The 115,343-nt window shown below is 37.6% G+C and carries 102 protein-coding genes and 4 pseudogenes (2 of these 106 only partly in view); 63 read left to right on the top strand and 43 right to left on the bottom strand.

Annotated features, from left to right (window positions below; genetic code table 11):
• Positions 1-1,456: the 3' portion of a peptidase domain-containing ABC transporter gene (locus RT723_RS10670; RefSeq protein ID WP_315947057.1), read on the top strand. It extends 674 nt beyond the left edge of the window; only the last 1,456 of its 2,130 coding nucleotides appear in the window; the start codon falls outside the window, past its left edge; it ends in the stop codon at positions 1,454-1,456.
• Positions 1,457-1,659: 203 nt separating this feature from the next.
• On the opposite strand, the gene RT723_RS10665 is transcribed toward RT723_RS10670, so the two are convergent.
• On the bottom strand, positions 1,660-2,871 hold the full coding sequence (locus tag RT723_RS10665; RefSeq protein ID WP_346432573.1) for a sensor histidine kinase: 1,212 nt from the start codon (positions 2,869-2,871) through the stop codon (positions 1,660-1,662).
• The gene (locus RT723_RS10660) at positions 2,858-3,538 is read right to left on the bottom strand and encodes a response regulator transcription factor (protein WP_315947054.1); all 681 of its coding nucleotides are present in this window, start codon (positions 3,536-3,538) and stop codon (positions 2,858-2,860) included. Before RT723_RS10660 ends, RT723_RS10665 begins: the two co-directional genes overlap by 14 nt.
• A gap of 175 nt (positions 3,539-3,713) precedes the next feature.
• Here RT723_RS10660 and RT723_RS10655 point away from each other — a divergent pair, with 175 nt between their 5' ends.
• From RT723_RS10655 to RT723_RS10635, 5 genes and pseudogenes are all read left to right on the top strand, one after another.
• Positions 3,714-4,613 carry an ABC transporter ATP-binding protein gene (locus tag RT723_RS10655; protein ID WP_315947053.1) on the top strand — a complete coding sequence of 300 codons (900 nt, stop codon included), beginning with the start codon at positions 3,714-3,716 and terminating at the stop codon, positions 4,611-4,613.
• Complete coding sequence (locus RT723_RS10650; protein ID WP_315947052.1) at positions 4,614-8,243, top strand: ABC transporter permease/M1 family aminopeptidase; 3,630 nt, start codon at positions 4,614-4,616, stop codon at positions 8,241-8,243.
• Position 8,244: 1 nt separating this feature from the next.
• Positions 8,245-8,982: a hypothetical protein gene (locus RT723_RS10645; RefSeq protein ID WP_315947051.1), complete on the top strand. Its 738-nt coding sequence runs from the start codon at positions 8,245-8,247 to the stop codon at positions 8,980-8,982.
• A gap of 184 nt (positions 8,983-9,166) precedes the next feature.
• A pseudogene (locus RT723_RS10640) lies at positions 9,167-9,531 on the top strand (VOC family protein).
• A 92-nt stretch (positions 9,532-9,623) separates the two neighbouring features.
• Positions 9,624-9,770, top strand: a complete 147-nt coding sequence (locus RT723_RS10635; RefSeq protein WP_315947050.1) for a hypothetical protein — start codon at positions 9,624-9,626, stop codon at positions 9,768-9,770.
• A gap of 1,266 nt (positions 9,771-11,036) precedes the next feature.
• On the opposite strand, the gene RT723_RS10630 is transcribed toward RT723_RS10635, so the two are convergent.
• The 10 genes and pseudogenes from RT723_RS10630 to RT723_RS10585 form a co-directional block, all read right to left on the bottom strand.
• On the bottom strand, positions 11,037-12,587 hold the full coding sequence (locus tag RT723_RS10630) for a LytS/YhcK type 5TM receptor domain-containing protein (protein ID WP_315947049.1): 1,551 nt from the start codon (positions 12,585-12,587) through the stop codon (positions 11,037-11,039).
• A 273-nt stretch (positions 12,588-12,860) separates the two neighbouring features.
• Positions 12,861-13,325, bottom strand: a pseudogene (locus tag RT723_RS10625) (methyl-accepting chemotaxis protein); the annotation flags it as partial.
• A 319-nt stretch (positions 13,326-13,644) separates the two neighbouring features.
• Positions 13,645-14,031, bottom strand: a complete 387-nt coding sequence (locus RT723_RS10620; RefSeq protein ID WP_315947047.1) for a hypothetical protein — start codon at positions 14,029-14,031, stop codon at positions 13,645-13,647.
• Between the two features lie 137 nt (positions 14,032-14,168).
• Complete coding sequence (locus RT723_RS10615; protein WP_315947046.1) at positions 14,169-15,446, bottom strand: sensor histidine kinase; 1,278 nt, start codon at positions 15,444-15,446, stop codon at positions 14,169-14,171.
• Between the two features lie 4 nt (positions 15,447-15,450).
• Positions 15,451-16,764 carry a sigma-54-dependent transcriptional regulator gene (locus RT723_RS10610; RefSeq protein WP_315947045.1) on the bottom strand — a complete coding sequence of 438 codons (1,314 nt, stop codon included), beginning with the start codon at positions 16,762-16,764 and terminating at the stop codon, positions 15,451-15,453.
• Between the two features lie 93 nt (positions 16,765-16,857).
• Positions 16,858-17,535, bottom strand: a complete 678-nt coding sequence (locus RT723_RS10605) for an ABC transporter permease (protein WP_315947044.1) — start codon at positions 17,533-17,535, stop codon at positions 16,858-16,860.
• The gene (locus RT723_RS10600) at positions 17,516-18,097 is read right to left on the bottom strand and encodes a hypothetical protein (RefSeq protein ID WP_315947043.1); all 582 of its coding nucleotides are present in this window, start codon (positions 18,095-18,097) and stop codon (positions 17,516-17,518) included. The genes RT723_RS10605 and RT723_RS10600 overlap by 20 nt, the downstream gene beginning before the upstream one ends.
• Positions 18,098-18,105: 8 nt before the next feature.
• Positions 18,106-19,395 (bottom strand): ABC transporter permease, encoded by a 1,290-nt coding sequence (locus tag RT723_RS10595; RefSeq protein WP_315947042.1) that lies wholly within the window; start codon positions 19,393-19,395, stop codon positions 18,106-18,108.
• Positions 19,396-19,418: 23 nt separating this feature from the next.
• Positions 19,419-20,132, bottom strand: a complete 714-nt coding sequence (locus RT723_RS10590; protein ID WP_315947040.1) for an ABC transporter ATP-binding protein — start codon at positions 20,130-20,132, stop codon at positions 19,419-19,421.
• A 53-nt stretch (positions 20,133-20,185) separates the two neighbouring features.
• Positions 20,186-21,454: an efflux RND transporter periplasmic adaptor subunit gene (locus RT723_RS10585; RefSeq protein WP_315947039.1), complete on the bottom strand. Its 1,269-nt coding sequence runs from the start codon at positions 21,452-21,454 to the stop codon at positions 20,186-20,188.
• Positions 21,455-21,766: 312 nt separating this feature from the next.
• On the opposite strand from RT723_RS10585, the gene RT723_RS10580 reads away from it, so the two are divergent.
• Positions 21,767-22,810 (top strand): WD40/YVTN/BNR-like repeat-containing protein, encoded by a 1,044-nt coding sequence (locus RT723_RS10580; protein ID WP_216056713.1) that lies wholly within the window; start codon positions 21,767-21,769, stop codon positions 22,808-22,810.
• Between the two features lie 102 nt (positions 22,811-22,912).
• On the top strand, positions 22,913-23,779 hold the full coding sequence (locus tag RT723_RS10575) for a prohibitin family protein (RefSeq protein ID WP_216056712.1): 867 nt from the start codon (positions 22,913-22,915) through the stop codon (positions 23,777-23,779).
• Positions 23,780-23,966: 187 nt separating this feature from the next.
• Here the strand turns inward: RT723_RS10575 and RT723_RS10570 are convergent, their stop codons facing one another.
• Positions 23,967-26,171, bottom strand: coding sequence for a S9 family peptidase (locus RT723_RS10570; RefSeq protein ID WP_315947037.1), 2,205 nt, complete (start codon positions 26,169-26,171; stop codon positions 23,967-23,969).
• A 265-nt stretch (positions 26,172-26,436) separates the two neighbouring features.
• Here RT723_RS10570 and RT723_RS10565 point away from each other — a divergent pair, with 265 nt between their 5' ends.
• Positions 26,437-27,492 (top strand): HDOD domain-containing protein, encoded by a 1,056-nt coding sequence (locus RT723_RS10565; RefSeq protein ID WP_315947036.1) that lies wholly within the window; start codon positions 26,437-26,439, stop codon positions 27,490-27,492.
• 21 nt (positions 27,493-27,513) lie between these two features.
• On the opposite strand, the gene RT723_RS10560 is transcribed toward RT723_RS10565, so the two are convergent.
• Positions 27,514-28,263: a tRNA1(Val) (adenine(37)-N6)-methyltransferase gene (locus RT723_RS10560; protein WP_315947035.1), complete on the bottom strand. Its 750-nt coding sequence runs from the start codon at positions 28,261-28,263 to the stop codon at positions 27,514-27,516.
• A gap of 137 nt (positions 28,264-28,400) precedes the next feature.
• On the opposite strand from RT723_RS10560, the gene srmB reads away from it, so the two are divergent.
• The 15 genes from srmB (at position 28,401) to RT723_RS10485 (ending at position 42,280) form a co-directional block, all read left to right on the top strand.
• Positions 28,401-29,627, top strand: a complete 1,227-nt coding sequence (gene srmB, locus RT723_RS10555; protein WP_315947034.1) for an ATP-dependent RNA helicase SrmB — start codon at positions 28,401-28,403, stop codon at positions 29,625-29,627.
• 22 nt (positions 29,628-29,649) lie between these two features.
• Complete coding sequence (locus RT723_RS10550) at positions 29,650-30,165, top strand: retropepsin-like aspartic protease family protein (protein WP_315947033.1); 516 nt, start codon at positions 29,650-29,652, stop codon at positions 30,163-30,165.
• Positions 30,166-30,200: 35 nt separating this feature from the next.
• On the top strand, positions 30,201-31,058 hold the full coding sequence (gene nadC / locus RT723_RS10545) for a carboxylating nicotinate-nucleotide diphosphorylase (protein WP_428983657.1): 858 nt from the start codon (positions 30,201-30,203) through the stop codon (positions 31,056-31,058).
• 82 nt (positions 31,059-31,140) lie between these two features.
• Positions 31,141-31,662, top strand: coding sequence for a pilin (locus RT723_RS10540; protein ID WP_315947029.1), 522 nt, complete (start codon positions 31,141-31,143; stop codon positions 31,660-31,662).
• A gap of 43 nt (positions 31,663-31,705) precedes the next feature.
• Complete coding sequence (gene pilB, locus RT723_RS10535) at positions 31,706-33,481, top strand: type IV-A pilus assembly ATPase PilB (protein ID WP_315947027.1); 1,776 nt, start codon at positions 31,706-31,708, stop codon at positions 33,479-33,481.
• A 42-nt stretch (positions 33,482-33,523) separates the two neighbouring features.
• Positions 33,524-34,726, top strand: a complete 1,203-nt coding sequence (locus RT723_RS10530; RefSeq protein ID WP_315947025.1) for a type II secretion system F family protein — start codon at positions 33,524-33,526, stop codon at positions 34,724-34,726.
• Positions 34,727-34,816: 90 nt separating this feature from the next.
• Positions 34,817-35,710 carry a prepilin peptidase gene (locus RT723_RS10525; RefSeq protein WP_315947023.1) on the top strand — a complete coding sequence of 298 codons (894 nt, stop codon included), beginning with the start codon at positions 34,817-34,819 and terminating at the stop codon, positions 35,708-35,710.
• A complete protein-coding gene (gene coaE / locus RT723_RS10520) occupies positions 35,710-36,336 on the top strand; it encodes a dephospho-CoA kinase (protein ID WP_216056701.1) in 627 nt (208 codons plus the stop codon). Before RT723_RS10525 ends, coaE begins: the two co-directional genes overlap by 1 nt.
• A gap of 82 nt (positions 36,337-36,418) precedes the next feature.
• Positions 36,419-37,168 carry a cell division protein ZapD gene (locus RT723_RS10515; RefSeq protein WP_315947021.1) on the top strand — a complete coding sequence of 250 codons (750 nt, stop codon included), beginning with the start codon at positions 36,419-36,421 and terminating at the stop codon, positions 37,166-37,168.
• A 9-nt stretch (positions 37,169-37,177) separates the two neighbouring features.
• A complete protein-coding gene (locus RT723_RS10510) occupies positions 37,178-37,408 on the top strand; it encodes a DNA gyrase inhibitor YacG (RefSeq protein ID WP_216056699.1) in 231 nt (76 codons plus the stop codon).
• A gap of 14 nt (positions 37,409-37,422) precedes the next feature.
• Complete coding sequence (arfB, locus tag RT723_RS10505; RefSeq protein ID WP_315947020.1) at positions 37,423-37,839, top strand: alternative ribosome rescue aminoacyl-tRNA hydrolase ArfB; 417 nt, start codon at positions 37,423-37,425, stop codon at positions 37,837-37,839.
• Between the two features lie 234 nt (positions 37,840-38,073).
• Positions 38,074-40,785, top strand: a complete 2,712-nt coding sequence (locus RT723_RS10500; protein ID WP_315947019.1) for a M1 family metallopeptidase — start codon at positions 38,074-38,076, stop codon at positions 40,783-40,785.
• Positions 40,786-40,927: 142 nt separating this feature from the next.
• Positions 40,928-41,401 carry an SIMPL domain-containing protein gene (locus RT723_RS10495; RefSeq protein ID WP_315947017.1) on the top strand — a complete coding sequence of 158 codons (474 nt, stop codon included), beginning with the start codon at positions 40,928-40,930 and terminating at the stop codon, positions 41,399-41,401.
• Positions 41,388-41,648 (top strand): SIMPL domain-containing protein, encoded by a 261-nt coding sequence (locus RT723_RS10490; protein WP_315947016.1) that lies wholly within the window; start codon positions 41,388-41,390, stop codon positions 41,646-41,648. The genes RT723_RS10495 and RT723_RS10490 overlap by 14 nt, the downstream gene beginning before the upstream one ends.
• A gap of 155 nt (positions 41,649-41,803) precedes the next feature.
• Positions 41,804-42,280, top strand: a complete 477-nt coding sequence (locus RT723_RS10485; protein ID WP_216056696.1) for a hypothetical protein — start codon at positions 41,804-41,806, stop codon at positions 42,278-42,280.
• An 81-nt stretch (positions 42,281-42,361) separates the two neighbouring features.
• On the opposite strand, the gene RT723_RS10480 is transcribed toward RT723_RS10485, so the two are convergent.
• Complete coding sequence (locus RT723_RS10480; protein ID WP_315947014.1) at positions 42,362-44,533, bottom strand: prolyl oligopeptidase family serine peptidase; 2,172 nt, start codon at positions 44,531-44,533, stop codon at positions 42,362-42,364.
• Between the two features lie 291 nt (positions 44,534-44,824).
• Here RT723_RS10480 and RT723_RS10475 point away from each other — a divergent pair, with 291 nt between their 5' ends.
• Together RT723_RS10475 and RT723_RS10470 are read left to right on the top strand one after the other, a co-directional pair.
• Positions 44,825-45,766, top strand: a complete 942-nt coding sequence (locus RT723_RS10475) for an SPFH domain-containing protein (protein WP_216053674.1) — start codon at positions 44,825-44,827, stop codon at positions 45,764-45,766.
• A gap of 12 nt (positions 45,767-45,778) precedes the next feature.
• A complete protein-coding gene (locus RT723_RS10470; RefSeq protein WP_216053675.1) occupies positions 45,779-46,228 on the top strand; it encodes an NfeD family protein in 450 nt (149 codons plus the stop codon).
• Between the two features lie 93 nt (positions 46,229-46,321).
• Here RT723_RS10470 and RT723_RS10465 read toward each other — a convergent pair whose 3' ends face one another.
• The 3 genes from RT723_RS10465 to RT723_RS10455 are packed head-to-tail and all read right to left on the bottom strand — an operon-like array spanning position 46,322 to position 48,439.
• On the bottom strand, positions 46,322-47,167 hold the full coding sequence (locus RT723_RS10465) for a mechanosensitive ion channel family protein (RefSeq protein ID WP_315947012.1): 846 nt from the start codon (positions 47,165-47,167) through the stop codon (positions 46,322-46,324).
• Positions 47,168-47,177: 10 nt separating this feature from the next.
• Positions 47,178-47,966, bottom strand: coding sequence for a DUF432 domain-containing protein (locus RT723_RS10460; RefSeq protein WP_315947011.1), 789 nt, complete (start codon positions 47,964-47,966; stop codon positions 47,178-47,180).
• A gap of 14 nt (positions 47,967-47,980) precedes the next feature.
• On the bottom strand, positions 47,981-48,439 hold the full coding sequence (locus tag RT723_RS10455) for a hypothetical protein (RefSeq protein ID WP_216053678.1): 459 nt from the start codon (positions 48,437-48,439) through the stop codon (positions 47,981-47,983).
• Positions 48,440-48,635: 196 nt separating this feature from the next.
• On the opposite strand from RT723_RS10455, the gene RT723_RS10450 reads away from it, so the two are divergent.
• Both RT723_RS10450 and RT723_RS10445 read left to right on the top strand, forming a co-directional pair.
• Positions 48,636-49,673 carry a DUF21 domain-containing protein gene (locus RT723_RS10450; RefSeq protein ID WP_315947010.1) on the top strand — a complete coding sequence of 346 codons (1,038 nt, stop codon included), beginning with the start codon at positions 48,636-48,638 and terminating at the stop codon, positions 49,671-49,673.
• Between the two features lie 169 nt (positions 49,674-49,842).
• The gene (locus RT723_RS10445) at positions 49,843-50,565 is read left to right on the top strand and encodes a DUF2799 domain-containing protein (RefSeq protein WP_315947008.1); all 723 of its coding nucleotides are present in this window, start codon (positions 49,843-49,845) and stop codon (positions 50,563-50,565) included.
• Between the two features lie 105 nt (positions 50,566-50,670).
• Here the strand turns inward: RT723_RS10445 and RT723_RS10440 are convergent, their stop codons facing one another.
• Both RT723_RS10440 and RT723_RS10435 read right to left on the bottom strand, forming a co-directional pair.
• On the bottom strand, positions 50,671-52,407 hold the full coding sequence (locus RT723_RS10440) for a DUF885 domain-containing protein (protein ID WP_315947006.1): 1,737 nt from the start codon (positions 52,405-52,407) through the stop codon (positions 50,671-50,673).
• Positions 52,408-52,769: 362 nt separating this feature from the next.
• The gene (locus RT723_RS10435; protein ID WP_315947004.1) at positions 52,770-54,185 is read right to left on the bottom strand and encodes a hypothetical protein; all 1,416 of its coding nucleotides are present in this window, start codon (positions 54,183-54,185) and stop codon (positions 52,770-52,772) included.
• Positions 54,186-54,395: 210 nt separating this feature from the next.
• On the opposite strand from RT723_RS10435, the gene ndk reads away from it, so the two are divergent.
• The 5 genes from ndk to ispG all read left to right on the top strand — a co-directional run bounded on the left by ndk (position 54,396) and on the right by ispG (position 59,737).
• Positions 54,396-54,827 carry a nucleoside-diphosphate kinase gene (gene ndk / locus RT723_RS10430; RefSeq protein WP_216053682.1) on the top strand — a complete coding sequence of 144 codons (432 nt, stop codon included), beginning with the start codon at positions 54,396-54,398 and terminating at the stop codon, positions 54,825-54,827.
• Between the two features lie 227 nt (positions 54,828-55,054).
• The gene (gene rlmN, locus RT723_RS10425; RefSeq protein WP_216053683.1) at positions 55,055-56,197 is read left to right on the top strand and encodes a dual-specificity RNA methyltransferase RlmN; all 1,143 of its coding nucleotides are present in this window, start codon (positions 55,055-55,057) and stop codon (positions 56,195-56,197) included.
• Between the two features lie 50 nt (positions 56,198-56,247).
• The gene (gene pilW, locus RT723_RS10420; RefSeq protein ID WP_315947003.1) at positions 56,248-57,651 is read left to right on the top strand and encodes a type IV pilus biogenesis/stability protein PilW; all 1,404 of its coding nucleotides are present in this window, start codon (positions 56,248-56,250) and stop codon (positions 57,649-57,651) included.
• Positions 57,652-57,653: 2 nt separating this feature from the next.
• Positions 57,654-58,565, top strand: coding sequence for a RodZ domain-containing protein (locus tag RT723_RS10415; RefSeq protein ID WP_216053685.1), 912 nt, complete (start codon positions 57,654-57,656; stop codon positions 58,563-58,565).
• Between the two features lie 68 nt (positions 58,566-58,633).
• On the top strand, positions 58,634-59,737 hold the full coding sequence (gene ispG, locus RT723_RS10410; RefSeq protein ID WP_216053686.1) for a flavodoxin-dependent (E)-4-hydroxy-3-methylbut-2-enyl-diphosphate synthase: 1,104 nt from the start codon (positions 58,634-58,636) through the stop codon (positions 59,735-59,737).
• Positions 59,738-59,782: 45 nt separating this feature from the next.
• Here the strand turns inward: ispG and RT723_RS10405 are convergent, their stop codons facing one another.
• A complete protein-coding gene (locus RT723_RS10405) occupies positions 59,783-60,385 on the bottom strand; it encodes a TetR/AcrR family transcriptional regulator (protein ID WP_315947002.1) in 603 nt (200 codons plus the stop codon).
• 101 nt (positions 60,386-60,486) lie between these two features.
• On the opposite strand from RT723_RS10405, the gene RT723_RS10400 reads away from it, so the two are divergent.
• Positions 60,487-61,314 carry a peroxiredoxin family protein gene (locus RT723_RS10400; protein WP_315947001.1) on the top strand — a complete coding sequence of 276 codons (828 nt, stop codon included), beginning with the start codon at positions 60,487-60,489 and terminating at the stop codon, positions 61,312-61,314.
• Here RT723_RS10400 and RT723_RS10395 read toward each other — a convergent pair.
• From RT723_RS10395 to RT723_RS10385, 3 genes are read right to left on the bottom strand one after another with little or no spacing between them, the layout of a single operon-like run.
• Complete coding sequence (locus tag RT723_RS10395; RefSeq protein ID WP_315947000.1) at positions 61,300-62,121, bottom strand: hypothetical protein; 822 nt, start codon at positions 62,119-62,121, stop codon at positions 61,300-61,302. The genes RT723_RS10400 and RT723_RS10395 overlap by 15 nt on opposite strands.
• On the bottom strand, positions 62,114-62,704 hold the full coding sequence (locus RT723_RS10390) for an ABC transporter ATP-binding protein (protein WP_216053690.1): 591 nt from the start codon (positions 62,702-62,704) through the stop codon (positions 62,114-62,116). The genes RT723_RS10395 and RT723_RS10390 overlap by 8 nt, the downstream gene beginning before the upstream one ends.
• Positions 62,679-63,107 carry a methylglyoxal synthase gene (locus RT723_RS10385; protein ID WP_216053691.1) on the bottom strand — a complete coding sequence of 143 codons (429 nt, stop codon included), beginning with the start codon at positions 63,105-63,107 and terminating at the stop codon, positions 62,679-62,681. The genes RT723_RS10390 and RT723_RS10385 overlap by 26 nt, the downstream gene beginning before the upstream one ends.
• 159 nt (positions 63,108-63,266) lie before the next feature.
• Between RT723_RS10385 and RT723_RS10380 the strand changes: the two genes are divergently transcribed.
• From RT723_RS10380 to RT723_RS10355, 6 genes and pseudogenes are all read left to right on the top strand, one after another.
• Entirely contained in the window at positions 63,267-64,274 is a 1,008-nt protein-coding gene (locus RT723_RS10380) for an extracellular solute-binding protein (protein ID WP_315946998.1), read from the top strand.
• A 134-nt stretch (positions 64,275-64,408) separates the two neighbouring features.
• Positions 64,409-66,036, top strand: a pseudogene (locus RT723_RS10375) (ABC transporter permease).
• A gap of 30 nt (positions 66,037-66,066) precedes the next feature.
• Positions 66,067-67,098, top strand: coding sequence for an ABC transporter ATP-binding protein (locus RT723_RS10370; protein ID WP_315946996.1), 1,032 nt, complete (start codon positions 66,067-66,069; stop codon positions 67,096-67,098).
• Positions 67,099-67,300: 202 nt separating this feature from the next.
• Positions 67,301-67,639 carry a P-II family nitrogen regulator gene (glnK, locus tag RT723_RS10365; RefSeq protein WP_216053694.1) on the top strand — a complete coding sequence of 113 codons (339 nt, stop codon included), beginning with the start codon at positions 67,301-67,303 and terminating at the stop codon, positions 67,637-67,639.
• Positions 67,640-67,649: 10 nt separating this feature from the next.
• Positions 67,650-68,918: an ammonium transporter gene (locus RT723_RS10360; protein WP_315946995.1), complete on the top strand. Its 1,269-nt coding sequence runs from the start codon at positions 67,650-67,652 to the stop codon at positions 68,916-68,918.
• 116 nt (positions 68,919-69,034) lie between these two features.
• Entirely contained in the window at positions 69,035-69,871 is an 837-nt protein-coding gene (locus RT723_RS10355) for a Rossmann-like fold-containing protein (RefSeq protein ID WP_315946994.1), read from the top strand.
• 732 nt (positions 69,872-70,603) lie between these two features.
• Here the strand turns inward: RT723_RS10355 and RT723_RS10350 are convergent.
• Entirely contained in the window at positions 70,604-71,707 is a 1,104-nt protein-coding gene (locus RT723_RS10350) for a WYL domain-containing protein (RefSeq protein WP_315946993.1), read from the bottom strand.
• Positions 71,708-71,792: 85 nt separating this feature from the next.
• On the opposite strand from RT723_RS10350, the gene RT723_RS10345 reads away from it, so the two are divergent.
• Positions 71,793-72,089, top strand: coding sequence for a hypothetical protein (locus tag RT723_RS10345; protein ID WP_315946992.1), 297 nt, complete (start codon positions 71,793-71,795; stop codon positions 72,087-72,089).
• Positions 72,089-72,544, top strand: coding sequence for a hypothetical protein (locus RT723_RS10340; RefSeq protein ID WP_315946991.1), 456 nt, complete (start codon positions 72,089-72,091; stop codon positions 72,542-72,544). The genes RT723_RS10345 and RT723_RS10340 overlap by 1 nt, the downstream gene beginning before the upstream one ends.
• 3 nt (positions 72,545-72,547) lie before the next feature.
• Here the strand turns inward: RT723_RS10340 and RT723_RS10335 are convergent, their stop codons facing one another.
• Positions 72,548-72,931 (bottom strand): hypothetical protein, encoded by a 384-nt coding sequence (locus RT723_RS10335; protein ID WP_315946990.1) that lies wholly within the window; start codon positions 72,929-72,931, stop codon positions 72,548-72,550.
• 501 nt (positions 72,932-73,432) lie between these two features.
• Between RT723_RS10335 and RT723_RS10330 the strand changes: the two genes are divergently transcribed.
• From RT723_RS10330 to RT723_RS10290, 9 genes are all read left to right on the top strand, one after another.
• Positions 73,433-73,651 (top strand): hypothetical protein, encoded by a 219-nt coding sequence (locus RT723_RS10330; protein ID WP_216053702.1) that lies wholly within the window; start codon positions 73,433-73,435, stop codon positions 73,649-73,651.
• A gap of 136 nt (positions 73,652-73,787) precedes the next feature.
• Positions 73,788-75,761, top strand: a complete 1,974-nt coding sequence (locus tag RT723_RS10325; RefSeq protein WP_315946989.1) for a DUF2779 domain-containing protein — start codon at positions 73,788-73,790, stop codon at positions 75,759-75,761.
• A 91-nt stretch (positions 75,762-75,852) separates the two neighbouring features.
• A complete protein-coding gene (locus RT723_RS10320; RefSeq protein ID WP_315946988.1) occupies positions 75,853-76,899 on the top strand; it encodes a hypothetical protein in 1,047 nt (348 codons plus the stop codon).
• Between the two features lie 286 nt (positions 76,900-77,185).
• Entirely contained in the window at positions 77,186-78,718 is a 1,533-nt protein-coding gene (locus RT723_RS10315) for a hypothetical protein (RefSeq protein ID WP_315946986.1), read from the top strand.
• A gap of 330 nt (positions 78,719-79,048) precedes the next feature.
• Positions 79,049-79,261 (top strand): hypothetical protein, encoded by a 213-nt coding sequence (locus RT723_RS10310; protein WP_315946985.1) that lies wholly within the window; start codon positions 79,049-79,051, stop codon positions 79,259-79,261.
• A 306-nt stretch (positions 79,262-79,567) separates the two neighbouring features.
• On the top strand, positions 79,568-79,945 hold the full coding sequence (locus RT723_RS10305; RefSeq protein ID WP_315946983.1) for a YacL family protein: 378 nt from the start codon (positions 79,568-79,570) through the stop codon (positions 79,943-79,945).
• Between the two features lie 15 nt (positions 79,946-79,960).
• Complete coding sequence (locus RT723_RS10300) at positions 79,961-81,748, top strand: sensor histidine kinase (RefSeq protein WP_315946981.1); 1,788 nt, start codon at positions 79,961-79,963, stop codon at positions 81,746-81,748.
• A gap of 43 nt (positions 81,749-81,791) precedes the next feature.
• On the top strand, positions 81,792-82,562 hold the full coding sequence (locus RT723_RS10295; protein ID WP_315946980.1) for a PAS domain-containing protein: 771 nt from the start codon (positions 81,792-81,794) through the stop codon (positions 82,560-82,562).
• Between the two features lie 8 nt (positions 82,563-82,570).
• Complete coding sequence (locus RT723_RS10290) at positions 82,571-83,224, top strand: response regulator (protein WP_315946979.1); 654 nt, start codon at positions 82,571-82,573, stop codon at positions 83,222-83,224.
• Between the two features lie 95 nt (positions 83,225-83,319).
• Here RT723_RS10290 and RT723_RS10285 read toward each other — a convergent pair whose 3' ends face one another.
• The 5 genes from RT723_RS10285 to ygfZ form a co-directional block, all read right to left on the bottom strand.
• Positions 83,320-83,880 (bottom strand): hypothetical protein, encoded by a 561-nt coding sequence (locus tag RT723_RS10285; protein WP_315946978.1) that lies wholly within the window; start codon positions 83,878-83,880, stop codon positions 83,320-83,322.
• A 1-nt stretch (position 83,881) separates the two neighbouring features.
• Positions 83,882-84,349 (bottom strand): hypothetical protein, encoded by a 468-nt coding sequence (locus tag RT723_RS10280; RefSeq protein WP_315946976.1) that lies wholly within the window; start codon positions 84,347-84,349, stop codon positions 83,882-83,884.
• A 76-nt stretch (positions 84,350-84,425) separates the two neighbouring features.
• A complete protein-coding gene (locus RT723_RS10275) occupies positions 84,426-86,051 on the bottom strand; it encodes a methyl-accepting chemotaxis protein (protein WP_315946974.1) in 1,626 nt (541 codons plus the stop codon).
• A gap of 159 nt (positions 86,052-86,210) precedes the next feature.
• The gene (locus tag RT723_RS10270) at positions 86,211-86,696 is read right to left on the bottom strand and encodes an FKBP-type peptidyl-prolyl cis-trans isomerase (protein ID WP_315946972.1); all 486 of its coding nucleotides are present in this window, start codon (positions 86,694-86,696) and stop codon (positions 86,211-86,213) included.
• Between the two features lie 12 nt (positions 86,697-86,708).
• Positions 86,709-87,545 carry a CAF17-like 4Fe-4S cluster assembly/insertion protein YgfZ gene (gene ygfZ, locus RT723_RS10265; RefSeq protein WP_315946970.1) on the bottom strand — a complete coding sequence of 279 codons (837 nt, stop codon included), beginning with the start codon at positions 87,543-87,545 and terminating at the stop codon, positions 86,709-86,711.
• A gap of 158 nt (positions 87,546-87,703) precedes the next feature.
• Here ygfZ and RT723_RS10260 point away from each other — a divergent pair, with 158 nt between their 5' ends.
• Complete coding sequence (locus tag RT723_RS10260) at positions 87,704-88,012, top strand: FAD assembly factor SdhE (protein WP_315946969.1); 309 nt, start codon at positions 87,704-87,706, stop codon at positions 88,010-88,012.
• A gap of 92 nt (positions 88,013-88,104) precedes the next feature.
• Here RT723_RS10260 and msrA read toward each other — a convergent pair whose 3' ends face one another.
• On the bottom strand, positions 88,105-89,397 hold the full coding sequence (gene msrA / locus RT723_RS10255) for a peptide-methionine (S)-S-oxide reductase MsrA (RefSeq protein ID WP_428983644.1): 1,293 nt from the start codon (positions 89,395-89,397) through the stop codon (positions 88,105-88,107).
• 186 nt (positions 89,398-89,583) lie between these two features.
• Here msrA and RT723_RS10250 point away from each other — a divergent pair, with 186 nt between their 5' ends.
• The 3 genes from RT723_RS10250 (at position 89,584) to RT723_RS10240 (ending at position 91,235) form a co-directional block, all read left to right on the top strand.
• Positions 89,584-89,754 carry an oxidoreductase-like domain-containing protein gene (locus RT723_RS10250; RefSeq protein ID WP_315946967.1) on the top strand — a complete coding sequence of 57 codons (171 nt, stop codon included), beginning with the start codon at positions 89,584-89,586 and terminating at the stop codon, positions 89,752-89,754.
• Between the two features lie 12 nt (positions 89,755-89,766).
• The gene (locus tag RT723_RS10245; protein WP_216053718.1) at positions 89,767-90,366 is read left to right on the top strand and encodes a trimeric intracellular cation channel family protein; all 600 of its coding nucleotides are present in this window, start codon (positions 89,767-89,769) and stop codon (positions 90,364-90,366) included.
• 83 nt (positions 90,367-90,449) lie between these two features.
• Positions 90,450-91,235, top strand: a complete 786-nt coding sequence (locus RT723_RS10240) for a substrate-binding periplasmic protein (protein ID WP_216053719.1) — start codon at positions 90,450-90,452, stop codon at positions 91,233-91,235.
• A gap of 3 nt (positions 91,236-91,238) precedes the next feature.
• Here the strand turns inward: RT723_RS10240 and RT723_RS10235 are convergent, their stop codons facing one another.
• Positions 91,239-92,420 (bottom strand): GNAT family N-acetyltransferase, encoded by a 1,182-nt coding sequence (locus RT723_RS10235; RefSeq protein ID WP_315946965.1) that lies wholly within the window; start codon positions 92,418-92,420, stop codon positions 91,239-91,241.
• Between the two features lie 163 nt (positions 92,421-92,583).
• On the opposite strand from RT723_RS10235, the gene RT723_RS10230 reads away from it, so the two are divergent.
• The 7 genes and pseudogenes from RT723_RS10230 to RT723_RS10200 all read left to right on the top strand — a co-directional run bounded on the left by RT723_RS10230 (position 92,584) and on the right by RT723_RS10200 (position 101,958).
• Entirely contained in the window at positions 92,584-93,426 is an 843-nt protein-coding gene (locus RT723_RS10230; RefSeq protein WP_315946964.1) for a hypothetical protein, read from the top strand.
• A complete protein-coding gene (locus RT723_RS10225; RefSeq protein WP_315946963.1) occupies positions 93,389-93,898 on the top strand; it encodes a regulatory protein RecX in 510 nt (169 codons plus the stop codon). Before RT723_RS10230 ends, RT723_RS10225 begins: the two co-directional genes overlap by 38 nt.
• 44 nt (positions 93,899-93,942) lie before the next feature.
• Positions 93,943-96,566: pseudogene (gene alaS / locus RT723_RS10220) on the top strand (alanine--tRNA ligase).
• A gap of 118 nt (positions 96,567-96,684) precedes the next feature.
• Positions 96,685-98,013 carry a S1 family peptidase gene (locus tag RT723_RS10215; protein ID WP_315946961.1) on the top strand — a complete coding sequence of 443 codons (1,329 nt, stop codon included), beginning with the start codon at positions 96,685-96,687 and terminating at the stop codon, positions 98,011-98,013.
• Positions 98,004-98,987, top strand: coding sequence for an FHA domain-containing protein (locus tag RT723_RS10210; protein ID WP_315946960.1), 984 nt, complete (start codon positions 98,004-98,006; stop codon positions 98,985-98,987). Before RT723_RS10215 ends, RT723_RS10210 begins: the two co-directional genes overlap by 10 nt.
• Positions 98,974-99,705, top strand: a complete 732-nt coding sequence (locus RT723_RS10205) for a tRNA-uridine aminocarboxypropyltransferase (RefSeq protein WP_315946959.1) — start codon at positions 98,974-98,976, stop codon at positions 99,703-99,705. The genes RT723_RS10210 and RT723_RS10205 overlap by 14 nt, the downstream gene beginning before the upstream one ends.
• A 186-nt stretch (positions 99,706-99,891) precedes the next feature.
• Positions 99,892-101,958 carry a M13 family metallopeptidase gene (locus RT723_RS10200; protein ID WP_315946958.1) on the top strand — a complete coding sequence of 689 codons (2,067 nt, stop codon included), beginning with the start codon at positions 99,892-99,894 and terminating at the stop codon, positions 101,956-101,958.
• A 283-nt stretch (positions 101,959-102,241) separates the two neighbouring features.
• Here RT723_RS10200 and RT723_RS10195 read toward each other — a convergent pair whose 3' ends face one another.
• From RT723_RS10195 to RT723_RS10165, 7 genes are all read right to left on the bottom strand, one after another.
• Positions 102,242-103,105 carry a DNA ligase gene (locus RT723_RS10195; RefSeq protein WP_315946957.1) on the bottom strand — a complete coding sequence of 288 codons (864 nt, stop codon included), beginning with the start codon at positions 103,103-103,105 and terminating at the stop codon, positions 102,242-102,244.
• A 123-nt stretch (positions 103,106-103,228) separates the two neighbouring features.
• Positions 103,229-104,524 carry an inorganic phosphate transporter gene (locus RT723_RS10190; protein ID WP_216053731.1) on the bottom strand — a complete coding sequence of 432 codons (1,296 nt, stop codon included), beginning with the start codon at positions 104,522-104,524 and terminating at the stop codon, positions 103,229-103,231.
• Between the two features lie 41 nt (positions 104,525-104,565).
• Positions 104,566-105,243 carry a TIGR00153 family protein gene (locus tag RT723_RS10185; RefSeq protein WP_216053732.1) on the bottom strand — a complete coding sequence of 226 codons (678 nt, stop codon included), beginning with the start codon at positions 105,241-105,243 and terminating at the stop codon, positions 104,566-104,568.
• A 246-nt stretch (positions 105,244-105,489) separates the two neighbouring features.
• Positions 105,490-106,197, bottom strand: a complete 708-nt coding sequence (phoU, locus tag RT723_RS10180) for a phosphate signaling complex protein PhoU (protein WP_315946956.1) — start codon at positions 106,195-106,197, stop codon at positions 105,490-105,492.
• 68 nt (positions 106,198-106,265) lie between these two features.
• Entirely contained in the window at positions 106,266-107,090 is an 825-nt protein-coding gene (pstB, locus tag RT723_RS10175) for a phosphate ABC transporter ATP-binding protein PstB (RefSeq protein ID WP_216053734.1), read from the bottom strand.
• Between the two features lie 79 nt (positions 107,091-107,169).
• On the bottom strand, positions 107,170-108,819 hold the full coding sequence (gene pstA, locus RT723_RS10170) for a phosphate ABC transporter permease PstA (protein ID WP_315946955.1): 1,650 nt from the start codon (positions 108,817-108,819) through the stop codon (positions 107,170-107,172).
• 32 nt (positions 108,820-108,851) lie between these two features.
• Positions 108,852-111,107, bottom strand: a complete 2,256-nt coding sequence (locus RT723_RS10165) for an ABC transporter permease subunit (RefSeq protein ID WP_315946954.1) — start codon at positions 111,105-111,107, stop codon at positions 108,852-108,854.
• 231 nt (positions 111,108-111,338) lie between these two features.
• On the opposite strand from RT723_RS10165, the gene RT723_RS10160 reads away from it, so the two are divergent.
• On the top strand, positions 111,339-111,845 hold the full coding sequence (locus RT723_RS10160) for a glycine cleavage system transcriptional repressor (protein WP_216053736.1): 507 nt from the start codon (positions 111,339-111,341) through the stop codon (positions 111,843-111,845).
• A gap of 71 nt (positions 111,846-111,916) precedes the next feature.
• Here RT723_RS10160 and RT723_RS10155 read toward each other — a convergent pair whose 3' ends face one another.
• The 3 genes from RT723_RS10155 to phoR form a co-directional block, all read right to left on the bottom strand.
• Positions 111,917-112,885, bottom strand: coding sequence for a PstS family phosphate ABC transporter substrate-binding protein (locus RT723_RS10155; RefSeq protein ID WP_216053737.1), 969 nt, complete (start codon positions 112,883-112,885; stop codon positions 111,917-111,919).
• Between the two features lie 248 nt (positions 112,886-113,133).
• Entirely contained in the window at positions 113,134-114,075 is a 942-nt protein-coding gene (locus tag RT723_RS10150) for a Ppx/GppA phosphatase family protein (RefSeq protein ID WP_315946953.1), read from the bottom strand.
• A gap of 147 nt (positions 114,076-114,222) precedes the next feature.
• Positions 114,223-115,343 carry the 3' portion of a phosphate regulon sensor histidine kinase PhoR gene (gene phoR, locus RT723_RS10145; protein ID WP_315946952.1) on the bottom strand. The gene runs 199 nt beyond the window's last position, so 1,121 of the gene's 1,320 nt are visible here — the last part of the coding sequence; its start codon lies off the right edge, out of view; it ends in the stop codon at positions 114,223-114,225.

Raw genomic sequence — 115,343 nt, 5'->3', positions numbered from 1 at the left:
AATCGCAATATTATCGGTATTCACCAATGCGGTGAGAAGTTGGCTTATCTTGCGTTTATCAAGTGTGTTAAATATGCAAATGGGCGTGAATTTGTTGTCCCATTTATTGCGTTTGCCTATGTCTTATTTTGAATCTCGCCATATTGGCGATGTTGTTTCACGATTTGGTTCGTTGGCTCAAATTAGAGAACGGATCACGACGGGTTTTGTTGAAACCTTTGTAGATGGGATCATGGCTATTACTGTGTTGATCATGATGTTGTTGTATTCCGTTAAATTAACGTTTGTCGTACTTTTGGCGGCAGGGTTATACACCATAGTGCGATTAGTTTTATATCGACCTTTGCATTTGGCCACAGAAGAACTCATTCAGAATTCAGCAAAAGAACAAACCAACTTCTTAGAAAACATACGCGCCATGCAAACCATCAAGTTATTTGGCAACGAATCTCAGCAGCAAGGGATTTGGCAAAACCGATATGCAGAAGTGATTAATAGCGAGATCCGACTTGGCCGATTAAAAATAAGTTTTGATTCCTTTAACAAGTTGTTATTTGGTTTAGAGAATGTGTTAGTGATTTATTTTGCGGCTTTGTTAGTGATTGAAAACAGCTTAACCATTGGCATGATACTGGCCTTTATTGCTTATAAAAACCAACTCACAGAACGTTATACCACACTGATTGAACAGGTAATTCAGTTTAAAATGATGCGATTACACTTAGACAGAATCGCGGATATCGCTTTATCACCACAAGAGCTAAACAGGGAAGGTATTGGTGATCTCAATAATATCAAAGGGCAATTAACACTGGAAAATGTTTGTTTTAGTTATGGCGATGAGCAACAAAGTATCTTACACAATATTAATTTAACCTTAAATTCAGGTGACTGTATCGCCATCACAGGCGTGTCGGGTGCTGGCAAAACAACCTTAATGAAGATCATGCTTGGCTTGTTACAGCCTACCAGCGGTAAAGTATTGTTGGATGGTCGAGACATTAATCAGGTTGGCCTTAAACACTATAGAAAATCTATTGCTGCGGTAATGCAAGATGACACTTTATTATCTGGTTCTATTGCCGACAATATTAGTTTTTTTGATCCACAGGCTGATTATTCTCATATAGAGCGTTGCGCTCAATTAGCCAATCTCACTGCAGATATTCAAAACATGACTATGGGTTTTAATTCAGTGGTGGGTGATATGGGGTCAAATTTATCCGGAGGCCAAATCCAACGAGTATTATTAGCCAGAGCGTTATATTGCAAACCTGCAGTATTATTTATGGATGAAGCCACAAGTCATTTAGACAGTAATAATGAAAAACAGATCAGTGAACAAATACAGCAATTAAATATGACTCGTATACTCATCGCACATCGACAAGAAACCATTAATATTGCACAAACTGTGTATACCTTAGAAGATGGTGAGTTATTTTTAAAGCGTTGACCGACGCGAGAGGAAAGCATAAAGGAATGAATATTCACCCTAACTCACAATTGGACAGAAACGCGTTAAGCCGATCAACCGCTTTTGGCACGGAGAGCCCTTCACCCTAACTGAAAACAACTCAATTATTCAGAGTATATGATTGACAACAAAACGATCGAATGAAAGAGCTTTACCTACTACAAATTAAATACATTACTTATTTAGACTCGTTTATTAATTCGCACTAAAAATTGCCCTTGTGCTGTCTCAATATTGAGGTTTAGCCCAAAGCGTTGGCAAAGTTTGCTGACTAATAACAAACCAAGCTTGAAGTTGGTTGTTGAATTGTGTTGTTTGCTTGCATCTTGATCAACAAGGTTGCTAAAGGATATGCCGTTTTCAGTAATATTAATAGTAAGCGTTTTAGTGCCATCGTCATCCTTGCCATGGCGGATTACGTTGTTTACTAAACTATAAATGATTAACTCAAATACTTCCTCTGGCACCGATAACAGCAGTTTATCTTGTTCCTCAATATTTAACGTTAAACCATGATTATTAAAGGTTTTCAGCACATCTTGTTTTATTTTAACTAAAACATGATTGACTTGTAGTGGATGATTGAATTCTGACTGTGAGTTAAGCCACAACATGGCTTCACTTATGCGTTTCATACGTCCTACTGCGCTTAGTAAGCGCACATAAACATCCTGTTGTGCGAGATTTGGATCTTTTAAACCTATAAGCTCTACCGAGTGTTCCATTACCTGTAAAGGCGTTCTCAATTCATGACTCATGCCCTGATTAAAGGTAATTTGTTGGGCTAACACTTGTTCTTTTTGCGCTAAGATCATCGCTAGTTCATTGACGAGAGTTTTTACGTCTGTTTCTTTAATTTGATGATTGATTTTTTCGAGGTCGACAGCTTGTTTATCTGGATTTAGAAAACCACTTTTTAGAGTGAAAAATGGTTTTAACGCCCGTTTACTGATCAACCTAGCGAGAAACAAGGAGAATAATAAAAAAGGAATGAAGGCTTGAGCTAACATCTTGAGTATTCTATTTATGCGAGCTTGATCAACAATTAACTCACTGCTATCAAGTAATAATACTTTACCTTCCAAAATCATAAAGTGGTAATAAGTATCATCCACTTCAAACTCGCCAAACCCACCCACCTTAGTAGCTAGTTCTTCTTTGGTCATGTACGGATATCTCATATCGATTAATTGCTGATAACTTATGCGTTTAACCTTGCCATTAAGTGGAAGCACTTTTTGATTAACCTGACGAAGAACATTGTGGATCATTGAGTCTTCAGCGCTTAATGTGACTAACAGTGTCAAAAATGAAAGGATTATAAATAAACCTAAAGACATTAAGGTAATCCATAAGGTGACTCGGCTCGCTAATGTCCGTTTATATTTCCACATCAAACTTATACCCCACACCTTTTACGTTATGAATGATATCTTGTTGGAATGTATCTTTTATTTGTTTACGAAGTGAATAAATATTGGCTCTTAGTGGGTTGCTTTGAGGTAGCTCATCGGGCCAAAGGGTATCAATTAGTGTTGAACTAGCAACTGGGTGCGGAGATGATTCCATCATTAATTTCACTAATGTATAACCAATGCTGTGTAATTGGAGTGACCTGCCTTTGTTATCAGTCAATAAGTGAGCTTTAATATCTAATTTAAAACCTTTTACTTGTATACCAGTGGATTGAGTGACCTTTACTTTACTCAGTGCAACAGTCATCCGTGCATTTAACTCGGCGTATGAAAATGGCTTTTTTAAGTAATCCCAAGCGCCTGATTCAAATCCCTTTAAAATATCAGCTTCGCTTTGATTTGCAGACATCATGATGACTGGCAAGCTGGCAAGCCCTTCAATCAATAATGACTGGCAAAGATCGTAACCACTAATGTGAGGTAAATTAATATCTAACAATACTAAGTCGTAATCATTATCACTAATCATACTGAGTGCTTGTCTCCCGGTATAAGCGAAGTCCAACTCATGATCAAAGATCTCAAGGTACTCACCAATCCCTTTTGCTATGTCAAAATCGTCTTCAACAACTAGTATGTTTGCCATCTAGTTTTCCTATTTACTCAATATTGCCAACTTAAATGCCACTATAACCTATCAATGTAAAACAAAAGTAAAACAATTTGAGGTTCAACTATTATGGGCATATTTACGCCACTTTACATTGAATTTACACAGCGACTTTAAACTCCAGTAAGTAAATATTTTGTAGAGGTGGGAAATGCTGACAATTAAAAATCTAAGTAAGCAATACAATAACGGTGTTCATGCGCTTGACGACATTAACTTAACCATTGGCAAAGGTATGTTTGGATTACTGGGGCCAAATGGCGCGGGTAAATCTAGCTTGATGCGTACTTTAGCCACCTTGCAATTACCCGACTCTGGCAGCATTACTTTTGACGGCATTGACGTGTTAACTCAGCCAAACAAGATCAAACAAGTACTTGGTTATTTACCGCAAGACTTTGGTGTTTACCCACGGGTGTCGGCTTACGAGCTACTTGATTATCTAGCTATTATGAAAGGATTAACAAATCCTAAAGTAAGAAAAGAACAAGTATTAGCTTTACTGCAACAAACTAATTTATATGAGCATAGACATAACTATGTGGCCAATTTTTCGGGCGGAATGAAAAGACGCTTTGGCATTGCGCAATCGTTATTGGCAGATCCCAAATTAATAATGGTTGACGAACCTACCGCAGGGTTGGATCCAGAGGAACGTAACCGGTTTTACAACCTGCTTAGTGAAGTGGGGAAAAATATAATACTAATTTTATCGACCCATATTATTGAAGATATACAAGACCTGTGTACAGACATGGCTATCATTAATCGTGGTCAAGTATTAAAGCAAGGTTCTCCAAAAGCCTTAATGGCCGAGCTTCAAGGTCAAGTTTGGTGTAAACAGTCTGGCAATTTAAACCTAAAGCAATTGGCCGCACAACATCAGATATTGTCGACTAAATCCAATGGTGCACAAAAAGCAGTTCATGTGCACTCTCAGCATCAACCTGACTCTGATTTTACTTTGGTTGAACCCAGTTTAGAGGATGCGTATTTCAAAGCGTTAAATTCTGAAAAAGCAATTTCATCAGCTTCAAATAATCAGGAGTGAATGATGTTTTTGTCTTTGTTGAAATTTGAATTTAGATATTTAAGTCGCCAATTATCTTGGTGGTTAGGCTTGGTAATGTTAACGGCATTCGGATTTTTTCTTTCGGGGAAAGTGGTTGCCAGTGGAAATGTACTGGCGTTATCACCGCATAACTTAACTTATGCAATGACGTTTGTAAGCCAAATAGCAATTTTCACGACCACCCTTATTACCGCAAATTCGGCGTTGCGAGACACTCAATACGACTTCATTGCATTTGTAAAAACCAAACCAGTAAACAACATAAAGTTAATGCTAAGTCGTTTTGTCAGCTTGTATGTAATGAGTTTAGTCATAGTACTCAGTGCGGTTACTGCTATGTTGCTTCCGGTCTTATTGACTGACTATGATCCTGAAATATATGGCTATTTTGATGTTAGCTACATACTGTGGCCAATAGCAGTCGTTGTTTTACCAAATTTACTTTTTACTGCGAGTTTATTATTCGCTAGCGCTTGTGTTTTCAACACCACAATCATGACCTTTGTTTCCGGCATTAGTATTTATGTCTTTTATTTATTATCCGCTGCGTTATTAGATTCCCCTATGTTTACTGGCTCCGACCCGTTGGCTCGTGGAGAAATCAATTACGCAAGCTTGTTTGATCCTTTTGCCGTTTCGGCATTTTTAGAGCAAAGTCAATATTGGACGACTATTGAAAAAAACACATTGCTGGTGAAGCTAACAGACAACTTTTTGTATAACAGACTCATTTGGTTAATGGCGTCATTGTTATTATTGACAGGGTTAGGCTTTCAACCGTTTTCAAAACTTAAAGGGAAGGTTAAAGGATATTTAAAACGTAAAAACGAGAAAAATGCCAATTGTTTGCTAATTCCTCCAGCTACCAAGACTGAGAATACAGAACAAAGCATTGATGGCGGTTATCAGCCTCAGACACCCACACCTAACCTTTGGGTAGCCTTTAAAGCCTTCGTGATGTTAGAGCTGCGTATGACATTAAGAGGCACCTCCTTTATTTTGTTATTTGTGCTGATTGCATTGTTAACCCTAGCTCAAGTTATAAACGGCATGGAAAACAATTTTTTTGTCGGCGTTCAACATGCCTATACCAGCAGCTTATTGCCGTATATGACAAAACCTCTGGAGGTGATTGGTTTATTTGTGGTGGTATTTTTCTCTGGTGAAATGATTTGGCGAGCTAAAGACATCAAATTTGATGGAGTCGTTGGCGTTGTACCAACACCAAGCTGGTTGAGTTTTATTAGCCAAATTGTGGTTATGGCTTGTATTACTTTCTTAATGTTTCTAGTCACTATCTTGATTGCCTTGGGCTACCAGATTAGTAGTGGGTTTACTCCGGATAACTTGCACTTATATTTGGCGGTGATTGGCTTAGAGGGTTTACCTTTATTATTAATGGCGATTTTATGTTTATCCATTCAGTCTATAAGCCTCAATAAATACGTTGGCTTTGTAATAACCGCAGGGATATTACTAGTGTTTAAAACCGATGTGGCAACTTTGATAGGGGTAGATCACAATCTACTGCGTTTTACTGATACAGGGCCGCACCATTATTCAGATTTTAGTGGTTATGACTTCTATAGCAAAAGCTCGTTTTGGTTTGTGGTTTATTGGACGTTAGTCACCACATGTTTCGCTTTGGTGTGTTATGTCTTATCTAAGCGCACTATTGACGAGTCATTGCTAGCGGCAACTAAAAGGTTTACCTCATTATCATCCAAGTTTGAATGGCGCGGCTTGCAGTTAACTTTGAGTTCGACCGTTTTAGTGGGTAGTTTTGTTTTTTACAATACCAATATTCTGAATCCGTATCTCACTAAGGCACAAGCGGAGCAAAACAGCCTCAGCTATGAACTGGAATTCAAGCAATACAAACAAGCATCCGCGCCTAAAATTAGCGACGTATATGTTGAAGTCGATTTTTACCCAACCCAACATAAAGTATCTATTAATGGTCATTATTGGTTAGCTAATCAAAGCGATGAATATATACAAAACTTTTTGATATCTTTGCCCAACCCAGAACAAGCGTTTGAGTTCTCCCTCGATCAAGGTTCCATCTCAAAGGTTCATGATGAGTTAAATGTAGTTGAAGTTAAGTTGAATAATGCTTTACCACCTGAGGGAAAAGTTAAACTTAATTTCACCACCCGTTTAGCTAAAATTGGTTTTAAAAATGCTGATAAAGACATCTCTTTATTAACCAATGGCAGCTACTTTCATGGTAGTAGTTTATTGCCGTTTATCGGGTATGACAGTGCTCATGAAATTCAAAACGATGACATTCGAATTGAATATGGTTTAGCTAAAAAAGACAGCTTACCAGCGTTAGTTGAAGGTAAAGAGTACAACCTACATGGCCACGAAAAAGATGCGAGTTGGATTAACTTTGAAGCAGTGATGTCTACTCAGATAGCTCAAACTGCTATTGCGCCTGGTGAGTTGCAAAATCAATGGCAGGAAAATAATCGAGCTTACTTTCACTATAAAGTTAATCAGCCAATGAGCAACTTTTTGGGATTTGCTTCAGCGCAATATCAAATAAAGTCAATTCAACCCGGCAATACTGCCATTAACGCGTATTACCTTGAACAGCATGATAAAAACATCGAACTCATGCTCAATACAGCAGCTAAATCGTTGCAGTATTTTGAACGAGAGTTTGGCGAGTATCCGTATCCTGAGCTTAATCTGGTTGAGATCCCAAATCGTGGTTTTGCCAGAGCATATCCTGCCACTATTTATATTTCAGAGCATGTCGGCTTTAAAGAAAAGATCCCACTTGACTCAGATAGCGCTGATCTTGACAACTTTTCATATCTAATTGCTCATGAAGTTGCGCATCAATGGTGGGGGCATCAACTCGCTTCGGCAAAAACCGAAGGTGAAGTGCTACTCATTGAGTCGTTAGCGGATTATTCGGCACTCATGGTTATGAAGGAAATATATGGCGATGATTATGTTAAGCAGGTTTTACAACATTCTACCCAACAATATTTAATCGGGCGCAGCAGTGATCACTTAGGCGAAACGCCACTCTTTAAAATGTTGGGGCAACGTTATTTACGTTACCACAAGGGGCCAGTTGTATTTAACGCTATTCGTCAGTTAATGGGGGAGGGCAAGTTAAATCAAGCATTAAAAAAATTACTCGAGCAAAAAGGCAGTGTTAAAAGCAATTACGCCACCAGTTTAGATCTGGTAGCCAATATCAAAGCCTTAGCTACTGAACAACATAAGAAGCAGATTGAAGAGTGGTTAACAGAAATTGTGACTTATGAACTGAGTATTAGGGATTCTTATGTTGAGCCTTTAGCCAATGGCAAATATAAGGTGACGGTAAATGTATCTGGATTAACCATCAAACAAAACACGCCTGTACAACAGTCACCCTTAGATTTTGTTCACACCGTAACCTTAGCTGTTTATTCAGAAGTATTAGGCGAGCTTTATCTACTGAAGCAACAAGCTATTCAGATGATAAATGGCCAACAGCAAGTTGAACTTATCTTAGATACAGAACCATCTAAGTTAGTGCTAGATCCAGACTATCTGTTTATCGATAGAAACCGAATTAACAATGAACAAAGATTAGGAAATTAAAATGAAATTAGTAAATAAAATCAGCTTGTTAATTATTCTCGCTATTCACATGGTTTTCAGTGCCAATGCATCTATATCAGAAAATGAATCCCTGTTACAAACGGTTAAACAGCAAATAACAGCGACTAATTGGCACACGTTAAATAGTAGTGACGAATGGGGGTTTACCGTAGAAAGTCATTTAGATAATGGCAACGGCAAGATGCAGCACAGAGTTCAAAGTTATAACCCCAACCTTGTTGCCACGAAACAGTGGCAGTTAATAGAACAAGACCAACAAAAACCAACTCCAGCCATGTTACAAGAGTATGCCAGCGTTCAAGCGTCTATCAGTAATAGCGAGCCAAAAGTGAATATAGCTGATATGGAAATTGTTCATATGGTAACGCTCAAATTAGTCGAAAACGAAAACGGTTACGCAGTGTATTCATTTAAACCGCATCTACCCATGTTTGATCAAGAAGTGAACAAGGTCTTTGATGGCCAGTTATTTTTCAACTTAAAGAATAGCCAGATTGAATCCCTGACAATCACTGCATCAGAAGCTTTTTCTCCCGGATTTTCCATCAGTGTTGAAAACTATGAAATGAAAATAATGGTGTCAAAGCTAGATGAGCAATTACACGTTACTGAAATTGTGTCAGAGAAATCAGGCACTGCCTTTGTGTTCAGTTCATTTAATGAAAAAAATATTAGAAAAATAAGCCTGTTTTTTCTGGCGGGACAAGAGAGGGGTTAACCGGTCACATGGGAAGCGACTTGGGCGTATTTAGCTCCATGTATTTTGACACAACCTCTAAAACGGGTTTTATTCTGATAATGAACCGAGATTATGATGCAAAAGCGTCTAATGCGATAACAAAAATCGCTGAACATTTAATGAATTCCAACCATAAAAAATAATCTAGTTTCAAAGGGCATTGATGAATTTAAACCAAGTAACATTGCCCAATTTAACTTGACCATTACAGAGTCGAAGGCGTTTTATTTACAGATCGGATTCATACTTATTGTTGATACACCCCATTACACGAGATTTGAGTGTCCAACGGGTTCGTCAACTTTCTCATTGTCTTTGGAGACGGAAGACTTCAGTAGTGTTGCGGTTATCTATTTCGAACATTCGGAGTTAGATAATTGGGTGCGTGAGTTAAAAAATAAAGGTATTGAATTTGAACAAGACCCGACAGATCAGCGTTATTTATGGAGAGAAGCCATTCTTCAAGACCCTTCGAGCAATAAGATTAAGCTTTATTGGGCAGGAGATAAACGCACTTTCAAGGACTGAGTAAAAGAGTAGGTTATCGAGTCAATCCAACAGAATTTTATTTTAGAGACTTAACAAACGCTCTAATTAGTATAGGTAATAAAGAAACCGCTATGTTTGCCGCTGAATTGGCAGTAGAGATATATCTAAATTCACATTTTAGTTATTTAATTTTAGCTGATGTGGAAAAAGCTAAAAAGAATACGGTTAAAGAAATTGAGTATTTAAAAAAGCTATTGAATTTTCTAAGCATGATGTGACCAGGCAGTACAAATATCAACAAAGGCTAGCAAATTTTTAAACTAAAAATGATCATTTCAGGGACGGGGGTACTTTAAAACACTTGTGCCAAAAATATAAAATACACACTTGTTTCACGGCTAAAATGAGTGAAATCGAATGTAGGCTTTTGAGAGTATCAGTATACGGTTAAATTTGCTGCTGAATGTCTGTAGTTGGCACAAAGCAAGCATTCGAGCTAACACGCTTTTGTCCAAAAACAAACTAGAGCTACCGTCCGTTCTTCGCTAAAAGCCGTCCTTCGAGTTACCTTTTTGTATCTAATGTATGCCTATATTGCTGTCTATGTAGACAATAGTCGTAATAATTTTAAACTTTGTTTTGGAATAGTGGTGAACCACGATGTTTTTTAACGAGAATTTTATTGAGTGATCTGCTTGCGTGTTATTGGTTGATCTCGATGGATGTTATTCGCTGATCTTCATGGATGAAAATATGCAACTAAGTCTCTTGAATGATTGGGGTATAAAGCGGAGTATCCCACATTATATTTTTTATTTTTTATCTGATTATCAAATGGTTGGGTGTTGGGTGGGCGGCATGATGTAATAGATTTTAAATCTATAACTCTAGCTCTAACCATCTAAACGAAAGCCTGAATAGTGATATTCAGGCTTTTTTATTAGCTGCTTATCAATATTTGTTAATACTTTTGTTGCTTATCAATTGTGGCAAAGTGAAAGCAGTCCCCTAGGCGAACCTAATGTCTTCTAAGATACGAAAGCAGACGTTAGCCTCAATTTATTTAGCGACAGGTGATCTGACGAATCGGTGGTTCATTGAAGCTCGTTTTTGGACATAAATGGTTTAGCACGAATACGTGCTTTGTGCACAAAGCAGACCTTGAGACAATTAGCGATTAAGACAGCAATGATACGAAAGCGGAAGTTAGCCTTGGCTTATCTAGCGACAAGTGATCCGACAAAGCGGTCACAAACCGTGTTAAGCTTTTATTCCCGTAGTTTCCTGATAGGGAACATTCTCCACAGATAAAAACATGAGTCTTTGATGATAACTTTTTGCCAATGAGTCGTTCAGCCTGGATGTGAACAAAGCCACCAAAACGGTCATTCATCATTAAACGTCAATATCATAACGACAAGCTTGTCGGATATACATTCCTTTGGTGCATTCGTTTAAATAGCTGGAGAGTGCTAGTTCAGTTTGGGATGACATCTTAGCCGGTATCTTATAGCCCTTTATTGTCACAAAGTAAGCTCCGCTGGTTAGTTATCATAAAATTTTTCCCTAATAGCTAAAAACTCATCTAAATTGTCAAAAAATATATCAATTAATTTGGGATCGAAGTGCTTTCCTTTCTCATCTTTAAATAGCTTGAATATTTTTTCGTCATCCCATGCTTTTTTATAGCAACGGTCGCTACCAAGCGCATCAAACACATCCGCCACTGCCGTTATACGTCCGTAGAGATGTATATTTTCACCGCTAAGACCTTGCGGGTAGCCGCTGCCATCATATTTCTCATGATGTTCATAAGCTACGATAGCTGCCGCCTTTAGAAGTGGCCTTGGTGAGTCCATTAGCATATCATGACCAATCTGAGCATGTGTCTGCATGATTATCCATTCTTCAGCATCAAGTTTACCGGGCTTATTTAAGATAGCATCGGGTATGCCTACTTTTCCAATATCATGCATTGGACTTGCCTGCTTGATAAGCTCAGCTTCGTCTTCACTTAAACCAAAATAAAGAGCCAGCAACTTTGAATACTCAGCAACCCTTCTTACATGATTACCTGTCTCTTTACTGCGAGTTTCACCAATTTCCCCCATCCTGAAAATAACTTCGCGCTGCGTTTCTGCTATTTCTTCGTGAAGTTGTTCGACTTCTTTTCTATCGGTAATATCGAACCTTGTGGCGATATATCCAATATGCTTCCCATCAGAATCAAATTCAGGTTCAATTTGCGAATCTACCCAATAACTATCACCACATTTCTTTCTGTTTTTCAGAACAATGTGGAAAGTTTTTTTTCGCTTTATTGTTTTCCATAAGTCTTCAAATAGTGATGAAGGTGTATCTGGATGCCTTACGATATTATGTGGCTGACCCACCAACTCCGTCAATTCGAAACCACTTATTTCGCAAAATGCCTTACTCGCATGCGTTATTTTTCCTGTTAAGTCTGTTTTTGAAAAAATAACATTCCTATCAAAATCATCAAGTGTTTTACTTAATGCTTGCTCAGTATTAAAGCGATCTTCAACGTCTTTTAACAGCATGCCGAGTAATACTGTAGCAGGTGTGAAAATAAGAATGATCGGTAAGGCGATCGTGGACATTACCCTCTCAAGAGCATCTGCGGGTAACTGAGTAAACAATAGCACTTCGACAACATGTACCAAGAGGCCAAATAACAAGAGCTGTACTATGTTAACTTTCATCAAGCCTTTATGAACACAGTAACGATAACCTAAACCAAGGCAGGTAGATGCTATAACAACTGCAACACCTACATATACACCTCCGCCACCGAGAAATAACCGGTATGCTCCCGCAAGAGCAGCAGCAATAGCTGAAACGACTGGGCCGCCGAATAAGCCCGCCATACTCAGAACTACCGTACGGGGGTCGAAAATGACTCCTGGGGTAACCTCAATCGGCAGTATCATGCCTATAATGCAAATCCCGCCAAAAATCCCCCCTGACACTATTTGTTTTGTCAGTTCATTTTTGTTTATAAAACGAATGGCAAAGCTTTGTAATAAACAAAGTGACAGTAGTAGAGCCGAAGCCTTGATGAGTTCAATTAACATAAGTGTAAGGAGGGTTTGCCGCTAAAAGGCAGATTAATTTGATTGCAAAGGACTTGTCGATGTAGTTGAGTCATTTTTCCCTGTCCGGCTGATTAAGCGATTAATCATATATCACCGAAATTTTAGTCATTTCGTACGACATGTCAATTCTATAAAAAATTAAGAGGTAACAAAGTCTTATGCCTTACCTCTTGTGAAAATATGCAGTACTATAAAGCACTGCAAAGCCATAATATTAATATATCCTTATATACATTAACTAGCTGCTCTTTATTATTTAAAGGTTGTACTTAATTTTCCTATATCCTCAGTACTTTTGTTTACGGCCATGCCATAGTTATTCACTTGCGCAGCAAGTATGGTGTTTTTCTTAGAAAGATCATCTATGGTATGTACACTACGCGTTATTTCATTGGCAACGACACTTTGCTCTTCAGCCGCCGTTGCGATTTGAACGGTCATATCTCTCACATCATTAACATTGCCGATAATGTTTTCCATGGCTTGTTTTATTTTAGTGCTATCTTCAGAGCATTCTTCGGCATCAGCTTTACTAGCAAGCATCACCTGACTCCAGTTTTCTAACGTTTTTTGTAACTCAACTACCGAGTCTTGGATCTGAACGCTGGCTCCCTGAGTTCTACTGGCAAGAGTTCTTACTTCATCAGCAGCAACAACAGCAAAGCCTCGACCCTGTTCACCCGCTCTTGCAGCTTCAATTGCAGCATTTAATATTAGCGACACGGAGTTAATAGTGAGGATTGACGGGTAGTGATCTTATTTTCTAAAGTTATGTGCGCCATAATGAGATAGAAAAATAACTTGCTTAACAACCTAATGTCAGCTTATGGCTACTTGCTGCTGTTAAAAGCTTAACGGTCAATGTCGGCTTCTCGCTCAAAGCTGCCCGTCAACATTTCAGGTTGTAAATTGTTATGGGGCAAATGTAGGTTAGCAATAATTTCACCTTCTTAACTCAACCTGTGGTTACGATTAGTCTAGTTCTGGCAAAAAGTGTTAAATGTGATTTGGGCTTATCGCGTTTATGATGTGGATATTACTGGCAAAGTGAATCTGAGTATTTAACTTCTATCGTTATGGTTTGTGCTTGGTTTTTGTCTATTAATATACTTTTTTCACCGCTATAGACTTCTGCGCAGTATGGGTCATTGTCAAACGGCACCGCATTTTCAGCAAACACTGCTATATTCCCTTCAATTTCAACAGGTAAGTACCAGCTGTCACATAACTCAGTTTTACATTCTAATTCATGTAATACGTTTGGCTCAGAATCGTAAACCCAATAGACTCGGTTTATTGGCAAGCGCTTTCCTGCGATATCGGTCGTTAAGATAGTTAGATTACTTCCGTCTCCAGAGCTACTAAGCCTATCGTCACAGCCTGTTAGAATTAGGGTGAACAATGTAATACAAACTGATTTCATAATGAATCTCTGTCATTTCATTTAATAATATGACTTTATCAAAATTGATTTGATCAAACTGTAACCTTTTGTAATCGACAAGACTTGAAGCTTTGGTTAATTAAAATAGTTAATAAAGGTTGTCTCAAAGTTTACGTTTATTCAAATGGCAAAATTATCAGCACACATAATCCGCCTTGTTCACGGTTATTAAATAATAACTTTCCATTATGGGCTTCAATGATCTCGCGACATAACGCCAAACCAAGTCCGGTGCCAGAATGTTTTGTAGAATAAAATGGTAACAAGGCGTTTTGTAAAACTTCCGCAGACATGCCGCTGCCGTTGTCGTTTACGGTCATTTCTATGGTGTTGCTGGTGGTAGAAAATCCAAGTGTAATCTTGCCGGTATTATCGGCTTCATGGGCATTTTTAAGCACATTAATAAATACTTGCTCTAGTTGTGCAATGTCTGCTTCTAGCTTTACTGTGGGTAACTCAGTAGTAAGTTCAAAGGCATACAAAACTTGTAGTTGTTCTATTAATGCCGGCCAGTTGACCGGCGCTTTGTTTGGCATTTTTACTTTGGTCAGTGTGGCGTAACCTTTAATGAAATCGTTTAGATGGTTAACTCGGCCACTTATCGTATTAAAAACACGGTTTAACCTTGGTTCGTCTAAATTCTTAGCCAGTAATTCCCCGCTGTGACACATAGAGCTTATAGGCGCTATGGAGTTGTTAAGTTCGTGGCTGATAACACTTATTACTTTTTTCCAAGTCGCCACTTCTTGTTTGGATAACTCTTGAGTGATACTTTTTAGTAAAAATAAATGATGACGAGCCTGATGAATCGTGACTTGAGAACTGGTTACATGCCAAGCTTGTTGCGCGCCTTGATTGTCCGTTAATGTGAATATGGACTCACCTTGATGGTTTAGGGCATGTTGGAACTCAGGTGCTAAAGAATTAACTAATTGAGTCCAGTTACGTCCTACAATCGAACCATTTAATTCAAACGCCTGTTGGGCACTGTTATTGGTAAATACAATAGTATCCCGATGATCCACTAATATGGTTACCATAGGGGAGGCGTTTAATACCTTGTCTAACATCATTTCGCGTTGATACAACCGTTGCCGCTCGTGTCGTAAATTGGCACTGGTTTGATTAAAGGCGTTAATGAGTGGATTGTAACTGGTTTCTTTTTGCTGACTTAAACTGATGGAAAAGTCATTGTCACGCAAACTTTGTAAGCCATGATCGAGACTTTGTAAAATGGTTTGGTGTCGTTGATATTGTCTTTTTAATAATAAATATGTGGTGATCAATGATGTTATTAATAAGGCCAAAATTGAAATAGGATATTGATTTATAAAGTAATAAGTTGCCGTCATTAACGTTAAATGCAACAAACCTAAAAATAGAATGAGGCGCATATTATTACTCTTGTGTTAGGTTATGTTTTTCAATACGACGGTACAAGGCTTGGCGACTTAATCCAAGTTCATTTGCAGCTCTTGCAATGACCCATTGGTGTTTGTCTAAGACGGATTTTACTTGCATCTTGTCATCATCAATGTGAGCAGAACTGGCTATCCTTGGGGCTTTAGCATCAAGCATAAAGTGTTCGGGCAACAATGTATCCCCATTACAAAGTACCATGGCTCGTTGGCATTGGTTTTCTAATTCTCTAACATTGCCTAACCAAGGTTGTTGGCTTAACAGCTGCTCAGTTTCATCTGCTAATATGTGACTACCTGATACAAAGTGACGAGCTAGAGGAATAATGTCATCTTTTCTTTCTCGTAGTGGTGGTAAATTTAATTCAACAACGTTAAGGCGGTAATATAAATCTTCACGGAATGAACCGTCTGCGATGGCTTGGAGTAAGTTGCTGTTAGTTGCACTAATAACACGAACATCTACACTAATAGTCTCGCTAGAACCAACACGTTCAAACTGGCCCGTTTGTAATACGCGCAGTAATTTCATTTGGCCAGCAAGAGATAAATTACCAATTTCGTCTAAAAATAATGTACCGCCATCTGCGGCTTCAAATCGGCCAACACGTGTGGTGGTTGCGCCGGTATAAGCTCCTTTTTCTGCACCAAACAACTCAGCTTCCATCAATTCACTGGCTAACGCGCCCATATTAACCTTGATAAAAGGATAGTTTTGACGTGGGGAGTGTTGATGAATGTAATCAGCAATGCGTTCTTTGCCACTGCCGTTAGCCCCCGTGATTAAAACACTAATTTCACTGACTGCAACTTTGTTTGCCATTGCAATCAGTTGCTTCATTGGTTGGCTTTCCACAATAAATTTTGGCGTATTAGTGGACCTGCTGGTTGTGCCTTGATTTTGTTTATGGCTCGATGATTTGAGATTAATATTGGCCGCAATTACTTCCAGTAATTTTTCGTCATTCCAAGGTTTCGGTAAGTAGTCGGTGGCACCTGATTTAACCAATTCAATTGCCATTTCTAACTGACTCCATGCGGTTATCAGGATAATTGGTGTTGTAGGTAATAATTCTCTTAATTGATAAAACAGTGATTTACCTTCAACACCAGAGGTCGTCCCTTGGCTAAAATTCATATCCTGAATAATTAAATCTATCGACTGGTTATTAGCGGCGATAACGGCGTCTTTCACTGTGCTTGCTGTTGTGACTTGGTAGTCATGCAAACTCAATAATAAATCCAGCGCATCTAATATATCTGGATTATCATCAACCACTAAAACCCGCTTCATTATTATTTATCCCTTACTTATTCGTTAGTCATTTTCGATGTATGCATAGCCGTTAATTCAATAACGGCTATTGAACTGTATTACCAATGGATATTACAGTGTTTTTGTGGCTATTACTGGTGATATTTTAGTGGTTTTATAAGCCGGTAACCAAGTCGCTAACGACCCAGCTGCAAATACAACAAATACCGCCAGTGCATATAATAATACGCTTGGTTTATCGATAGTAATGACTTGTGACAATGCAATGTTTAATCCAATCATAGTGGCAACGCCAATGATACTTGCCCCTAAGTTGAGTAACCAGTTTTCACTAAACACATATAACATAATGTCTTTTTTACGTGCACCAAGGGCACGGCGAATACCAATAAACTTACGTTGCTGAGTAACATGAAAATGCGCATGGGCAAAACTACTAACCACAGTTACTAGAACCATTAATAACGATAACATGGCGAATAAACTCGCTAAACCTGAGTCTTGGCTGTAATAATTTTTTAGACGTTCCGTCATGCTTTGCACTCTAATAATGTCACGTTCTGCTTGAACTGATAAAATAGTGTCACTTAATTTTGCTTGTACTTGTTCAACTTTTCCTGGCTCAACTCGCACCACGTAATGTTGTTCAAAGTCTGATTGTGAAAAGAGGAAATTACCAAATAATCCGTAATATTTTGCTTTGCCTTTATGTGAAGGACTGATCACAAAGTCTTTGGCTATACCAATAACTCGGCCATTATTGGTTAATTCACCAACTGCAGATCTCATCTGGAAATACGGCTTTAGCAAGTGACTCAGTTAGGATGATGTTTTGGACGATATCATCCCGTTTCCCCGGAGTATAAAAGTCAGCCGTAATATCGTCCATTGTGTTAAATGCTCTACCTTCGATAATTTCCACACCTAAATTAGCTAAGCCAATTTCACTGGTATAAAATTGTGGAATGTTTCTCAATTCCCTCGCTAATACGGCATCGTCAGGAAAGTCAGCGGCTTGAACATTACCATTCCAACCGCCATTTTGGATTGGCAGTTGGTTGTAATATGCGGCACTGATCACGCCGTCCATCGCGGTTATCTTAGCTATGTCTTGTTTGGTTATCGACTGATAATAATTCGTGTCTCTATAAGCACCTGATGTTGGTAACAAATCAACTGAAATAAGTTGCTCTACATCAAAACCTAATGGCTTGTTTAACTTTTCAATGGCTGAGTTAGTTAAAATGACCGTATTAACCATTAGACCTATAGTTAGACTCAATTGTAGTAATAATAATCCTGTTGCAAACTTGCGCAGGCGTAATGCTTTTAATAATGCTTTGATATTCATATTAATTCCTATTTCAACGTCGTTGATAATGGCGTTCTACAAGAACGAATTAATGGGTACAACATACTTATGAAAGAGGTCACTAGCGCCACGAAAATCCCAATGGCAATAAGTGAGAAGTCGATATCACTGGTTCGTTCTAGTGCAGGGAATAACCTTGTGGATATTTGTAAAAATAACCAACCAAAAAATAGGGAAAACACAGCGCAGACACAACCAATTAATATGCTTTCTACCAACCCTTGATAAAATACATCTTTCATTCTGGCGCCCACCGCACGTCTTAAACCCGTTTCAAAACGCGCACTGTGATAGCGGGCTAATAACAAGCTGCTAGCGTTAAATATACAAACCGCTAAAAATAGTGATGTTGCTAACGCAAAGGCTATCATGCGTTCGTCAACGACTTCATTATGATCCAACCATTGATTTACATCTAATAAACGGTTCTCATTCGCTCTTAATATCTCGCCTTGCTCTTGTCTATGTTGCGAGTAATTATCTATATACGCTTGCATCGCATTTTTTTGTTGTTGATTTTCAAGTTGTACAAACGCTTGAATAAAGTAGCCGTTTTTACCTCGATTGTCAGACACTGAGTTAATACGGTCGGTAGAGGTGCTTCTTACATTGATTGCCCATTCATTATCTAGCGCCGTTTCAATCGGTGCGTAAATATCATCCGTGGTTTTAAACTTTTGTCCATAAGCGGCATGATAATAAAGAGGTTTTAGTTCCCAGGGTTTTAATATCCCAACTACTTCAAACGCTTTACCGTCTATTTCTAAGGCTTTACCAACGTTATTTCCACCGCCAAATACTTGTTGGTTGAGTGTGTCACCTATAACGATTTGTTTAGCGTGGTCTTGTTGCCAAACGCCACCATAGGTAAAAGGAGCTTCTGTTAATGGGAAAAAGCCGGGTGTAGTGGCACGTACAACTGCTTGATGTCGCGTAAGGCTTTTTGAATTAATATCTCTGGCATAAACCTGCGATTGGTAATGCACCATAGTGTGGGTTGCGATGTCATTTTTTAAGATATGCATCGCGTCGTCGTAACGCATAACTTCAATTAACTTTGCATCTGGATTGTCTCCGGTCCAAACATTAAGTGAGACATTAAAGATACGGTCACTTTTATGCGGGATTGGGTCTGACGACATGGTTTTAATGATGGCGATATTAGCCAAAAATACGCCCACACCAATCGCTAAGGTTGAGATCATTAAAATAAAAAACAATCTGTTACGGATTAAATTGCGCACGCTTAATTTAAGATAATAGTTAAACATTTCCATGATTAGTCCTTAGTATTTAACCCTTAAACATTTACCGTAATAGTGGCATTGTCGTGAGTTGGGGCGTACACGCTGTGATCCGTAATTTGACCATCAATAACTTGTACGTTTCGACCAACAGAACGTGCCTGATCTGGGTCATGCGTTACCATGATAATCGTACTACCAGTGTCGTTTAAGGTATGTAGTAATTCCATCACTTGGCGAGCCATTAATGAATCTAGATTACCCGTCGGCTCATCGGCTAATAATATTTTAGGTTCACCAGCTAACGCTCTGGCAATCGCCACTCGTTGTTGTTGCCCACCAGATAATTGACTTGGCAGGTATTTGGCTCTGCTGGCTAACCCTACTTGTTCTAAAGCATTAACAATGCGACGTTTTCTTTCCCCAGCAGTAAAACCACGATAGCGTAATGGCATATCAATATTATCAAACAAGTTAAAGTCGGGAATGAGATTATAGTTTTGAAAAATGAAACCAATTTTTTCGTTACGTAAACGCGATAATTCGTCATCGTTAAGTCCTTTGATATTTACACCGTCTAGTTCGTAAGAACCTTCGTCGAAGCTATCTAATAACCCTGCAACATTTAAAAATGTAGATTTACCTGATCCAGACGGTCCTGTTACCGCAACAAATTCACCTTCTTTTACATCTAAATTGAAGTCACGTAATGCGTGAGTTTGAATAGTGTCGCTTCGATAAATACGGCTGATGTTTTTCATGTTAAGCATAATTTTTTTCCTAATAACTCTTTAAATTCGGTTAATTAAAATATTGGTGTTTTTCAATTTAGTAAGACACTTTGATGAGCATCAAAGGTTTCAGTGGATGAAATAATGATTTCATCACCAGCATTTAAACCAGAAGTGATTTCAATGAATTCAACACTCTGTGCGCCTACTGAAATTGGCTTTCTGTTTGCTGTATTGTCAGTGATTAAATACGCCGCTTTACCTGCGTGACTGGCTAAAAAACTACCTCGTTTAACCATTAATACATTGTCTTTTTTCTCAAATTCAATGCGTGCATTTAAGCGTTGATTTTGACGTAGTTGGATATCGTTGATATCAGCGATGGACACTCTAACGGCCACTTGGCTATTGTTTACTTCAGGCGATATTGAAATAACCTTACCTAGGAGTGTTTTGCCAGAAATAGTGATCTGTACATCCAGTCCTAAACCTAAATCGTCGGCATAAAATTCAGGGACATTTAGCTCAGCCTCATATTGGCTCAAATCAACAATAGTCATAATGGCTTGTGCATCAGTTACTCGCTCTTTCTTTTGCACCAACCAGTTACCAACCACGCCAGTAACTGGCGCTCTAACATTAAGTAATTCAACACGACGTTGTAATTCATCAACTACTAGTTGTTGGCTTTTTACAAAAAATGTACGGGTTTGGCTTTCAAAATCTAAGCGTTTTTTAGATAACTCAACACGCTTATGGGCGTGTTTTAACAACAACTCACTTTCAGTTTTTGCGTCTTGTTTGGTGACTAACTCTAATTCACTGATCACTTTTTTCTCAAACGATAACTCTGCACGAGTAAGCTCTCTAACACTGGCATTATAATAAATTTGCGCTGAGTCGAGGCTGCGTTCCAAATCAAGTAGGGCCTCGTTATCGCTTAATTCCCCACGACTGGCTTCTATCCTTAGACGTTCTAATGTTGCGGTGGCTTGTTTAATCGTGGATTGTAATTCTGGGCTAGCAATAGTGGCGACTATGGTACCTTTTTCCACTATATCACCGGGTTTTGCAATTAACGTTACTTGACCCGCTTCCGAGCTGTACAAGGTTGGTGCATTAGCGGCGACCAGTTTACCGTTTACGGCAACGTCTCTGATTAACGTCCCTTTAAACACTTTGGCTCTATTAATTATGTTTGAATCAATATTAGGTATGCCACCCATCCATTGATTTAACGTTGGCAAACTAACCCATGTAACGGCAACCATGATGGATAAAATAACCATCACCTTTTTCCAAGGCTTAGGGTTAATCGTTTTATTAATTACTTCGTCTTGTCCGCTGGTATTGTTGATCATGTTTTTCCACTGCTGTTGAACAATATAAGGAGTATATTGCGAGTCATGTGCCAAAAGCTTAAGTTGCTGTTTATATTGGTTTAATTGTATTTTTAACTTTGTGAGAGTGTCCGTTCGGACAGTTAAAAGTGTCCGCTAGTGTCCGTTTATACATAATGGACACTTGTTGATATTGGCTGAGGTTTATTAATTGAACTTCATTCAAATCAAACGTTTATGTTGAGATAAAAGCAGAGCAAAAATTAAATCTTAAGAAAACCAAGTGCAGTGGGTAAACTTGGTATAACATGTTGTTTTACCTTAGGAGTTTTTATGAAGATCTTTTTATTAGCAAGTTCGTTTTTGAGTTTAATTTCTAGCTTAGGCGTTGCTGCTCAAACGAGCATGACCGCTACAGTGACAGCGTCTACTGACTTTGTGATCACTTCTAAACAAATTTCCACAGGCAATCGTTTTCAAGCTATCTCTATTGATGAGAAAGGCGGCTTGTGGGTAAGTGGTACTAATTCTTCGGTTTATCATTCAGCGGATCTTGGCCAATCATGGAGCGCCGTTAAAACACCGGATACAGGTAAAGATTTACAGTTCAGAGACATTCAAGTTGTGGACAATAAAATCATCTTAATGAGTGCGGGTGAGGGGGCTGATTCACGTTTGTATATGTCTGATGATAAAGGTGAGTCTTGGTCATTAACCAATCAAGGGCAAACTCCTGAAACCTTTTATGACTGTTTTAGTATGTTAAACAGTACAACAGGATGGCTTTATGGAGACTCCGCTGACAAGCAGTTTTCAATATTAAAAACCACTGACGGTGCGAAAACTTGGCAGCCGATAACTATGCCATTTAAAGCTCAAGCCGACGAAGGTGGGTTTGCATCAAGTGGTACTTGTTTGAATCACAATAAACAAGGTGATATTGCAATTGGAACAGGCAATGCTGAAAACCCAAGGCTGTTAATTAAAAAGAAAGATCAAGCATGGCAGTCAATAACTTCTCCATACAAAGGTGGGGAAGCGGCAGGTATTTTTTCAGTGCAATTTGATAAAGATAATTTGTATACCTTTGGTGGCAGCTTAAAAACTAAAGGTGTTGCTACCCCGGTTTATAAATATTCTTTGAGTACCTCTAGTTGGCATTCATTGCTAGGTGCTCCATTAACTGGGGCGGTTTATGGTTCGGCGATTACCAAAGAACATGTATTCATCACTAACCCTGAAGGGATTGCCGTTCTAAACAAAAACAAAACTGCTTGGCGTAAACTATCTGACCTAGACATTTGGGCCATGGCTTGTAAAGACAATAACTGTTGGGGAGTTGGAGCCAACGGAACCGTAGTTACAATAGCTTGGTAAGGCGTCACCAACTTTATGTTTACACTGATAAATTCAGTTTAATAACGAAAGTGACGTGTGGAATAAATAACGATTTAAATACATATAATAAGGAATATTTTAATGACAAAAGTGAACATCCCGTTTAAAAAGATTGCACTAGGTGCCGCTATCGTAATATCACTACTGGGATCAGTTTATACAGTTAACGAAGGTCATATTGGTATAGTTAAGCGCTTTAGCGAAGCTAAAACCCAAGTGAATCCGGGTTTACACTTTAAAATCCCTTTCATAGATAGTGTTGAAGAGATTGAAGTAAGAACACGTAAAAATGAAGAAAAAATGGCATCAAGCACCAAAGAGCAAATGCCAGTTACAATAAGCGTGTCGGTAAACTGGACGGTTGATAAAGCGGCCGCGTTAGACTTATTCAGACAATATGGCGGTCTATCTCAGTTTGAAAATAGAATACTAGATCCAAGGTTTAGATCTGCGACTAAAGACGTGATCCCTCAATTTGATGCGGAAAAACTAATTCAAGATAGAGCAAGCGCGATACAAGCCATTGAAGCTAATTTAATTGAAGAAATGAAAAACTTCCCTGTAACGGTAGACAATATTCAAATTGAAGACATTAAACTCCCCGCTAAATACTTAACGTCGATTGAAACTAAACAAACAGAAAAAAATCTTGCGGATGCTGAAAAACATAAACTTGCGAGACAAAACTTAGAAGCGCAGCGTGACGTAAATACAGCAAAAGCCAAAGCAGACGGTATTCGTTTGATTGCTATTGCTGAAGCTGAATCTATCAGAATTAAAGGCTTGGCAGAAGCAGAGTCAATTACGGCTAAAGCAAAAGCACTTGTAAATAACCCTTTAATTGTTAAGTTAACTGAAGCCCAAAACTGGGATGGCAAATTACCTGCAACCATATTAGGCAGCAGCAATATGCCAATTTTAGATATGAGAGAAAAATCTAAAAATTAAGTTAAAAAATATAGCTATAAAAAAACGCCCTAATTTCATAATTAGGGCGTTTTTATTTATGCTTTAAGGCGATAAGGCGATAAGGCTATAAGGCGAAAAAGCTTTAAGGCTTTAAAGCTATAAGCTGTAAGGAGGTAAAGCTAAAACTTCCAGCACTCATACCTTTCAGCCTTCCAGCTCTCAGAGCTTATAAGTTCTTATCAAAATAGCGAACAATGGTTTTGGCTAAATGTAAGCCCGTTTTTTTACCACGAATACTATGTTTGCTACCCGGATAGGTCATTACATCGAAAGTCTTGCCTAAGTCTTGTAAGTGTTTAAATAACTTAGTTGAGTTGGTAAACAATACATTGTCGTCTGCCATACCATGATAAATCAATAAGTCACCAGAAAGGCCGTCGGCGTATTGGAATACATTGCTGATGTCGTAATCTTCATTGTTATTACCTGGATGTCCAGCAAAACGTTCTGTGTAGTGAGTATCATATAAACCCCAGTCTGTAACTGGTGAGCCTGATACGCCAACTTTATAAACGTCTGGCGCTTTAAACATACCCATGATAGTCATGTAACCACCGTAACTATGGCCATAAATACCAATACGCTCAGGGTCAACAAAGTCTAAGGTTTTAACGTACTCAATGCCGGTTAATTGATCTTTAAGTTCTACATCACCTAAATGTTTGTAGATAGGATCTTCAAACTTTTTACCACGATTAGCCGAACCACGATTATCTAAGGTAAATACTACATAACCTTTTTGGGTTAAGTGTTGGAATAAAGCGTTACGGCCGCTCCAACTATTAGTGATCTGTTGTGAACCTGGGCCACCGTAAACAAAGTTAATCACCGGACGTTTCCCTTCAAACCCAACCGGTTCAAAAATACGGTAATACAAAGTTTGCCCGTCTTCTGCTTTTAACGTTCCAAATCTAGGTTTAATAAAGTCAGACTTGTATGAATAAAACGGGTGATCTTTATCAACTTTATTTTCTTCCATCCAAGTGATGTGCTGCCCATTGGCTTTATGTAAGCTCACTTGAGTTGGCTGCATAATGTTGGAGTACGAATCTAGGTAGATGCTGGCATCTTTAGAAAAGCTAACTCGGTGATAGCCGTCACGTTTTGAAACACGAGTGATTTGGTTAGGTTTGTTCAGGTTTACTTTATATACATGGCTTTCAAGTGGCGTATCTTTGCGGCCAGTAAAAAAGATATCCCCTGTCTTTTTATTAACGGCTTTTAATGCATCAACAACCCAATCGCCTTTAGTCAGTTGTGCGATTAATTTACCTTTGTAATCAAATTGATAAAGGTGGTGGAAGCCGTCACGTTCAGAGCCCCAAATAAAGCTATCATCTAGATATTTAAGTGAGTCATGGATGTTCACCCAAGTATCCGATTTCTCTTGAATAACCACTTGTTGTTCTAATGTTTTAGCGTTTACAAAACGTAATTCAAGCAATTGTTGAGTACGGTTTTGCCACTGATAACTAAAGGTTTTATTATTTGGTAACCAATGACCACGCGCTAGATAAATGTCTTTATCTGCTCCCATATCGATCCAGCGAATATCATCTGTTTTACCATTAACATCCATAATTCCTAATTCAATATTAACATTAGGTGTTCCGGCAAATGGGTAACGTTGATCAACAAGCTTAATGCTATCAGCGTATATTTCGTTTCGAGTGACCACTTCTACCGGAGACATATCTACCTTGGTTAATGCAATTTTAGATTCATCGCCAGACCACCAATAACCAGTCATTCGGTCAATTTCTTCTTGGGCAACAAATTCTGCCATCGCAAATTTGATATTACCGCCACCAAGTGTGGTTAAGGCTTTCGTTTTGCCTGATTTGATATCAATAATATATAGATTTTGATCTAACACATAAGAGATGTAATTGCCTTTTGGCGAGAACTTAACGTCAGTGGCAAAACCTTCTGAGTTAGTTAACTTAACGGCTTTTTTGGTAGAGAGTTGGTAATAATATACGTCCCCCGCTAAAGGGAACATTAAGGCTTTACCGTCAGCAGACCATGTATATTGAAGAATACCTTTACCATAAATACGTAAACGTTCGCGACGTGCCTTTTCTTCATCCGATAAGTTTTCTTCACCAGACATTAATGCGGCTGAGTCAACCAACATAGAACGTTTACCTGATTGAACATTATATTCCCATAAATCGTAACGGTTATAGTCATCGGCACGAGATTGGATGTATGTTGCGCGTTGTCCATCTGGAGAAACGGTGAGGTTTCTAGGTGTTTTGCCCGACAATGATGGATCAGAGTAGATGCGTTCTAAACTTATTTTTTCGGCTTGTACAACGGATGACAATGCCATCAATGCAACAAGTAATATGTTTATAAATTGTTTCATAGTTCATTCTTATATTTGTTGATGTTTGGGTAATTCATACTTATCAGAACGCGTCGTTCTCATATTGAACTGGATGATGCCAGAGTATGTTGATAGATGAAATTACCAATATACAGATTTGAGATAATCAACACTATTTATCAGTGGAATATTTAAATTTTGGAAAAGCTTGTTCTGTATCAAGGTATTTACTGGACAAATAACACCAAGAAATTTATGTTTAGCGAATACTTAGTCGTTAAGTATCGTCGTTAATAGGAACAAGATGTTTAAGTCCTTAATTCAGGCTGTATTTCCATCCTTTGTGGATCAAGATTTTATCCCCGATTATGTGTCATTTGAACGTGGAAGAAGTTTAAGCAAGGCCGAACAATATATTGCTGAAAAACTAGCTTCAGCGGGAGATGTTCAAGCCGATAAAAGGGTGAATACCAACCCTTTTTATGACTATCTATTTGGTGATTCTAAAAAAGCGAACTCTCAAGATCAGTTGAGTTTATATGTTGCTTCTAAATTAGCTGAAGTTTTATATGATCCTACGGATGTATTAAATGCATTGCCAATTAAACCTAATTCACTGGTAAAAGTGATGTCGCTAATTGGTTCTGCTGAATTTGATTTGAGTGAATTATTAACTGTCATAGAGCAAGAGCCGAGTATGGCGGCAGAGATCATTAAATTAGCTAATTCAACTCGTTATAAACGTGGTTCAAAAGAAGTGACCGACTTAAATAAAGCTTTTATGTATATGGGAGCGGAAGGGCTGAAAGCCGGTGTTATTGAAGTTCATTTAAAACGTTTTGCTTCCAGTTCAAATTTATACTTTAAATTGTTTGGCGAGAAGATTTGGGCGCATAGCTTAAACTCAGCAACCTATGCACAACAATTAGCATTAAAAAGTTTACCAAAAGAACAAGCACCTAGTATGTACTTGGTTGGGTTATTAAAAAACTTAGGGGATATGGTGATCTTTCAGTTAATGATAGATGCATTTAAATATGTTGACCCAGATGCAAAACCTGACAGTGAACATTTTAAAATTTTAATGGCCGAAAACTCACATAAACTGACGGTGTTAATTGCTAAACATTGGCAGTTACCTCAGCACTTAATTGAAGTATTAATTGAGTTGGGCAAAGATGAATCGCAATTTAGTGATGAAGCTAAATGTATTTATGATGCAAGTAACATTAGTGAATACTGCTTGATGTTAAAAGCCAAAAGAATCACTGAAGCTAAGTTGTTAGACCTTCAACATAAAACCAAAGCCTCGGTTCAGGCTATTGAATTAGCAAAAGAAATATTAGACGAAGCCGCTTAATATTGAAGCTAGTTAAAACAATTACATTTTAACGTAGAAGGCTTTGCATAAAGCCTTATACTCGGCACTATACTGATTATTCTCATCTCTGATTGTTAGGTCGTTAGACATCACGCTCAGAGGTGATGTTGTTTTACGTAAACAAAACAATAAACGGCTGATTGGTTTTTTAGGGGTGGTCTTAACCCGAGTTTGTCTGGTTAATTGCATGTTTAACGATAAAGCCAATTCGATAACTAGCTCAGCCTGCTTTATCGGTAAGATTAAATTAAATTCTCCCTCGTCAGATAACAAATTATCAGCAGCTTGCAATAACTGTTCAAACCCCATGTGTTTAGTGTGCCTTGCTAAGTTTTTATTTGGGCTGGCGCTTAACAATGAATCTTCAAAATAAGGCGGGTTGGAAACTAAAAGATCAAAACACTGTTTTTCAATTTTTTGTTCATGTTGCCAAGTTAAAAAGTCATGGTGGAATACAGTAACTTGTGAAGCCCAAGGTGATTGATCAACATTAAATTGAGCTTGTTGATAAGCGTCTAAATCAATCTCTAATGCTGATATATTTGGTATATCCATTAACCTTTGACTGCGTTGAGCTAACATTAATGCAATCAGCCCTGTTCCGGTGCCAATATCCAAAATGTTTTTAGCATGACCAATATGGGCCCATGCGCCTAATAGAATCCCGTCGGTATTCACTTTCATTGCACATTGTTGATGCCAAATAGAAAATTGTTTAAAACAAAAGTCGGCTGGCGCAGGACTTCTCAAGATTAGGGTATCCGTCTTGTAACTAATTCCGCTATAATAGCAAAATATTTTGCATTGATGTTTTGTAAGTTAGTCGTTAGTGACAGCTTTACATCAATATTGTGTTTTATCCATCGTTTAGTTATTCAGGAATATTAATGTCGTTTAGTGAGTTTGATTTAGATCCCCGCCTTGAAAAAGGCATTCACGCAATTGGTTATAGTCAACCAACGCGGGTTCAAAAGTTAGCGATTCCTGAGGCTTTGGAAGGACTTGATATTTTAGCCAGTGCGCCAACGGGGACAGGTAAAACCGCGGCCTTTTTAATTCCAGCTATTCAATATTTGTTGGACTTCCCTCGCAATTCCCCTGGTTTTGCTCGTGTATTAGTATTAGCACCTACCCGTGAATTGGCTTATCAAATATTTGAAGTCGCACAGGAATTAACAAGTTTTACTGATTTAAAATCTGGTGTGGTTACTGGTGGAATTAATTACGGCAGCCACAGAGAAATTTTTGAAAAAAATAATGACATCTTAATTGCGACTCCTGGACGTTTAATGGAATACATGGAAGCGGAAAGCTTTCACTGTGAAAATGTTGAGATTTTAGTCTTAGACGAAGCTGACCGTATGTTAGATATGGGATTCAGAAGTTTCATGTCGACCATTGCTGAACAGTCTCGTAATCGTAAACAAGCTATGTTGTTCTCGGCCACGCTTGAAGGTCGCGGTATTATTGAGTTTAGTAACCAAGTATTAAATGAAGCAGCTCAAATTGATGCAGATGCACCACGTAGAGAGCGTGGAAAAATTGTACAGTGGACTCACTTAGCCGACAATATAGAACATAAGTTTGCTTTATTAATGAGTTACTTACAGTCTGAAGAAGTGACCAAATCCATTGTATTTGTTAAAACCAAAGAACGTCTGGAATTAGTCGTTCAGTTTTTACAATCTCAAGATATTGTTGCAACTTATTTGCAAGGCGATATGCCACAAGATAAGCGTTTAAAAGCCGTTGAGCGTGTTAAGTCAGGTCGTTCAAATATCTTAGTTGCAACAGATATAGCAGCGCGTGGGTTGGATATTGTCGATATCAGTCATGTTATTAATTTTGATATGCCACGAAGTGCCGACGTATATGTGCATAGAATTGGTCGTACCGCTCGTGCTGGCGCCAAAGGTTATGCGATAAGCTTAATTGAAGCCCATGAAATGGGTGTTGTGAAAAAAATTGAACGTTATACAGACCAAACCTTTAAACATAGAAAAATTAAAGGGTTAGAACCTAAACATAAAGAAGCAGCTGTACCGGTAAAACGTAAAAAGCCACATAAAAAGAAATTGGCTAAAGCTGCGAAAAAAGAAGAAAAAGTAAATTGAATCCAAGTGGCCTTTAATATTTATGAGTGATCAGCCTAAACAATTTGGTAAGACGTTCTCCTTTATATTTTGGGGGTTATTACTGGTTTCTTTGGTTTATTTTTTTGAAGATAAATTAGCCGAACAAATTAACCCTAATTCAGAGCCTAACTCATACCAAGTGGGGGATGTGCAGATATTGGAGTTACAACGTAATCGTTACGGCCACTATGTGACAAGTGGCTTGATAAATCAGATTGAAGTTGAATTCATGTTAGACACTGGTGCCACCAATGTTGCTGTGCCGCAAGGTGTGGCAGATAAAGTTGGGTTACGAAAAGGCAGAGCAGTGCAAGTGCATACCGCGAATGGCACTGCCACCGCTTATACAACGGTTATTAACCAGTTAAATCTGGGTGATATTCAATTGTATGATGTAAAAGCCAGTATTGTACCTGGCATGGTAGGCTCACAAATTCTATTGGGCATGAGTGTATTAAAACAAGTTGAGTTTCGACAAGTGGGCGATCAACTTACATTAAAACACCATGTTAGATAAAAAACGATAAAACACATAATCAAAAATTGTAAGTAATTGAAATGCATAAACCTTATATAGAGCAACAAGTTAGTCGCGCATTAAGTGAAGATTTAAATGGACAGAGTGCGTTTGATGGAGACATTACAGCACAACTCATTCCGCCAACTCAACAAGCCATTGGTAAAGTTATCACCCGAGAATTTGCCATCATTTGTGGTGTAGAATGGGTTAATGAAACTATGCAGCAAGTAGATTCTAGTCTTGAGGTGGAATGGTTTGTTAAAGATGGTGATGTCGCTAAGCCTAATCAAACTTTATTTATTGTAAAAGGCCCAGCTCGCGCTATTTTGACAGCAGAACGAACGGCATTAAATTTTTTACAAACCTTATCAGCTACCGCGACAACAACACATCAATATGTGTGCGAAGTTAAAGCATTAGGCAGTACGACTAAAATTTTAGACACTAGAAAAACAATACCGGGTCTGCGTTTAGCGCAAAAGTACGCGGTAAAATGTGGTGGTGGCCAAAATCATAGAATTGGCTTGTTCGACGCTTATTTGATCAAAGAAAATCATATCCAAGCCGCTGGTGGAATTAAACAAGCAGTAAGTCGTGCACAAGAGTTAAATCCTGGTAAAACCATTGAAGTGGAAGTTGAGACCGAACAAGAGTTAATTGAAGCGATTGATGCGGGTGTACATATTGTGATGTTAGATAATTTTGATGTTGAACAAACCTTACGTGCTAAAGAGTTAGCCGATGGTCGCGTTAAACTTGAAGCTTCTGGCAATATGGATGGTGAGAAATTCAAAGACTACGCTCGTTTGAATGTGGACTTTATTTCAATTGGTGGTTTAACAAAACATGTTGAAGCCATTGATTTATCTATGCGCTTTTCTGAAATATAAACAAATTCTCGCCACAAACTGGCATCTGAATAAATCTGAACTATTATCTATTTTGGGGACAGGGTAGATAATAGGGACGGTTATGTTAATTTCAAATTCAAAGGGATTTACACTCATTGAGCTTATGATAGTCGTCACTATTTTAGGCGTCCTTTCTTGGTTTGCGATTCCCAAATATCAAAATTACAGTTTAAAAGCCACGGTCTCAACTCAAGTCAACTCGGCCATCCGGCCATTACAAAATGCCATCTTCGAATACGTCGCTTATAACGGAGTATTACCTACTAGTTTTTCAGATTTGGCCAATATTGGTTTTGTTGATAACGATGGCAAACAATACGATGCAGCAAGTGACTTTGCTAATGGTTCAGTTTCCGGTATTGATGTTGATTTCCCCAGTGATACGACAAACAACATCACTTTAGGTGTGCAATTTGCGTGTACTTCTATCGGATCAGGCTGTAATAAAATAGCACCGAAAGCACTACAAACCCTGACCGCAGAAGTCTCCGTTATTCTAAGTAACAATGGGTCGGTCAATATACGATTAGATCCAAGCCGTGAAGCCAATTTAAAGTTTAAAGGTTTTTTACCTAGTTTATAAATGTTCCTGAACCATGGATTTGGGAGGAGAAAAGGAGAGCGTCATGGCAAAAATCATGGAAGGTATTTTAATAAAACACTTATTAAACCAAGGCGCGATAAATCAAAGTGACATTGAATTATTAACAAAAAATGTAGATAAATACTTAACGGTGCCATTGGCTTTGGTAACGGAACAAGTTATGACTTGTGATCAGCTTAGGCAATGGAATTGTGCTTTATTTGATATTGAAGTATTTGAGCTAAGTACATTCGATTTTAATAGTTGGCAATTTAAACATCATTCTTTATTAAAAGATCAATCGGCTTTTTTACAAGAACATCAGATTTTGCCTATTTCAATCCATAACCAAGTTGTTACGTTAGCCACGGCTGAGCCCTCCAACTTAACGGTGCAGACGACCTTCGAATTTAATAGCGGATTTCATACTGAGTTAGTGTATTGCGACCCTATTTTATTACAGCAAAAATTGAATGAGTTATTAACTGGCAAGGTGCACACGTTATCGGAATCTCAGTCTGTTCAACAGCAAGTGCCGCCAACCACTGCTTATCAAGTAAGCCAAACACAAAGTCCTTCAACAAGTAATATTAATCATGTAACAACACATAAGGAGGAAAAACATGCCGGCCAGAGTTCAAATACTCTTAATGAGCCGACAGAACCCATCATAGGTTATGTGGATAAAATATTACGACAAGCAATAAAGCAAGGTGCATCTGACTTACATTTTGAACCTTATGAACACAGTTACCGCATCAGATTCAGAGTTGATGGGGTATTACATAATAAAGGTAAGCCGCCGGAAAGTTTAAATAGTCGATTAGCGGCACGTATCAAAGTCATGGCCAATATGGATATTGCTGAGAAACGTAAACCACAAGATGGTAGGTTGAAATTCACCTTTGATAAACAACACGTTGAGTTTCGTGTCAGTACATTACCTACTATATGGGGAGAGAAAGTCGTATTAAGAATTTTAGATACCCAGGGTAACTTAGCTAATGTTAAAGCTTTAGGCTTTGATAAATATCAGGAGCAAACGTATCTAACTGCACTTTCCCAACCTCAAGGATTGATCCTAGTTACAGGGCCAACAGGCTCTGGCAAAACATTGACCTTGTACAGCGGTCTTAACGTGTTAAACACGGAAGACATTAATATATCTACTATTGAAGATCCGGTGGAATACCATTTACAAGGTATTAATCAGGTGCAAGTAAATGGCAAAGCTAAGTTAGATTTCGCCAATAGTTTGAGGGCTTTTTTACGCCAGGATCCGGATGTGGTTATGGTGGGTGAGATCAGGGATTTAGAAACGGCAGAAATAGCGATAAAAGCGGCCCATACTGGTCATTTAGTCCTTTCTACTTTGCATACTAATTCTGCGGCTGAAACATTAAATCGTTTAACCAATATGGGCATCCCAACTTACAACTTAGCAAGTGCTATCTCACTTATCATCGCACAGCGCTTGGTTCGTTGTTTGTGTGATTATTGTAAACAGCCTGAAACGGATATCCCAATTAAAGAGTTAGTGAAGCAGGGGTTTAATATGACTCAGCTAAACACAATCACTTTATATAAAGCAAAGGGATGTAAACGTTGTAATCAAGGCTATAAGGGGCGTACTTCCATAGTTGAATTATTAAAACCAAACGCAAATGTCCGACAGTTAATCATGCAACAGGCCAATGTATTAACGATACAAACAGAAGCGGTAAACGGTGGCATGGTGTCGTTAAGGCAAGCTGGTCTTAACAAAGTGATCAAAGGGGTGACCAGCTTGGAGGAAATCAACCGAGTGATCAGCTATTAACATCTGATTTATGTCACAGGTTACTAAATAGGAACAATAATCTTGTTTAATAAAAAGCGTATGTTTATTTATCAGGGGGTAAATAGTTCCGGTCAAAAAGTCACGGGAAAACTGGCAGCGCATTCAAAACGCCAAGCAAAAGAGCAACTTGTCGTTCAAGGTTTTACTTCCATCCAGTTGGGGGCTAACGCTACATTTAGGTTATTTAATAAAACACTATCTAAAGACCAGATCAGCGACTTTACAAGAAACTTAGCAACCTTATTACAAGCGGGTTTACCAATCGTCACCAGTTTGGAGATCATGAAAAAAGATGTGATGCATTATGGCTATCGGCGATTATTGTCGAGACTCATTGGGCGTTTGAAAATGGGCCATGTTTTATCTGAGGAGTTGGCGTTTTGGCCAACCTACTTTAATGAATTTTATTGTCAATTAGTTGAAGCGGGTGAGTCTGTTGGGCGCATTGATGAAAGCTTTGTTAGATTAACTCTCTATCTTGAACACAAACAGCAACTAGCGAATAAAATTAATAAAGCTTTAATGTACCCAAGCGCAGTGATCATTGTGGCACTGATTGTTGTTGGTATTTTGATGGTAAAAGTGATCCCCAGTTTTCAGGATATCTTTGCTAGTTTTGGCCGAGCGTTACCAGAACCAACCATGATGGTGATTGCTTGGTCTCAGATGATTCAACAGTATTGGCTTTATATTTTTGTCGTTGCCTTATCACTGGTCTTCATCGTAAAACTTATTTGCAGATTTTATCGGGTTAGGTTGATGAGAGATGCCATTTTATTAAAATTGCCATTATTTGGTCCTATCATCATTAAGTTTAACTACGCTAATATAAGCCAAACTTGTTATACCCTATTTGCCGCAGGGATCCCTATTCACCAAGTTTTGCAGTCCGCGGCCAAATCATCGACTAATTTGATTTATAAAAATGCACTTTTAGAGATTCAAGCTCATGTATCTTCTGGTACTATGTTGCACAGGGCAATGGAAGATAAACACTTGTTTTCAGATACATTTATTCAATTGTTGGCAATTGGTGAAGAATCGGGAAAACTAGAGTCTTGTTTATTCAAAATTAATAAGATTTATCAAAGTGAAGTTGAGTATGACATTGAAAAGTTAACTAACCTCATCGAGCCTACCATTATGCTGTTACTAGGCATATTAGTTGGCGGGTTAGTTTTGGTCATGTATTTGCCTATTTTTGACATAAGCAGCTCACTATAATAAGGCTCATTACCAGAGTGTTATAGGTTGCACATTGACCAAAATGAAAGATAAACAGAACTTAATACTAACGCGGAATATGTAAATCATATGTTTGAACCAATAATATTGTTATTACAAACCAACCTATTTTTCTTTGTAACAAGCGTGACGGTTTTGTCCTTGTTAGTGGGTAGTTTCTTAAATGTGGTGATCTACCGATTGCCTAAAATGATGGAAAATGAATGGCATTGTGATTGCCGCGAACTATTAAAAGATGAGTTAAAAAAACAATCAAAAGGGAAAGCGGAACAAACACCAGAGGTGTTCAATTTAGTTAAGCCAGATTCTCATTGTCCGAGTTGTAATGCGCCAGTAAAAGCTTGGCAAAATATCCCAGTTTTAAGTTACTTATTATTGAAAGGTCAATGTGGCACTTGCCACAATAAAATCTCTAAGCGTTATCCTGCAATCGAATTATTAACGGCGGTGGCATCTGCAGTAATTGCCTATAAATTTGGTTATTCAGCCCAGAGCTTAATGTTGATACCGATAACTTGGGTATTTGTAAGTCTTATTTTTATTGATATTGATCATATGTTATTGCCTGACCAGCTCACCTTGCCAGCTTTATGGGCTGTATTGGTTGCATCTCATTGGACTGTCTTTTTAACACCAATGGAAACCATATGGGGAGCCGTTGCCGGGTATTTATGTTTATGGACAATTTACTGGGTATTTAAACTCGTTACTGGCAAAGAAGGCATGGGGCACGGCGACTTTAAATTACTCGCAGTCATTGGAGCGATAGTTGGTGTTATTAAATTACCTATGGTGATCTTAATGTCATCTATTGTGGGGGCGGTCGTTGGTATAACTATGATGTTTATGGCTAAAGCTGGGCGTGATACACAAATTCCTTTTGGGCCATATTTGGCCATTGCCGGCTGGATTGTCATGTTATGGGGTAACGAAATATTCAATTGGTATATTGGGTATTTATAATGAATGATAAATTGGTTATAGGTGTTACAGGCGGTATTGGTTCTGGTAAGTCAGCACTTACTAGAGAGTTTGAAAAACTGAATGTGATTGTGGTTGATGCCGATGTGGTTGCCAGAGAAGTTGTTGCGGTAAATTCACCGGTACTAACGCAAGTAGCACAGCAATTTGGTGCAGATATTTTGTTATCGACGGGTGAATTAAACAGAGCTAAATTACGCGAAATTGTGTTCAGCGATGAACATAAAAAACAAACATTAAATGCCATCATGCACCCCGCGATTCGTAATGAAATGATCAACCAATTACACAATGCCCAATCACCATATGTTATTTTATCTGCGGCGTTAATTTTTGAAAATCAATTAGATAAGCTTACGGACAAAGTGGTGGTAGTGGATGTACCTGAAACTCTGCAACTAGAGCGAGCATCCTCAAGAGACAGTGTTGAGCAGCAACAAATTCAAGCCATCATGGCGAGCCAATGGACTAGGCAGAGAAGAAATGAGCAAGCCGACTATATCGTCCCTAACGATGGCGCTATTGCTCTCTTAGCTGAACAAGCTAAAAACTTAAATACCAAATTTTTACAATTAGCTGCGGATAAGCTGATTAATGTAGCGAATTAATGTGAAATGCATTAATGTGAAATGCATTAATGTTTATCTGGTTATATTTTGACCTTCACTATTAATAATAAAAGACACTAAAATGAATTTAGCGATATACGAACATCCTTTGAATGAAAGAGTACGTATTTTGATGCGCTTAGAGTTACTGTTTGGTTTATTGGATGCAAATAAAGATGTTAGTAAACCAGTAAATATTCATTCTTTTTTTAATGCCTTGTTTAACTGCATTGAAGTACTAGAGCGGAATGATATACGACCCACTTTGGCATTTTATTTAGATCTTCTAGAAAAGAACATGATCCGGTGGTCAACCCATCCTGATATTCATAATGATTCATTACAAACCAAGCTAAAAGAAGCCATTAAGTTACAAAACCAAGTGGCGACCATGAGTAAAGCTTGTCATACATTGAAAGATGATAAGTTTCTTGCCAGTTTAAGACCTCGTTTTGCTATTGCAGGTGGTACTTGTGGTTTTGATTTACCTCAGTTGGATTACTGGTGTAATAAGCCGCTGGAATTAAGAACACAAGATGTTAATGAATGGCTTGGTATTTTAGGGCCTTTACGTCAAGCGTTGGATTTTTCATTGTTGTTTTTAAGAGAATCTACGCCATTTGAGAAAAAGTCGGCGATCAACAGCTTTTATCAGGACGTGTGTGGAGAGCAAGTGTCTTTGTTAAGAGTGAAATACGATGCTAATTTAGGGGTATTCCCAATGATAAGCGGCAGTAAACATCGTTATGCAATTAGCTTTATGATGCCAGATAAAATGTTAGTTAAAACCAGCGTAGATGATACAATCGAATTTCAATTATCAACTTGTTAAAAAAGTATTATGACTACAGTAGTGAAATGCCCAACCTGTGAAACCGCCGTAATTTGGCAACCTCTTTCTGAATTCAGACCATTTTGTAGTGAGCGCTGTAAGTTAATTGACTTAGGTGAATGGGCGAGTGATTCAAGAGTTATCTCAGAGCCAATTCAAGGTGCTGTCATGTCCGAGGCTGATTTAGATGCTATGGAAGCGTCATTTGCAGAACAAGATAATCAATTCTTTAAAGAGTAGGGTGCTGTATTCCAGTGTTAGATATTTCGAGTAACGTTTCTATTCCTGATGAAGAAATTGAATTAACCGCAATAAGAGCGCAAGGCGCAGGTGGCCAAAACGTTAATAAAGTATCGTCGGCAATTCATCTAAGGTTTGATGTTAATGCTTCAAGCTTGCCTGAGTTTTATAAACAACGATTATTAAAACTCAATGATAAACGCTTAACTAAAGATGGCGTAATCGTATTAAAAGCGCAGTCGCACCGAACACAAGAAAAAAATCGTGACGACGCTCTAAAACGATTGGTCGATTTGATTAAAAGTGTAAACGTCCCCGTCAAAGCAAGAATTCAAACAAAGCCAACCAAAGCATCGAAAACTCGCCGCTTAGATAGCAAGAAAAATAAATCTCAAGTGAAGCAGCTACGCGGTAAAGTGGGTTTTGAATAATCGTTAGTTTGTTTTCAATCAACAAGAAAACGTAAATGAAGCTCATCGCAGTTTTTATTTTATTCTGCTAGTTACCAAATAACGGCTACGTTATTACTCTTTCAGGTGCTCACGGCACAGTTGAAATTAAAGCGCTTTCACTATCCCCAAAATTAGCGGTAAGATTAATCCGTGCAGAGTGTTTTATAAACATTCATTTATATGCGTGAACTAATAAAAACAATAAGGACTATTATGAAAACATTTTTTAAATGGCTCATTTACTTTATTATTACCGTGGTAATAATTGCAGTTAGCTATCACTTTTATAACAACTGGCAGCAGCAAATAGATGAACAAGAGAAAGCTCTCGCTCCACTAGGTCAGTTACCCGAAAACATAGAACCTACCCATTACGACCTAACGTTACGAGTTGACCCAGATCAAGGTACTTTTTCTGGAGAAGTGATCATAGATGTAAACCTTAAGACTCCGAGCTCTGAGCTTTGGTTACATTCCGAAGATATTACGGTTTCAACTGCAAACTTTATTACAACCGATAATCAAATAACCCCATTATCCTTTAAAGAGATGGGTCACTCAGGTGTGGCGAGGTTGACTTCAAATACTGAATTACCGGCGCAAAGTGCCAGTATTCATTTAGTTTTTAATGGCGAATTAGCCACTGATTTAGCGGGCCTTTATTTAGTAAAAGACGGTGGGTTAAACTACGCCTTTACTCAGTTTGAATCCGTATTTGCACGCATGGCATTTCCTAGTTTTGATGAGCCTAGATTTAAAACCACTTACGACATTAAGCTTGAAGTTAAAGAGCAACATAAAGGCTTTACCAATACGCCGCAAATAGCAGAAAGCCAATTATCTGATGGGTTCAAACAACTTACCTTTGCTACCACAAAACCTTTACCTACTTATTTAATTGCTTTTGCGGTGGGGGATTTAGATGTTGTGGAGTATGCCAACATACCCACAACAGCTATTCGCGATAAAGAAATTCCGTTACGGGGGATTGCGACAAAAGGCAAAGGCAAAGACTTAACTTATGCCCTTGAAAATACCGCTGACATTCTTGCAGAGCTTGAAAAGTACTTTGCTATTCCTTATCCGTATGAAAAATTAGATATCGTTGCGGTTCCTGACTTTGCGGCTGGAGCAATGGAAAATGCAGGTCTCATTACTTACCGTGAGCAACTATTATTGTTGGGTGATAATCCTACCCTTGATCAACAACGTAGCTATGCCAGTGTTCATGCGCACGAATTGGCTCATCAATGGTTTGGCAATTTAGTCACCATGCAATGGTGGGATGATATTTGGCTAAACGAGTCGTTTGCAACTTGGATGGCCGACATAACGATGAATGAATGGAACCCCGATTTTGGTTTTGCTAGGGGCATGGTACGTAGCGGTCATGGTGTGATGAAACAAGATATATTTGTTGATACTCGCCAGATCAGAGAGCCTATCAACAATAACGGTGACATTAAAAATGCATTTGACGGCATTACCTATCAAAAAGGTGGCGCTATGTTACAAATGTTAGAAGATTATGTTGGTAAGGATGACTTCAGGGAGGGCGTTCGTTATCACATGCAACGTTTTGCTTTTGGTAATGCGACGGCCATCGACTTTATTGATTCAATTGAACATTTTACTGAGAAACAAAATATCAAAGTGGCGTTTGAAAGCTTCCTTAATCAAAAGGGAGTGCCACTCATTTCAGTGGATTATCAATGTGATGACGCTGGAGTAACGGCTGATATTAGTCAAACTCGCTATCTACCAATTGGGGCACGCTCAAGCTCAGACCAAACATGGACATTGCCTGTTTGTTTAACGTTAGTGAATAACGACAACAATCGAGAAGTTTGTACATTGCTAGATCAACCTTCAGATACCTTGACCATTGCTGGAGCACAATGCCCAGTTGCGGTTATGCCGAACACGGGTGGTAAAGGTTATTATCGTTGGACAATGCCAGCGCAAAAACAGCAATCTTTAATGTCGAATTTTGGCAAACTTGATGGCTCTGAAAAATATTCGGTTGCGAGCAATTTAGTGGCTGAATTCCGGGCCGGAAGAATCAGTGTGTCGGAGTACTTGGTAGCAATTAAACCTATAGTGTCTGACACTGATTGGGACTTAGTGACACAACCTGTTGGCGAAATAGAGTTTATTTCAAATAACTTAGCCGGAGATGATGATCAAGTTAAAATATCTCAATATTTAAATTCACTGTATGACAGTAAATTGGAGTCACTAGGTTTATATGCAAATACACAAGCGGACTTAGATGATCCGGTTGCGACTAAACTGTTAAGAAAGAAGATCATTTCACTTGTGGCATTAACGCTGAAGCAGCCTGAATTACTTAACCAGTTAGCTCAAATGGGAGAGGAGGTTATTGGCTACAACAAAAGTAATCAACTCAATACCAGTGAGCTCGATCCAGAGCTTTTATTACCGGCATTAGCAAGCGGTGTAGAACTGCACGGACTGCCATTTGCTAAAGCCGTTTTAGCGCAGCTGGAGAATACAGATGACGGTACTTTACGCCAACAATTATTAACCGCGGTCGCTCGCTCGAATGACCCAGCAGTCAGTGAATTAGTATTAGATACTATTACCTCATTATCCATTAGGGTAAATGAACGTATTACGTTGTTAGTTACTCACATGAGTAGAAAAGAAAATCAACGAAATGTGTACCAATGGTTTAAAGATAAATTCTCATTTATTGAGTTGGTGATCCCTAAAAAATACTTAGGTTATACCCCTATGATAGGTTCTGGTTTTTGCAGTAAAGAAATGCGTGACGACGTTGAGGCGTTTTTTACTGCCAAATTAGAGCAACTTGCAGGAGCTGAACATCATTTGTCTACCACCCTTGAACGTATTGAAATGTGTAGCCAATTAAAGGCTCAACAACAGGGTATCAACTTATAATTTAATTTAAATAAAGACCATATGAGGCCTATTGAAAACATAGGCCTTTTTACTTCATGGAACAAAAAAAATATTAAAAACCAAACGCTCTAAGTTATTAACCTAATGCTAATATTCAAGAAAATTTATGAAAGGTACTTCAATGAAAGCACTCGTATTTGTTTTATCCATTATTTCATTTCCACTGCTGTCAACGGTGATTCCAAAACAACCTCATATTTATGTTGAAGGGCATGCTGAGCAAGAGGTTATTCCCGATCAAATTAAAATATCCGTGTCAGTCATGGCCACTCACATGGATGCTGAAATAGCTAAGATAGAAATAGATGAAAAGTCGTTAAAATTGTTCGAAGCGACCAAAGTATTAGGTATCAAACAAGAGCAGATCACGGCGACCCCAATACAAATATATCCAGCCATAGAACATCAAAACGGCAAGAGTGTAAATGTGGGTACACGAGTTAGCCGTAATATCGATATATTGCTGCAAGATCTTACCAAGTATCCAGCATTAAACGACGCCTTGGTAGAAGCTGAGATCACTTCAAAAATATCTTCTACTGTAGAATTGTCCGATGAGCGAGCGATTAAAAGGGGTATTAATGTTGGCGGTTAATGACGCCAAATTAAAAGCGAGTGAGTTAGCAGCAATACATGGAAAAGAAGTTAAAGACGTGTATTCAATATCTGAATTTAAAACAAGAACGGAAGACGCTTATAATTTACGACCAAACCAAGAAGTGTATGGTCAGTCATATAATACAGCTCAAGTAAGATATAGAGTGCCACCAGGTTCGAGTGTTTTTAAGATTGGTAAGATGAGAGTTACTGCAACGGTTTTTGTTGTTTACACAATGGAATAAGTTGGTTGTATTCATTAACATCAATTGCTAACTTGGTAATATACTTAAATATAAAGATATTTAAGACATGTGCTGAAGATGGAATTTAATCACATTTAAATTTTTATTATTAGCCAGTAATCTAATAGAACTTCATAATGATAAAGGAATAAATAATGGCGAGTTATAAATCGTTTCTAGCACTTTTATTTAGTGTATCGATTATAGGCTGTAGTGCGATCCCTGCAAATGATGAAATTAAGGCCAATCACTTCAGATTTGTAAACTTTAAAAGTGATACAGGTGCCTTGTTAGAATATGTTCATTTAATGTGTTTTCGTAAAAAGCCAACTGAATGGACAGAGCCTAAACAATTTGAAGCTGGTGAGCATAGCTTATGGGTAAAAGCGAACATATCTCGACTGGACTTTGCCAATAGTAAAACGGAAGCTTTTGTTAACTTCAAGGTAAAACTAGAAGCTAATAAAACGTATACGCTTAAGAGAAAGCTTGAAGGGCAAAAAATATTAATGTGGATTGTTGATGTTGAAACGGGACAAGCGGTATCTGAAGTGTTAGAAGGTGAATTAAAAAAAGAACCTATTTACCTTGGCAACAAACGAATAAAAACCTGTCGTTCAGGAACGATTTAACACTTATACTAATTGATAACCAAGTTTATCAGTTATAAAAAAGGCCATCTAAATAGATGGCCTTTTTGTTTTTTATGTGGGTTAAATATCTTTAACGCCCATGTTATATAGAGTAAAGCCATATATGTCGGCATATTGCTCTATTGTTTTGCTAATTGGCGTTCCTGCACCGTGACCTGCATCTGTTTCTATGCGGATCAGTGTTGGGTTTGAACCAGCTTGTTTCGCTTGTAACTCGGCGGCAAATTTAAATGAATGTGCTGGTACCACACGATCATCATGATCACCAGTGGTGACTAAGGTAGCTGGGTATTCCACGCCTGCTTTAACATTGTGGACAGGAGAGTAACCTAGTAGATAATTAAACATCTCTTTGTTATCTTCAGATGTACCATAATCGTAAGCCCAACCAGCACCAGATGTGAAGGTGTGGTATCTCAACATATCTAATACACCAACAGCCGGTAAAGCAACTTTGAACAGCTCAGGGCGTTGAGTCATCACAGCACCCACTAATAAACCACCATTAGACCCACCCATAACAGCCAGCTTTTCAGAAGAGGTTACTTTTTCTTTAATCAAGTATTCTGCGGCACCAATAAAGTCATCAAATACGTTTTGTTTTTTTAGCTGTGTACCTGCGTCATGCCATTTTTTACCATACTCACCGCCACCACGAAGGTTAGCAACAGCGTACACACCACCAAGTTCTAACCAAGCTGCACGAGTCGAGCTAAATTGAGGTTGTAAACTCACATTAAAACCACCGTAACCATAAAGAATGGTAGGGTTACTTCCGTCTAGCTTAATGCCTTTTTTGTGAGTAATGATCATAGGTACTTTGGTACCGTCTTTTGAGGTGTAGAATATTTGTTTAGACTCAAAATCATCGCTGTTGAATTTCACTTTTGATTTTAAGTGAACACTCGATTCACCAGAGTTAACATCTAAAGTTAAAATAGTGCTAGGTGTTTTTTGGTTACTAAATGAATAATAAACCTTTTCTTGACTCTTCTTGCCCCAGAAACCGCCAGCAGTGCCTACTTCTGGCAACTCAATGTCACGGATTTTTTTACCCGCTAAATCAAATTGTTGTACAAATGACGTTGCATGTCTCATGTATTTAGTAAATAAATAACCACCGCCGGTAGACACAGATAAGACGTTCTCAGTTTCTGGGATCACATCTACCCAGTTAGTTGGGGCGGGATTGGTGGCATCCATTTTAACAACACGTTTATTTGGCGCATCCATATTGGTGACTAATAATAAATCATCACCTTTACTGTCTAATAAATACGTATCTGAATGGGTATCGGTAACAACAGGGATTAATTTAGAATTAGGTTTTGTTAAATCTTTAATAAATAGTCGGTTGCCTGAAGTCGAAACGGCAGCTGAGACGATAAGATACTTTCCATCTTCAGTAGCGTTACCACCAACATAACGATGTTTCTCAGCTTCTGTACCACCAAAAATTAGGGTGTCTTGTGATTGAGGCGTGCCTAATTTATGGTAATAAAGTTTGTGTTGATCTGTTTTAGCAGACAACTCGCTGCCTTTAGGTTTGTCGTAACTAGAATAGTAAAACCCTTCATTACCTACCCAAGATAAACCACTGAATTTGATATCAATTAGCTCGCTTTCAACTTCTTTTTTAGTTTTGGTGTCGATGATCTTTGCTTTACGCCAATCACTTCCACCTTCTGAGATCATATAAACAGCTAAAGAACCATCTTTAGTAAATTCGATACTAGATAAAGAAACAGTTCCGTCATCACTAAAGGTATTAGGATCTAAGAATACTTCAGCTTCTTCACCCTCTTTTTGGCGATACAAAACATATTGATTTTGCAGACCGTCATTTTTATAGAAATAGCTATAGTCACCTTCAATAAACGGCATCCCAACTTTTTCGTAATCTAATAATGCCGATAAACGTTGTTCAATTTTTTCACGATAAGGAATATTACTTAAATACGCTTGGGTTGTTTTGTTTTGTACTTTAACCCACTCTGCGGTTTCTGCACTCATATCATCTTCCAACCAACGGTATGGGTCAGGAACTTTAGTACCGAAGTACTCATCTACAACATCACCTTTTTTAGTGACTGGGTATATCACTTTATCCATTTTCACTTCTGCTAATTGACTATTTTGTGCGGTACTTGACGTGCTAGATTGTTGACCACAACCTGCTAAAAATAAGCCTGAAATGACAGCCAAACTTAAAGAGAGTTTTTTATTATTCATTTATTCTTTATCCAGTTAAATTGGTTCCAAGGGTACGTTATTTAAATTAATTGCTAATGTCTAGGCGTAGGTCGCAAATAGACGTTAAATGCAATGTAATCATCGATAATTCGAGTAAAGCTAAAATCGTATTAAACTTTTTCTTAACTAAAGAACATCCGAAGTTAGGAATATTTTTTTGAACAAATTTAATTTGGTAAATTGGTTTTGAAAGCGAAATCGGTTTACATTTTCTTGTTTGTTTGCATTAATGAAGCGGTTGTTATTATCGAAGTGTTAAGGAATATTAAAATGGAAATATTACTGTCTACCGTACTTACGTTTGAGTTTGCGGTACTGTTATTAGTTGTTGTATTAGTCAAATCATCAATCAAGTTTGTACCGCAAAATCGAGCCTTTTTGGTTGAACGATTTGGTAAGTTTAATAAAACCATTGAAGCGGGATTAAACTTCATTGTGCCATTTATTGATAAAATTGGTTATGACCGCTCATTAAAAGAACAGGCCATTGATGTGCCAAGCCAGTCAGCCATCACTAAAGATAATATATCTTTAACCGTAGATGGTGTTTTATATTTTAGAGTACTTGACCCATATAAAGCGTCTTATGGTGTAGATGATTATATATTTGCTGTTGTGCAGTTGTCACAAACAACGATGCGAAGTGAAATTGGTAAAATGGAATTGGACAAGACCTTTGAAGAACGTGACAGTTTGAATGCTAATATCGTAGCCGCGATTAACGATGCTGCAGCACCTTGGGGCGTGCAGGTATTACGTTATGAAATAAAAGACATAGTGCCACCTTCTTCTGTAATGGAAGCAATGGAACGTCAAATGAAAGCCGAACGTGAAAAGCGTGCGCAAGTGTTAGAGTCTGAAGGCGATCGACAAGCGGCAATTAACGTAGCTGAAGGTCAAAAACAATCGCAAGTATTGGCAGCTGAAGGTGAAAAAGCAGAACAAATTTTAAGTGCGGAAGGTGAAGCTCAAGCTATTTTACAAGTTGCTAAAGCACAAGCGGAAGCCTTAGAGCTCATAGGTAATATTGCTAAAACGGAACAAGGCCAAAGCGCAATTCAATTAGACCTAGCGACAAAAGCGATTGCCGCTAAACAAGCGATAGCCAAAGAGTCTACCGTTGTTCTATTACCAGATGGTACATCAGAGGCGTCCAGTGTGGTTGCTCAAGCAATGACAATCATCAATACATTAAATACGAAACAAAGTTAATTGGGAGTCATTATGTGGTTATTTTCTGATGTGAGTCAGTCGTTAATGGCCGTAGGGTTATTGATGGCAGTGATTGATGTTTTAGTATTTGGTTTCGCTACTTTCTTTTTAACCTTAATTGGTTTGGCTATGTTAGTTTCTGGTGCCTTGATATATTTTGGTATTATTTCAGATAGTACTGCCACAGTGTTGATTTCAGTGGCCATATTAACCGCAATATTTAGTTTGTTATTATGGAAACCATTAAAACAATTACAATCACAAAGTGAGCATAAAAAAGTTACTTCAGACTTAGATGGTTATCAATTTACTCTAGAGCAGGACATAGATAATGGCGTTGTGGGTAAACATCATTATTCAGGTATAGATTGGAAAGTAGAGTCTGATCAACCCATATCAAAAGGAACTAAGGTCGAAGTACTCGAATTTAAAGTAGGGGTATTGTTAGTTAAAGCCTGTTAACTCAGATTGAATTAAATGAAGATAAATAAGACCTAATCACAATGTGGATTAGGTCTTTTTTTAATTCAATTAAAGGTCAAGCCAATCAATTCTTTACTCTTTGTTGTCGGTATCTATTTGTATTGGGAATGTTTTGGTTTCACTTCCAGCGTATAAACTGACATGTGGGAACGGAATCTCAATCCCTTGTTCATCAAAGGTTTTCTTAATTTGTTGGTACATGGAGTTTTTGAGTTGTAAGAAATTTTCCCTTTTAGCCCAAACAGAAAATTGAATATCTACAGATGAGTCGCCAAATCCAGTTAAGATAAATAGGGGGGCTGGTTCGTCTAAACAAATCACGTTTTTAGCGGCAATGTCTAATAACACTTCCCTTACACGTTCAATATCTTCTTTATAGGCAATACCTATTATTAAATCGGCACGTCTGATTGGGAATTTAGTCAGAGTAGTTACGGGGGTTTTGATCATGCTTTCGTTTGGAATACGGACAAATAGATTATCATATGTACGTAACTTTACTGACAGCAAATCAATAGAGATCACTTCTCCGGTAATATCACTTACTTTGATAACATCCGATATTGAAAACGGTCTTTCTACCATCAAAAATAAACCACTGATTAAGTTGGATGCAGAGGTTTGAGAGGCAAACCCTAATGCCACAGTAAAGAGACCCGCAGCGCCTAATAATATGCTTAAATCAAATCCTGCATGTTTTAATGCAGATAAGGTAAACAAGGTTAAAATGGTGTAAAACACCGTTCTTTTTAACAAAAACTGGCCATGTGGGGTCATTTTATTTTCAACCACTTTGGCAACAATGCCACTAATTAAACGACTCACAATATAACCAATGATCAGTAATAACAGTGCTTGTATTAAAGAGTATAAAAACGAGGTTTTTATTAACTCTATCAATTCAATAATGGATTCCATAAATATATTCTTATCCGAGTAAGTTGCTGATGTTGCGTATTAGTTTATTCGTTTCTGAGACAATACGAGGTGGGCTAATCAACTCATAGGATTGCACTTCTTTTGGGACTTTTTCATTAATGTGCATTTCAACATTGCGAGAGTGACTTTCGGTTTTAACCGTAATCCCGGATGTCCAGAATTGATTGTGGTCGTCGCAATATAAGTTTAATAAATTAACTGGCACATTAAGACGTTCTATCACCAAAGGTTTGTCTTGGTGATTAATTACAGTGATAGGGGTAATCGCTCGGTGAGAACGTTTTTCTAAGTGGGCTAGTTGTATTCTGGCCGATGTATACTTTGCATAACATAATTGACCATCAATGGTCGACGCGCCAAACCAAGAGTCAGAAGGTCGCCAGAAGGGTAAATCAATGAACTGCTGATTATTTGAAAGCGTTTTAGCGCTAAACCAAATAGGCGTGCTAATGAATAATTGTGTTTTTTCACCGGTTAATAAGGTTAACGGGGTGGCCGGACGCGTGACCACAGAACGGTCTGCCAATTTAGGTGAAATTCTAATTTTACCCTCAGAATTATTTTCTAAATATCGACCAAACATCTTTTCGGAATTATCAGTGCTTTGTTCTATATCTACTAACTCAATGGGCAGATCAATTTCATCACTGGTTTCATAGTTCCAACAATTCCATTCATTAACCGCACGTTTGATTGTGATCGCTCGTTCTCCAATTTGCCAACGTTTGATTTGTTGATCGTCGAATGTAAAGTCGCCCCACCATTGATTGTTAGACATATGTTAATCTGATCCTAAAAGCTTAATTTAAAAAATAAGTCGCCAAAACCCCAAACAAAAGTACCGGTTATCAACAAAGAAACTTCCAGAATACCTAATTGTAATCGTACTTTATTTCTAAGTTGTTCCATTTTTTGTTCGTAATCTTCTTCAATCGACTCTATTTCTTTTTCAACGTATTCTTGCGGAGCATTAATTTTGCGTAATTTAAGTTTGGCGCGGGATAACGCTATTCTTCTTTGTACATCAAACCGTTTTGTTAATATGCGTTCTTCAATTATGCCACCCATTCCAGACCAGATCCCTAACATGACGACAACACAACCACTGCGGGTTAACCACTCAATATCACAATAATTGATGAGGGTTAAATATACGCCTAAGGCGAGAAATAAGATGCTGGCGAACCAAATGATCAAAGGTTGAAATTTACGTATTGTTCCAGTGTTGATAGTTACGGTTATGTCGTTCAATGTGATCTTCTTTCGATGGATAAAAAAGTAATGATATTGGCAACATAATACATGGCTTTTCACTCATAAAGTAAGTGAATTTGTTTGTTGTATTATTACCACATCATAATTTGTTGAAACGACAAAAATATATTTAATGAAATTATAGAAAAATAGACTATATTCCCCGCTTAACTTCCTAATTAGGACATTTCTGATGTCAACAGACATAATCATTTGGTGCGCTATTGCACTTTGTATATCACAATCGGCTATATTTTCAGGCTTGAACTTAGCGCTATTTTCAATTAGCAGGTTACACCTCGAAGTTGAAGTTAAAAAGGGCAACAAAGATGCAAAGAAGATCCTTAAGTTACGTGATGACTCAAATTTCTTATTAGCCACCATTTTATGGGGCAATGTTTGTATTAATGTATTGTTAACTTTACTGTCAGATTCTGTGTTGGCTGGCGTAAGTGCCTTTTTATTCTCGACAATCGCGATAACCATAATTGGTGAAATAACCCCACAGGCTTATTTTTCACGTAATGCATTAAAAATGGGCAGTATTTTGTCACCAATCGTCCGTTTTTATCAGTTTCTATTTTATATAGTGGCGAAACCTACAGGCTTGGTACTTGATGCTTGGTTGGGTAAAGAAGGTATTACTTACTTTGAGGAAAGTGAATTACGTAACATAATTCGTTCTCATATCACTGCCGAAGAAGCCGACTTAAACCATGTTGAAGGTATTGGCGCGCTTAACTTTTTCTCAATGGATGAAATTAAAGTTATCGAAGAGGGGGAATTAATCGATCCTAAATCAATTCTAGCATTGCCCACTAAATTAGATTTACCCATTATCCCTGAAATGACCAATAAAACAGACGACCCTTTTTTAGTATTAGTAAATCAAACGGATTACAACTGGGTAATTTTAACCAACGAAGACGGTTGGCCATTGTTAGTGTTAGATGCTGATGGTTTTTCAAGAGCGGCGTTGTTTCAACCTAATGAGTTTGACCCTTATCATTATTGCCATCGTCCTGTGGTATTAACGGACGAATCTACCTCGTTAAATGAAGCGATATTAGAGATGAGAATGAATACTTCTACCGACAAGAACTATGATGGTGTTATTGAGCATGATGTGCTTTTAGTGTGGGGTGACAATAAACGCATCATCACGGGAGCTGATATATTTGGTCGACTGTTAAAAGGGATGGTTTCGCCTGTATTGAAAAAGACAGAGTGATCAAATTGAGTGGTTTAACATCGTATAAACGTATTCTGGTGTCATGATGATTAGGAATTATCAGATCAACACTTTGCTTAGTAATAACTATTTTATACTATGACCCCAAAATCGTCCCCGTTTAATCTATGAAGATAGTTCTAAGGGATATTAATCAAGGAAATATAAAATGACTTTTGTTTGTAATAAGTTGATGGGTTTAGCACTTGTTTTAATCTTGTTGTCTGGTTGCACCAGTATTAGTAAAGAGCAGTGCCAACTTGGAGATTGGTATCAAATTGGTGTTTTTGACGGCCAGCAAGGTAAAACCAGTATGGCCGCAGATTACACTAAAGATTGTGCTGAACATAAAGCAAATGTTGATCTTGCTCAGTATAATAAAGGACGTGCAGAGGGACTGAAAAGCTACTGTAGTTATGAAAACGGCACGTTAATTGGTGAGCAAGGCAAAGAATATCAAAAAGTGTGTCCTGCAAACTTGTCTTCACAATTTTTAGAGGGCTATATTCCTTACTTTAATGTGAGTGATACAGAAAATAAGATCATTAGTAAAAAGTCGGAAGCTGCTCGATATAAAGAGGAACTAAAAGACACATCGTTAGATAAAGATACTAAGTCATACATTAAATCTTCGTTCAAAACCGCCGAATTTGAACTGTCTGAATTACAAAGTAAATTGAATCAATATGAATATGAATTAGCAATCCACAAAATAGAGAGAAAAGAAGCTCAATTATTAGCGACAATCTCAGATAAATATTCATCAGATGCCGCACAAGCTCATGCTAAAGAGCAGTTAGTGGAAGTACGAGAAAACAAACAAATAATCGAAGATTTATACGTCACTGAAAAAAGCATTCGTGATATAAAAAATATTATCGACTTGTTTTAATAACAATTTAAGGTGAGTTGTTGGGACTAATCTATTGATCTGAAACTTAGTAAAAAAGCATTGAGGTAAACATACGCCAGAGTCAACTCTGGCGTATGTTATTGGTTAACCTTTCTGTTTCATTATCCAATCTTTGGTTAACTCTTCTAGGAGTGCTAAAGGTAAGCTACCATTTGTCAGAATTTGGTCATGAAAAGCTCTCACATCAAACTGTTCGCCTAACTCAGCTTCCGCTAACGTTCTTAACTCTATCATTTTTATCTCACCAATCTTGTAAGACAAAGCTTGTGCTGGCCAGCTGATATAACGATCAATTTGACCGATGACATCAGGCATACTTAAGGCGGTGTTCTCGGCTAAATAATCAATGGCTTGTTGGCGAGTCCAACCTTTAGCATGAATACCCGTATCAACCACTAAACGACAGGCTCGCCACGTTTCATAAGTTAAACGGCCAAAGTCGCTGTATGGGTCTTGGTAAAAGCCCATTTCTTTGCCTAATTTCTCAGAATATAAACCCCATCCTTCTGTGAAGGCTGAATGAGATAATATTTTTCTAAATTCCGCCATATCGACTTCTCTAGCAATAGAACCTTGTAAGTGATGCCCCGGTTCTGCTTCATGGAAAGTTAGCGCTTCTAGTGTATATAGCGGTTCTGCAGCAAGATTTTTGGTGGCTAGAAAGTAAGTGCCAGACGTTGTTCCTGTTCCATCTGAACCAACATAATACGCACCGCTTGCGCTGGATTTAATATCAAATGGCGTTCTTGGTAATAAAGAAAACCATTTAGGTAATTGAGCAGCCATCTTACGGCTGATATAACTGGCTTTTTCTAACAGGTCACGTTCAGTCGTCGCGTAGAATTGAGGATCAGTTCTTAAAAACTCAATAAAGGCTTTGAAGTCACCTTTAAAGCCAACTTGCTTGATGATCTGCTGCATTTCTTGGCGTATGCGTTTCACTTCTTCTAAACCAATTTGATGAATTTCATCTGCCGTCATATCAGTGGTTGTAAAGTAGTTAATTAAGTACTCATAGAATTCTGCGCCGCCGTCAACACTGCTAATACCTGCTATTTTTCTGCAATTGTTCATGTAGTCTTGAGTGAAAAAGGAATAAAACTTTTTATATTCAGGGATAACAACGTCAGTAATCAGTTGTTTTGCTTTAGTTTGGTAAGTCAGTTTGTCTTGTTCATTAAAATTAGCTGGGATATTGGCAAGAGGTGCCCAAAAGTTACTGTCTTCAATATTATCGACGATATGTTTGCTTATTGACTTGTGATAGTTCTTAAAGGTTTCGCAATATTGGGTATACCCTTTCTCGATAGCGACAGTTAAATCATCTATATGCTGCTGATTATAACGAGGGAAATCGGCCAAACTAATTAAGTAGTTGTCATAGTCTTTGGTGGTTAAAAACGACATGTTCCCCGGCGCACCAGCAAAATAACTGTGGTATCCCGCGTAATAATTCATTGGGAAATAATGGTCTATATTCTGGTAGCTTTTAGCTTCTGTCTCACGTTCGTATTTAAATAAACGATAAGTTACTTGGTCAGCGTCGCTCAATTTACTTAAGTCTATTTCGGCTAAGCGGTTTAACAAGGTTTGGTTATATTCAGCTCTTCTTGTTCTACCGGCTTCGGACATATCTGGCAGTTTGCCATTCATTCTGAATGTATCAGGGTCATTTCTGAAAAACACTTGTTCTTTTGTGGCATGTTGCCAATGTTCATCTAATAACTGTTGGAATTGAGTGGTTGTGCTGGCGACTGAATTGTCGGTACAGGCGTTGATAAACAACATGGTTGATATCAATAAAATGGATTTTAGCTTCATTGGAAACTCCTAGGGTCTGTTTATCTTTCATTTTACGTAACGTTGAGTTGAAAATCATTCCCAATTAAGACATAAATAGCGAGGTTTAGTCGACTAAATGAGTCTATTTATAACGAAGAGTGGGGATGATTTAACCTCAACCCGAAGGGCTGGGACTCTTTGTCACCCCAACATCGTTATCAGACACTTAAATAGAACCACTATTCGCGTATCTTCTGCCTTGTTGGCTGTAACAAATAGCCGCCAGCATTGCAGAAAATGAAAGATAAACAGACCCTAAGTTTTGATACCAAGTAGTTTAATGAATTTAAGGGGAAACACCAGAGCGCAACTAGATTAGAAGCGCTCGTTAAATACGTGGTTTAATTTGACTTTATTTGATTATCTCGACGCCAAAACTTCTGATGATCGATATCTCTTTCCCAAGGTTCTGCCGGGTTCCAATAAAAGCCAGTTGGAAATTGTTTTTTATAATACGGCGCGGCAAAGTCAGATTTTTTACGAGCGATGTCGTTAGACACTATATATTCTTCACTTGCTGAAACTTGCGTATGATCGTCAAATTTTACTTGGCGTCGTGTTAATTGTTTCACGATAGCACTTGTTGGTTTTGGCGGGTTCAAACTGGAAACCACAGCTCGTTCTGGCAAGCCTGTCTCTTTAGAAATAAAGAAAATTCCGCAACCAAGTGGATATTGGCCAACCATATTTAAAAACACTTCACCGTAAGGTGCGTATACAACATTTTTATCAATACCACTTTTTAAAATGTCGTAGGCTTTAAAACTTAATTTAAAATCATGTTGGGGTTTGGTTGATAACATAAATGAAGAGTAAATCATGGGAATACGCAACAAATTACCAATAGGGCTTTGTGATTTTGGATAATCATTCACGATGGTTTGGGTCAACTCAAACTTTTCCATTTCAAGTTCAAATTGTGTTTCGTCCATTTTTTCTTGTTGAGGTTTGCCAAAACCATAATGTAAATAATCGTTGGTGGCTGAATGAATAATATTGATTAAACTCTTACGGGCTTCCTCATCAAGCATCCTATAACGGTTACCTTTATAAATACGTTCAGCTTCAACAGAATAACTGCCAATGTTATGGATTAGTACAGCTATAATTATTGGGTTTAAAACTTCGTTAATATAATCACTTAACATCTCTTGTGGATATTCTAACTGCTCTGGGTGAGACTCACCTGGAACAAGCGGTGGAACCCGTTGTGTAATGTAATCTTCTTCAATGAGTTGCTGGCTAGTGAGTTGTTTTAACAACGAAATGGCTAAAGCCGCAATATAAATAGGTTTGTTTTTCTCATTGGTTGGACAGCGACTGCTATCGGCAGGAAGGGGAGCACGTAACATCATAGTGGCAATAAACTGACTAGCATCACGTTCACTGATCATCATTTTGGCAATGGAGTTTGCAATATCGGTTAACAAAGCTTGACGCTTTTCAAACCCTTCTAATACATCAGGCTCTACGTGATCAATTTCCGATTGCGCTCTATGTTTGATTTTCTCTAATTCTTTAATGTAAGCATCGGTACTGTCTTGCCCTTTAATTTTTGGAAAAGAGCCATGCTTTTTTTTGTAACTATGAATTGTAGATAATTGATGTTTAATCTCAATAACACGTTGAGATTCTTTTGCGTAAACGCCGTATAAAGACTCATATTGTTCATAAAACAATACAGCATCATCTAGAACAACTTGGTATTTTGCTTTTAAGGTTTTGAGTAATTCAGTTACTAACTGTGGCTGAGCCATTAAATTAAGTCCATTGTGTATAAATTTTTGTATGTGTTGTCTAGAAACAAACAGAGAATTCCAGTTTAGGCAGGGAGCAAGGATAGCGCAATTAACATAACTTTGTTAATAGTGGTTATTCCCATATTTATTTTAAAATAATTAACGTATAATTCGCGCCCTAAATTTTAGAACCCTATAATTTTTAAACATTAAACCTTGGAGTTTAACATGGCTTTAGAACGTACTTTTTCAATCATCAAACCTGACGCAGTTGCTAAAAATGTAATTGGCGCTATCTACAACCGTTTTGAATCTGCAGGCTTACGCATTGTAGCTTCTAAAATGGTTCACCTTTCAAAAGAACAAGCTGAAGGTTTTTATGCAGAACACAGCGAACGTCCTTTCTTTGGTGCTTTAGTTTCTTTCATGACTTCTGGTCCAGTAATGGTTCAAGTTTTAGAAGGCGAAAACGCAGTATTAAAAAATCGTGAAATCATGGGCGCGACTAACCCTGCTGAAGCTTTAGCTGGTACTTTACGTGCTGATTACGCTGCTTCTATCGATGAAAATGCTTGTCACGGTTCTGATGCTCCTGAATCAGCAGCTCGTGAAATTGCTTATTTCTTCACAGCTGAAGAAGTTTGCCCACGTACTCGTTAATATAAACTTAACTAAATGTTGACCTGCATAACAGGGTGAACATTTATCGTTTATTTATAGATGACGTAAAAAGGACTTAGGTAATCTGAGTCCTTTTTGTTTTTCTAATCGCTTTGATATATCGGCATTAGAGTTATTAGAAAAACAAAGTACGCGTGTAATAACGCATCCATTTCTTTAAGGACAATCTTAAAGAGAACCAAGATATAAGTTACAAAGAGGCTTTTATGACTGTTGAAACATCTACTCCTGTTACCCCCAAAATCAACCTTTTAGATTTTGACCGCAAAGGGTTGCGTAAATTTTTTGCTGATGAATTTGGCGAAAAAGGTTTTCGTGCCGACCAAGCGGTTAAATGGATTTATCAAATGGGGAAAACCGATTTTGATGAGATGACCAACTTCTCAAAAGTTCTTAGAACCAAATTAAAAGAAAAATGTGTCATAAAAGCGCCAGAGATCAGCGTTCGTCAAGAGTCGACCGACGGGACTATCAAATATGCGTTATTACTTGAAGATGGCCAAGAAGTTGAAGCGGTTTGGATCCCAGAAGGGAATCGCGCCACCTTGTGTGTTTCTTCTCAAGTTGGTTGCGCATTAGAATGCCCATTTTGTTCAACGGGTGCTCAAGGTTTTAATCGCAACTTAAAAGTGGGCGAAATCATTGGCCAAGTTTGGCGTGTAGTACAAGACATTGGTTGGGATGGTTTATCAACAAACAGAGCAGTAACCAACGTCGTTATGATGGGCATGGGTGAACCATTATTAAATGTTAATAATGTTGTTCCAGCAATGGAACTAATGATGGATGACTTTGCGTTTGGTTTGTCTAAACGCCGCGTTACGCTAAGTACTTCTGGTGTTGTTCCAGCATTGGATTTATTAAAAGAAAAAATTGATGTTGCATTAGCAATTTCATTACATGCGCCTAATGATGAATTACGTGACATCTTAGTACCTGTGAATAAAAAATATAACATCGAATCATTTTTAGCAGCTTGTCGTCGTTACATTGACGGTTCTACAGCAAATCAAGATATTACCATTGAATACGTGATGTTAGACGGCATTAATGATTCCATGGATCATGCGCGAGAGCTAGCTCAAACATTACGTGGCACACCATCTAAAATTAACCTTATCCCATGGAACCCGTTCCCTGGGGCGCCGTATGGAAAATCATCAAACTCAAGAGTGGATAGGTTTGCCAAAGTCATGCAAGAAGAAGGATATACTTGTATTGTTCGCCGAACTCGTGGCGATGATATTGATGCTGCGTGTGGGCAATTAGCTGGTGATGTTGTTGATCGTACAAAACGTATGTTAAAAAAACAGGTGAAAGGTGACTCAATTTCGGTCAAGATAGTTTAAATTTAATTAACTACTTTACCAAATTATTGAGATCGACTATGCGCTTTAGGATGTTGCGAACCGCCATTTATTGCTTGGGATTAGCATTATTAACAGGTTGTGTCACCGAACAATCTTACGTGGATTCAAACCAAAAAGTTCGTGCGTTGGCATTTGATAAAGAAGATGCGGCTAAATCCAGATTATTATTAGGCTTAGGGTATTTACGTAATAATAACTACCCTCAAGCTAAATTTAATCTAGATAAAGCGTTGGAATATGCACCTAACCGGGCGGACGTGCATTACAGCTTAGCTTACTATTATCAAGCGGTTGGTGAGGTTGAACGAGCCGAACAGTCTTATCAAAGTTCATTAAAGATAGAGCCCAATAACCCAGATACATTAAACAATTATGGTGTGTTTTTATGTGAATTGGGTGATCATCAACAAGCGACGATTCAATTCAAACGAGCGATCGCGACACCAAGTTATACTCAAGTTGCCGAAAGTTACGAAAACATGGCTTTGTGTGTTTTAAAGTCTGATGATTTTGATTCAGCAGTTAGTTATCTAACAACCTCTTATCAACATAACCCCAATCGTTCTGAAACCTTAATTAACCTGATCTCATTACAATATGCATTAGGCAATATGCCTGTCGCGTTTGATTTATATGAACATCATTTATCTCATTTTGATGGTACATCTTCCAGTTTATTGCTTGGGGTATTATTAGAAAGCTCAGCCGGGCGTTATGATATTGCCGAACAGTTCCGTAAACGTTTAACCACTGAGTTTCCTTTAAGTCGTGAGAACTTATTATTAAACGCGGACTTATTAAGTGAATCTGTTTTTGAACAACGTAAACATAGATATTTGCAACTACAAAGACGAAATAACACAATCGGTGGGGTAATCGTTGCTAAAAGTAAAAAGTCATCAAGTCTAAAACCTAATACAAATGCTAGTGTTATGAATGTTAACAAGAAAAGCGAGCAAGAGGCGTCTCCAGCCTTAGTTGTTAACCCTAACAGCGTGCATTCCGTTGTGGGAATAGGCAAAGATTTATCGTTACCAGAGGAAACAATCATTTCACAACAAGGTGAAAACTCAGGAATTGAAATTATTGAACGTGTTCCAATCTTAGATATAAATGTCGATAATGTTGAAATTCCGCGGTATACAGTTCAGTATGGTGAAAATTTGTATCGAGTTTCTATTAAATTTAACGTTCAAATTTCAGCTTTGATGAAGTGGAATAAGTTAAAGAAACAGCAGATTAATGTTGGTGACAAGTTGTATGTTCGTAATCCGGATGTGTTTTATACCGTTAAAGAAACGAATAATCTGTCAACAATTGCAGATAAATTGAATGTTCCTTTGGATAAATTAATGCAGTGGAATAACGTGAAACAAGACGGTGTTGTCACCGCGGGAACTAAAATTTTAAAAGTGGAAGTGGAGCAGCTTTAGTAATGACTGAGCAAACGAACCAAGAACAAAAAGAAAAACAAAGTCCTGGACAAATTCTAGTTTCGGCTCGACAAGCTTTAAATATTGATTTGGCTGATTTAGCTGACCAAATCAAAGTGCCTCTACATGTACTAGAGGCTATTGAAAAAGATCGAATTCCTAAAAATTTACCTGAGACTTTTGTACGTGGATATATCCGTTCTTACGCTAAAAAAGTAAACGTAGCGGAAGAACTAGTACTACCTCAAGTTGAAACCATTGGTGTGGTTTATGATGAGCCTGATAAAGATATGCAGTCTTTTTCACGCCGAAATAAACGTAAAGCCGTAGAAAAAAGGTTATCGCTTATTTCTTGGGTATTTGGAGTTGTCTTAATCATAGCTCTAATTATTTGGTGGATGCAGGATAATCAATATAGTGATTTTGCCCCAGTTGCTGGCTCCGATGATCATATTGTTGTTGCCGCACATGAAGTAAAAACAGAACTTGAAGCCACGGCCGTTGTTACCGATCAAGGTGAAGATGAAAGCAATTTAAATCAAACTATTCCCCCTGCAGAATTAGCTAAAGTAGCTGAGCAGAATGAACAACCCGCTATTCAACAACCGGTTGTCTTAACGGCATCACAAAAAGCAGCCGTGGCAGATAATGGTGAAATTGATGAAGAAGGTTTTATCAAAGTTGAAATGAAGTTTGAAAATGAATGCTGGGTTGAAGTTCACGATGTTAGTGGTGACCGAATTGCGATTGGTAATAAACCTGCGGGGTATTTGATGTCGTTAAATGCGCAAGGCCCATTAAATGTATTACTTGGAAACCCAGACGGCGTTTCAATTTGGGTAAATGGCAAACCGTTTAGTATTGCTGATTTACCTAAAAATAGAGTAGCCCGATTCGAGATAGAAGCTTTATAATAGCGTCATTAAGTTTTTAAAGATTAAAGGCTGATTATTCGGCCTTTTTTAATTGTAGAGAGAAATAGATGTTTGGTGAAAACCCGATAACCCGCCGTAAATCACGACAGATAATGGTTGGTAATGTACCAGTAGGTGGCGATGCGCCTATTTCAGTACAATCAATGACCAATACCAATACATTAGATGTAGAGGCAACCGTCAATCAAATTAAAGCACTGCAAAATGCAGGTGCTGATATAGTAAGAGTGTCTGTGCCGACTATGGATGCGGCTGAAGCATTTAAACAAATCAAACAGTTAGTTGATATTCCTTTGGTTGCGGATATTCATTTTGACTATCGAATCGCCTTAAAAGTGGCAGAGTATGGTGCGGACTGTTTGCGCATAAACCCGGGTAATATTGGTAGTGAAGAAAGGATCAAAGCGGTTATTGATGCTGCCAAAGAAAAAAATATCCCAATACGTATTGGCGTAAATGGTGGCTCGTTAGAAAAAGACATTCAAGAAAAGTATCATGAACCTTGTCCAGAGGCCCTGTTAGAGTCAGCAATGCGTCATGTTAATATTCTGCAGCGATATGACTTCCACAATTTTAAAGTCAGTGTAAAGGCGTCTGATGTACATTTAGCCGTTGGCGCTTACCGTTTATTAGCAAAAGAAATAGAACAACCTATTCATCTTGGTATTACAGAAGCTGGCGGTTTCCGTTCTGGCGCTGTTAAGTCCGCTGTGGGTTTAGGCATGTTATTGTCTGAAGGTATCGGTGATACTTTACGAATTTCACTTGCCGCCGATCCTGTAGAAGAAGTGAAAGTGGGTTTTGACATATTAAAATCCCTTAGTATTCGTTCTCGTGGAATTAACTTTATTGCTTGTCCAAGTTGTTCAAGGCAAGAGTTTGATGTTGTACAAACCATGAACCAGTTAGAAGAACGTTTAGAAGATGTTATTGAACCTATCACCGTATCCGTTATTGGCTGTGTTGTGAATGGACCTGGAGAGGCCTTAGTATCCGATTTAGGTTTAGCTGGGGCAAATAAACGCAGTGGTTTTTATATTAATGGCCAACGTCAGAAAAAACGCATTGATAACGACAGTGCAGCAGACCAAATGGAAGCTGAGATCCGTGAATATTTGGCCAATAAAATTGATGTTGCTCAAATAGACTAGTTCAGTTAAATCAATATCAAGAAAACCCTTAACCTTATAGCAATGTTAAGGGTTTTCTTTTTCTATTGTTTTTATTAATCCAACAAACATACTAATCGCATTTTTTAACGCTTGAGGTTGAGTTTGATTACGAGATTGCACTCGTAGGCCTTGAAAGAAGGTCATGAAAAAATCAGTCAACGCAGTGCAACTTACGTCTGACTTCAGTAAGTCATTTTCGATGTAATGATCAAATATCGGCAAAAAGGATTGTTGCACTTTGGCAAAACGTTTAGTGGCTTCATCGTGTAACAATGGGTCACTGCCAGCTAACTCCAAAATACTGTTGGTTAGAAAACAGCCATTGGCTAAGTGTTCGTTAGCGTCATTTAAGAATATTTGGGATAACAAGCTCTCTATGTTTTCAGATAAAGAATTCGTTAAGTCTATCGTTTTCATATGCTGACTAAGATCTTTCTCAATATAAAAATCAATAGCTCGCAAAAACAAAGTCTCTTTATTACCAAAAGCATGATAAATACTGGTCTTAGTTAAGCCTGTAATCGCAGAAAGTTGGTCTACTTTTGTTGATGAATAACCGTGTTTCCAAAAATGGTCAGCAACAATCTTTAACACTTCATCTTCATCAAATTGTCTTTTTTTACCCATGCTCGTTTCTATACATAATAACGTCTTGATATAAATTGTACTCATCGGTACATTAATGTCAATTGTACTAGTGAGTACAAGTTAAAAGTAGGCAACATTATATGAATTTTTCGGCTCTGTTTGTTTCTGTTTTGGGGTTAATTATATCACTGACTGGTATTGCAATGTATTTTTCCAAGTTAATGAAAAACAAAGTACCGGTTTTCCCAATTGGGTTAATCGTATCCTTATTATTGGGAATAACCTCAGCAAGTGTGGCTATTTATATAGCTATACCGGGCTCTGTTTTGAGTGTTATACCTGTTGTTTTGTTATCGAGTATTTCGATATTTATGGGCTGTTTTTTCTTGTGGGTTTTGTCGCAGAGAAAGACACCGGTTGGTAATATAAAAGTGCGTGTTGGTGACTCTTTAATTCCTTTTAGCATTAAGGCCGCAAATGGTCATAATTTCTCAACAAACGAATTAATGGGTAAACGAGTTTTACTAAAGTTCTATCGTGGTTCATGGTGCCCATACTGCAGTAAAGAGTTAACTATGTTTGATGAAATGAAGCCTGAGTTTGATAAGTATGGGGTTCAAATTGTCGCGCTTTCTGGTGACACAGTTGAACAATCTAAATTCCATGCTAAAAGAGATAAGTTAAGCCATTTATTATTATCTGACCCAGAGCTAAATGTTGTGAAACAGTATGGCGTTGAGCATCACAAAGCATTTGGTGCAGATTCAGATAATATTATGACTTTGTTTGGTTTGCCTTTCCCTAAGCCACACCAACTTAAGTTTAAATCTATGTCAATTCCTACGTCCATTTTGGTTGACGAACATGGTGTAATACAGTGGATAGATCAATCCGACGATTATCGACTTAGAGCCAATAAAGACCGCATTATGAAAGCAATGGCACAGCATTTATCAATGGTTGATTAACTGCAACGCTGCAATAGATATATTGAGTGTTAATACAGTAATAAAAATAACACACCAGTTGACTGTCGCGACAGCCTTAATCGTTTTCATATATTTGGGGCTTATCGAAGTTAAAAACATGGAATACTGGTTTAGATTTACTTTATGAGCACGCCATACTTGTGCTATCAGGTAGACATTCAGCAACAACCACAAACTAGCAATGGACAATATGACATCTGCTTTTTCTACATTAAACAAAAAAGTGCTAAATATAAGACTGCCTAAGATTAATAAAATGATAGAAGTTAGATTGCCGTTTAAAAATAGATGAAGAATGATTTTTGTATTCGGCCAAGTTATGTTCAGCTCAGTTTTGGTGGCCAGTTTATATTTTAAATAGACAATAAAAATACATGCGTTATAAAGGTAAATCGCTGCGGTTAATAGTAGGTTAGAAACGGAAACGTCAGCTTTGATATAACCCGCCCAAATAAACAAATGCAATAAAAAACTAGATTGGAAAAAGGAAACTAACAGGTTTTTGTTAAAGTCTTTGCCGAATAAATACTTAAAAAACACCAATTCATTTTTTTGCCAAACGGACATAAATAAGTATCCCTCAAATATCCCGATAAGCGTGATGATCAGCCAACCTAAAATGTGAGAAAAGAAATGCTCAGTACCTTGGTAGATTAAATATCCAGGTAGTGGAGCTAACAATAAGAGTACAGGGCTGAACAAAACTAAGCAGAAAACAATGATCCGATATAACTGGTTTTGTTGTTTATGTATTGACTGTTTTTGACTGAATACTTGTTTAAACATTAATGGATTCGTCAAATTCTAATATATTTTCATGATCAACAAAGATGAGTATTCGGCTATCCGCTTCAATTATATTTTTAACGGTAACGTGACTGTCTTGATCTAAACTTGCAAAGGGTTCGTCAAGGATCAGAACGCCTGATTTTTGCGATAAGGCCCAAATAACAGAAAACTTCTTTTTAGTTCCGGTTGAGAGATTAACAAACTTTTTATACTCAAACTCTTTGAGATTTAACTGCTCAATGAGTTGGTGGTAATAATTTAGGTTAAAACTGCTATAACGCTCAAACAGCGAAGTGATTTCAGCAATAGTCAAAAATTCAGGTGGAATAATACTGTCGGAACTAAGTGAAACCAATTCTGATAAAGGCACTGCTGAATGTATTTGGCCTTCATCTGGCAACTCAAGTCCAGCTAACATCCTTAATAACGTGGACTTACCACTGCCATTAGCACCTGTGACTTTTGTAATACGAGCAGAAAACCTATGGTTGAATAGTTTAATAACCTCTTGCTGACCATAACGCTTAACTAAAGACGTGCATTCCAACATTGAGTTAAATACTTCTGTCAGCGTATTCACTAAAGTCAGTTGTATGAACTTGAGGTTCTTCAAACAGAGGGCTTTCAATAACAAAGTCGGCGGTGGCTAAATTACAAGCAACAACACAGTTATACATTGTAGATAAGCGCAATAAGGCTTTAATATCCACATCGTGTGGTTGGGGGGTCATCGGATCGGTAAAGAAAAATAGTATGTCTAATTTCCCTTCGCAAATCATAGCGCCAAGTTGTTGATCACCCCCTAAAGGGCCGCTCTTTAATGGCGTTATATTTAACTCAGGGGACGCATTTTTGATTAACTTACCCGTGGTGCCTGTACCAAATAAATTGTGTTGGGAAAGCTTGGCTTGGTGTTTTTTAGCCCACTCTATAATCTCTGGCTTTTTTTTGTCGTGTGCGACAAGTGCAATATTTTTAACCACTAAATTGTCTCTAATTTTATTATTATGTCTAATGAGATGTAAAAATGACTGTTTTTTGGTTTTAAATCAAATTTAATTCTGTACTTTCTTACAGCCATTGTTAAAATTGTTGAGAATAATTCTCACTTGCAACTAGTCGCATATTGGATCTTAATACTCATGAAAAAATTTGTACTCGCACTTTTAACTTTAAGCACATTTAATGTTTTAGCCGCCGCAGACGAAACGGTTAACATTTATTCATTTAGACAGTCATTTTTAATAGACCCAATTTTAGAAAAGTTTACAGCTGAAACAGGCATTAAAACCAAAGTGGTATTTGCCAAGAAAGGGCTAATAGAACGAATTAAACGTGAAGGGAAATATAGCCCTGCAGATGTTGTGCTAACGTCTAATTTTAGTAAATTACTGCAATTACAAGATGAAGGATTAACATCTGAAATCGTCAGTGAAGAAATTGAAAAAAATGTACCAGCACATTTCCGTGATGATAATGGCCAGTGGATAGCCCTCACGAAACGTGTTCGCAATATTTATGCATCAAAAGACAGAGTGGCTGACGCAAAAGCGTTAACGTACGAAGCGCTAGCGGCTCCTGAATTTAAAGGAAAAGTATGTACTCGTAGTGGTAAACATCCTTATAACTTAGGTTTAATTGCTTCAATGATTGCGCACAAAGGTGAAGCCGAAGCGCAAACTTGGTTACAAGGTGTGAAAGCTAACTTAGCTCGTAAACCTCAAGGTAACGACAGAGGCCAAGTTAAAGCCATTAAAGAAGGTTTATGTGATGTCTCTTTAGGTAACAGTTATTATTATGGCAAGATGTTAGAAAATGCAGAACAAAAACCATGGGCTGATGCGGTTAACATTGTTTACCCAAATCAAAATGACCGCGGCGCACATATTAATGTATCTGGTGCTGTAATTACCAAATACGCGCCTAATAAAGCCAATGCACTTAAGCTACTCACGTTTTTATCGTCAGTGAAAGCTCAACAGACTTATGCATCATTAAATATGGAATACCCAGTTAACCCACAAGTGAAACCTTCAGCAACGGTTCTAAGTTGGGGTGACTTTAAAGAAGATGCTTTGTCACTGACTAAAGTGGCTGAATATAGAGAAGCTGCGTTAAAGTTAGTTGATAAAGTTAAATTTGATCTGTAAATAGTGTTCACAAACTAAAAAATAGATTATTTGAATTATTAATGAATGAAACTGGGCCAACAGCGGTTATAAAAAAAGCAACGGCTGTTGGTGACTCTTCCTTAAACACCGATCATCTGGTAAAAAAATGGGCTATGCGTTGGCCTAGTTTTAAACACATCAAAATATCAAGCTTGTTGCTTGCCTTGTGCATGGCATTGCCATTATTAACCCTGCTTTTGAAGCATTAAGTACCCATGGTGATAGCTTTACTCATATTAAAGAAACGGTCTTAACCGACTATGTTATTAACACTGTGTTGTTAATGGCTGCTGTTGGCTTTTTGGTATTACTCATTGGCATTCCATTAGCATGGTTAATTGCCAATTGTGAGTTTTGGGGGAAACGTTTTTTTAATTGGGCCCTGGTTTTACCGTTAGCGATGCCAGCTTATTTGGTGGCGTACACCTACACCGATTTGTTGGACTATGCAGGCCCGATTCAAATAACCTTACGTGATTGGTTTGGTTGGACAAGTATTAATGATTATTGGTTTTTTGATATCAGAAGCTTATCCGGTGCCGCCATTATGTTGTCCTTGGTTTTGTATCCATATGTTTATCTGATGGTCAGAGCCAGCTTTCTTGAACAAAATGCCACCTTAACTCATGCGGCAAGGGTGTTAGGTAAATCGCCTTTTAAGTGCTTTATGCAAGTCTCTTTGCCGTTGGCCAGAACCGCAATTATTGCAAGTTGTGCGTTGGCGATGATGGAAAGCATGGCTGACTTCGCCACCGTAAATTATTTTGCTGTCAGTACATTAACCACTGCGGTTTATGATACTTGGTTAGGTCATTATGACTTAGCCAGTGCCGCTAAACTGTCGGCAATCATGGTGATGGGTATTTTTGTTTTGTTGTTTTTAGAACAACTGCAAAAGGGCAGACAAAAAAATAGTAATGATGCCAAGGTCAGCCAACAAACCCTTAGTTATAAACTCAGCACCAAACAAACGGTTCTGGCGGTGAGTTTTTGTAGCTTGATTTTGTTTCTTGCCTTTATTGTTCCTGTGGTCATTTTATTACAATATGCGTTTCATTATTTTGAGCAGTCTTGGACTACAGAGGTCTTTGATTTTGCACTAAACAGTGCGGGCATTGCGTTGATAACTGCGTTATTAGCCTTAGTATTATCATTAATATTAAATTACTCATATCGAGTTAAACCTACCAAAGCGCAATCGTTTTCGTTAAAAGTTGCTAGTTCTGGTTATGCGATACCGGGCACAGTAATGGCAATTGGTGTTTTAATTCCATTAACATTTTTGGACACTCAGATTAACGATATGGCTGTATGGATGGGACTGTCTGCGCCGGGATTATTATTAAGCGGTACTGTTATCGCGATTATATTTGCACACTTGGTTCGATTTATTGCGATTGCCAATAAAACATTAGAATCCAGTTATGAAAAAATTAGTCCGTCATTGGACATGGTATCTAAAACCATGGGCACCAATGGCGTTAACTTATTAAGAAAAGTCCATATACCGCTGATTCGAAAAAGCGCCTTAGTGGCCGCGCTATTAATATTTGTTGAAAGCATGAAAGAATTACCTGCGGCATTATTGTTAAGACCATTTGATTTTCAAACTCTCCCCACTTATGTGTATCAGTTTGCCAGTGATGAACAACTAGAACTAGCAGCACTTGGCGCTATTTTGATAGTATTGGTGGGCCTTATCCCTTTATTAGTATTAAATCGTTCTATTGATGCTAAATAGAATTTTTGTTTGCCTTATGGAAGTATTACTGTGCCAGTGTTAAGCCTGTCTAAATTGAATGTGAGTTATCAAACCAATAAGATCATTAAAGACCTTGAGTTACAGGTAAATGCAGGTGAGATAGTTGCGTTGTTTGGTCCATCGGGAGGCGGTAAGAGTACCGTATTAAAAGCGATTGCTGGATTATTAGAAAACGTATCTGGTGACGTATTAATTGGCGGGAAACAAGTACTAGGTGATAGTGTAAATATACCTTCCGAAGAAAGAAAGATTGGCCTTATCTTTCAAGATTATGCTTTATTTCCTCATTTGACTGTGGCTAAAAATGTGGCTTTTGGTTTAGATAAATTATCAAAAGCTGAACAGCAGCAAAAAGTAAAATCGTTATTGTCCCTTATAAAAATGTCTGAATACGCAGACCGATATCCACATGAACTGTCTGGTGGTCAACAACAACGTATTGCTATTGTAAGAGCATTGGCCTGTGAACCGGATTTATTGTTGTTTGATGAAGCCTTTTCAAACATAGATCCACAATTTCGCTTTGAGTTAATCGGTGATATACGCGCCTTGTTAAAACAGCATAATATTGCTGCTTTATTTGTGACGCATAACCAAGATGAAGCCTTTGCATTTTGTGACCGTATTGCGGTGTTACATCATGGTAAAATTGAACAGATAGATGTGGCAGAACGTTTGTTTAATACTCCAAGTACACGGTTTGTTGCGGAGTTTTTAGGGCAAGGTCTGTGGCTATCTTGTAAGGTTATTTCTGCTAACAGTCTCAGCTCTGAACTGGGTGAAATACCTTATGCAGGACAACAAGACTTAACAACTCTAATTGATAAAACGGTGGATGTGTACATTAGACCGCATCAATTAAAATTAACGTTAGCGGATAATTCTGCCCTTGTTGTTGAACAAGAGCGTTTTGCTGGCGAATTTTATGAGTCGCAAGTTAATTGGTCAGATCAAAACATCACCGTAAAAAGTACCATGGCATTTATAAATAAATCGGTAAAGATAGAGGTGAATACCTCTGTTTGGTCTGTATTTTCATAATTTAACTCCCCTTAATTTCCCTTGATGCGTGCACATTAATTGTGCACCACAAATGCACATGTAAACAAACCAATCTGGTGCAATTGATTTTATAATACGCCCCTAAAATCAGAAACAATCATATATAACAGTAACTTACATTACTGGCATTGATCTTCCTTTAGTAAGCTCGATAAGAAAAACAATATACTAAGGAATAACAATGAAATTGGTAACAGCCATAATCAAGCCATTTAAACTTGATGATGTACGTGAAGCCATCAGTGAAGTAGGTGTTGAAGGCCTAACAGTAACTGAAGTTAAAGGTTTTGGTCGTCAGAAAGGTCACACAGAACTATATCGTGGTGCGGAATATCAAGTTGATTTCCTACCAAAAGTAAAACTAGAAATAGCAACATCAGATGAGAACGCGGAACGTTTAGTTGAAGTGATCGCTGAAGCTGCTAATACAGGTAAAATCGGTGACGGTAAAATATTTGTATTAGATCTAGCGCAAGCGGTACGTATCCGTACTGGTGAAACTGACGGCGAAGCGATATAGGGGAATTACAATGGAACAAAATATATTTCATCTTCAATATGCAATGGACACTTTCTACTTCTTAGTTTGTGGTGCATTGGTTATGTGGATGGCGGCTGGTTTCGCCATGTTAGAAGCGGGTTTAGTTCGCTCTAAAAACACAACAGAAATTCTTACTAAAAACGTAGCCTTGTTTGCAATCTCATGTGTTATGTATTTAGTGGTTGGTTATTCAATCATGTATGACGGCAGCCTTTTCTTATCAGGAATTGAAGCTGTTGACGAAGCTGCAGTATTAGCAGATTTTGCTGCACGTGAAGACGGATTTGTTGGTGGCTCTATCTACTCAGGTGCTTCTGACTTCTTCTTCCAAGTTGTATTTGTAGCAACAGCAATGTCAATCGTATCTGGTGCGGTTGCTGAGCGTATGAAACTTTGGGCATTCTTAGCATTTGCAGTAGTGATGACTGGTTTCATCTACCCAATGGAAGGTGCTTGGACTTGGGGCGGTGCTTCTGTATTCGGTCTATACACATTAGGCGACTTAGGTTTCTCTGACTTTGCAGGTTCTGGTATCGTTCATATGGCAGGTGCTTCAGCAGCATTGGCGGGTGTTTTATTACTAGGTGCTCGTAAAGGTAAATATACTAAAGACGGTAAAGTAAACGCAATTCCTGGTGCAAACATGCCAATGGCAACATTAGGTACGTTCATCTTATGGATGGGTTGGTTTGGCTTTAACGGTGGCTCTGTATTAAAACTTGGTGATATCGCCAACGCTAACTCAGTTGCAATGGTATTTTTAAATACTAACGCAGCAGCAGCTGGTGGTTCAATTGCCGCTTTAGCACTAAGTGCATTATTATTCAAAAAAGCAGACTTAACGATGGCGCTTAACGGTGCACTAGCTGGTCTAGTTGCTATTACAGCAGAACCTTCAACACCAACTGCTCTAGAAGCAACTTTATTTGGTGCTCTAGGTGGTCTATTAGTAGTTGGTTCTATCTTAGCGTTAGATAAATTAAAAATTGATGATCCTGTGGGCGCTATCTCAGTTCACGGTGTAGTTGGTTTATTAGGTTTATTATTAGTACCATTAACAAACGACGGAGCTTCGTTCTCTGGTCAGTTAATTGGTGCAGCAACAATATTCGTTTGGGTATTTGTAACAAGCTTCATTGTTTGGTCAATTCTTAAAGCGGTTATTGGTATTCGAGTTACTGAAGAGCAAGAATACGAAGGTGTTGACCGTTCTGAGTGTGGTGTAGAAGCTTACCCAGAGTTCGTTAGCAACAACTAATATTAAGTAATTAATATTTGAATGAAAACCGCCTTAACGGCGGTTTTTTTGTGTCTGTAGATTAGGGTACTAAACAGGCATAATAGAGTTTATATAATAGCTCTGAGTTTAAAAACATGATTATAAAACCGCAATGGTCGATATTAACGGTGGGAGATGGTGACTTATCTTTCTCCCGATCCTTGTTCAGCCATTTCAACCCCCATAAATTAACTGCCACGGTATTAGACTCAGTAGATGAATTAACGCATAAATACGGCAATGATAATTTAGCGTTTTTAAAGCAAAATGATTGTGAAGTTATCACCGAATTTGACGTCACCCGTTCTGAGTCCATTGACCAATTGTCACCGTGTTATGACGTAGTGATATTCCAGTTTCCCCTTGTCCCTAATTTCTCAAGCCAGCAACAATTTATACAACAAACCCAGTTTGATGATATTAAGTTGAGTGTAAATACATTAAACCGTCGTTTGTTAAGGTTGTTTTTAAAACATAGTTTTAACTCTTTATTATCAGAGTCGGGAGCTCAGTTAGCTTATATCAGCTCCAAAGACGTTAAACCTTATATAGAGTGGGATATTGAGTATTCATTAACCCAAGGCCTTAAAACGCAGATTAGTGATATCCATTTTGTTGGCAGCACGCCATTTGATATAAAACAACTCCCAGGTTACAAAATTAGAAATGTAGACCGTGATAAACATGTAAAAGATACCGAATCTTTAACCTACGTTTGGACGACAAGGGATAATAGGCAAGCAGCGTTCGAACGCATTCCGTCATTAACGCCACCACCGGAATTGTTTGGTGAAAATGGTTGTGATATTTGTCATGCTGGGCCTTTTATAACTGAGGCTGAAAGACATAATCATTTAGTCGGTAAAAAACACAAACGTATGGCGGAATATGATGAACAATGGCGGAATTATTTAACATGGAGCCGTTGTTAATATGTTATGTTGCGAGGTGGTAAAACGTTTTTAGTTTGAGCAGCAAGCAAGTGCTAGTGGCTAATTTTTAGGCATAAAAAAAGTAGCCAAAGCTACTTTTTTTATATTCTCTTTGGCATCCTACCAAACAAATCCAATTTGTATGTTCATCCTTCTTGGTCCTTGCTGTCCAATCCTTAGACTCTCCACTCCTTCTACTCCCAATCCTTTATAAAGCTTCCTGCCTTCGTTATAGTCCTTTTTGCTTCCTAGCCTTCCTCTCCCTAAATTTGGTTCGACGTAATACTCGTCATCCTTTTCGCATCTTGCGATCCATGTCCTTGTTGTCCCAGTTTCCTTGTCAAAAAAGCTCCTGCTTTCCTAATTAAATCCCTTTTCGCATCCAGCGATTCCAATCCATGTTTGCTAAATCATTTAGCAGTCTCGTCGTTAAGATGAAACTATAGTACGTAATTAAATAATTGGAAAAAGGCTAAAGAGACATAAACCTAAGAAGTTTTAAGTTGTAATATTGGATGCTTTTATAAAAACTTGTTTAAAAACAGGTTGTTAGTCTATTTATTTATTTGGGGTAAGTAGAAAAGACAGTGTTTGCCCTATTAAATGTGAGATATATCTCACAAGTAATCGAGATATGTTCTATCAAATCTCTGCATATGGTATTTGCCATCCCAAATCAGAACCTCAGCCAAGCGAAATTAGAGCTGTCTTTGCTCATTTGAAATAATATTCCTATAGCTTTCTAGCCATAACGTATGGGCTAATAGAAATTACTTTTTCAGCATTTTTATTATCTTGATATGCCAGATTTAAACTAGAAGTTCTTCTTTGCATTTCTTTTTTAAGAAATTCAGGTTCGATCACTACCATTGAATCGGAAAACCCGCTTAAATAGTTTGCGACAAAAAATGGATCTGGTTCTTTGCGGTTAAAATGGTGTGGAAAACTTAATTCTAGTTCCATCAGCCAGCAGTCATCAGTTGCAAGTTTCTTAAATTTTGCTGTATTTGCTAGAGATGTAGATTCAAAGTGGTTTTTTACCCACGTGTGACATATGGCAGAGAATTTCTCTCTTGATTCATACTCGGCTTTTTTGACCTCAAGAAATGGTTCATTTGATTTTTTTACTTCGCATAATTTTCTTATCTCAAAGTACCTAGTCGTGTTGGTTTTATGCTCATATGCCAGTACTTTTAATTGCTGATTCAAAAGTACGATCCTCTGTGGCGAAAGAATCAACTTAGTAGAGTCATAATTGTCGTGAATTGAACGGTACTTTGCAGAAAAGCTTGCTTCGCTGAATGTACAATCAAATACAAATTGCCAAGTTTGTAGTTCGTTTTTGGACGCGAAATCGTGATCCAACTGGCTATGCATGTCATAACCCATAGGGTTAAAGTCTATTTTACTTAAATATTTTGTTAGCTCTAAGTCTTCAAGTACTTCTTCCGCTTTATCAAATTCTGTCTTAAGACTTTTGTATATATGAGGGGGGATCAGTTCTGGTAGATATTCTTTAATAAACGCAAATGCAAACGCTCTTTCTTCTGACATTTCAAACTGTTCAACAGCATCATCTTTATCTTTTTGTGATGCCCAGTAGTAAAAATATGCATTTCCCTTTTTTACTCTGGTAAGTCCCTCACCTTCATCGTCTAGCATCGAAGTGATAATTCGATAAGCATTTTTCTTAAACGAATCAAAGGAATCTTGGCTGTCCTTCCTAAAGCTTAAAAGTCTATTTTCAATTAAGTCTTTTAATTTAATTGCATTATATTCACCGACATCAATGCTTCGTACAATTGCATTCTTAAATTCTGAATTCGGGGTTCTCATATACCACTCTCTGCATAAGTTAGGACACTTTATGTCCTAACTTAATTGTAAATTACAGTTGCTGTCAATCAAAGGAGTAACTTTCATGTTATCTGATCAATTGTTAAACGTAATGAGAATGTTTGCTGAACCATCCATATATAAAGATTTTTCTACTAGCTCAGAGATTTCAAATGTTATTAATCAACTGTCACTCAACCGACTGACCTCGAATAGAGAAAAGTATGTTATTTCTTGTCTAAATATAGCTGTTTTAGATGCGCTTAAGTCGAGTTTAAGTAAGGTCAATGACCAAGAGGTTACACATGAACTTGCTTTACTTTTTAACGAATTGGAACAATTCCAGCTCATATTATTATCGACAGAAGCGGGGCGACACTAATGGCTAATAATTTACCAACGGTTGAGCAAATGCTTGAAAATAGACCTACGTTAAGTTCTTTGCTTGCCAAAATGCCAACACAAAATAATCAGCGTTTTGATAAAATAGACATGCTTACTTACGCAGGCTTAACCGCAGGTGCATTGTTGGTTGGTGTTATGTACGGAAACCAACTTATGCAATTAGATATTTTGGCTCTTTTAATTTTTGTATCGATGCTAACGTTGCATATAATCTGGTATAAGGCTGAAGAAAAAAGGGATTTTGAACTACAAAAGCAATGGATAAATAGGCAAGTAATATCATCAGAACTAAAAACACGATATCGGGAAGATATCGACTTTCAAAAAGAAAGTATCATATGGCTGATTATAAGGTTTTGTTTATATTTGTTATTCTTTGCTTTAATTATTGCTTTCATCAAATTGATATTTGATGAAAAGCCAAAGCGTTAAAGTCTAAAGTATTTCCCAACGATGAGTTGAAAAATTCCGGCAGGCTTTGCCTGCCCCAACACCCATATTTTGACCTGACGGACTTATAACCTGAAAAGTAAACTCTCTGCAAGTTTGATATAAAACAGCTTGGCTTAGATCTTCCAAGTAATCTAGTGCTTTCACATTGAATACATAGCAAGTTTCAATGTTCGTCCATTTATATTCTTGGTATGGGTCTCCTGAGCGGAAAACTCTAATGAGTTGTTCAAAATCCCAATATCCAAAAGCCTCATATTGATCAACTTTACCATCTTGATTGTCGTCAATAGCACCATTGTTAGGACCTCTGTCGTATTGTTTAACTTTGTTATATAAAGTCAGAGGTAACCCGCAAGTTCTATTCACAGTTGAGCAACCGAAAAGGCTTATGGCTAGCAGTAGCATTATATACTTAAGCATTCGGCGCTTCCTCATACATAAATACTTTCAGTCCGTTGACATTACAAAAGGTGTAAAACTGATTGATCAAGCATTGATAAATTTGAGAAAAGCTACCAACGGCCTCTAATGATTCGATTAGGTTAATCTGAAAGCTTGAAATGTCATGTATCTCAGCATTCACCTTTAAAAAGAGATACGTGGAGTTGTTACTAACAGGCTGAGTTTGAATATCAGTAATAGCAAGTCTGTGACTTAGGTTACTAGAAAACAAAACTCCAGTTTACGAAAGCAACTGATAGGCTGATACTCTTTTATCTGGATTTATACTTATTAGAAAGTAATCATCTAATATTTGATTTCGGTTCATTGCCTTGCCTATTCATTATTAATTTAGATAAGCCTACAGCTTTAATGAGACAAATAATGTCCTAATAAACTGTTAGTTTATTCATTTTTAGGGGGAGTATGACGAACTTAGAATTTTGCTTAATATGGGCGGGAGACCGTGTAATTCATAGCCGTGTCGAATATGAATTCCACCTCAATCAAATCGAACTCTCACTGTTAAATGTGCAACATGACGATAATTACAGTTTTATGCATTGGTCTGCTGCATGCGAAGCTTACGAAATTAAAAATAACTTACCTTCTAATATTAAGGTTGTTTATCTTAGATTCGCATAATAAATGCAAACTAGTATTTATGTTTAGCCTAATTGCCATAGCTTAGTAGATAAATTAAATTCGAATTCAATCAGGACTTAATCTGTTTTAATGCAGGTATAGGGTTATGGAAAGCGTTAAATTAAGGAACTGAATTATGAACCAGCCTAGATATTTATCGAAGTCACGATTTAAGTTGGCAACAGAATGCCCAACAAAACTATTTTATACGGGGAAAAAAGAGTATCCCGATAATAAATTAAACGATCCATTTTTGTCTTCGTTAGCTGATGGGGGCTTTCAAGTGGGGGAATTGGCAAAATGTTATTTCCCTGGTGGACACGAGATTACATCACTTGATTATGAAACATCCATTCAGCAAACCAATGAGTTATTGAAACAAGAAAAGGTTGTTATTTTTGAACCTGCTATTCGATTTGGTAATTTATTTGTTCGTGTTGATATATTGGTTAAACAAGGCAATGAATATCAACTAATTGAAGTTAAGGCCAAGTCTTATTCTGCAAAAAAAGACAAAGACTTCTTAAATAAATCAGGAAAGCTAGATTCTAAGTGGAAGCCTTATATCTTTGATGTAGCGTTCCAAAAATATGTATTAAAACAGGCAATACCTAGTGCGATTGTCAGCAGTTATTTAATGATTGTAGATAAAGATATGCCTTGCCCGGTTAATGGATTGAACCAAAAATTCAAGCTAACTCGTGATGAAAAAAATAGGCGAGGTGTGGCCGTTTCTAATTCTTTAACTGAATCAGATTTATCGGTTAAAATTCTTAAAAAAGTAAATACCGATAAAGCCGTTCAAATAGCATATGAAACAGAACTACGAACAGGAATGCCTGCTGAAGGGTTTGTTGCCAATATCGAGATATTAGCTGAGAGATATGCCAACGATGATAAGGTGCTGCCTGTTATCGGCTCAAAATGTAAAAGTTGCGAATTTAAGAGTTCTACCGAAGAAGAAAAAAATGGTTACAAGAGCGGTTTTAAAGAATGTTGGAAAGAGCAACTTCATTGGAGAGAATCCGATTTTAATGAGCCTACAGTATTAGAAATTTCCAACTTTAGAGGATCAGACAGGTGCATTGAAAGTGGTAAAGTTAAGCTTAAAGAATTAACGCCTGAAGACATCAACTATGAAGACTCGCCTACACCAGCTTTAACTCTAAAAGAAAGACAATGGCTGCAAATAGAAAAAGTACAAGATAATGATTCAAGCGTTTATTTCGATGAAGACAGCATGAGAAATGTAATGGCAACATGGACCTACCCGCTGCACTTTATAGACTTTGAAACTTGTGCGGTGGCTATTCCATTTTATAAAGGAATGTCTCCATACGAAGGAATTGCGTTCCAGTTTTCACATCATATTTTATATGCTGATGGTCAAGTTGAACATGCTGGACAGTTTTTAAGTTCAAAAGTTGGTGAGTTCCCGAACTTTAATTTCGTACGAGAATTGAAAGCTCAATTAGAAAAAGACAGTGGCACTATCTTTAGATACTCCAACCATGAGAATGCTTATCTAAACATGGTGTATCAGCAATTGAAGTCATCACCTGAGCTAGATAAAGACGAGCTTTGTGATTTCATCAAGACAATAACCAAGTCTTCCAATAACAGCAAAGACAATTGGCTGGGCGATAGAAGCATGGTTGACCAGTGGGAGCTTGTTAAGAAATATTATTATGATCCTGCCACTGGTGGCTCAAATTCTATAAAGGCTGTACTACCTGCTATTTTAAATAGCTCTCAATTCCTTCAAGAAAAGTACGCAAAAACGATTTATGGGACTGAGGAGTTACCGAGCTTTAACTTTGAAAACAAAGTTTGGATTGAATTTGATGACGTTGGAAAAGTAAAAGACCCGTATAAATCATTACCCAAAATGTTTGCGGAAGCTTCCGAGCATGACATTGAGCTACTATCTGAGTCTGATGAATTAAATAACGGAGGTCTAGCTTTAACGGCATATGCTCGACTTCAGTTCACCGAAATGTCAGATTATGAAAGAAAAGAGCTTGAACACGGACTCTTGATGTATTGTGAGCTAGATACATTAGCAATGGTAATGATTCAAGAAGCTTGGCAAGCGATGATTAATGGATAATTAAATCTAATAGGACATTATACGTCCTGTTATTGGGGCAATATGCAGGCAAATAGATTAATTAGCCAACATAAGTTGGCAGGAATAAATAATGAAAGAAATTAAATCATTGAATAAAGAAGTACTTAACCTGTTAATAAACTATTTTGAAACTGAAGTTCCTTTACTGGAAAGAAGATACAGTTGGAAGATCCCTAAGATTGATGGCTTTGTACATTCTATGGAGAAAGGTTTTTCAGCAAATGTGAAGCTAAAGTATTTTTTAAATTCATTATGGAAACAAGAAAATAAATCAGATTTTGAAGTTGCTAAAATTATTATCAAAGACTGGGGCGGGGTAAAAGGCAATAAGGACGAAACCATAAAAAAATATATCAACAGAGTTAGAAGTGGTAATTTTGAAATGCCATTTAAGGGGCTAGCAAGTTATACCAAGCTTTATTCGATTGTTGAACCAAAGCGTTTCGCGATATTTGATGCGCGTGTAGTTGTTACTCTAAATGCTCTACAGTGCAATGCAAATATTAGTTCTGGTATCGTTTTTAATTATTTGGAAGGTAGAAATAACGTTACTGGAAATAAAGAAACAAAAAAAGGTTTTTCGCAGCAAAAAGAATATTCGGTAGCAAGTTTAGTCAAAAGAGGCTGGGAGAGAATAGTAAAAGAGGATACATATCAGGTTTATTTGGATTACTTATTTGCGTGTATTAAGCATAATCCCGACTGGAAGTTATACGAACTTGAGATGGTTTTATTTGCCAACGCAGAAGAAGAAGCGAAAAAAGCAATAGAAAACATACAGGGGAACGAGAAAACTATATGCAATCTTGAACAAGCTAAAGCTAAAGAAAAAGTAAGCGCTAAGAAGCGCACTCACCATCAGGCTCTGTTTGAACATGTGACTAAGCAAAATCTGTTATCAGAAAAATTTAGTTACTCAAAAGTATTATCTATTGCACAATTAATTTTAGATGGAACCTCAAAATCAGGACAACATTACGCAGCACTGAAATTCATACAAAATTACTGTATAGCTCTTGATGAGAGTATCTCAAATCAGCTAAAGGCAGTCTCTGATCCTAGGCAAATATCAGCTCTAGAAGCAATAAAAAATAATTGTGAATTTAAGTTGGCGTAGGCATAAATTACTCAAGATTACCTACATACTTTCACACGAAGTTTTAATATTTTTTTCTAGGGTAAGCTCCTACGTAAAATTAGGAGCTGATCATGAACTAAGTGATTAACCTCAATAATATTTCTAGATATCTTCCCCCAAAAAACAATTTATTGATAAGTCCAACTGAACTTAATCAACTTCAAGTTAGTAATTTCAAATTGAGACGTTATATGTCCTATAAGTAAGGTAACTTACAGTGCTACTCAAGAAAACTTTAAGATAGTAATCATTTAAGGAAATAAAGATGGTAAAAAGCAAAATGAAATTAGCACTTTCACTAGCGTTGGGTTTAGTTCTAAGTGGTTGTGGAGGCAGTTCTTTTGATGATGAGAATGTATCAGCAGCGTCATCGGAAAAAATATTAACTGTTACAGGTAAAGCCATAGACGGCTATATTGTTGGCGGAACGGTATTTTTGGATATTAACGGCAATGGTAACGCTGAACCAAATGAACCGCAAAAAGAAACCGAAGTAGGTGGTGATTACACCTTAAATATCTCTGAAGAAGATGCTGAGTGTTTAGCATATTCTGCAATCATTGTAGATGTGCCTGTAGGTGCATGGGATGAAGGCTCTGAGGATGAAAATGTTGCAGCTCATGAAGTAACTGACCCTTATCAAATTGTATTGCAACCTACTTTTAAAGCAATCACAGAGGAAGACTTCACTAATGGTTTAGTTAGAAATATATCTCCTTTAACTACCGTTGTATGGGAAGCGATAGAACGAAGTTATCCACCATTTGCTGAAAATAAAGGTAACAACCCTAATGACAGCGAAACTAATGCTAAACATTGCCACTACTTGAAAAAACATGATGAAGCGGTTCAAGAGTTAAAACAAGAGATTGAGGACGCTGTTGTTGGCTTAGTCCAGTTTTATAATTTGTCTGCAGATCAAATGTATGCAGATTTCATAGCTGATAAAGACTCTGATGCATTTCATGTCGCACAAGACATTATGAAAGGGCTAAAGGCAGCTTATAAACGTAAAACGGATTTAAGAGAACAATATTCCGATTATCAAAATGCTGAAATTCGAGTATTTGTACATAGAACCCCAGAGCTAGATGAATATTTTCAAGTTGATAACGGCTGGTATCGTGACGAAATAGTATTTCTAGGTACTGAAGATTTGGTCGAATTTAGCAAGCTACAAGATACTGACAAGCTGGATGAAGTAGATTTTATCAGCAGTAAGTTTCACGAGTTAGGTCAAGAGTGGAATGAGCAAGATAAAAGTGGCTGGTTAAGTGTTAGAAAGGACGCTTACAGAGAAATGAATGGTACGTATCGCTGTGCTAAAAACGAAAGAGTAAGCTTCGATGTTGATGGTATTCATTATGAACTAGGTAATAGCTCAGATTCAGCCACGCTGGCTAACTCATTTGAAGAATGCAACTTTGATGATTTTAGTTCTCCTTATGAGAAAAACTATCACCTTAGATATACAGAAGGTGAGGCGTCATACAGTGCAGCGTTTTATTTTAGAGCTGAGCAAGCTCGCTTTACAGAACTAGCTGACTGGAAAGAGTTTACTGATAACCCCGAATTCAACGCACAAGACATGATAGATACCCTTATTTTAACGCCTTATAAATGGGAAGATGAAGTGACTATTGATACCGCATATTGGCGTAAACGCAAAGAGGAACCCGGTGTTCAAATAGATATCGATAATGATGACAACTGGCAGAGAGCTACTAAGCAAGATGATGGCACAACATTATATGAATGCAGTTCGGATGGTGAAAACTGGACAGAATGTACAGACTAACGTGTAAGTATACTCAGTTGAAAATGTCAGTAACGACCCTATGACTAGTTATTGACATTTTGTTTATTAACTCGCCTTAGAAAACTACTGGTATCTATTTTATTACCCATAAAATTTTGTAACTCATTTATGTCCCGAAATACCTTAGCAATTCTAAAATTTGATAAGCCTCTTTGTTCAAGGAGCAGACGCTGAAAGACTAAAGAGGTATTGTATATATTTAATTAACGTATGTTTCAATAAGTACACTAAAATACAAAAATCATTGACGATATTGATTTTGAGTTCTTTAGTAAATCCGACAGGAGTTAATTCATAAAAAAGAGCACATTGTCACTAGGTATTAAGGGTATTGAGCCGCTATTACTAACCTTCTTAAAAGACGAACCCACTTTTAACTCTATAGAAGACTCATTCACCCATGTGGTTAAAACTAGCGTATTAAAAGAAAATCAGGTTGCAACATCTGTAATCAATATTCAAGGTAACTATTTGACTTCCAAAGGTACTTTAGAGTTAGACAATGAAGCTAGCTATAAATAACGGAAAATTGGTTAAAAAATCTAATCCATAGTTTATTTATTCATTTTTATTAAACTGACTTTAAATTTATTGGGGAGTAGATTTATGGCTTTCTAATTATCGTTTTACCCTGGTTTTTTCTGCTTCATTACAATTTATAAACTTTGATTTTGATATTCCACTAAACCGTATTATCAGCGGCGACTTTCCCTGCATATCGTAAATTCTACATGGCGCTTTTGCTAGATTCACATATACTCCTCTATTCAAGAATGTGTTGAAAAAGCGCATAAAAATCAATTTGCTAAATATAACTGAGGACTCGGTATGGATTACGAATTTATCTTTGATACAAATACTAAAGTTCATAGTGTAGCCGTCGCTGGTGAACAATTTGCCGTGGGGCGTTTTTTAAATACTGAGTTTGTTCTGGATGACAACTCAGTTGAACAATTAAATGATTTAATTGAATTGTTAGAGACATCAATAGAAGGCGTTGTTGAATTTACAGAATGGTCCATTGAGATTGACCGTGACGATTTAACCATTAGCCATAGTAGTCAGCTTGAAACAAAATCTGAAAAGGAAAAAACAGCGCAATTAGAGCAAGATCTGTCTGATCTTGAATGGGATTTTCAATGTGAATGTGGCAAAGCCGATTTACTCGAATTATTGGTGGCTTGGGTCGACTTTAGATCCGAATAAGAAAGGGGTGATTGATTGCTAAAAAACATTTTACACGGTTCATTAATTCTAACGTTTCTAATTTTTGTTAGCAGTCTTGTTGCTGGCCAGTTTATTCATCAGGATGTTATTAATGTAAATACCTATCAAACCATCAACTTAATGAAGGGATTGATCTGTATTTCGGTGTTTTTGTATTGGTTATTTATACGATTCAGCCGAGTTGCACAGTCGCTCTTTAATTTGTTTAAAGCCTGGCAAACAGGCGTAGTGTTTTTATTGCAGGGGATTGATGGTTTATTGATTTTTTTTATCCCGGATCAAAGTTATCGGGTTGTCATCGTTTGTTTTAATTTAGTTGCTACAAGCTTCCTCTATATTCATTTGTATTTTACATTTTTGTCTAAACGTTTATCCGATCTCGTTGTAATTAGCCTTTTGGCGGCTGGTTTCTTTTTATTTATAGGTTATGCCTATCAATGGAATGGATATGGTTGGAATACATCGGTTTTATTTAACGACGTTCAACCCATTTTGTTAATTCTAAGTGCGGTGAGTTGCTCTTTATTATTAGCCATTGCATTGATGAGGATCCAGTACAAATTAAAACAGTATTCTGAATTTGAATTAATGCCTTTGTTAATTTTATTCAGTGGTTTTTTGACGTTAATTGCAGGCGATAACCTGATTATTTGGTCGTCAGCTGTCTTATTACATATGTTCTTTGTCGGTACGGTAATTAGTTTAATAGTTAAAGTGGATAAACATTTTGCAGCAGATTGGATGTTGTTATCTACGGGGTTAAATACATCAACCAATGCGTACTTCTATTATGACCAAACAGGCGAAATTCATTTTGTTAATCAAGCTTTTAAAAAGTTATTTGGGATAAAGGAATACACTCCCCTCAATCAGATAAAACACCCATTACATTCCCATCCTTTATTTGAAACAATTTCTAATTCATTGTCACAACAAGGTTATTGGTCTGGCGAAACCGTGATCGTTGGCGATAATGGCAACGTCATCTCGGTGCATGTTGATTTTAACGTTATCGTTATTAACGATGTTAGTTATTACCAAGCTTGGTTTTTAGATTTAGCTGAAAAAATTGCACTACGAACAAATGAACACGCCATCCAAGAGAAGCTTGAACGTTTGTCATTTAATTTAATGGATAAACAAGAAGAGGAAAGGCGATACTTTGCTAAAGAGCTGCATGACGAAATTGGACAGGGCTTAACACTATTAAAAATTCAGCAACAGTTACCTGAACCAGATAAAGAATTAATTAAGTCGGTTCTGTCTGAACTGATCGACAAAGTGCGGAACTTATCACTCAATTTAAGGCCATCAATTCTGGATGACATGGGGTTGTCAGCGGCATTGGAATGGTTAACCGATAGGCAGCGTAAGTTTAGCCAATTGGCCATTGTTAGTGACATCTCTTCCAACTTACCTAGGTTTAATGACAAATTTGAGATATCGGTATTTCGCATTGCTCAAGAAGCTTTTACTAATATACATAAATATTCGCATGCGGATCTGGTTAATATCCACTGTTCTATCCAAGATGATTATTTACAATTGACGATTGAAGATAACGGTATCGGGTTTGATGTTGGTTCTAAATTAAACAGTGCCATTAAAGGTCAAAGTTTAGGTTTATTGAGTATTCAAGAACGAGCCTTCTTAATAAATGGCCTGATAGAAATATCATCAACTCCTGAGAATGGAACACTAATCGAGCTAAGGGTACCTGTGTTTGATAATGCGCTAGATGAAACTCCTTTTGAAACTGAGGGTGGAAATGGTTTACTCTAAATGGTTGTTATTATGTTGTTTATGTTTGGGATTTTGCGTTCAAGTGAGCGCAAGTGCTGAGCAGGGCTTTAGTCAAATATATAAGTCGATTGAATCAACTAATGGACAAACGTATTTGCTGACAAATAATGGTACTTGGTTAGTAGATCAAAAGACATTAACACGCGTGGATAGTACCGAAAAAATACAACTTTATACTCAAGGTTATCAACAGCTTATCGCTAATATACATGCTGAGCCAAAAAGTTTGTTACAAAAGTTGGTTGGGGTAAGTTATATATTTGTGGCGGTCATTTTTGTGATTGTTTATCTGTATTATCAATCTTCATTAAACAAACGACGACGTTCTTATTACGAAAGAATTAAAGTTCAACAACAAATTTTAAATATTGCATCGTTAGCGACAGGTGACGAAGTATTAGATTGTGATATCGTTAACAATACGATTAACCGAATTAACAAAAATGCCACCGTTGGGTTATCAGATGAAATCTATTTTCAATCTGAATCTTTTATACGTTCGTTACATCCCGATGATAAAAGCATATTTTTGGGACACTTTAAGTCATTAATTCATGGTGGTAAAAATAACTATCAAATTGAATATCGAATTTCTGACTCAGCTAATGGGTGGATATGGTTGGTCGAGCGTGGTTGTGTGATCGAACGAGACGATAATGGCAGAGCGAAACGATTGGTATCGAGTATGAGAGATATCAGTTCCATAAAACAAGAACATGAGAATCTAATTCGCTTAATTAGTGAGTTGGAACGCCGGTTAAAAACAGCAGAAGCTGCGCTGGCTAATAGTTAAGGCTAATTATGAATAAGTACAGTATTTTATTTGCAGATGATCATACCTTGTTACGCCAAGGTTTAATCAGTTTGACCCAAAATTTCCCATTTATTGATAAAGAGAAAATATACCAAGCTGCAAATGGGCGCGAGGCTGTTAATTTTGTAAAAAAAACACAGCCTCAATTAATTGTGATGGATGTGTCAATGCCTGAAATGAATGGGCTAGAAGCGGTCGATGCGATTAAAAACCAATTTCCAGAAATTAAAGTTTTGATGTTGTCTCATTACAATAATGAACCTTATGTGATCAGAGCATTAAAAGCGGGTGCCGACGGCTATATGTTAAAAGATGCAGCGGTAGATGAGTTGCAGGATGGCTTAAAAGATATCTTAAATGGCATTATGTATATCAGCCCAGATATCGATCAAAATATTGTGACTAAGATTAAAAATGGCGAAGAAGGGGCTGTGGATGCGCTTGATATACTCACCTCACGTCAACGGAATATTTTACAGTTGATAGCGGAAGGGCATTCCACCAAAGATATCGCTGAAAAACTGTTTTTAAGTGTAAAAACGATAGAGGCACACCGTGCTAACATTATGGATAGATTAGATATTAGAGATGTACCAGGATTGGTCAGATTTGCAATTCGTGTTGGGTTAATAGAAGCATAAACATCAATACAATAACTTGACGACAAAATAAGAGGGGAATTTGTTTAACCCCTCTTCATCCATCCAGTTACCACGATACTTCTATCTTTGTTTGATTACATGCTACCAAACGAACTGAACAGCAGAACAAAATTCCCAATCACAGCGGCAAACCCCATTAATACAAAACCATTTGGTAGCGAATTGTTTTGATCAATGTGCAGTTGAATTAAGCCATTTATATTTCCGATTTTGGCATTACGGATAACATTTTGTTTCAATGGCTCAAAGATAAACTTTGATACTAAGTAACCGTATATAAAGCTAATCAAGCTAATGCCGGTGGCCGGAAATAACTCCGGTAAGGTTTCCATGTTTGACAGTAATGCTAACTGAGCAAGTAAGGTACCTAAAATTCCCGCAATGATTGCGGTATTTGATAAATGGTCAAAGAATGAAACCGCCAAAAAGAACTCTTTTTGTGATGTGACCGGCTGTGAAATATATTTGAATGCACTAAATGCATAAGTTCCATAACTTAAAAACATTACGCCAAATACCAAACCAAAGATCAACAACAGACTATAGAGGTCGATTAGAAAACTAGCGTAATCATTTAACATCAACACAGCTGCAAAAGTTAATATGAAAAATAAGTAACCAATTAATTTATTCATCTTACTTTCCTTGTGTACTCGCAGTCGCTTCGGCATCGGCTTTTAAACGATTGAGCAATATGCCATGTTTAATAGGTTGAATGATGATAAAAGAAAAAATTAAGCCATAGATGATATTTAATAAAGTCATCGCAATCGCAGGCCCCAACATTGTTAACTCACTAATATTTATTAAGATAACAATCGACGAGATAAAAAAAGCGCAGATACTAGAATAAAATGTCAGTCTGGAAATATAGTTAAAAAAGTTTAACGCGGGTAATAAATCTTTAGACGGTATCTTGTCCCTTCCGGCTAACTTAAAGTAGTAAATACTTTGTTTACCATAACCTACAATCATTCCCGCTAAGGTGATACCAAATAATAACACTAACGCCGGTATGTCGAGGTACATTCCAACACCGCCTTGTGCATCCGCAACAACCGCTATTGATGCGACGCAAATAATTAATCCAATTAGTTTAAACATATAATCTCCATAGAATGCTTAAAAATAATAACTTAATCGAGCGTAAAGTAACACCAACTCTTTATGAGGATTAGCATCAACTATAAAACTGAATGCTTTCTTTTATTGCCCGCTTTTGTTCTTCACTAATGGAAGTAAATTTAAGGCCTGCAAGGTGTTGTCCATCTTGTTGGCGACGCCATGCAATTTCAGCAGGGATCACAATTGGACTTTGCTGTTTGTAATGTTTCAGTTCACTTTTTGGGATCTTGATTTCAATATGGGCTTGTTTGGTATCCGGTAATACCTGAGTTGTCATGATACCAAGGCCGGTTTCACTAATGTCTTTTGATAAACCTTCAACACGTCCAAAGTCACCCACGATCGAAATAAGATTGTGCCCTTTGATTCTTGCGCTGCTGCGTTTGCATTGGGTTTTGGTTTGGTTGTTCAACGGTTGTGACGTTTTGCTTATTTTTAACCCAGACAATTGATTATGTAAACTTGAGGTCAGCTCGTTTAATGTTGATGATATATTGGTTGAGTTACTAATCTTAATGCCATTTTCAGTTAAGGTTTTAAACAGAGAATCAAGTTGCTGACTTAAATCATCAAAACTCTTCATTTGCTCAACAGAGGCGGTTTCTATGTTTTGATTTAACTCAGAAGTATCTAATACGTCTTTTTGCATTACGGACACAACATTAGCGGTTTCAGTAATTTGTGTTTGGCTTGAATCTATTTGTTGTACAAGGTTGTTCATTGAACCTTGAGCGACTTCAACTTTATTAGATAACTCAGTTAGTATGCTGGTGATCTGCTCAGCAGACGTTTGTGAACGCACTGCGAGTTGTCTTACTTCGTCGGCTACCACCGCAAAACCTCGGCCCTGTTCGCCAGCTCTCGCGGCTTCAATCGCTGCATTAAGGGCTAAAAGATTGGTTTGTGAGGCAATGTCTTTTATGTTTGTGAGCAGTGAATTTATGGTTTTACTAAATTCGACGATTTCTTCAACTTGCCCAGACGTTGATGAGATATCTACCGACATTTGATTTAGTTGTTCAATTGATTGCTCTAATGATTGGTAGCTCAGTTGTGCTTGTTGTTCAACGGCGACAGACTTTTGATTGGCATCGGCTGCAATGTTTTGCACTTCTAATGCTACCTGTTTTACGTTGCTGGTGGCATGGGTTATCTCGTCTTCTTTGGCTTTTTCAGCCTCACTCATTTCTTCTATTTCCTTTGAAATGGCAGCGATTTGATATGCAGATTGCCCCATATGAACAGTAGAACGTTCAACATTAATTAAAATAGAATTTAGCTTTTCTAACATTAGATTAAAATGTTGCTCAAGCTCACCAATCTCATCTTTGGAATGCACCACAACCGTTTGGGTTAAGTCACCTTCTTCAACGGCTTCTAAAGAGTGGATAAGGCTGATAATGGGCCCCACAAAAAGTTTGGCGATAAAGGCAATGATAAAAAATTGTACGGTAAATTGCAGTAATGTATCCCAAATAGAATTTACCAAAAATGTTTCGTAGTGCTGATTTAATGCGGTTAATAAGGTTTGATCATTGGTATTTGATTTAACGGTATCAATAAATAAGGTTAGTTCATTGGCAGCAATCCAACGATTGTAAAAAGTGGTGAACATAGCAATGGCCATGAAACCAATCTGTAGTTTCCAACGTAAACTTAATCGTAACCAAAATGACTTCATTGACTATTTTCTACCATAATAAAATGCTCGACAAATCTCTGTATCATTTTATCGACAAAGATTGAAATAAATGAAGAGGATAGTCGTTTTATATTGATTTTATTAAATTTGGCGCAAAAAAATGCCAGTCAAAACTGGCATCCTTTTTAAAATACGCTGTTAGTGTGAATGACCACAACCGCCAGCGCTATGTACATGACCGTGAGAAAGTTCTTCTTCCGTGGCGGCACGTACGTCAAGAATTTCAACGTCAAATTTAAGATCGATACCAGCAAGAGGATGGTTGCCGTCTACAGTAACGTAATCGTCGGTTTTGTCGATAACGATTACTGTTTGTTCGCCATTATCCGTGCCCGCTCTAAGTTGCATACCCACTTCAACGTCAAACTCTGTAAACATTTTAGATTCAATTTTTTGTACTAAACCATCAATACGTTGACCATAGGCATTATCCGCAGGGATTGATACTTCAAATGTGTCACCAGCCGCTTTGTCGTTTAACGCGTTTTCTAAATCTTCTAATAAATACTTAGTGCCGTGAAGGAACTCTAATGGCTCACCTTCATACGAACTGTCAATTAAATTACCTTCACCATCTAGTACTGAATAGTGCATTTTTACTACTGTTTTGTCTGCGATTTTCATGGGTAAACCTTGTTAGCTTTGTTCTAAAGAATATGGCAATGCCATTAATGATAGGGAGTGTGACGTTGTTTGACTTACAAATATTGGATCAGCTAAATCAGTGTCATTAGACAATACAAGTTGTAAATAGGTATTGTTGTTGGCGTGACAAAAATTAATGATTTTGCCTGCCGAACGTTTATTACCGTTTAATTCTCGGTAAACATCATCACCTATGTTTACCGATTCGATGTTATCAGAGCTAGCAATAAACAAAGCGCGTTTGTTTTTACCTAAATAGCGCATACGAGCAACCATTTCTTGTCCCATATAACAGCCTTTATTAAAGGAAATATAATCTAATGCCTGCAAATTGATCATTTGCGGAACATATTCCCCAGACGTGGCGCTATATAGATGAGCTCGTCCTGATAAGATTTCTGTTTTCCACCAAGTTTCAGAACTGGCTGTGGCCGTTATCTCTTGCTGGGATAGATGAATATAGTGGTTTTCAGCTAATGGGATATTAATATCCGCATTTATTACTTGATCTGAGCCATATATAAACCAATTGTCAGTTTCATCTGTGATATCAACCTTGGCAAAAACACCGTATTTATTTAGCTCGGCTAATGAAATCTCAGCGCTTTGTTTGGTTAACACTAAAAGTATGTCGGACTCATGTTGGACTGCGATGAACGTAGACCATGCTTTGCCTTTTGCATTACAGTGGCAACCAGGCATGATCTTTTTGTCTGCCAGTTTTGTGACATCACAACTCACTTGACCTTGCAGAAATGAAACTGCATCAACACCAGTAAGTTTGATCACCGAAAAATCAGTTAATTGGGTAATATTTTGAGTCGACATTTAATAAAACTTAAAATTTAATAAATTAGAACAGTTAATAATGGGGATAAATCGCTAAAGCTCAAGTAGTTTCCGATATTATCGCTAATCTTTTTACAGAAGTTTGTTATTATTGGCGAGTTAACTATTTATTAGACCCATAATGGCTCAGAGACAAAATGACAGATAAAAAACCAAAAGCAGAAGTAGTTTATGTTGATGTGAGTGGCAATAAGTTCATCTTAGATTCAAAACCTAAATTAAAATGGGCTTGTCGACGTGGTATGTTGGAATTAGATGTATTGTTAGAACCTTTTGTTGATGATGCTTTCGAGGCGCTTTCAACACATCAAAAAGCAATTTTTCAGCGTTTATTAGCTTGTGAAGATCCAGATTTGTTTGCCTGGTTTATGGGGCACCAAAAGTGCGAAGATGAAGAATTAAATAGTTTAGTTCAGATTATTTTAAATCGTGTCAAAGCGGATTAAATAAAAGGCGGATTAAATAAAAGGCGGATTAGATACCGCCTTTTTTTATAAACGTGTCCCGTTCTTACTTGGTTTAATGAGAACGAATTACCTTAAGAACGCGCTTTAAACTCTAACACAGTTGCGTTGATACAATATCTAGGTTGTCCATTTGGACCGTCATTAAATTTATGACCTAAATGAATATCTGATTTTTTTGCCCGGATCTCCAAACGTTTCATGCCAAAACGATTATCTTGTTTGTAATAGACGGAGTCATCAATGGCTTTGGTAAAAGACAACCAACCGGTACCTGAGTCAAATCGATCACGGGTATCAAATAACGCTGCGCCAGAAACCTTGTCGATAAATAAACCATCAGGGGTATTTTTAAAGATCTCGTATTGTTTGCAAAAACGAGAGTCTGTACCTTCCGTAAACGCCACATTAAATGCTTCACTGTTGCCTAACTTGAAATAACCCAACGCTTTATAAAACTGAGTTGCATTAACATACCCTTGTATCCCAAATTTCTCTACGCCATTTTCCATAAATAATATGGTTGGTGTTGCCCAAGTTGGTGAGGTGATTGTTAACCCATCAAGTTGTGATGCGCGGCGAAAATGCATTGGAATACTGCCTTGGTAATCATTGCTCACATCCGCTTTAAACTTGTCGCAATAAGGACAAAACTCTGAATCTATTACCACTATATGTTGCCCGGTTAGAATAGGATTATTGTCTTTATTTTCTACCTTATCAGCAGGAGAGAACACCACACCAGTTGAATGATCTGGGCAATAACCGTTAGGGTTTTTAACTAAATAATCTTGGTGGTATTCCTCAGCAGGATAAAAAGTGTCGATTAACTTTATCTGAGTGGTTATTTGTCCTAACCCAGCCTCAGTTAATAGCGTTTGATATTGTGCCGCAACGTTTTCAGCTAACGTAATTTGAGCTTGATCTGCTACTAAAATAATTGAACGGTATTGTGTACCAATATCATTACCTTGTTGGTTTAATTGTGTTGGGTCGTGTTGTTCAAAAAAGTCTTGTAGTAATACTGTAAGCGATACTTGATCCGGATTGTATGAAACTTGTATAACCTCTGCGTGATTATTTGGATTAAATCTATTTTTACGTTGTGTAATGGTTTTATAATCAGCATTCACGCCAACGCCATCAGCGTAACCCGATATCACGTCAACCACACCAGGTAATTGAGAGAAACGTTTTTCTGCTCCCCAAAAACAGCCTAAACCAAATACCACAGTTTCAATATGTGTAGTCTTTAACTCTGAATCCATCAACAGCTTTGATGTTGTTTTGGTCTCGTTACTGCAACTAGCAAAACTAAACGCCATTAAGCTAATGGCGATAATGTGTAATATTGCTCGTAAATTCATTTTGACTCCAAACTAAATGCAGTTGATATGTGTAATAGGACAGGTCGAAACCATTTTTAATTGCACGGATATTGAAAATAACGGTTTTCTGAACGAGAAAAGCAAAGACCGCAAATACGATAAAACGCTATAATCCTCCATCAGCTTCTTATATATTCTCTTTATTACCATCTTGAGACATCAATTATGGAAAAACCAGATAAACCAACCCCGAATGAATGTTGTGGCGGTGGCAGTTGTTGTCCTTGTGTTTGGGACGATTATTTTGAAAAACTAAAACTCTGGCAAGAATATATAAAAGATAATGAGTTATACGAGAAACAGTCAAAACAAGATCAACAACATATTAAAGATTAGGGGTTAGTTTTCATGGACATGGTTTATATGATGGATCTGATTGGATGCGGTGTCTTTGCGATCTCAGGTGCCATTATGGCGTATAAACGTAAAATGGATGGGGTTGGTGTGTTAGTACTTGCTGCGGTTACTGCTATTGGCGGAGGTACGGTTCGAGATTTATTATTGGACGCCCCTGTGTTTTGGTTAACGCAACCTAATTATATATACGTGATCATTACTGCCTCAATCCTTGCCATTATTTGGTTAAATTATTCAGAAAAAATACCAGAAAAAGCACTCGAAATTGCCGATGCTATTGGACTGGCGTTATTTGTTGTTATGGGCACAAGTAAAGCATTGAGTTACGGGGTGTCAGACGTGACTGCTATTATTTTAGGGATGATGACTGGCTGTTTTGGCGGCATGATCCGAGATGTGTTAGCCAATGAAGTACCTATGATATTACAAAAAGAGTTATACGCTATGTGTTGTATTGTGGGGGCTAGTTTATATGTCCTTATTATTCCTTTCCATCATGACTTAGCAATTGGTTCTGCATTTTCGGCGGTGTTATTGCTGCGTTTAGCTGCGATTAAATGGAAGTGGCAAATGTACGTGTTCAAATATTAATAATCGTTGTACTGCTATTTGGGGTTACTCAGAACTAAGACTACACTTCTTATTATCACTAAAAGATAATAAAGAAGGTTCCATTGAAATATTATTTGGTTATATTCTTATTCATTTCATTTACAGCGCTAGCTGAAAATTTAAGAGTGTTAACCGTTATGGAGCCTCCTTCTAGCTACATTTCAGAACAAGGTGTGCCAACAGGTTACGCTGTTGATATATTTAATCTTTTAGTAAAAAATACTGATTTTGAAAACGACTACACGATTGAATTTGTGCCTGAAGCACGGGTGTTGAATATTGCGGATCAGAAGTCGAATATCGTCTTTTTTGCGTTTTCTCGTACGGCTTTAAGAGAAGATAAATATCACTGGATAGGCGCGGTTGCGACCAAAAAATGGCAAGCCTATGCATTAAAACACTCTAATATTCACATTGACTCCATTGAACAGCTAAAACAATTTCCAATGATTGGTGTTGTCCGTGGTGACGTAAGAGAAGAGTGGTTAATCGATCAGGGATTTGTCAATTTAGTTTCAGTTACCCAGCATGAACAAAATGTAAAATTGTTATTAATGGGGCGACTCCCGATTATTGCATTTGAAAACCAAGGGTTGACGTTTATTACTCGTAAATTAAATGAAGATGCTTCTGTGATAAAACCCATTTTCACTCTAAACAAAGCCAACAACTATATTGCGATGTCAAAAAAGCAGACGGATATGAAAATGGTTAAGGAACTAAAGGCTCGTTATTTAGCAATCAAAAAAAATGGGGCTTTACATGCCTTGTCTGTTAAGTGGCAAAGTGAATTAGAAAATACCTATAAAATCCAATCTGAAATTGACGGTGATCTGTTAAGTTTTTAACCGTTAAGTATGATCTAATGACTTAAACGGAAGCCTAGCGTCACAAGCAGTCATGTAAGCTTTGTTATGATGCTTTTCTTGTTTACAAAAATGTTCAATCGCGTCATGAAATGGTTCTAATTCTATTTGATGATAAGAATAGGTTGTAATTGGTTTAAACCCTCTCGAAATCTTATGTTCACCTTGAGTGCCAGGGTTAAAACACTTTATTTTATGCTGAATGCAAAACTCTATACCTTGGTAATAACAAGCCTCAAAATGCAATGCCTCATTATCTTCTATACAACCCCAATAGCGCCCATACAGTGTATCGTCAGATCGTATATAAAGTGCCGCCGCTATGATGTTATTTTCACGAAAACAAAATAGGATTTGAACCTTATCTGCCATGGTAGCGCAGATCTGTTGAAAAAATTTCAGATTTAAATAACCCGTTTGTCTGCGTTTGTAATAAGTAGATTGGTAACAGTGATAAAAAGTCTCTAATTCATCAGATGAAACGTTTTTACCATTGCGCCATTCTGTGGTGATACCACTATCGTGTATTTTTTTACGCTCTTTATTTATATTTTTACGCTTTCTCGCCATCATTAATAATAAATATTGTTCAAAACTAGTTAATAAAGTTCCGTCTTCGTTTTGATTAAACCAATGAAATTGGTGACCTTCACGTTCAATCCATTGCTCATTGTGCGCTAAACGATTGGTAGGGAAAATATAATGACTACCACTGACGTTAAATTTATTTACCGCGTTGTTTTTCACCTTTTGAAACGCCTCTAACTCTGAAATTGACGAGTTTGTTAGCCATTTGTTGCACGGTATAGGTGAGAACGGAATGCCGGCTAATAATTTAGGGTAATAATTTAATCCATTACGTTGATAAGCCTCGGCCCAGGCCCAATCAAATACATATTCACCATAGGAGTGTGTTTTTAGATAACTGATAAATAAGCCAAACTTGGCAGGGACTTGAGTTTGTTCTGTTGAGGTTTGCTCCTCTGTGTATAAATAATAATGGGGTATCCAACCAGAATCACCGCCAATACACTGAGTTTGTTCTAACGCAAGTAAAAAATCTAGACTCGTGAAAGGGTTATCAGAACATGAAAAAATCAACTCGAGTAATTCAGGTTTTATTTCAGTTAGAGAGTGAATTAGTTGCCAGTTATTATTATTAGTCACAAGTTATCTTAATTAGTTGTTCAAATAGTTGTTGAAATTGTGGTTTGCAACGATGGAATTCCATAGTTAATAAGGTATGATTGCTCACTTCGTTACAGAATACCATTACCAAATAAACATCATTTTGAATTGATAGTTGAATTACGGAATTAAAGAAGAGTTTATGCAACTTGTAGTAACAAAATCAAATACTCTAAATGCCTTATCTTGGATTAAACAAGGATGGCGTTTATTTACCTTACAACCAGGTCCATTTATGGCAATGAGTGCCATCATTATCTGCGTTAGCTTATTAGCTAACCTAAATCCAATATTAGGTATCGTAGTGGTGTTTATGATGCCATTTTTATCCGCCGGATATTATCAATGTGCATCAAGAGCGGAACAGGGGGAGAAAATAACTCCTGCAGATATATTTTATTACCTTTCTCATATACGCAGTCATCGTGTTTTTATTCGTTTAGCTTTTGTAAGTATCGTATTAAGTATCCCCACGACCCAAGTCGCTGTCGGAGTGCAAGAAAGTTTATTAGCTGGCGAGATGTTCGACTTCGCTAGCGTGATCTTGTTATTGGCTTTGTTATGGTTGAACTTTATGCTGTTGGCATTTGCGTTACCTGCTGCATGGATTGCGCCTGAGACCGATGTAATGACGTTGGTAAAACAAAGTTTTAAAGCATGTTGGATTAACGTTATGCCATTAACGTTGTATGGTTTGATCATATTTGTTTTAGCCTTGATTAGCATGCCTGTTATTTTGGTGGGCTGGTTGATTATGTATTCTGTAAGTGTGTTGTCTTTTTATCAGATGTTTTTATCTATTTATCAACCTGAACACTCAGTGACAACAGACAATGTGGTTAATGATGACGAGGCAGTTATTAAAGACGTAAACGCTGATGAAGTTGTTGCGTCACAAGATGGAATAGAGAAAGACCATAACTCGGATAATCAATCAGTAACAGACGATGAATCAGTTTCAAAAAACAATACCCCTAATAACTGATCCTGCTAAGTTAAGAGCGAGAGCTTTATATTGGATAGCGAAACGAGATTATTCAATACATGACTTTAAAGTTAAGTTAGAAAAGGTTTGTGAATTACCGGAATTGATCGACGCGTTAATAACAGATTTTATTAACCGAGATTGGTTAAACGAACAAAGGTATATGGAAATGTTTGTTCGTACCAAAGTGGCGATGGGACTGGGTAACCAAAGAATCCAGCAAGAATTAAAACAGCACGGTTTAAAAACAGACGAGATTGTCTTATATATTGAATCGTTAGAAATTGATTGGTTTGAACAGGCCAAATCCACTTATCAGCGTAAATTCGCTGAAAAGCCTATGGATGTAAAACAATTAGGCAGAGACAAATTTTATAAAGAAAAAGCGAAACGTTTTCGCTATATGTCGTATCGGGGATTTAAACCCGATGAAATAAAATACTCGATGGATAGCCAGTCGGACGATTGGTAAATCCAGAGTATTGTAAATAGATATTAGAACCTAGGTATTATTGTATGTATAACACGACGGCCGGTTTACGACAGGCATTTTTTGATTTTTTTGCAGACAAACAACACCAAGTTGTTGCTTCTAGTTCATTGGTTCCGGGCAATGACCCAACGTTGTTATTTACCAATGCCGGCATGGTGCAGTTTAAAGATGTATTTTTAGGTGCAGAATCTCGACCTTACACACGTGCGACATCTGCACAACGTTGTGTTCGAGCTGGTGGTAAACACAATGACTTAGAAAATGTAGGTTATACAGCACGTCATCATACGTTTTTTGAAATGTTAGGAAACTTTAGTTTTGGTGATTATTTTAAACAAGAAGCCATGAGTTTTGCGTGGGAATTTTTGACCCAAGTGTTAAAACTACCAGCAGACAAGTTATTGGTTACTGTTTATGAAACCGACGATGAAGCATTTGACTATTGGAATAACGTTATAGGCGTACCAGCAGAAAAGATCATTCGTATTGGTGACAAGTCTCCAGACAAAAAATATGAATCAGACAACTTCTGGTCAATGGGCGACACGGGTCCGTGTGGACCATGTTCTGAAATTTTTATGATCATGGTGAACATATTTGGGGTGGTCCTCCAGGATCGCCTGAAGAAGACGGTGACCGTTTTATTGAAATTTGGAACCTTGTTTTCATGCAATTTAACCGTTCAGCTGATGGCACAATGGATAAATTACCAAAACCTTCAGTTGATACTGGTATGGGTATTGAACGTATTGCTGCGATTATGCAGGGCGTTCATTCAAACTATGAAATCGATATATTCCAAAACCTAATCAAAGCAACGGCTGATTTGTTAAACGTGACGGATTTGGAAAATAAATCACTTCGCGTTATTGCCGATCATATTCGTTCATGTTCGTTTTTAATTGTTGATGGTGTCATGCCGTCAAACGAAGGACGTGGTTACGTATTAAGACGTATAATTCGTCGTGCTATTCGTCACGGTAACAAACTAGGCGCAACGGATTTATTCTTCCACTCATTAGTAAAAACATTAGTGCAAGAAATGGGCTCAGCATACCCAGAATTAACCCAAAAACAAGCTGTTGTTGAGAAGATGTTACGCATTGAAGAAGTTCAATTTGCTAAAACATTAGAGCGCGGATTAGCATTGTTAGAGTCGTCCTTAGCTGAGTTACAAGGTACTGAAATTCCAGGTGAACTCGTATTTAAGTTATATGACACCTACGGTTTTCCAGCGGACTTAACGGCTGATATCGCTCGTGAAAAAGAATTAACGATTGATGAAGATGCATTTGCAACAGAGATGGCGGCTCAGCGTAAGAAGTCTCAAGCTGCATCTAACTTTGGTGCTGATTATGATGAACAAGTAAAGACTGAACACAGCTCTGATTTTAAAGGTTATGACAATCTAGAATATTCTGCGACCGTAATTGAGTTATTTAAAAATGGCGAATCAGTCGACGAGTTAAGTGACGGTGACGAAGGTATTGTGATCTTAGACAATACACCATTTTATGCGGAATCGGGTGGCCAATCCGGTGACCACGGTGTGCTTGATAATGAAGTGGCAGAATTTACGGTTACAGACACTCAAAAAGTGGGTAATGCGATTGGCCATTACGGTAAGATCATTGGTTCGTTAACGGTTAATTCTCGTGTGAATGCTATGGTTGATACCGCACGCCGCGATGCGATTAAACAGAACCATTCAGCGACTCACTTATTACATGCTGCGTTACGCACAGTATTAGGTGAGCATGTAGGGCAAAAAGGTTCTTTGGTTGAAGCCGATAAGTTCCGTTTTGACTTCTCTCATTACGAGGGGGTAACAGCAGAGCAATTACAACAAGCTGAACGTTTAGTGAATGAGCAAATTCAACAAAATCATGATTTAACCACGCAACTAATGCAAATTGATGCAGCGAAAGAAAAAGGCGCAATGGCATTGTTTGGTGAAAAGTACGACGATGAAGTGCGTGTGGTTAGTATGGGCGCGTTTTCTATTGAGCTTTGTGGTGGAACACATGTATCGCGTACTGGCGATATAGGATTATGTAAAATTGTTTCAGAAGCTGGTATTGCAGCTGGTGTTCGTCGTATTGAAGCCGTGACCGGCATGGCGGCATTAGCGCATTTACATGCGACGGAAAATACCATTAATACCGCCGCAAGTTTATTAAAAGGCGAAGCCAGTTCATTAGTTGAAAAGGTTGAGCAATCATTAGCGAGAAACAAATCTTTAGAAAAAGAACTGCGCCAGTTAAAAGAAAAAATTGCCAGTGAACAAGGCAGTAATTTAACTGAAAAAGTCACAGACATTGCCGGTGTTAATTGTTTAATCGCTAATCTTGAAGCGGTCGACCCTAAATCATTACGCGGTATGGTGGATGAACTTAAAAATAAATTAGGTTCGGTTGTTATCATGCTTGCTGCCGTCAATGACGGTAAGGTTAGTTTGATTGCTGGTGTGACTAAAGACTTAATTGGCAAAGTAAAATCGGGCGACTTAGTTAACCACGTTGCATCACAAGTTGGTGGTAAAGGTGGTGGTCGTCCAGACATGGCTCAAGCTGGCGGCACACAACCAGAAAATGTAGATGCTGCATTAGCGTCAGTAACTGCATTTTTAACTGAAAAACTATCTTAATGGTTCACCTTATGGATAACAGTTAATACGTATTTAATGCCGCTCTTAAGTAAGAGCGGCATTTTTATTTTCATCGTTTAAAACTGTGAATGGGTATCACCCAATGGAGTTTGTTTAATTGAATAATACAAAAAAAATAAGTGTTACAAACTTACGAATTGGCTTATGCAGCTTAATGGTAATGGTATGTTTATTAATACCCAAAGCCGTAGTAGCACAGGATGCTAATGAGTTATTTACCACCTTTAGCCCAGCGTTAGTTCAGATTAAGTCTATTAATCTAGAGTCAGGACAGAAATCCTCAATAGGCACTGGATTTTTCATCTCAGCAAGTGGTGATTTAGTCACTAACTATCACGTCATTTCTAGTTATGTGCAGTCACCAGAACAATACAAGTTAGAATACGTAGATGATCAAGAGCGCACGAGTAGTGTGTCTGTGGTTGCGGTAGATGTAATAAACGACCTTGCCTTGTTATCAAGTAATGCAAACAGCGATGTATTTTTTAAATTGTCAGAGCAAGAGCCAGAAAAAGGATCGGATTTATTTGCGTTAGGTAACCCGCATGATCTTGGAATGATCGTCGTTCCTGGTACATATAATGGTGTGCAATTAAAAAGCTTTTACCAACGTATTCACTTCACTGGGTCAATAAACCCAGGTATGTCTGGTGGGCCAACGGTTAATCAAGCTGGCAATGTGGTTGGTATTAATGTGGCTACTGCAGGTAATCAAATTGGATTCTTAGTGCCGGTTGAACGCTTATGGTTGTTAGTAAAAAAACAGAAAAAACTCGATAACCTTGTGGATCAAGATGAGTCGGGTGTATTAGAAACAGCCCCTGATTTAATTGCCGACATCCGCGACCAATTAATAGAAAACCAAACCGATTTATACCAAGAATTATTAAAAGGTGAATGGCCATCAAGTACTTTAGGTGGTGCAACAGTGCCTAAAGAAATGTCTAAATTTATGCCTTGTTGGGGTGATTCAAACCAAGACCAAGAGAAGAAACAATACAACCAAGCAACGTCAAACTGTCGTTTGGATGAAAGCATTTATATTAGTGACTCACTACGTACAGGCTTTGCTCAAATCGGCTTTAATTGGATTGAAAGTGACAAGCTGAACAATATGCAATTAAGTCATTTGTATACATTAAACCTAAACAGTCGTTACGGAAGAAACAATGCCGGCAGCGATGATGTAACGGATTTTCATTGTAATGAAAGCATTATGAATAATGCGGTCGGCGATGTGGTAAAAGGCATGACATGTATTCGAGCGTACCGTAAATATGAAGGTTTATTTGATGTACGTTTTCATTCTTTGTTGCTCGAAAAGGATAACCAAACCCTTATTGGGAAATACTTTTTGCAAGGGGTGACCCAGCAAACGGCTCATGCTTTTTATGCTAAGTTTATGGAGAATGTTCAATGGAATTAATTATTGAATTGATCACCCGTAATAACAAAGTGCAAAGTTTTCATAAGCTGTCTGGCGAAACGATCAGTATTGGGCGAGCTTACGACAATGATCTTGTACTGCAAGAAGAACATACAAGTCCGTATCACGCCAAAATAGAATATTCAGAAGAAGGCGAGCTCACCTTAATTGATAATGATTCGGTTAATGGCATCCGAGACCGTAAAAACAAAGTGTTAGGCTCAAAAGTTCAACTCAAATCGGGGGATGTGCTCACCATAGGCAAACATCTGATCCGTATTTTGTTGCCGAATCATGAAATCACTCAAACGAAAAAGCTTAACGTATTTGAAGACGTAGCAAGACATATGAATCAATGGTATTTAGCACTGTTGGCTGCATTAGTCTTCTTTTCGAGCACGATAATTAAATCATATTTATCGTCTGTGACGGAGATCATCTGGAGTAAGTTATCTGCCACCGCTTTGTTAGTGACTATCGCATTAATGTTAGTCCCTATGTTAATTGCATTGTCAGCGAGAGTATTTAAGAAAGAAGTTAAATTTTTTACTGCGGTTGTCTTTAGTTTTGCGATGTTTGTGACATGGCAGATCACCACCGCGTTTGGTCAGATACTATTATTTAACTGGGGTGACGCTGGTTTAGTAACGGTAGGTGCCGACATAGTAGAATTTGTATTAATGGTGATTTTCTTTAGTGGCTGTTTTTATCTCGCCAGTAATATGAGCTTAAAACGCATTGCGGTTATTTCTTGTGTATTGGTGGTTTCGATTGCTGCGTTGTTTCATTTTAGTGCTCAAAGCGATGGTAAAGTTCAACCATACCCAATGGCGTATGCGTTAGTTTTACCTTCGAGTATGTTGGTGAGTTCGCCAATATCCACAGAGCAATATATTGAAAATACCAATGAGCTATTTGAATCAGCACAAAACGAAGCTAACAAACGAAATAAAGAAGCGGATGACAACAAATAATACCAATTTAGAGCAGGGCGATAAGCCGGATATAAAAGATTCAGTCGGCTTTAAAAATAATTCAGTACGGGTTTTACGCGATTATCAACGCCAGTTTTCAACTCGTGAGTTTAAAGCTCGCGGCTATCTTTTAAAACGATGTGAATCTTGTTTATTAGCAGAAAGTAAATGTGTTTGTGATTTAGTGCCGCAGTTAGAGTCGGATATCGGTGTGTGTATGCTGATGTACCATGCTGAGTATTATAAACCTTCTAACACCGGACAATTAATTTGCGCGGTGATCAAAGACAATTATGCTTTTCGTTGGCAAAGGACGGAGTTGGAGTCGACACTTGAGCAACTATTAACGAATGAACTATGGTATCCCATAATTGTTTTCCCCCACGATAATGTAGAGCCTGAACGTCAATTACAACAAGTTCCAGACTCACTGCACCTACAAGGTAAGCGCCCTTTGTTAATATTTTTAGATGGCACATGGCGTCAAGCGAAAAAGATGTTTGTGAAGTCGCCATATTTGTCAAATTTGCCAGTATTGCAAGTGTCTGATATCGCTAAAGGTAATTATCAATTACGTGAGGCTTATCATGAACATCATTTAAGCACGGTGGAAGTTGCCGCTGAAATATTTAAACAAGTTGGTGAGGTTAACATTGCTGAAAATTTAAACCATTTATTTGAAGTGTTTAAAGATGGTTACAAAGAATTTAAACGGTAGTCGATTTAAATTGTAAGCAAGGATTGCTAGCGTTGACTTTAATGTAACAATCCGTAATCTAATTGAGTCTTTTTAACAGTGAGTCGTGCGCTTATAACAACTGTTAAAAATTAAAATAATAATATTGATAATTGGTTAAAGCGGAATTTAGTCAATCAATCTACCACCAGACATTTTGGAATAGTCATGAAAAAAATTAGTGTAATTGCAGCCAGTGTTGCTCTTAGTATTGGAGCGCTGTCGTTAACGGCATGTTCGCCAAAACAAGATTCTCAAGTTGAGCAAGCTGAAGTTAAAGCGTTAACGTCAGGCATCGCGCTTGAAAATATGGATAAAAGCTATAAAGCGACCGACAACTTTTATCGTCATACCAATGGTAAATGGTTAGATACTACAGAGATCCCAGGGGATAAATCTAACTATGGTTCGTTTACAAAACTCTATGACGATGCACAACAAAACCTAAAAACGATTATTGAGCGTGCTTCTACGGCAAAAAATAATAAACCAGGCTCTGACGAGCAAAAATTAGGTGATTTTTATAATTCATTTATGGATGAGTCAGAAGCTGAAAAAAATGGATTTGAACCATTAAAAGGTTTAGTGGCAAAGATTAATTCAGTGGAAACACATAACGACGTTGCTTCATTAATTGGCGGGCTTTATAGCGCTGGGGTTAATGGACCTTTAGGTTGGTATGTGAACAATGATGCAAAAAAATCAGACCAATATGCTGTATATGTAGTGCAATCGGGTCTAGGTTTACCGGATCGTGATTACTACCTAAAAGATGACGAAAAATCAGTTAATAACCGTGCTGCTTACGTAAGTTATATTACTGATATGTTAACAATGGCAGGTTATGAAGATGCCAATGGAGCTGCGACTCGTATCTTAGCACTAGAAACTCAAATTGCTGAAAGACAGTGGTCACGAGTTGAAAGCCGCGATGCCAATAAACGTTATAACAAATACAGCACTGAAGAATTTGCTAAATACATGGGTGATTTCCCATGGGAAATTTATGCAAAAACAACGGGTTTAGATAAAATTGATAGCTTAATTGCTTCACAAAACACGTATTTAAAAGCGTTTGGTGAAATATTTAATACCATAGACGTAAACACTTGGAAAGAGTACTTAACTCTGCATTTAGTGTCTGAATACAGTGGTAAATTGTCTAAACAGTTTGTTGATCGTAACTTTAGCTTTTATGGTACAGATTTACGCGGTATAGAAGAACAACAGCCACGTTGGAAAAAAGCCGTTAATGGCGTTAACTCGGTGTTAGGTGAATTGTTGGGACGATTATATGTCGCGGAGCACTTTAAACCTGAAGCGAAAGAACGCATGGAGCAGTTGGTTAAAAACGTAATCAAAGGCTTCGAAGTTGGCATTCAAGACCTTGAATGGATGAGTGAAGAAACAAAGAAATCGGCATTGGATAAATTATCTAAATTTGTACCTAAGATTGGCTACCCTGATGAGTGGAAAGATTACTCTTCTTTAGAAATTAAAGCGGGTGATTTGGTTGGTAACTACATGCGTTACAACCAATGGGAAATGCAAAATATGTTGGACAAATTAGGTAAGCCTATTGATCGCAACGAATGGCACATGACGCCACAAACAGTTAATGCCTATTACAACCCAGTTATGAACGAAATTGTATTCCCTGCTGCTATTTTACAACCTCCATTCTTTAACTTAGAAGCTGAAGATGCAGTGAACTACGGTGGCATCGGTGCGGTTATCGGACATGAATTAGGACATGGTTTTGACGACCAAGGTGCTAAATATGACGGTGATGGTAATTTACGTAACTGGTGGACTGATTCTGATAAAGAGCAATTTAATGCTCGTGGCCAAATGTTCTCAGAGCAATATAGCAAGTTCGAAGTATTCCCTGGTGAGTTTGTAAATGGCGATTTAACCTTAGGTGAGAATATTGGCGATTTAGGTGGATTAACTATCGCTTATAAAGCTTACTTCTTGTCACTTGATGGTAAAGAAGCTCCGGTACTTGATGGATATACGGCCGAGCAACGAATCTTCTTAGGTTGGGGACAAATCTGGCGTCGTTTGTATCGTGATAAAGAGTTACAAACACGTCTTAAAACGGATTCTCATTCACCAAGTGAATATCGCGTAAATGGCATTGTTCAAAACATGCCTGAATTTTACGAAGCTTTCGGTGTTAAAGAAGGTGATGGCCATTACTTGAAAAAAGAAGACCGTGTGAAAATTTGGTAATTAGTTTTAATTATTAAAATTTACGATTTGAAAATGCCAGCTTTTGCTGGCATTTTTTTGTTTATACCAATTATCTTTTTCATACTAAATATACCTAGACCATCTTTAACTAAAAAAGCTATATATTTAACGAGCAATACATTATTTATAATATTTGGCTTACGGCTTACGGCTTACGGCTTACGGCTTACGGCTTACGGCTTACGGCTTACGGTTTACGGTTTACGGTTTACGGCTTACGGCTTATAGCTTATTTCTCGAAACTCGCCACTAGAAACTCCCCCTACAACGCCTCCAGATCAGTCCTAATTCGAATAAAGGTAGGAAACCTAGGCAATCCAGTCTTTGTGACACCAGAGTGGCGATAGCTAATAATAGTGCCTATTTTAGGCGGATGTTGTCTTTGTGCTGTGGTGAAACCGGTACCTATCTTAAATTCTATGCCTTGTTTATTTTTTACTAACAATGCCCCCATCATATTTTGGAACTTACCTTTGCCAGTTAAATGGCTTAATACAATTGCGTCTTCATCAAGGTAGGGTTTTAGTTTTTGGATATTGTTAGTGCGGCCTGACTGATAATAAGCATCTGCTTTGTTTAGCATCAACCCCTCACCATTCTGGTTAACAATGCTTTCAAAATAGGTTTTTAGTTGGCTAAATTCAGTAAAGGATTTATGTTCGATGAGCTTTAACCAAGGAATGTTAAGAGGGCTGATTAGTGTTTGTATATAGTTTAGACGTTGGCTGAAAATCAACTCAGATTCAGGTGCATCAAACAACATAAATTTTATCTTTTTCCACTCGGCGTCCACAGGTGTTTGTTTTCTTATAATCCCAGAGACTAAATCAAACTGACCTCTTCTGATCCATAACTCACCTTCTAAAGGCACGATGGGGAAGTCATGGGTAAACCATGCCGGCGCATGAATAAGTTTACCTGTACGAGTTAACAAGTGTTTACCGTTCCAAAAGCCTCTAACACCATCAAGTTTTTCACTGACTAAATAGCCTCGATAACTAAATTGAATGCTTTGTAGGTTAGTGGTTTTCGCTAACATTAATTCTGGGGGGACGAGTTTACTATTCACATATAACGGAGTAATGATTAAGAAAATACAGATAAATAAAATAAGTAACTGAGCCATAACTATCCTTGTTAATAAATGGAAAAGGTAATTATAGATTAAGTTTCTATATTAGGTAATTTATGTAGGGAAATAAAAAAACCAGCCGAAGCTGGTTTTTAACTGTATTGTTTTAATTAGATATTAAGCGATGCCAAATGCACTCTTAAGAATTAAGAAACAAATAATTGAAAGGCCTGCACCAACTGGTAGTGTAATTACCCAAGAAACAACTATGTTTCTAACAACACCTAAGTTAAGCGCTGCAATACCACGTGCTAAACCTACACCCAATACCGCACCAACAAGTGTTTGTGTCGTAGAGATTGGAAGACCTGTACCTGATGCAATAATAACAGTAGAGGCAGCAGCTAGTTCAGCGGCAAAACCACGACTTGGTGTTAAATGCGTAATACCTGTACCTATGGTTTTCATAACTCGGTGACCGAATAACGCCAAACCAGCAACAATACCAAATCCACCAAGTGGTAATATCCACCAAGCTAACGTTGCTTTTGAAGCGATTTCACCGTTGTTACCAACAATGCTTACAACTGCAGCCAAAGGACCAATCGCGTTTGCTACGTCATTTGAACCATGGGCAAATGCCATACAACATGCTGTGATAATCATTAATACTGAGAATATTTTTTCAACATTGTTGAAATGCATCTTCTTGTCAGCTTTAGGGTCAATATTGATTTTACTAATAAAGTACTTACCAATAATCGCTACAATAACACCCACTAATATAGCGTATAAATATGTTTCAGTGGTGCTGATTGATAGGTCGCCAGACTTAACAACGTGTTTCAAGCCTTTTTGGATTGTCACAAGAGACATGATAAAACCGGCTAAGAACATGTAAAAAGGAACATACTTTTTAGCATTTGATAACGGGTCTTTAGTATCGAATATCAAACGTTGTGCAGACATAAAGATAACGTAAGCAAGTGCACCGGAAAGCGCAGGGGTTACTATCCAACTCAATACAATGCCACCAACTTTACCCCAGTTTACTGCATCAGCGCCAACACCAAAGGCAGCAAAACCAACTATTGCACCAACAATGGAGTGGGTAGTAGAGACAGGCCAGCCTAAATATGAAGCAACGGCTAACCATATTGCAGCGGCTAACAATGCTGAAATCATACCAAGCACGAGTAACTCAGGTATTGGAACAAACATCGCTGAATCTATGATGCCTTTACGAATGGTAGAAGTAACTTCACCACCGGCTAAATAAGCCCCAGCAAACTCAAATATCATCGCTATAACGATAGCTTGTTTGATAGTTAGGGCTTTAGAACCTACCGAGGTCCCCATTGCATTTGCCACGTCGTTGGCACCAATGCCCCACGCCATGAAAAAACCAACTACTGCAGCGATAATGACTAACATTACGCCGTATGCTTCAAAGAAATTTGAAATATTATCCATTGGATTAACCTAATTTATTTAGTAAATGATAATGTTTATTATCAGCGTGCAAGCATAAGCTCTAGACGCGAACCGACACGTTCAGCCAAGTCGGCTAACTCACCTATCCATTCAATCATGCGATATGTAACCATGACATCAATAGGATTTAATTCGCTTTCTAAATTTTTAAGTTGTAAACGAATTGCGATCTGCATGCTGTCAGTATCATCTTCAATAGCATCCAATTCATTGATCATCTTTTCAACTAAGTCTACTTCACGGCCTTTAAAACCAGTTTCAAGTAACTCGTCCATTTCGTTGATAGCATTTCTAGCTTGTTTAGTCGCATCGATGTTGCGTTGAACATATGCTTTAAATTCGGCTTGGATCTCTTTAGGAACCGTAAGTTCACGACCTAAAAAACGACCTGAAATGTCTTTCGCTTTATTAGCTATTTTGTCTTGTTGAGTAACAAGTTCGAGGATGTCAGTTCGTTCTACAGGAAGAAATAAACCGCGTGGTAAATTCATTCTAATATCACGTTTTAGCACATCGGCTTCTTTTTCTAATTTAGAAATGTTAGTGCGAATTTCGGCTGCTTTTTTCCAGTCTTCAGCAAATACAGCTTCAAAAAACGGAACTAACAATTTAGCGGAACTATGAACTTTATTAATATGCTCTTCTAATGCTTTTAGAGGAGATTTTGCAAATAAGCCAAGTATTGAATTTGTGGCCATATTTTTAATACCTTTTAGGGGTTGGTAAAAACGTGCGAATTGTAACTTGTGTTTGTGACCTTGTCACACCTGTTTAGTTGATAATGCCATTTAATTACATAAGCATTGCAACAAGAATAGAGTATATGACAGAAATGTTACAATTATGTGACGGGTGAGGAAATAGTGAAATAAAATAGAGTTGAAGGAGAGTTAATGAGTTAAACGCCGTTTTTCTGCGCTTAACTCATTAACTCTTAATTTGAATCAGTTAAGAATGTTATGTTTAATATCGGCTTCCGATGTATGACGAACGTCTTTACCTTTAACAAAGTAAATTACGTATTCAGAGATATTTTGACAACGGTCGCCAACACGCTCTAATGAACGGATGGACCATAATACATCCATAATTTTAGGAATAGACCGTGGGTCTTCCATCATGTAAGTCATTAATTGACGAGCAATCGCTTCGTATTCTTTGTCTAATTCTTTATCCGCTTTGTGTACTTCGAAAGCTGCATCCACGTCCATTCTAGCGAAGGCGTCCAAAACATCATTCAGCATAGCAAGCGCTTTTCGACCCATGCCATCCATAGAGACTAGAAACTCTTGCTGAGTATTACTAAATGACTCTAGTGCTACCTTAGCGATACGTTTTGCTTCATCGCCAATACGCTCTAGGTCTGTAATGGTCTTGATTATGGCAAGCACTAAACGTAAGTCAGAAGCGGCTGGTTGACGTTTTGCAATGATCCGTGTGCAATCTTCGTCAATTTTAACATCCATCTTGTTGACAAGGTAATCCGACTCTAACACTTGTTTTGCTAAATCTTTATCACGTTTATTAACGGCGTTTAAGGCATTGGTAAGTTGTTGCTCAACCAAACCACCCATTTTTAATACGTCGTTTCTGATCTGCTCTAACTCTTCGTTAAACTGACCTGATATGTGTTTGTTTAAATTTAATTCCATCGTCTTACCTTTGCTCAATTTTGCTATGCCATGTTCTCATCAAGACCCAAAAGGGTGACTTAATTCGACTAACCGTAACGACCCGTTATGTAGTCTTCTGTTTTTTTCTTACTTGGTGTTGTAAATAATGTATTTGTGTCAGCATGTTCAATTAACTGCCCCATATACATAAAGGCCGTTTGATCCGAAACTCGCGCCGCTTGTTGCATGTTATGAGTAACGATGACGACCGTGTATTTATCTTTTAATTCTGTAATTAACTCTTCAATTGTTAATGTAGAAATAGGATCAAGTGCTGAAGTTGGTTCATCAAGTAATAAAACTTCTGGCTCAATCGCAATAGCGCGAGCGATAACCAATCTTTGTTGTTGTCCACCTGAAAGGCCTAAAGCACTGTCATGTAAACGGTCTTTAACTTCATTCCAAAGTGCCGCATTTTTTAATGCGTTTTCAACCACTTCATCTAATACTCGTCTATCGTTAACACCTTGTAAACGTAATCCATAAACCACATTTTCATAAATGCTTTTTGGGAATGGGTTAGGGCGCTGAAACACCATACCAACCTTACGACGTAATGACGCAACATCAACCGACTTGTCATATATGTTTTGATTATGTAACAAGATTTGGCCGTCAATCTTACAGGTATCTACTAAGTCATTCATACGGTTGATACAACGTAATAACGTTGACTTACCACAACCAGAAGGACCGATAAACGCCGTTACCTGACCTTTTGGAATATTCATTGTGATATTTTCTAAGGCTTGTTTTTCGCTATAGAAAAGGTTCAAGTTTTTAATGCGCAGTGCAATTTGTTGATCTTGTAAATTGTTTAAATCAATTACAGATGACGTTTTGTTACTCATATCAGGTGCGACGGAAATCATGTCTTACTCACTTAATCGTTTTAATTTTGTCTTAACGAATCTTTTATTTAATTGGTATAAATACCGATTTATTCATTTATTAGTGGTCTAGTGCTTTATACTTTTCACGTAAATGATTACGTATGCCGATGGCCGTGATATTCAAAGCGACAATCACACTCACTAATAAAAAGGATGTTGCATAAACTAATGGTCTTGCCGCTTCCACATTCGGGCTCTGGAAACCAACATCATAAATGTGGAAACCTAAATGCATAAACTTACGGTCTAAATGGACAAACGGGAAGTTACCATCTAACGGTAACGTAGGTGCCATTTTTACAACACCAACTAACATTAACGGTGCAACTTCACCAGCCGCTCGCGCTACAGCCAATATCAAACCTGTCATAATTGCAGGGCTTGCCATAGGGATAACGATGCGCCATAAAGTTTCTGCCTTTGTTGCCCCTAAGGCCAACGAACCTTGACGTAATGCGCCTGGAATACGTGATAACCCTTCTTCAGTCGATACAATAACAACTGGTAGAGTTAATATGGCTAATGTAAGTGCTGACCACATAACACCTGGCGTACCAAACGTAGGACCCGGTAATGCTTCAGGGTAGAATAGTTGGTCTAATGAACCACCTAACATATAAACAAAGAAGCCTAATCCAAATACACCATAAACAATGGATGGCACACCTGCTAGGTTAATTACTGAAATTCTAATGATTTTAGTAATCGCGCCGTTGCCTGCGTATTCATGTAAATATACCGCAGCGATAACACCAAATGGTGTAACGATGACCGCCATTAACATAACCATAAAGACGGTACCGAAAATAGCAGGGAATACACCACCTTCCGTATTAGCTTCACGCGGGTCATCCATTATAAACTTGCCAATTTGGTGACCATATTGACCTAACTTAGCCAGAAATGACATGTCATTAGGAAAAGTTACGTCCAATAAATAATTGACTGGCAAAGTAACTTGCTCGCCGCGCATATCTTTGACGATAACACTGTCACGTTTAGCTAATTGACGAAATTCAAATAACTGCTTTTCATATACGAGATATTCAGTTTGCAGAGCTTGACGTTTTTCAGATAAGTCTAATTTGATTTGGTCGGTTAAATCGCCATCAAGTTCATGTTTTCTTTGTTTTAATCTTAAACGCTCTAACTCATAGTTAATTGCGCCGATTTCATTGTTTTGTAAATCTAACGCTTTTCCATTTAATTCTACGGCTCGTTCTATCGCAGCTAATAAAACTTGTTGTTTGTTTTCGGTAATGACATTGCCATCTTGGACCACACTTTCAACATATCCATAAAAGTTACCATTTTTACTACGTTCAAATACGGCTAAACCTGAAGGCGTTGATTGTTGTTTTATGTATGGCGTTAATAACCATTGGAAATCTAAATCAACATACTCACGGTTGCCGGTTTTTATTAAGTAGCGCTCTACGGTTTCACCTTGTGCTTGTTCAAACAAAACACCAGACTCAATCAACTGCTGAGTAGGTACTTGTTCTTTTTCATATATTTCACCAATAATTGTTTTGGTAGCACCGGATTGTGTGGTGATTTCAAATTGATGAATGCTCGAAGGCCAAAAATAAGATAGGCCACGACTTGCAATTAACATCAACAAACCAATTACTGATAACAAACTGATGCTCACTGCACCCGCTGTCATCCATACCCATGGTGACCCAGACTTGAACCATAATTTCATTTTAATACTCCTGATATCTTCAAGTTATGGGGTTAAAGTGAACTGTACTTTTCACGTAAACGTTGACGAACAAATTCGGCAATGGTGTTTACAACAAAGGTAAATATAAATAAGACAAATGCTGCTAAGAATAGTATTCGGTAGTGAGAACTTCCCACTTCAGATTCCGGCATTTCTACTGCAATATTCGCTGATAAGGTACGCATACCTTCAAAGATGCTCCAATCCATAATTGGTGTATTACCGGTTGCCATTAATACAATCATGGTTTCACCAACCGCACGTCCCAAGCCCATCATTACGGCTGAGAAAATACCTGGACTCGCTGTTAACAATACAACCTTTACTAGTGTCTGCCATTGAGTAGCCCCAAGTGCTAAAGAACCATTTGATAGTGTTTTTGGGACACTGAATACCGCATCTTCTGCAATCGAAAAGATGGTTGGGATTACAGCAAAGCCCATGGCTATACCAACTATTAATGAATTACGTTGGTCAAAGTTAATACCTAACTCATTGGTAATATATAAACGTGTGTTGCCGTCAAATAACCAAAGTTCTACCAGTGGACTTAAGCTAAACGAAGCGTATGAAACTAAAACAACAATAGGTAACAGGATAATGGAGTCCCATCCTTGCGGTACCATGTTTTTGATTTTTTGCGGTAAATTGTGCCAAGCAAACGCGGTGAGCAAAATAGCGATTGGCAATAATATAAGCAATAACACTACACCAGGTAAGTGCTGCTCTATTACCGGAGCTAACCAAAGTCCAGCTAAGAAACCTAAAATTACTGTTGGTAATGCTTCCATGATTTCAACTGTCGGTTTAACAATTTTACGAACGTTTGGAGCCATAAAATAAGCCGTGTAAATGGCCGCGGATAAACCAATTGGAACCGCAAATAACATGGCGTACATCGCTGCTTTTAATGTACCAAATGAGATTGGAACTAAACTGAATTTTGATTCAAAATCATCGCTGGCCGATGACGACTGCCAAACATAATCCGCTTTTGGATATCCTTCGTACCACACCTCTTGCCATAAACCCGACCAAGTTACTTCTGGGTGTTCGTTATCGACTTTTGATATATCCAATGTGTTGTTAGAAATTGAAATTACTGCATTTGAACGAGGAGAGAAAGACAGTGTATTAATCTTTCCTTGTGCAATTTGACCTTGCCATAACTCCGCTTCAGATGTGGTATGGAAAAGATTTATATGTCCTGTATTCGTGCTAGCTAAAAAAGTTCGACGATAAAACTCTGGGTAGATGGCATCAATAGCTGAACCTTGTGCTTCGCCAGTCATATTAAATTGACGAACTTTTACAAAATCACGGCCCTCATCACTATTGGTTTCAAACCATTGTTCAAGCACACCATTACTAAACCCTATGATCATAGAGTTTGCACCAGCAAGAAGGTTTGCAGCTGTGATGGTCACACCTGACTTTGACTTAGCCACTAAGTTGACTGTGTATAATAATTCAACCTCTTCAGCATCCATGGTATCGAATACATAAAGTTGCGTTTTTGTAACCACAAAAACTCGGGATAAACCAGGTGAAACAAAGGTACTGATTATTTTGCCATTAACTTGTGTTAACTCTGTTGAGTTCTTTGTCCATACAATCTCATCAGAAAACATATCTTCTTCACCTTCTAATTTAGTGAAGTAAACTTTTGAATCGGTATGTTGGTGGACTAAGCCAATTGATTGTTCTTCTGTCGCAAATGAAAACTGATCAACAGTAAATAAGTTATCAACTTCCAATGGCATAGCGGCTTCTCCAAAAGGGAAACTCATGTATGGCATTAGTTGTCGTTTGTCATTTGGAAAAGTTATTTTGACCGTGGGTTTCACAATCATTAATTCAGACTGTTGGTTGATATAGCCAAATAACCCTTGTTGCGGAGCCGCAGCATTAAAAGCTGTTACCCTGTTATATGACGGAATTGTTTCCGTTAACACTAATTGCCCGGCATCTTCACCTGAGAGAGAATAAAAATCAATTTCACCTTGTTTGGTTAAAGCAAAGGCAATTTCATTTTGCTCTTCTACCGAAACACTGACGTAATTTTTGGTTAATTCAGTTATCTCACTGATCGGTTCTATATGAGGTGCATTAAAAACGGGCTTTACAATGTAAAGCAGATAAAAGAATATAAGTAACAAGGCGCATAAAACCATTACGCCACCTACGGTTACACCATATTTTGCAACTTTATCTTTGATCAACCTAGTTGATTCAGTTTTTAAAGCGTTGTCTGAAGTTCTAGACATCTAAAAATCCAACTTATTTTCGATTGGGGGCATTATATGGCGTTAATGTTACAGTTATGTGACATTGCAGCTAGGGTAGTGTAATAATTTGATAATGTTATAAATAAAATTGATTAAAAATCAATCATGCAGCGTTGCATCAGTCTATTAATCAATTCACTTTCTGGATTATTTATTGTTTACGGTTAATACTTTGGAAAAGGTGAAAAGCAGTTGAGGATCTAAATTTTCATGAAACGACTTATTTTAACAGTTATAGGTAAAGACCGACTTGGTTTAGTAGAAATCCTTTCTAATACATTGGTTGAGCATAATGCCAATTGGTTAGTGAGCAACTTGTCTCATTTAAGTGGCTACTTTGCTGGGGTTGTAGAAATAGAAGTTGCTGAAGATAATCTTGAAATATTAACCTCTGCGTTGACTCAAATTGATGAACTTAAAATTGATATACATGATGATCTCGGTGAAGAATTACCTGAAGGGCAAGAAATTGAGTTTGTAATAACGGGTAACGATCGTAAGGGCATTGTTCAAGAGTTGGCCAGTATCATTACTCATAAAGGTGGCAGTATTATTCACTTCACCAGTAGTAGACAAACCGCACCTAATTGGGGAGGTGGATTGTTCCACGCGGTTGCGAAAGTCTATTTACCTGTGGGTATGAATGCGGATGTGATTGCTGAAGCTCTTGAAGGATTGGCTTCAGATATTATTGTCGATTTAGATGAAGCTTGTTAGTTACTCATAAACGTTAAGTTGAAAATACAAAAAAACCGAGCCTAGCTCGGTTTTTTGTATTTTAAATGCCCTTAGTTTAAACCAAGAACCTTAAGTTGCTTCTCAACGACTTTTGCAGGTAATGGAATATAACCATCTTTTTCTACAATTTTTTGGCCTTGCTGAGAAAGTACCATTTTCACGAATTCTGACTCCATTGGTGAAAGCGGTTTATTTGGGTGTTTGTTAACATAAACATATAGGAAACGTGCTAATGGGTATTTACCCGATACTGCATTTTCCATGTTTGCTTCAACATAGTTGTTACCTTTTTTAGCTAAAGCAATAGCTCTTACACCAGATGTTTTATAACCTATGCCTGAGTAACCAATACCATTAAGTGATGCTGAAACTGATTGAACAACAGATGCAGAGCCAGGTTGTTCATTTACATTGTTTTTAAAATCGCCTTTACACAATGCTTTCTTTTTAAAGTAGCCGTATGTACCAGATACTGAGTTACGTCCGTATAACTGGATGTCTTTAGCAGCCCATTGTCCAGTTAATCCAGTATCACCCCAACGTGAGATATCTTGGTCACTACCACATTTACGAGTTGCAGAGAAAATGGCATCCACTTCAGATATTTTTAAACCTTTGATAGGGTTATCTTTGTGGACAAACACAGCAAGTGCATCTATCGCAACAGGAATAGCTGTTGGCTTATAGCCAAAACGTTTTTCAAAAGATTCAATTTCTTTTGACTTCATTTTACGGCTCATAGGACCGAAATTAGATGTACCTTCCGTTAATGCAGGAGGCGCTGTAGATGAACCTGCAGCTTGTATTTGAACATTTACATTTGGGTATAAGCGTTTAAATTCTTCTGCCCAAAATGTCATCATATTAGCTAATGTATCTGAACCTACTGTAGAAAGGTTGCCAGAAATACCGCTGGTTTTTTGATATTCCGCAATTGATTTATCAACTGCTGCTGATGATGTAGATACTAACGCAGTTAAGGTTAAACCTAATACGCTGAACAAAGTTTTTAATTTCATATTTTACTCCTGCCAATTTAGTTATTTATTTGGCAATGGGTTAAAGGTTTCGTTACAAAGAATTAATGTTTCTTAAAATCTGCAGCAATCATATTGAGGTTATGTGTCAGTAATATTACAAAGTCAATTTAACTGGAAAATAATTAAAAATTCATTTGTTAGCGGCAACGTTTTTTTGTGTTTTGACAGCGGATAAGTACTCAAGGCGCACATCTCCCCAGAGTAGAAGTTTTTGATAAAAAAGTGTGCTAGTCTTGTTTTTCAATGATTTCAAAGGCAACACCTTGACCAAGATCGGCGTGGGAGTATTGCATTTGAGTTATGGTTAAAGTGCGGAACATAGCAATTAATATGGCCAAGCCTGCGGGGAATACATGTTGTCTTTCTTTATTAATATCACCTAACTGTAATGCGTCAATGGATTTAAATTCAATGATTTGTGACATTAATGTTTCTAAATTGTGAAGGGTAACTAGTTTATTCTTGTCCATCATTTCAATTACGGAAAATATACTCTCTATCGAACCTGAGGTGCCTAAACAAGTATCCCAGCCAAGTTGTTTATAAGTTTGCGCTATGTTTTTTATTTCAGTACTCGCCGCTTGAATCGCATTATTAAAATTTTCCAAGGAGACTTGCCCATCTGCAAAAAATTGGTTAGTAAAACTCACACAACCAATATTCAAACTAGTAAGTAATTTTGGCTCTAATCCATGACCAATGACAAATTCTGACGATCCTCCACCTATATCTATTACAAGCTGAACTTGCTCTGAATAAACCTGACTTATCACACCCTTATAAATCAAACGAGCTTCTTCTTTACCTTGAATGACTTCGATAGGGTAAGGAAATACGTTTTGAGCTTGTGAGATAAAGTCATTAGTGTTATTTGCACACCGTAGTGCTTGCGTGGCGATAACTCTAACGGTTTTGATTGGATAATGCTCTAATACGACTTTGACTTTTTTTAACGTTTCTAAGCCAAGAGAGAATGCATCGGGATTAATTAATCCTGTATTGACTAAGCCATCTGCAAGGCCAACTTTATACTTGGATTTATGAATAATATTTAATTTTTTATTATTGATTTGAACTATGGTCAGGTGGAAACTGTTTGAACCTATATCTAACACTGCAACATGATTGTGGGTATTCGACAGGTTGTTTTTTAAAGGAGAGATATTCAAATTGTTGTCCAGTTACCAAAAGATAACATACTGACTTTATGCATTCATCAATATGTATAGATTTGTAACATAACTGCAATTTTAGTTTTTGTCTATTAGCGGGGTACTTTTAGCAGTGAAGCGGCGCTTTATTATCCATTTGGTTTGTTATTCGTCCACTACTGTTACTTCTTTTACAATAAACCTAGCGGGTATCGTGAATGAAAAACAACTACCAACATTCAGCGTGCTGCTGATTTCTAGATCAGAGTCATGATTTGCTAATATATGTTTCACTATGGATAATCCTAATCCGGAACCGCCTGAGTCACGAGTTCGGGCTTGATTGACACGATAAAATCGTTCGGTAAGTCTTGATAAGTGCTCTGCAGGAATACCATCGCCGGTGTCCTGACAAGTAAATTTAGCACCTCCTTCTTCCGTTTTTTTCCAAGATACGTTAATACTTTGTCCTTTTGGTGTGTACCTAACGGCATTAAATATCAAATTTGAAAAAGCACTTCGTATTTGTTCTTCACTACTACGTATAAACAATTCAGAGTCGGCGTTTAAAGTAATCAGGTGTTCGTTGTCAGATAGGGTGTTCGCTTCTTCAACGATAATATTTAACAATCGTGCAACGTTAACTTTGCTTTGAGTTAATACGTATTGTTTGTTCTCTAATTTAGTCAGAGTGAGTAATTGGTTAACTAATCCTCCCATTCTAATGGTTTGTTCGTTCATCATAGTATGTGCTTTTTTCCAAATAATAGGATCGGGCACATCGGATTCGGTGAGTAATTCTAAATAACCACGCATTACCGTTAATGGAGTGCGAAGCTCATGTGAAACATTGGCTATAAAATCTTTACGCATCTGTTCCATTTGTTTGATTTGGGTTATATCTCGAGCAATTAAGGTCCATTTGTCTTTTTCAAATGGAGCTATGCGGCATTCAAGTATGATGAATTCACTTTCTGGCGATGTCAGCTCGAATGGCTTGTCGTAGTTTTTTGATTCTAAGTAGTGGATAAACTCAGGTTGGCGCAAAAAGTTATCAATGCGATTGCCCATATCTTCTGGCCATTTAAAACCTAACATACTTTGAGCTAACGAATTACACCAAACTAACGTTCTGTCATCGTTAAATACCAGCGCTGCATCTGGAAGTGATTCTGCGCCTAAACGGAAACGTCTCACTAATACACTGAGTTCGTTACGTTTTTTTCTGTGTTTACGCTGTTGTTGATAAATACCATCAAAAACGTCTGCCCAGATCCCTTTAGATG

The sequence above is a fragment of the Psychrosphaera aquimarina genome (genome assembly GCF_032461525.1).
GTDB classification, from domain to species: domain Bacteria; phylum Pseudomonadota; class Gammaproteobacteria; order Enterobacterales; family Alteromonadaceae; genus Psychrosphaera; species Psychrosphaera aquimarina.
Note: the sequence above shows the minus strand (reverse complement) of the source record. Positions and strands in the feature narration are given on the sequence as shown.

Bases quoted from the DNA above. Each gene is read 5' to 3' on its own strand.
- RT723_RS10460 (WP_315947011.1), bottom strand. From the start codon at position 47,966: ATGTCTAACAATCAATGGTGGGGCGACTTTACATTCGACGATCAACAA.
- RT723_RS10205 (WP_315946959.1), top strand. From the start codon at position 98,974: ATGACAACAAATAATACCAATTTAGAGCAGGGCGATAAGCCGGATATA.
- RT723_RS10210 (WP_315946960.1), top strand. From the start codon at position 98,004: ATGGAATTAATTATTGAATTGATCACCCGTAATAACAAAGTGCAAAGT.
- RT723_RS10290 (WP_315946979.1), top strand. From the start codon at position 82,571: ATGAATAAGTACAGTATTTTATTTGCAGATGATCATACCTTGTTACGC.
- RT723_RS10275 (WP_315946974.1), bottom strand. From the start codon at position 86,051: ATGAAGTCATTTTGGTTACGATTAAGTTTACGTTGGAAACTACAGATT.
- RT723_RS10195 (WP_315946957.1), bottom strand. From the start codon at position 103,105: ATGGCTCAGTTACTTATTTTATTTATCTGTATTTTCTTAATCATTACT.
- RT723_RS10450 (WP_315947010.1), top strand. From the start codon at position 48,636: ATGTCAACAGACATAATCATTTGGTGCGCTATTGCACTTTGTATATCA.
- RT723_RS10435 (WP_315947004.1), bottom strand. From the start codon at position 54,185: ATGGCTCAGCCACAGTTAGTAACTGAATTACTCAAAACCTTAAAAGCA.
- RT723_RS10350 (WP_315946993.1), bottom strand. From the start codon at position 71,707: ATGAGAACCCCGAATTCAGAATTTAAGAATGCAATTGTACGAAGCATT.
- RT723_RS10500 (WP_315947019.1), top strand. From the start codon at position 38,074: ATGAAAACATTTTTTAAATGGCTCATTTACTTTATTATTACCGTGGTA.
- RT723_RS10340 (WP_315946991.1), top strand. From the start codon at position 72,089: ATGGCTAATAATTTACCAACGGTTGAGCAAATGCTTGAAAATAGACCT.
- RT723_RS10485 (WP_216056696.1), top strand. From the start codon at position 41,804: ATGGCGAGTTATAAATCGTTTCTAGCACTTTTATTTAGTGTATCGATT.
- RT723_RS10305 (WP_315946983.1), top strand. From the start codon at position 79,568: ATGGATTACGAATTTATCTTTGATACAAATACTAAAGTTCATAGTGTA.
- RT723_RS10160 (WP_216053736.1), top strand. From the start codon at position 111,339: ATGAAACGACTTATTTTAACAGTTATAGGTAAAGACCGACTTGGTTTA.
- RT723_RS10200 (WP_315946958.1), top strand. From the start codon at position 99,892: ATGAAAAAAATTAGTGTAATTGCAGCCAGTGTTGCTCTTAGTATTGGA.
- RT723_RS10445 (WP_315947008.1), top strand. From the start codon at position 49,843: ATGACTTTTGTTTGTAATAAGTTGATGGGTTTAGCACTTGTTTTAATC.
- RT723_RS10345 (WP_315946992.1), top strand. From the start codon at position 71,793: ATGTTATCTGATCAATTGTTAAACGTAATGAGAATGTTTGCTGAACCA.
- coaE (WP_216056701.1), top strand. From the start codon at position 35,710: ATGAATGATAAATTGGTTATAGGTGTTACAGGCGGTATTGGTTCTGGT.
- RT723_RS10285 (WP_315946978.1), bottom strand. From the start codon at position 83,880: ATGAATAAATTAATTGGTTACTTATTTTTCATATTAACTTTTGCAGCT.
- RT723_RS10490 (WP_315947016.1), top strand. From the start codon at position 41,388: ATGTTGGCGGTTAATGACGCCAAATTAAAAGCGAGTGAGTTAGCAGCA.
- RT723_RS10660 (WP_315947054.1), bottom strand. From the start codon at position 3,538: ATGGCAAACATACTAGTTGTTGAAGACGATTTTGACATAGCAAAAGGG.
- phoU (WP_315946956.1), bottom strand. From the start codon at position 106,197: ATGGAATTAAATTTAAACAAACACATATCAGGTCAGTTTAACGAAGAG.
- RT723_RS10260 (WP_315946969.1), top strand. From the start codon at position 87,704: ATGACAGATAAAAAACCAAAAGCAGAAGTAGTTTATGTTGATGTGAGT.
- RT723_RS10190 (WP_216053731.1), bottom strand. From the start codon at position 104,524: ATGGATAATATTTCAAATTTCTTTGAAGCATACGGCGTAATGTTAGTC.
- ispG (WP_216053686.1), top strand. From the start codon at position 58,634: ATGTTTGGTGAAAACCCGATAACCCGCCGTAAATCACGACAGATAATG.
- RT723_RS10245 (WP_216053718.1), top strand. From the start codon at position 89,767: ATGGACATGGTTTATATGATGGATCTGATTGGATGCGGTGTCTTTGCG.
- RT723_RS10380 (WP_315946998.1), top strand. From the start codon at position 63,267: ATGAAAAAATTTGTACTCGCACTTTTAACTTTAAGCACATTTAATGTT.
- RT723_RS10655 (WP_315947053.1), top strand. From the start codon at position 3,714: ATGCTGACAATTAAAAATCTAAGTAAGCAATACAATAACGGTGTTCAT.
- RT723_RS10570 (WP_315947037.1), bottom strand. From the start codon at position 26,171: ATGAAACAATTTATAAACATATTACTTGTTGCATTGATGGCATTGTCA.
- pstB (WP_216053734.1), bottom strand. From the start codon at position 107,090: ATGATTTCCGTCGCACCTGATATGAGTAACAAAACGTCATCTGTAATT.
- RT723_RS10155 (WP_216053737.1), bottom strand. From the start codon at position 112,885: ATGAAATTAAAAACTTTGTTCAGCGTATTAGGTTTAACCTTAACTGCG.
- RT723_RS10465 (WP_315947012.1), bottom strand. From the start codon at position 47,167: ATGGAATCCATTATTGAATTGATAGAGTTAATAAAAACCTCGTTTTTA.
- pilW (WP_315947003.1), top strand. From the start codon at position 56,248: ATGTTGCGAACCGCCATTTATTGCTTGGGATTAGCATTATTAACAGGT.
- RT723_RS10185 (WP_216053732.1), bottom strand. From the start codon at position 105,243: ATGGCCACAAATTCAATACTTGGCTTATTTGCAAAATCTCCTCTAAAA.
- RT723_RS10355 (WP_315946994.1), top strand. From the start codon at position 69,035: ATGATTATAAAACCGCAATGGTCGATATTAACGGTGGGAGATGGTGAC.
- RT723_RS10415 (WP_216053685.1), top strand. From the start codon at position 57,654: ATGACTGAGCAAACGAACCAAGAACAAAAAGAAAAACAAAGTCCTGGA.
- RT723_RS10650 (WP_315947052.1), top strand. From the start codon at position 4,614: ATGATGTTTTTGTCTTTGTTGAAATTTGAATTTAGATATTTAAGTCGC.
- RT723_RS10330 (WP_216053702.1), top strand. From the start codon at position 73,433: ATGACGAACTTAGAATTTTGCTTAATATGGGCGGGAGACCGTGTAATT.
- RT723_RS10480 (WP_315947014.1), bottom strand. From the start codon at position 44,533: ATGAATAATAAAAAACTCTCTTTAAGTTTGGCTGTCATTTCAGGCTTA.
- RT723_RS10565 (WP_315947036.1), top strand. From the start codon at position 26,437: ATGTTTAAGTCCTTAATTCAGGCTGTATTTCCATCCTTTGTGGATCAA.
- RT723_RS10315 (WP_315946986.1), top strand. From the start codon at position 77,186: ATGGTAAAAAGCAAAATGAAATTAGCACTTTCACTAGCGTTGGGTTTA.
- RT723_RS10280 (WP_315946976.1), bottom strand. From the start codon at position 84,349: ATGTTTAAACTAATTGGATTAATTATTTGCGTCGCATCAATAGCGGTT.
- RT723_RS10605 (WP_315947044.1), bottom strand. From the start codon at position 17,535: ATGAGATCTGCAGTTGGTGAATTAACCAATAATGGCCGAGTTATTGGT.
- pstA (WP_315946955.1), bottom strand. From the start codon at position 108,819: ATGAAATTATGGTTCAAGTCTGGGTCACCATGGGTATGGATGACAGCG.
- RT723_RS10470 (WP_216053675.1), top strand. From the start codon at position 45,779: ATGTGGTTATTTTCTGATGTGAGTCAGTCGTTAATGGCCGTAGGGTTA.
- RT723_RS10395 (WP_315947000.1), bottom strand. From the start codon at position 62,121: ATGTTTAAACAAGTATTCAGTCAAAAACAGTCAATACATAAACAACAA.
- RT723_RS10320 (WP_315946988.1), top strand. From the start codon at position 75,853: ATGAAAGAAATTAAATCATTGAATAAAGAAGTACTTAACCTGTTAATA.
- RT723_RS10580 (WP_216056713.1), top strand. From the start codon at position 21,767: ATGAAGATCTTTTTATTAGCAAGTTCGTTTTTGAGTTTAATTTCTAGC.
- RT723_RS10400 (WP_315947001.1), top strand. From the start codon at position 60,487: ATGAATTTTTCGGCTCTGTTTGTTTCTGTTTTGGGGTTAATTATATCA.
- RT723_RS10585 (WP_315947039.1), bottom strand. From the start codon at position 21,454: ATGATCAACAATACCAGCGGACAAGACGAAGTAATTAATAAAACGATT.
- RT723_RS10405 (WP_315947002.1), bottom strand. From the start codon at position 60,385: ATGGGTAAAAAAAGACAATTTGATGAAGATGAAGTGTTAAAGATTGTT.
- RT723_RS10635 (WP_315947050.1), top strand. From the start codon at position 9,624: ATGTTTGCCGCTGAATTGGCAGTAGAGATATATCTAAATTCACATTTT.
- RT723_RS10620 (WP_315947047.1), bottom strand. From the start codon at position 14,031: ATGAAATCAGTTTGTATTACATTGTTCACCCTAATTCTAACAGGCTGT.
- RT723_RS10475 (WP_216053674.1), top strand. From the start codon at position 44,825: ATGGAAATATTACTGTCTACCGTACTTACGTTTGAGTTTGCGGTACTG.
- RT723_RS10510 (WP_216056699.1), top strand. From the start codon at position 37,178: ATGACTACAGTAGTGAAATGCCCAACCTGTGAAACCGCCGTAATTTGG.
- ndk (WP_216053682.1), top strand. From the start codon at position 54,396: ATGGCTTTAGAACGTACTTTTTCAATCATCAAACCTGACGCAGTTGCT.
- RT723_RS10230 (WP_315946964.1), top strand. From the start codon at position 92,584: ATGCAACTTGTAGTAACAAAATCAAATACTCTAAATGCCTTATCTTGG.
- RT723_RS10665 (WP_346432573.1), bottom strand. From the start codon at position 2,871: ATGTGGAAATATAAACGGACATTAGCGAGCCGAGTCACCTTATGGATT.
- RT723_RS10630 (WP_315947049.1), bottom strand. From the start codon at position 12,587: ATGTTAATTGAACTCATCAAGGCTTCGGCTCTACTACTGTCACTTTGT.
- RT723_RS10525 (WP_315947023.1), top strand. From the start codon at position 34,817: ATGTTTGAACCAATAATATTGTTATTACAAACCAACCTATTTTTCTTT.
- glnK (WP_216053694.1), top strand. From the start codon at position 67,301: ATGAAATTGGTAACAGCCATAATCAAGCCATTTAAACTTGATGATGTA.
- RT723_RS10325 (WP_315946989.1), top strand. From the start codon at position 73,788: ATGAACCAGCCTAGATATTTATCGAAGTCACGATTTAAGTTGGCAACA.
- RT723_RS10515 (WP_315947021.1), top strand. From the start codon at position 36,419: ATGAATTTAGCGATATACGAACATCCTTTGAATGAAAGAGTACGTATT.
- RT723_RS10225 (WP_315946963.1), top strand. From the start codon at position 93,389: ATGAATCAGTTTCAAAAAACAATACCCCTAATAACTGATCCTGCTAAG.
- RT723_RS10360 (WP_315946995.1), top strand. From the start codon at position 67,650: ATGGAACAAAATATATTTCATCTTCAATATGCAATGGACACTTTCTAC.
- RT723_RS10645 (WP_315947051.1), top strand. From the start codon at position 8,245: ATGAAATTAGTAAATAAAATCAGCTTGTTAATTATTCTCGCTATTCAC.
- RT723_RS10610 (WP_315947045.1), bottom strand. From the start codon at position 16,764: ATGAAGCGGGTTTTAGTGGTTGATGATAATCCAGATATATTAGATGCG.
- rlmN (WP_216053683.1), top strand. From the start codon at position 55,055: ATGACTGTTGAAACATCTACTCCTGTTACCCCCAAAATCAACCTTTTA.
- RT723_RS10495 (WP_315947017.1), top strand. From the start codon at position 40,928: ATGAAAGCACTCGTATTTGTTTTATCCATTATTTCATTTCCACTGCTG.
- RT723_RS10595 (WP_315947042.1), bottom strand. From the start codon at position 19,395: ATGGAAATGTTTAACTATTATCTTAAATTAAGCGTGCGCAATTTAATC.
- RT723_RS10550 (WP_315947033.1), top strand. From the start codon at position 29,650: ATGAGTGATCAGCCTAAACAATTTGGTAAGACGTTCTCCTTTATATTT.
- RT723_RS10540 (WP_315947029.1), top strand. From the start codon at position 31,141: ATGTTAATTTCAAATTCAAAGGGATTTACACTCATTGAGCTTATGATA.
- pilB (WP_315947027.1), top strand. From the start codon at position 31,706: ATGGCAAAAATCATGGAAGGTATTTTAATAAAACACTTATTAAACCAA.
- RT723_RS10250 (WP_315946967.1), top strand. From the start codon at position 89,584: ATGGAAAAACCAGATAAACCAACCCCGAATGAATGTTGTGGCGGTGGC.
- RT723_RS10600 (WP_315947043.1), bottom strand. From the start codon at position 18,097: ATGAATATCAAAGCATTATTAAAAGCATTACGCCTGCGCAAGTTTGCA.
- ygfZ (WP_315946970.1), bottom strand. From the start codon at position 87,545: ATGTCGACTCAAAATATTACCCAATTAACTGATTTTTCGGTGATCAAA.
- RT723_RS10270 (WP_315946972.1), bottom strand. From the start codon at position 86,696: ATGAAAATCGCAGACAAAACAGTAGTAAAAATGCACTATTCAGTACTA.
- RT723_RS10165 (WP_315946954.1), bottom strand. From the start codon at position 111,107: ATGTCTAGAACTTCAGACAACGCTTTAAAAACTGAATCAACTAGGTTG.
- RT723_RS10615 (WP_315947046.1), bottom strand. From the start codon at position 15,446: ATGCGCCTCATTCTATTTTTAGGTTTGTTGCATTTAACGTTAATGACG.
- RT723_RS10590 (WP_315947040.1), bottom strand. From the start codon at position 20,132: ATGCTTAACATGAAAAACATCAGCCGTATTTATCGAAGCGACACTATT.
- RT723_RS10440 (WP_315947006.1), bottom strand. From the start codon at position 52,407: ATGAAGCTAAAATCCATTTTATTGATATCAACCATGTTGTTTATCAAC.
- RT723_RS10575 (WP_216056712.1), top strand. From the start codon at position 22,913: ATGACAAAAGTGAACATCCCGTTTAAAAAGATTGCACTAGGTGCCGCT.
- srmB (WP_315947034.1), top strand. From the start codon at position 28,401: ATGTCGTTTAGTGAGTTTGATTTAGATCCCCGCCTTGAAAAAGGCATT.
- msrA (WP_428983644.1), bottom strand. From the start codon at position 89,397: ATGAATTTACGAGCAATATTACACATTATCGCCATTAGCTTAATGGCG.